79 protein-coding genes and 2 pseudogenes (2 of these 81 running past the window's edge) are annotated in these 115,343 nt (G+C 29.5%); 14 read left to right on the forward strand and 67 right to left on the reverse strand.

Features of this window, described 5'->3' with window-relative positions; translation table 11 throughout:
- From IPM32_16565 to IPM32_16605, 9 genes are all read left to right on the forward strand, one after another.
- A protein-coding gene (locus tag IPM32_16565; protein ID MBK8946863.1) for a family 20 glycosylhydrolase crosses the window boundary here: on the forward strand, nucleotides 1–660 show its end. It extends 1,635 nt beyond the left edge of the window; 660 of the gene's 2,295 nt are visible here — the last part of the coding sequence; its start codon lies beyond the left edge, outside the window; it ends in the stop codon at nucleotides 658–660.
- Between the two features lie 16 nt (nucleotides 661–676).
- The gene (locus tag IPM32_16570; GenBank protein MBK8946864.1) at nucleotides 677–2,158 is read left to right on the forward strand and encodes an alpha-L-fucosidase; all 1,482 of its coding nucleotides are present in this window, start codon (nucleotides 677–679) and stop codon (nucleotides 2,156–2,158) included.
- 33 nt (nucleotides 2,159–2,191) lie between these two features.
- Complete coding sequence (locus IPM32_16575) at nucleotides 2,192–3,670, forward strand: alpha-L-fucosidase (protein MBK8946865.1); 1,479 nt, start codon at nucleotides 2,192–2,194, stop codon at nucleotides 3,668–3,670.
- A gap of 15 nt (nucleotides 3,671–3,685) precedes the next feature.
- Nucleotides 3,686–5,014: an alpha-L-fucosidase gene (locus tag IPM32_16580; GenBank protein ID MBK8946866.1), complete on the forward strand. Its 1,329-nt coding sequence runs from the start codon at nucleotides 3,686–3,688 to the stop codon at nucleotides 5,012–5,014.
- A gap of 24 nt (nucleotides 5,015–5,038) precedes the next feature.
- Nucleotides 5,039–7,312, forward strand: a complete 2,274-nt coding sequence (locus IPM32_16585; protein ID MBK8946867.1) for a DUF4838 domain-containing protein — start codon at nucleotides 5,039–5,041, stop codon at nucleotides 7,310–7,312.
- Nucleotides 7,313–7,386: 74 nt separating this feature from the next.
- Nucleotides 7,387–9,873 (forward strand): chitobiase/beta-hexosaminidase C-terminal domain-containing protein, encoded by a 2,487-nt coding sequence (locus IPM32_16590; GenBank protein MBK8946868.1) that lies wholly within the window; start codon nucleotides 7,387–7,389, stop codon nucleotides 9,871–9,873.
- A gap of 36 nt (nucleotides 9,874–9,909) precedes the next feature.
- Nucleotides 9,910–11,373: a T9SS type A sorting domain-containing protein gene (locus tag IPM32_16595; GenBank protein MBK8946869.1), complete on the forward strand. Its 1,464-nt coding sequence runs from the start codon at nucleotides 9,910–9,912 to the stop codon at nucleotides 11,371–11,373.
- Nucleotides 11,374–11,419: 46 nt separating this feature from the next.
- Entirely contained in the window at nucleotides 11,420–12,979 is a 1,560-nt protein-coding gene (locus tag IPM32_16600; protein ID MBK8946870.1) for an arylsulfatase, read from the forward strand.
- Nucleotides 12,980–13,007: 28 nt separating this feature from the next.
- Nucleotides 13,008–15,407 (forward strand): glycoside hydrolase family 95 protein, encoded by a 2,400-nt coding sequence (locus tag IPM32_16605; protein ID MBK8946871.1) that lies wholly within the window; start codon nucleotides 13,008–13,010, stop codon nucleotides 15,405–15,407.
- On the opposite strand, the gene IPM32_16610 is transcribed toward IPM32_16605, so the two are convergent.
- The 23 genes from IPM32_16610 to IPM32_16720 form a co-directional block, all read right to left on the reverse strand.
- A complete protein-coding gene (locus IPM32_16610; GenBank protein ID MBK8946872.1) occupies nucleotides 15,397–17,904 on the reverse strand; it encodes a hypothetical protein in 2,508 nt (835 codons plus the stop codon). The genes IPM32_16605 and IPM32_16610 overlap by 11 nt on opposite strands.
- Nucleotides 17,905–17,930: 26 nt before the next feature.
- Entirely contained in the window at nucleotides 17,931–20,408 is a 2,478-nt protein-coding gene (locus IPM32_16615) for a prolyl oligopeptidase family serine peptidase (GenBank protein ID MBK8946873.1), read from the reverse strand.
- 1 nt (nucleotide 20,409) lies between these two features.
- Nucleotides 20,410–21,528 carry a carbohydrate-binding family 9-like protein gene (locus IPM32_16620; GenBank protein MBK8946874.1) on the reverse strand — a complete coding sequence of 373 codons (1,119 nt, stop codon included), beginning with the start codon at nucleotides 21,526–21,528 and terminating at the stop codon, nucleotides 20,410–20,412.
- 42 nt (nucleotides 21,529–21,570) lie between these two features.
- Nucleotides 21,571–24,597, reverse strand: a complete 3,027-nt coding sequence (locus IPM32_16625; GenBank protein ID MBK8946875.1) for a GH92 family glycosyl hydrolase — start codon at nucleotides 24,595–24,597, stop codon at nucleotides 21,571–21,573.
- A gap of 47 nt (nucleotides 24,598–24,644) precedes the next feature.
- Nucleotides 24,645–26,087, reverse strand: coding sequence for a glycoside hydrolase family 125 protein (locus IPM32_16630; protein MBK8946876.1), 1,443 nt, complete (start codon nucleotides 26,085–26,087; stop codon nucleotides 24,645–24,647).
- Between the two features lie 64 nt (nucleotides 26,088–26,151).
- Entirely contained in the window at nucleotides 26,152–27,636 is a 1,485-nt protein-coding gene (locus tag IPM32_16635; protein ID MBK8946877.1) for a C69 family dipeptidase, read from the reverse strand.
- A gap of 45 nt (nucleotides 27,637–27,681) precedes the next feature.
- Nucleotides 27,682–28,260 carry a hypothetical protein gene (locus tag IPM32_16640; protein ID MBK8946878.1) on the reverse strand — a complete coding sequence of 193 codons (579 nt, stop codon included), beginning with the start codon at nucleotides 28,258–28,260 and terminating at the stop codon, nucleotides 27,682–27,684.
- Complete coding sequence (locus IPM32_16645; protein ID MBK8946879.1) at nucleotides 28,215–29,267, reverse strand: hypothetical protein; 1,053 nt, start codon at nucleotides 29,265–29,267, stop codon at nucleotides 28,215–28,217. Before IPM32_16645 ends, IPM32_16640 begins: the two co-directional genes overlap by 46 nt.
- A 108-nt stretch (nucleotides 29,268–29,375) precedes the next feature.
- Entirely contained in the window at nucleotides 29,376–31,205 is a 1,830-nt protein-coding gene (locus tag IPM32_16650; protein MBK8946880.1) for a T9SS type A sorting domain-containing protein, read from the reverse strand.
- 86 nt (nucleotides 31,206–31,291) lie between these two features.
- Nucleotides 31,292–34,222 carry a TonB-dependent receptor gene (locus tag IPM32_16655; protein ID MBK8946881.1) on the reverse strand — a complete coding sequence of 977 codons (2,931 nt, stop codon included), beginning with the start codon at nucleotides 34,220–34,222 and terminating at the stop codon, nucleotides 31,292–31,294.
- A 179-nt stretch (nucleotides 34,223–34,401) separates the two neighbouring features.
- The gene (locus IPM32_16660; protein MBK8946882.1) at nucleotides 34,402–37,290 is read right to left on the reverse strand and encodes a TonB-dependent receptor; all 2,889 of its coding nucleotides are present in this window, start codon (nucleotides 37,288–37,290) and stop codon (nucleotides 34,402–34,404) included.
- Between the two features lie 105 nt (nucleotides 37,291–37,395).
- Nucleotides 37,396–38,718, reverse strand: coding sequence for an L-fucose:H+ symporter permease (fucP, locus tag IPM32_16665; GenBank protein ID MBK8946883.1), 1,323 nt, complete (start codon nucleotides 38,716–38,718; stop codon nucleotides 37,396–37,398).
- A 17-nt stretch (nucleotides 38,719–38,735) separates the two neighbouring features.
- The gene (locus IPM32_16670) at nucleotides 38,736–39,740 is read right to left on the reverse strand and encodes a LacI family DNA-binding transcriptional regulator (GenBank protein ID MBK8946884.1); all 1,005 of its coding nucleotides are present in this window, start codon (nucleotides 39,738–39,740) and stop codon (nucleotides 38,736–38,738) included.
- Between the two features lie 119 nt (nucleotides 39,741–39,859).
- Nucleotides 39,860–41,341: a rhamnulokinase gene (locus tag IPM32_16675; GenBank protein MBK8946885.1), complete on the reverse strand. Its 1,482-nt coding sequence runs from the start codon at nucleotides 41,339–41,341 to the stop codon at nucleotides 39,860–39,862.
- Nucleotides 41,342–41,357: 16 nt separating this feature from the next.
- The gene (locus tag IPM32_16680; GenBank protein ID MBK8946886.1) at nucleotides 41,358–42,056 is read right to left on the reverse strand and encodes an LUD domain-containing protein; all 699 of its coding nucleotides are present in this window, start codon (nucleotides 42,054–42,056) and stop codon (nucleotides 41,358–41,360) included.
- Nucleotides 42,053–43,450 carry an iron-sulfur cluster-binding protein gene (locus IPM32_16685; protein MBK8946887.1) on the reverse strand — a complete coding sequence of 466 codons (1,398 nt, stop codon included), beginning with the start codon at nucleotides 43,448–43,450 and terminating at the stop codon, nucleotides 42,053–42,055. Before IPM32_16685 ends, IPM32_16680 begins: the two co-directional genes overlap by 4 nt.
- 3 nt (nucleotides 43,451–43,453) lie before the next feature.
- On the reverse strand, nucleotides 43,454–44,179 hold the full coding sequence (locus IPM32_16690; protein ID MBK8946888.1) for a (Fe-S)-binding protein: 726 nt from the start codon (nucleotides 44,177–44,179) through the stop codon (nucleotides 43,454–43,456).
- Between the two features lie 90 nt (nucleotides 44,180–44,269).
- Complete coding sequence (locus IPM32_16695; GenBank protein ID MBK8946889.1) at nucleotides 44,270–45,463, reverse strand: acetate/propionate family kinase; 1,194 nt, start codon at nucleotides 45,461–45,463, stop codon at nucleotides 44,270–44,272.
- A gap of 17 nt (nucleotides 45,464–45,480) precedes the next feature.
- On the reverse strand, nucleotides 45,481–46,284 hold the full coding sequence (locus IPM32_16700; GenBank protein ID MBK8946890.1) for a class II aldolase/adducin family protein: 804 nt from the start codon (nucleotides 46,282–46,284) through the stop codon (nucleotides 45,481–45,483).
- A gap of 23 nt (nucleotides 46,285–46,307) precedes the next feature.
- The gene (eutM, locus tag IPM32_16705; protein ID MBK8946891.1) at nucleotides 46,308–46,586 is read right to left on the reverse strand and encodes an ethanolamine utilization microcompartment protein EutM; all 279 of its coding nucleotides are present in this window, start codon (nucleotides 46,584–46,586) and stop codon (nucleotides 46,308–46,310) included.
- Between the two features lie 25 nt (nucleotides 46,587–46,611).
- Nucleotides 46,612–48,030: an aldehyde dehydrogenase gene (locus IPM32_16710; GenBank protein MBK8946892.1), complete on the reverse strand. Its 1,419-nt coding sequence runs from the start codon at nucleotides 48,028–48,030 to the stop codon at nucleotides 46,612–46,614.
- A gap of 16 nt (nucleotides 48,031–48,046) precedes the next feature.
- The gene (locus tag IPM32_16715; GenBank protein ID MBK8946893.1) at nucleotides 48,047–48,745 is read right to left on the reverse strand and encodes a hypothetical protein; all 699 of its coding nucleotides are present in this window, start codon (nucleotides 48,743–48,745) and stop codon (nucleotides 48,047–48,049) included.
- Between the two features lie 57 nt (nucleotides 48,746–48,802).
- Nucleotides 48,803–49,234: a fucose isomerase gene (locus IPM32_16720; protein ID MBK8946894.1), complete on the reverse strand. Its 432-nt coding sequence runs from the start codon at nucleotides 49,232–49,234 to the stop codon at nucleotides 48,803–48,805.
- A 220-nt stretch (nucleotides 49,235–49,454) separates the two neighbouring features.
- Between IPM32_16720 and IPM32_16725 the strand changes: the two genes are divergently transcribed.
- Nucleotides 49,455–52,832, forward strand: coding sequence for a glycosyl hydrolase family 38 (locus IPM32_16725; protein MBK8946895.1), 3,378 nt, complete (start codon nucleotides 49,455–49,457; stop codon nucleotides 52,830–52,832).
- A gap of 139 nt (nucleotides 52,833–52,971) precedes the next feature.
- Here the strand turns inward: IPM32_16725 and IPM32_16730 are convergent, their stop codons facing one another.
- The 10 genes from IPM32_16730 to IPM32_16775 all read right to left on the reverse strand — a co-directional run bounded on the left by IPM32_16730 (nucleotide 52,972) and on the right by IPM32_16775 (nucleotide 69,102).
- Nucleotides 52,972–53,610 carry a hypothetical protein gene (locus IPM32_16730; protein ID MBK8946896.1) on the reverse strand — a complete coding sequence of 213 codons (639 nt, stop codon included), beginning with the start codon at nucleotides 53,608–53,610 and terminating at the stop codon, nucleotides 52,972–52,974.
- 101 nt (nucleotides 53,611–53,711) lie between these two features.
- Nucleotides 53,712–55,907 (reverse strand): sodium-translocating pyrophosphatase, encoded by a 2,196-nt coding sequence (locus IPM32_16735; protein MBK8946897.1) that lies wholly within the window; start codon nucleotides 55,905–55,907, stop codon nucleotides 53,712–53,714.
- 35 nt (nucleotides 55,908–55,942) lie between these two features.
- A complete protein-coding gene (locus tag IPM32_16740; GenBank protein MBK8946898.1) occupies nucleotides 55,943–56,731 on the reverse strand; it encodes a hypothetical protein in 789 nt (262 codons plus the stop codon).
- A 299-nt stretch (nucleotides 56,732–57,030) separates the two neighbouring features.
- Complete coding sequence (locus tag IPM32_16745) at nucleotides 57,031–58,176, reverse strand: esterase (GenBank protein ID MBK8946899.1); 1,146 nt, start codon at nucleotides 58,174–58,176, stop codon at nucleotides 57,031–57,033.
- A gap of 211 nt (nucleotides 58,177–58,387) precedes the next feature.
- Nucleotides 58,388–59,767 (reverse strand): Tat pathway signal protein, encoded by a 1,380-nt coding sequence (locus tag IPM32_16750; GenBank protein MBK8946900.1) that lies wholly within the window; start codon nucleotides 59,765–59,767, stop codon nucleotides 58,388–58,390.
- 32 nt (nucleotides 59,768–59,799) lie between these two features.
- Nucleotides 59,800–60,813 (reverse strand): LacI family DNA-binding transcriptional regulator, encoded by a 1,014-nt coding sequence (locus IPM32_16755; protein MBK8946901.1) that lies wholly within the window; start codon nucleotides 60,811–60,813, stop codon nucleotides 59,800–59,802.
- 24 nt (nucleotides 60,814–60,837) lie between these two features.
- Complete coding sequence (locus tag IPM32_16760; GenBank protein MBK8946902.1) at nucleotides 60,838–62,625, reverse strand: MFS transporter; 1,788 nt, start codon at nucleotides 62,623–62,625, stop codon at nucleotides 60,838–60,840.
- A gap of 17 nt (nucleotides 62,626–62,642) precedes the next feature.
- Complete coding sequence (locus IPM32_16765; protein ID MBK8946903.1) at nucleotides 62,643–64,583, reverse strand: T9SS type A sorting domain-containing protein; 1,941 nt, start codon at nucleotides 64,581–64,583, stop codon at nucleotides 62,643–62,645.
- Nucleotides 64,584–64,624: 41 nt separating this feature from the next.
- Nucleotides 64,625–66,697 carry a beta galactosidase jelly roll domain-containing protein gene (locus IPM32_16770; GenBank protein ID MBK8946904.1) on the reverse strand — a complete coding sequence of 691 codons (2,073 nt, stop codon included), beginning with the start codon at nucleotides 66,695–66,697 and terminating at the stop codon, nucleotides 64,625–64,627.
- Between the two features lie 26 nt (nucleotides 66,698–66,723).
- The gene (locus tag IPM32_16775) at nucleotides 66,724–69,102 is read right to left on the reverse strand and encodes a glycosyl transferase family 36 (protein MBK8946905.1); all 2,379 of its coding nucleotides are present in this window, start codon (nucleotides 69,100–69,102) and stop codon (nucleotides 66,724–66,726) included.
- A gap of 922 nt (nucleotides 69,103–70,024) precedes the next feature.
- Between IPM32_16775 and IPM32_16780 the strand changes: the two genes are divergently transcribed.
- The gene (locus IPM32_16780; GenBank protein ID MBK8946906.1) at nucleotides 70,025–70,441 is read left to right on the forward strand and encodes a hypothetical protein; all 417 of its coding nucleotides are present in this window, start codon (nucleotides 70,025–70,027) and stop codon (nucleotides 70,439–70,441) included.
- A gap of 591 nt (nucleotides 70,442–71,032) precedes the next feature.
- On the opposite strand, the gene IPM32_16785 is transcribed toward IPM32_16780, so the two are convergent.
- Together IPM32_16785 and IPM32_16790 are read right to left on the reverse strand one after the other, a co-directional pair.
- Complete coding sequence (locus IPM32_16785) at nucleotides 71,033–71,683, reverse strand: response regulator transcription factor (GenBank protein MBK8946907.1); 651 nt, start codon at nucleotides 71,681–71,683, stop codon at nucleotides 71,033–71,035.
- The gene (locus IPM32_16790; protein MBK8946908.1) at nucleotides 71,661–72,800 is read right to left on the reverse strand and encodes a sensor histidine kinase; all 1,140 of its coding nucleotides are present in this window, start codon (nucleotides 72,798–72,800) and stop codon (nucleotides 71,661–71,663) included. Before IPM32_16790 ends, IPM32_16785 begins: the two co-directional genes overlap by 23 nt.
- 205 nt (nucleotides 72,801–73,005) lie before the next feature.
- Here IPM32_16790 and IPM32_16795 point away from each other — a divergent pair, with 205 nt between their 5' ends.
- From IPM32_16795 to IPM32_16805, 3 genes are all read left to right on the forward strand, one after another.
- Nucleotides 73,006–73,266, forward strand: a complete 261-nt coding sequence (locus IPM32_16795; GenBank protein ID MBK8946909.1) for a DUF3892 domain-containing protein — start codon at nucleotides 73,006–73,008, stop codon at nucleotides 73,264–73,266.
- A gap of 182 nt (nucleotides 73,267–73,448) precedes the next feature.
- Nucleotides 73,449–74,429 carry a hypothetical protein gene (locus tag IPM32_16800; protein ID MBK8946910.1) on the forward strand — a complete coding sequence of 327 codons (981 nt, stop codon included), beginning with the start codon at nucleotides 73,449–73,451 and terminating at the stop codon, nucleotides 74,427–74,429.
- 422 nt (nucleotides 74,430–74,851) lie between these two features.
- The gene (locus tag IPM32_16805; GenBank protein ID MBK8946911.1) at nucleotides 74,852–75,040 is read left to right on the forward strand and encodes a hypothetical protein; all 189 of its coding nucleotides are present in this window, start codon (nucleotides 74,852–74,854) and stop codon (nucleotides 75,038–75,040) included.
- Between the two features lie 84 nt (nucleotides 75,041–75,124).
- On the opposite strand, the gene IPM32_16810 is transcribed toward IPM32_16805, so the two are convergent.
- The 32 genes and pseudogenes from IPM32_16810 to IPM32_16965 all read right to left on the reverse strand — a co-directional run.
- Nucleotides 75,125–77,446 carry a polysaccharide biosynthesis tyrosine autokinase gene (locus tag IPM32_16810; GenBank protein ID MBK8946912.1) on the reverse strand — a complete coding sequence of 774 codons (2,322 nt, stop codon included), beginning with the start codon at nucleotides 77,444–77,446 and terminating at the stop codon, nucleotides 75,125–75,127.
- Nucleotides 77,447–77,462: 16 nt separating this feature from the next.
- Nucleotides 77,463–77,990 carry an SLBB domain-containing protein gene (locus IPM32_16815; GenBank protein ID MBK8946913.1) on the reverse strand — a complete coding sequence of 176 codons (528 nt, stop codon included), beginning with the start codon at nucleotides 77,988–77,990 and terminating at the stop codon, nucleotides 77,463–77,465.
- A gap of 143 nt (nucleotides 77,991–78,133) precedes the next feature.
- A complete protein-coding gene (locus IPM32_16820; GenBank protein ID MBK8946914.1) occupies nucleotides 78,134–79,999 on the reverse strand; it encodes a hypothetical protein in 1,866 nt (621 codons plus the stop codon).
- A 230-nt stretch (nucleotides 80,000–80,229) separates the two neighbouring features.
- Nucleotides 80,230–82,050 (reverse strand): polysaccharide biosynthesis protein, encoded by a 1,821-nt coding sequence (locus IPM32_16825; protein MBK8946915.1) that lies wholly within the window; start codon nucleotides 82,048–82,050, stop codon nucleotides 80,230–80,232.
- Nucleotides 82,051–82,854: 804 nt separating this feature from the next.
- Complete coding sequence (locus IPM32_16830) at nucleotides 82,855–84,114, reverse strand: ATP-binding protein (GenBank protein MBK8946916.1); 1,260 nt, start codon at nucleotides 84,112–84,114, stop codon at nucleotides 82,855–82,857.
- A gap of 465 nt (nucleotides 84,115–84,579) precedes the next feature.
- A complete protein-coding gene (locus tag IPM32_16835; protein MBK8946917.1) occupies nucleotides 84,580–86,235 on the reverse strand; it encodes a hypothetical protein in 1,656 nt (551 codons plus the stop codon).
- Between the two features lie 818 nt (nucleotides 86,236–87,053).
- A complete protein-coding gene (locus tag IPM32_16840; protein MBK8946918.1) occupies nucleotides 87,054–88,223 on the reverse strand; it encodes an ATP-binding protein in 1,170 nt (389 codons plus the stop codon).
- Between the two features lie 375 nt (nucleotides 88,224–88,598).
- A complete protein-coding gene (locus tag IPM32_16845) occupies nucleotides 88,599–89,507 on the reverse strand; it encodes a DUF4143 domain-containing protein (GenBank protein MBK8946919.1) in 909 nt (302 codons plus the stop codon).
- Nucleotides 89,508–90,485: 978 nt separating this feature from the next.
- Entirely contained in the window at nucleotides 90,486–90,845 is a 360-nt protein-coding gene (locus IPM32_16850) for a transcriptional regulator (GenBank protein ID MBK8946920.1), read from the reverse strand.
- On the reverse strand, nucleotides 90,829–91,143 hold the full coding sequence (locus tag IPM32_16855; protein MBK8946921.1) for a type II toxin-antitoxin system HigB family toxin: 315 nt from the start codon (nucleotides 91,141–91,143) through the stop codon (nucleotides 90,829–90,831). Before IPM32_16855 ends, IPM32_16850 begins: the two co-directional genes overlap by 17 nt.
- A 394-nt stretch (nucleotides 91,144–91,537) precedes the next feature.
- Nucleotides 91,538–92,737, reverse strand: coding sequence for an aminotransferase class I/II-fold pyridoxal phosphate-dependent enzyme (locus IPM32_16860; protein ID MBK8946922.1), 1,200 nt, complete (start codon nucleotides 92,735–92,737; stop codon nucleotides 91,538–91,540).
- A gap of 314 nt (nucleotides 92,738–93,051) precedes the next feature.
- A complete protein-coding gene (locus IPM32_16865; GenBank protein ID MBK8946923.1) occupies nucleotides 93,052–94,293 on the reverse strand; it encodes an acyl-CoA reductase in 1,242 nt (413 codons plus the stop codon).
- Nucleotides 94,253–95,326, reverse strand: coding sequence for an acyl-protein synthetase (locus tag IPM32_16870; protein MBK8946924.1), 1,074 nt, complete (start codon nucleotides 95,324–95,326; stop codon nucleotides 94,253–94,255). Before IPM32_16870 ends, IPM32_16865 begins: the two co-directional genes overlap by 41 nt.
- A 56-nt stretch (nucleotides 95,327–95,382) precedes the next feature.
- Complete coding sequence (locus IPM32_16875; GenBank protein MBK8946925.1) at nucleotides 95,383–96,798, reverse strand: AMP-binding protein; 1,416 nt, start codon at nucleotides 96,796–96,798, stop codon at nucleotides 95,383–95,385.
- Nucleotides 96,798–97,538, reverse strand: a complete 741-nt coding sequence (locus IPM32_16880; GenBank protein MBK8946926.1) for a glucose 1-dehydrogenase — start codon at nucleotides 97,536–97,538, stop codon at nucleotides 96,798–96,800. Before IPM32_16880 ends, IPM32_16875 begins: the two co-directional genes overlap by 1 nt.
- A complete protein-coding gene (locus tag IPM32_16885) occupies nucleotides 97,525–97,773 on the reverse strand; it encodes an acyl carrier protein (protein ID MBK8946927.1) in 249 nt (82 codons plus the stop codon). The genes IPM32_16880 and IPM32_16885 overlap by 14 nt, the downstream gene beginning before the upstream one ends.
- 17 nt (nucleotides 97,774–97,790) lie before the next feature.
- Nucleotides 97,791–98,429 carry a NeuD/PglB/VioB family sugar acetyltransferase gene (locus IPM32_16890; GenBank protein ID MBK8946928.1) on the reverse strand — a complete coding sequence of 213 codons (639 nt, stop codon included), beginning with the start codon at nucleotides 98,427–98,429 and terminating at the stop codon, nucleotides 97,791–97,793.
- A gap of 9 nt (nucleotides 98,430–98,438) precedes the next feature.
- Nucleotides 98,439–99,047: a sugar transferase gene (locus tag IPM32_16895; protein ID MBK8946929.1), complete on the reverse strand. Its 609-nt coding sequence runs from the start codon at nucleotides 99,045–99,047 to the stop codon at nucleotides 98,439–98,441.
- A gap of 5 nt (nucleotides 99,048–99,052) precedes the next feature.
- Nucleotides 99,053–100,213, reverse strand: a complete 1,161-nt coding sequence (locus IPM32_16900; protein ID MBK8946930.1) for a glycosyltransferase family 4 protein — start codon at nucleotides 100,211–100,213, stop codon at nucleotides 99,053–99,055.
- Nucleotides 100,200–102,101 (reverse strand): asparagine synthase (glutamine-hydrolyzing), encoded by a 1,902-nt coding sequence (gene asnB, locus IPM32_16905; GenBank protein ID MBK8946931.1) that lies wholly within the window; start codon nucleotides 102,099–102,101, stop codon nucleotides 100,200–100,202. Before asnB ends, IPM32_16900 begins: the two co-directional genes overlap by 14 nt.
- A gap of 12 nt (nucleotides 102,102–102,113) precedes the next feature.
- Complete coding sequence (locus tag IPM32_16910) at nucleotides 102,114–103,208, reverse strand: glycosyltransferase (GenBank protein MBK8946932.1); 1,095 nt, start codon at nucleotides 103,206–103,208, stop codon at nucleotides 102,114–102,116.
- Between the two features lie 44 nt (nucleotides 103,209–103,252).
- Complete coding sequence (locus tag IPM32_16915) at nucleotides 103,253–104,470, reverse strand: hypothetical protein (protein ID MBK8946933.1); 1,218 nt, start codon at nucleotides 104,468–104,470, stop codon at nucleotides 103,253–103,255.
- 77 nt (nucleotides 104,471–104,547) lie between these two features.
- Complete coding sequence (locus IPM32_16920; GenBank protein MBK8946934.1) at nucleotides 104,548–105,078, reverse strand: acyltransferase; 531 nt, start codon at nucleotides 105,076–105,078, stop codon at nucleotides 104,548–104,550.
- Between the two features lie 13 nt (nucleotides 105,079–105,091).
- Entirely contained in the window at nucleotides 105,092–106,363 is a 1,272-nt protein-coding gene (locus IPM32_16925) for a hypothetical protein (GenBank protein MBK8946935.1), read from the reverse strand.
- A complete protein-coding gene (locus tag IPM32_16930; protein MBK8946936.1) occupies nucleotides 106,360–107,694 on the reverse strand; it encodes a polysaccharide biosynthesis C-terminal domain-containing protein in 1,335 nt (444 codons plus the stop codon). The genes IPM32_16925 and IPM32_16930 overlap by 4 nt, the downstream gene beginning before the upstream one ends.
- Before the next feature lie 31 nt (nucleotides 107,695–107,725).
- Nucleotides 107,726–108,379: a hypothetical protein gene (locus tag IPM32_16935; protein MBK8946937.1), complete on the reverse strand. Its 654-nt coding sequence runs from the start codon at nucleotides 108,377–108,379 to the stop codon at nucleotides 107,726–107,728.
- On the reverse strand, nucleotides 108,358–108,948 hold the full coding sequence (locus tag IPM32_16940; GenBank protein ID MBK8946938.1) for a YdcF family protein: 591 nt from the start codon (nucleotides 108,946–108,948) through the stop codon (nucleotides 108,358–108,360). Before IPM32_16940 ends, IPM32_16935 begins: the two co-directional genes overlap by 22 nt.
- Nucleotide 108,949: 1 nt before the next feature.
- The gene (locus tag IPM32_16945; GenBank protein ID MBK8946939.1) at nucleotides 108,950–110,014 is read right to left on the reverse strand and encodes an N-acetylneuraminate synthase family protein; all 1,065 of its coding nucleotides are present in this window, start codon (nucleotides 110,012–110,014) and stop codon (nucleotides 108,950–108,952) included.
- A gap of 39 nt (nucleotides 110,015–110,053) precedes the next feature.
- Nucleotides 110,054–112,094 (reverse strand): annotated as a pseudogene (locus IPM32_16950) (aminotransferase class III-fold pyridoxal phosphate-dependent enzyme).
- Nucleotides 112,095–112,117: 23 nt separating this feature from the next.
- Nucleotides 112,118–113,158 (reverse strand): UDP-N-acetylglucosamine 4,6-dehydratase (inverting), encoded by a 1,041-nt coding sequence (gene pseB / locus IPM32_16955; GenBank protein ID MBK8946940.1) that lies wholly within the window; start codon nucleotides 113,156–113,158, stop codon nucleotides 112,118–112,120.
- A 110-nt stretch (nucleotides 113,159–113,268) separates the two neighbouring features.
- A pseudogene (locus IPM32_16960) lies at nucleotides 113,269–114,295 on the reverse strand (SDR family oxidoreductase).
- Between the two features lie 11 nt (nucleotides 114,296–114,306).
- Nucleotides 114,307–115,343 carry the 3' portion of a glycosyltransferase gene (locus IPM32_16965; GenBank protein ID MBK8946941.1) on the reverse strand. 109 nt of this gene lie beyond the right edge of the window, so 1,037 of the gene's 1,146 nt are visible here — the last part of the coding sequence; its start codon lies off the right edge, out of view; it ends in the stop codon at nucleotides 114,307–114,309.

Raw genomic sequence — 115,343 nt, forward strand, 5'->3', positions numbered from 1 at the left:
GTTGCTATGAGTGCTGAAATTTCAAATGTTAATATCTTTTATACAAATGATGGAAGTGAGCCAAATGATAAATCGATCAAATATATTTCTCCTTTTATAATTGAAGAAAGCACAAAAATTAAAGCAGTATCTTATAAAAATAAAAATTTAATGAGTAAAACAACTGAAAAGGATATTAAAATTCATAAAGCATTTGGGAAAAATATTACACTAAAATTTCCATATTCGGAAAAATATACCGGAGGTGGCAAATATGCATTGGTTGATGGGCTAAACGGAACAAATTCATTTGCTGATTCGTTTTGGCAAGGATTTGAAGGTGATGATTTGGATGCTATAATTGATTTAGGCAATTCTACAAAAATCAGTTCTGTGGAAATGAATTTTAATCAAAATAATCATTCATGGGTTTTTCTACCAGAATTTGTTGAAATTTCATTTTCAAAAGATGGGGTAAATTTTAACAAACCAATTAAAATTTTAAATGATATTGATCCTAAATATGCGGGATCAATTAAAAAGAAATTTACCTCACAATTTAATATTGTTGAAGTAAATTATATTAAAGTTTATGCAAAAAATATTGGTAAATGTCCTGAGTGGCATTCCGGTGCTGGTGGAAAAGCATGGATATTTATTGATGAGGTAACGGTAAATTAAATCTTTAATATCGGAAATGAAAATAATTATTAAAACAACAATTTTAATTCTCGTCAGTTCACTTAATTTATGTGCCCAATTAGCTCATGAAATAACTGATTACGTTCAAGAATATGATCCGTTAGTTATACAAAAATTAGAGAATTGGCAAGATTTAAAATTTGGACTTCTAATGACTTGGGGACCATATTGTCAATGGGGAATTGTTGAATCTTGGTCTCTTTGTCCGGAAGATTATGAATGGTGTAATAGAACTTTTGGAAAAAATACTAATAATTATTTTGAGTATAAAAAAGAATATGAAAAATTAAAAACAACTTTTAATCCAGTTAAATTTGATCCTGATAAATGGGCTTTGGCTGCAAAGCATGCTGGGATGAAATACGTTATTGCAATGGCTAAACATCATGATGGCTTTTGCATGTTTGATACTAAAACAACAGATTACAAAATAACTGATTCAAATTGTCAATTCAGTTATAACCCTAAATCAAATATTTTAAAAGAGATTTTAAATTCATTCACAAATCAAAATTTCATGGCGGGAATTTATTTTTCCAAACCCGATTGGCATTCAGAATTTTATTGGGATCCATACTTCCCTCCTCTTGATAGAAATGTAAATTATGATCCGGAAATTTATCCCGATAAATGGAATAAATTTGTTGAATTTACTCATAATCAAATTTCAGAACTACTTACAGATTTTGGTAAAGTTGATATTCTTTGGTTAGACGGCGGTTGGGTTGCAGCTCAAAAAGATGATATTGAAAATTGGTATAAAGTAACTGTTAAAAATTCTCAGAGCGGGTTTTTAAAAAGTAAAATTGTAAGTCAAGATATAAAAATGAATGAACTTGTTGAGAAAGCTAGAAAACTTCAACCGGGATTGATTGTCGTGGATCGTGCAGTAAAAGGAAAAAATCAAAATTATCTTACTCCGGAAAATATCGTCCCAGAAAATGCATTGCCATATCCATGGGAATCATGTATAATTTCTGGCGGAGGTTGGTCTTGGGTATTCAATCCAACTTACAGATCTTCAAGAGAATTAGTTCACATTCTAATTGATATAGTTTGCAAAGGTGGCAATTTATTATTGAACATTGCTCCGAGTCCAGAAGGAACTTGGCACGACGAAGCTTATGAAAGACTTGATGAAATAGGCGATTGGATAAAAATAAATGGTGAAGCAATTTATGAAACAAGATCAATTAAACCTTACAAAGAATCAAATATTTGTTTTACTAATAAAAAAAATACAAAAACTGTTTATGCAATTTATCTAGCAGATGAAAATGATAAAAAACTTCCCTCGGAGATTTTTATTTCCTCTTTCATACCAAAAGCTGGTAGCAAAATAAATTTATTAGGATTCGATAAAGAAATAGTTTGGAAGAAAATTTCTAATGGAATAATTATTTCTGTTCCGAATGAAATTCAAAAAAAACTGAAAAGTGAATTTGCTTGGACTTTTAAGATAAATGAAATAGAATAAAAATATATTCATTAGCAGAAGGAGTAATTTAACATGAAAAAAATATTTTACCTTATTTTCATCACTTTGAGTTTAAATTTATTTGCTCAACTTGAACATGAAGTTACAGACTATGTTCCAGAAACTGATCCTTTGGTTTTAGAAAAACTTGAGCAATGGCAGGATTTAAAGTTTGGATTGTTAATGCATTGGGGAACTTACAGCCAATGGGGAATTGTTGAATCATGGTCAATCTGCCCCGAAGATTACGGTTGGTGCGAAAGAAAAAAAGGTAGCAACCCAAATATTTATTTTGAATATAAAAAAGAATATGAAAATCTTAAAACAACTTTTAATCCATCTAAATTTGATCCTGATAAATGGGCAAAAGCTGCAAAAGATGCCGGAATGAAATACGTGGTTTTTACAACCAAACATCATGATGGATTTAGCATGTTTGATACCAAGTATACGGATTACAAAATCACCTCAAAGGAAGTTCCATTTCATACAAATCCTAAAGCAAATGTTACAAAAGAAATCTTCAATTCATTCCGTAAAGAAGGATTATGGGCTGGAGCATATTTTTCTAAACCAGATTGGCATTGTGAATATTATTGGGATCCTTATTTTCCTCCACTTGATCGTAATGTAAATTATGATCCAGAACTTTATCCAGAAAAATGGCAAAAGTATGTTGATTTTACTCATAATCAAATTTTAGAATTATTAACAGATTACGGAAAAGTTGATATTCTTTGGCTTGATGGCGGTTGGGTAGCAAAACAAAAAAATGATATTCAAGATTGGTATGCAAGTAATGTAAAAAATTCACCAAGCGGATTTCTAAAAAGTAAAATTGTAAATCAAGATATAAAAATGGATGAACTTGTTGAGAAAGCAAGAAAACTTCAACCTGGATTGATAGTTGTTGATCGTGCAGTAAAAGGGAAAAACCAAAATTATCTTACACCGGAAAACACAGTTCCAAAACAATCACTCCCCTACCCATGGGAATCATGTATTATTGCTGGCGGAGGTTGGGGTTGGGTTTTTGATCCACAATACAAACCATCTCATGATTTAGTTCATATGCTAGTTGATATTGTGTGTAAAGGCGGAAATCTTTTATTAAATATTGGTCCTAGCCCGGAAGGTATCTGGCCAGATGCTGCTTATGATAGATTAAAAAATATCGGCGATTGGATGAAAGTCAATAGCGAAGCCATTTATGGAACTCGAGCAATTGCACCATTTAAAGAATCTAAAATTTGCTATACAAATAAAAAGAATACAAACACAGTTTATGCAATTTATATGGCTGATAAAGATGAAAAAACTATTCCATCTGAAATTTTCATTTCTTCATTTACTCCAAAAGAAGGTAGCAAAATTAATTTATTAGGTTCGAATAGAGATTTAAAGTGGGAAAAAATTGCCAATGGAATTTTAATTTCAGTACCAAAAGAAATTCAAAATAATCCAACTTGTGATTTTGCTTGGACTTTTAAGATAAACGAAATTGAAAAATAAATTAAAGGTAAAAAGATGAAAAAATTTCTAATAATATTTTTCACACTTTTGGTAGTTCGATATAACGCACAAAATTTAGATTCGCTACATCAAGCAAAAATGGAATGGTTCAAAGATGCTAAGCTTGGAATTTTTATACATTGGGGAATTTACGCAGTTAACGGAATTTCTGAATCATGGTCATTTTTTAATGGAAGAATTTCACACGAAGATTATTTAAAACAAGTTGATGGATTCAATGCAGAAAAATATGATCCGGAATTTTGGGCAAAATTAATTAAAGACAGTGGAGCAAAGTATTCTGTAATCACTTCGCGTCACCATGATGGATTTTCTTTATGGGATACAAAATTCGGCAATTTAAATTCAGTGAAAAATTCAGCAGCAAAAAAAGATGTTCTTACTCCTTTTGTAAATGCTTTAAGAAAAAATAATTTGAAAGTGGGACTTTATTATTCACTACCGGATTGGTCGCATGAAGATTATACAGATTTTACAAGAGAAGTTAAAAGATATAAAATAAGTGATGAACCAAAACGTTGGAATGAATTTTTAGATTATTACCAAGGACAATTAGTTGAGTTACAGAATAAATATAATCCGGATGTTTGGTGGTTCGATGGCGACTGGGAACATAATGGAGAAGAATGGCAAGCTGATAAGGTTCGCAAAATGTTACTTGATAAAAATCCCAATGCAATTATAAATTCACGATTGCAAGGACGCGGCGATTATGATACTCCGGAACAAGGTCCACCGGTAGTTCGTCCCGAATCAAAATATTGGGAATTATGTTATACAATGAATGATTCTTGGGGCTATCAGCAAAATGATAAAGATTATAAAACTCCACAGCAATTATTAGATGTTTTTGTTGATTGTATAAGTCAAGGCGGAAATCTTCTTTTGGATATTGGGCCAAAAGCCGATGGAACAATTCCGGATGAGCAAATACATATTTTAAAAGAATTTGCTGACTGGACATCAAAACATAAAGATGCAATATATGGAACTCGCCAAGGTATTCCTTATGACCATTTTTACGGACCTACAGCATTATCAAAAGATAAAAAAATTCTTTACCTATTTGTAAAGGGAAACACCAACGGACAAATTGCATTAAAGGGTGTAAAAAATAGAATAAATTCAATTTGGGTTGTTGGAAATGGTACGGCGTTAAATCATAAAACCGTAAGTAAAGTATATTGGAATGATTATCCAGGAATTACATTTATTGATTTGCCAGAAAATGTTTTGGATAAATATTATACAGTTATCGGAGTTTTGTTAGAAGGTGAAATTGATCTGTACCGAAAAGTAGTTGGTGCAATTGAAAGCAATTAGAATTGAATAAACAAAGGTTTAATAATGAAAAATAATTGTTATGTTTTTGTAATTTCGATTTTATTTATTGCAATTATATCCGGATGCAAATCGGAGATTGAGTTAGTTGAAAATAATTCGTCAAAATACAATATTGTAATTTCTGAAAATGCAAATGACATTGAAAAACATTCAGCCGAAGAACTTCAAAAGTATATTAAGGAAATTTCTGATGTAGAATTGAAAATTGTTGCGGATAATATTGAAGAAAATGATTATGAAATTTTAATTGGTAATACCAATAGAATAAAAAATCTCGAAATTAAAAATATTGATTCTCTTGGTCTTGATGGATTCTCAATAAAAACTTTTGATAATAAAATTGTAATTCTCGGCGGAAAGAAAAAAGGAACATTATACGGAGTTTATACATTTTTAGATAATATTCTAGGTTGTAAAATGTATACGCCGGATGCAATTGAAATTCCGAAAAATGAAACTATCACAATTCCGGAAATTTCTATTACGGAAGTTCCAAAAATAATTTATAGAGAATTACATTTACCATCTGCAAGATCATCTCAACTATTTTGTGATTGGCACAAGTTGCATCATGTTTCGGAAAGAAATAAAAATTATGGTTCATTTGTTCATACTTTTGAAAATTTGATTCCCTCGGATAAATATTTCAAAACAAATCCGGAATACTTTTCAGAGATTAATGGAATAAGAATTCCGCATCAACAATTGTGTTTAACAAATCCAAATGTCTTTAAAATTGTTATTGAAGAATTAAAAAGAAAGATGGCAGAAAAACCGGAAGCTGAAGTTTGGGATGTTTCGCAGAATGATAATTTTGGTGTTTGTATGTGTCAGAATTGTTCAAATGCAGATTCAATTTATCAAAGTCCAGCTGGAACAATGATTGAATTTGTAAACAAAGTTGCAAGAGAATTTCCTAATAAGACAATTTCAACTTTAGCATATCAATACACAAGAAAAGCACCAATAGGAATTAAGCCCGAGCCAAATGTAATGGTTGTTCTTTGTACAATTGAATGTGATAGAAGTAAACCGATTGCAGAAAACAAAAATGATCTTTTCAATAGAGATATACAAGAATGGAGTAAGTTAACAAATAATATAAAAATTTGGGATTATGTTGTTCAATTTTCAAGCTACACTGATCCTTTCCCTAATTTTCATGTGCTTCAGCCAAATGTAAAAATGTTTGTTGATCATGGTGTAAAATATTTATTTGAACAAGGAAGTGGTGATTCATGGAGTGATTTTCATGATTTAAAAGCATATGTATTAGCAGAGTTAATGTGGAATCCGGATGTTGATGTTAATGCAATAATGAATGAATATTTCGATGGTTATTTTGGAAATGCATCATCCAGCATTAAAGAATATTTTAATTTGATTCAAACTAATTTAATTGCTTCCGGCGATCATCTGATTATATATGGTTATCCATCAACCGGGAAAGCAAGTTATCTAAAACCAGAATTACTAGAAAAGTATTCTAAAATTTTAGATGATGCCGAAAACGCAGTAAAAGATAATCAGAAATATTTAAATAGAATAAAAACTGCTAGACTACCGCTGGACTATGCAATATTAGAACTTTCCAAATTAAATGTATCCAAAAAATATTCAATTTTCGAAATCAATAATAATACCGTTTCGGTTAAACAAGAAATGAAAGAAAGACTTATCAATTTTGTTGAAACTGCAAAAACTTCTGGAATAAAAGCTTTGCATGAAAGAGGAACTTCTCCCGATGAATATTATTCTTCAATGCAAAAATATTTTAATGATGGTTTTACGATTCACAAAGCTTATAAAAAAAATGTAAATGTATTAAGTAAAATTCATCCAAATTATTTGGTAAAAGGAAATGAAACTTTAACTGATGGAACAATTGGCGAAGCGAATTATTTTTTTAACTGGCTTGGTTTTGAAGAAAATGAATTTGAAGCAATTGTTGATCTTGAAGAATCGACAATTATTAATTCAATTAGGACGAATTTTTTACAAGAAATTAAATCATGGATTTGGCTTCCAAAATCAGTTGAATATTTTATTTCCGATGACAATGTTAATTTCAAAAAAATCGGAGAAGTTAAAAATAAAATAGATGAACATACGGATGGAATTTTTACGGAATCATTTTCTTTAACTGTCAAAAATGCTAAAGCAAGATTTATAAAAGTTAAAACACAAAGTTTGATCAATTGTCCACGATGGCATATTGGTTATAATAATGGGAAAGGTAAAGCTTTTTTATTTGTTGATGAAATTATTGTAAACTAAAAAGTAATAAACCAAATTAGGAATGTATAAAATTAATTTATCATGATTATTTTTAAACTAAAAACAATTACAATATGAAAAATATATTTTTCATTCTTTTAATTTTTACAGCAATTTTTCTAAATAAGATTATTGCACAAAATTCTTGGAAACCGGTTGAAGGAAATATTAAAACAAGATGGGCAAAGGATGTTGATCCAAACAATCCTCATCCGGAATACCCCAGACCAAATTTGATTAGAGAGGATTGGATAAATTTAAATGGATTATGGAATTATGAGCTAACCGGTTTAAATGAAAATCCTAATACATTTAATCAACAGATTCTTGTCCCCTTCCCAATTGAATCATCACTTTCCGGAGTTAAAAAATCTGTTAATGATTCAACTTTACTTTGGTATAAAAGAAATTTTTCTATTCCTTCCTATTGGAATGGGAAAAATATTCTCTTACATTTTGAAGCAGTTGACTGGCAGACAAAAGTTTGGATAAATGATAAATTTGCTGGAGAACATAAAGGCGGTTATGATCCTTTCAGCTTTGACATTACTGAATATCTAAATGATCAAGGAGAACAGACTTTAATGATTTCTGTTTGGGATCCAACAGATATTGGAACTCAACCATGCGGTAAACAAGTTCAAAATCCGGGGGGAATTTTTTATACATCAACTACTGGAATTTGGCAAACTGTTTGGCTTGAACCAGTAAAAGAAATATATATAAAAGAATATTTTGCAACACCGGATATTGATAATCAAATAATAAAACTAAAAGTTAATGCCAACAGCAAAAGTCTGAATACACAATTAATAATTTCCGTAAAAGAAAATAAAAAGATTATTCAAACTTATTCTGGTTCATATCAAGATTCTCTAGAATTTAAAATCGATCAGCCAATTCTTTGGTCACCAGAAAATCCATTTTTATATGATTTAGAAATTTCATTATTAAATAATAATCAAATTATTGATCAAATCTTTGGTTACTTTGGAATGAGAAAAATCTCACTAGAAAAAGATTCATTGGGCAGACCAAAAATGTTTCTGAATAATAAATTTGTTTTTCAAAATGGACCACTTGACCAAGGTTTTTGGCCGGATGGAATTTATACAGCACCAACAGATGAAGCATTAAAATCAGATATTGAAATTACTAAAGAACTTGGTTTTAATATGCTGCGTAAACATGTAAAAGTTGAATCACGAAGATTTTATTATTGGTGTGATAAACTAGGTATTTTAGTTTGGCAAGATATGCCGTCTGGCGATAAGAAAATTTCTCCGGAAGAATCTGATCTTATTCGATCTGATGAATCAGCAAATCAATATGAATTTGAACTGGAAAAATTAATTTCTACTCGCTTTAACAATCCTAGTGTAATTATGTGGGTTCCATTTAACGAAGGATGGGGTCAGTTTGATACAGAGAGAATTACAAAAAAAATCAAAAGTTTAGATCCATCGCGATTGGTAAATAATACAAGTGGATGGAGCGATCGAAATGTTGGAGATATTTACGATATTCACAGTTATCCTGCACCAAGAATGCCGGAAGCGCAAAACGATAGAGCTATTGTAATTGGTGAATTTGGCGGAATGGGATTAAGAATTGCTGATCATACTTGGACGAATGAAAATTGGGGTTATGTTTCATTTACTGATCCCGATGAATTATTATTTAATTATGAAAAATTTTATTCGGATATATGGAATTATGCAAAAGATTCCGCACTTAGTGCAGTGGTTTATACGCAAACAACAGATGTTGAAACTGAAGTGAATGGACTTTTAAGTTATGATCGAGAAATTATCAAATTAAATAAAACTGCTCTGAAAAATATTAATACCGGTAATTTTATAAATTCACCAATGATTAAACCTAATGGTGGACTTTTTAATATTGGTGATAAAGTTGAAATACTTCATGATGATGATAATTCAATTTATTATACATTAGATGGAAGTGAACCAAATTTAAATTCCTACAAATACATTCATCCAATTGAATTAAATTCTGATGTAACGATTAAAACTAAAGCAATTTTAAATGAAAAAGAAAGCAGAACTGTTAAAGCTGATTTTAAATTAACAAAATTAAAACGTCCAAAATATTTTACATCATTTAGTAATAAATATAGAGCCAATGGAGATTTTGCTCTTATTGATGGAAAATTAGGAACCGAACTTTACTCGGACGGTAATTGGCAAGGGTTTGAAGGAAATGATGTTGAAATTATTTTCGAAATTAATTGGATCAAAAAAATAAATTACGTTTCAATAAATTTTCTTGAAGATTTGGATAAATGGATTTTCTTACCACAATTTGTAAATCTGCAAATTTCAGAAGATGGGATTAATTTTACAACAATCAATAAATTAGAAATTGACCAACCAACGAATTATAGAAATCCATTTATTAAAAATATATCATTCAAAACAAACGGAAGGAAATTTAATTTTATCAAACTTGTTGCAAAAAATATTAAGACAATTCCGGAATGGCATAAAGGCAAAAATCATGATGCATGGATTTTTATTGATGAAATAAGTTTTAACTAATTCAAATATTTTACTAACAAAAATTTACTACTATTTATGAAAAATTTTATTTTATTCTTATTCATATTCACTTCAAGTATTATTTATTCTTTACCAAAAAAAATTATAACAATTACAGAAAATGAAAAATCAGAAATAATTATTTCTGTTGATCCGCAAATGCATATCGATTATGGATTTCAATTTCCGTTAACGTATAAATTTTCAGTTTCTGATATTTCAAATGGAATTAAAATTTATAATAAATTTTCAATTCCAGAAAATTGGGATTCATTAGAAAGTATTTCATTAGATTATTACAATCACCATGAAACTGTGCGAATTGATTCTGTTAACAATTTAGTTTTTGTTTCGGTTGGATTTAAAAGTTATTCAGATTCAATTTTTCTAAAAGCTGAAAACAATTTTAACGAAAATTTAATTTTAACATTTCAAGAAATCACAAAATTTTATGATAATAGAGAAGCAGCAATTACTGCAAGTGCAGATGACATGGCTGGCTGGAGTCAAAATAAATTTAATGTAACAATCTCAAATTTTCTTCAATATAATTTATATTTAACATTGGCAATGAATACAAACGGAATGAGCAAAGACACATATAATTTTGTTCAAAATAAACTTAACACCGGATTTATTGAAGCCGGAGTCCATACAAGAACACATCCCGGTTGGGCAGCTTATGGAGATTATGATTCAGAAATAACCGGTTGTAAAAATGATATAATAAATAATTTGGAAATGCCTGAATTGTACAGAAGTGGTGACAGAGAATATGTTTACAGTTTTATAGCACCAAACGGATATTTTGATGAAATAATAGATTCGCTTATTGGACAAAATAAAATGTTAGTAAACAGACTTTATCATAATAATTTTTTTGATGACTTTGCCGAATGGAATGATGAATCCGAAACTTATTTTCCATTTACAGTTACAAGAGCTTTTGATCCACCAGCTTCTCAACTCGGCTGGGGAATTGGCACAAACGATATAAATAATTTAAATAGTAAGTTTGATGAAGTAACAGCGAAAGGCGGTGTTTATCATTTAATGTGTCACCCAAATGTAATGGAATGGGATAAGACTTACCCATGGGAACATTTAGAACATATTAGTAACAGAACAAATTTTTGGTATGTAACTTTGGGACACTTATACTTATATCATTTAGCACAAGATAATTATGTTTATGAAAATTTAGTTGATATAAATGAGGAAAAATTATTATCAACAAATTTTACATTATATCAAAATTATCCTAATCCATTTAATCCAACTACCAAAATAAAATTTGTAGTTCCGGAAAATTATTCAAATGTAAATTTGAAAGTTTTCGATGTTCTTGGAAGAGAAATTGCAACTTTATTAAATGAAAATAAATCAGCTGGAATTTACGATGTTGAATTTAATGCAAAAAATTTAAACTCCGGAATTTACATTTATAAACTGCAAGTAAACTCAAATTTAGCTTATAAAAAAATGACTTATTTAAAATAATTTTGATAATAGTTTATCTTAACTTAAATAAATGTAATCTATATCGATGAAATTATTTAGAATAAAACTTTCAGCAATTATTATTACTTCGGTAACTTTTTTAACAAATTTTAAATACCTTGCACAAGAAGAAAATATAACCAGAAACAAAAATAAACCGAATATTATTTTAATTCTTGCTGATGATCTTGGTTACGGAGAATTGGGTGTATTTGGTCAGCAGAAAATTGAAACTCCTAATATTGATAAACTTGCAAAAAGCGGTATTAAATTTACTCAGTTTTATTCTGGTTCAGCAGTTTGTGCACCTTCCCGATGTGCACTTTTAACTGGTCATCACACCGGCCATTCGTACATAAGAGGAAATGATGAATGGGAAGAAAGAGGTGATGTTTGGGATTTTACAAAAGTCGTTGAAGATGCAAATTTGGAGGGACAAAGACCAATTCCGGATTCAATTCCCACATTAAGTCTACTGCTTAAAAACAGTGGATACAAAACTGCTTTAATTGGCAAATGGGGATTGGGTGCTCCCCTTTCAGATGGAATTCCTAACAATCTCGGATTTGATTTTTTCTATGGTTACAATTGTCAAAGACAAGCTCACACATATTATCCAAAACATTTATGGCGAAATAAAGAAAAAGAATTGTTAAGTAATAAATTAATTCCTCCACATCAAAAGATTAATGATAATGCCGATCCATATGATTTACAGAGTTATTCTGATTTTAATTTAATTGATTATGCTCCAGAGTTAATGCAAAAGGAAGCAATAAAATTCATAAATGAAAATAAAAAGGAATCATTCTTTCTTTATTATGCTTCAAATATTCCGCATGTTGCATTACAAGCTCCACAAAAATGGATTGATTATTACGTTAAAAAGTTTGAATATGAAAAACCATATGATGGAAGTACCGGATATTTTCCTTCGCGGTATCCACATGCAACATACGCTGCCATGATTTCATATTTGGATGAACAAGTCGGTGAAATAATTTCTGAACTAAAGAAATTAGAGATTTATGAAAATACATTAATTATTTTCACAAGCGATAATGGTGCTTCTTTTGCTGGAGGAGCTGATCCAACCTTTTTTAACAGTGGCGGTATTTTTAATAGTGAGTATGGAAGAGGTAAAGGATTTTTATACGAAGCCGGAATAAGAGTTCCATTTATTGCTTCTTGGCCAAATAAAATTAAAACAAATTCACAATCAGATCACATTTCTGCATTTTGGGATATATTGCCAACTTTGTGTGATATACAAAATATTCCAACTCCAAAAAATATTGATGGTAATAGTTTTATGCCTACATTGTTTGGGAAAAAACAAGAACAGCCAAATTATCTCTATTTTGAAATTCCGGAGTATGGTGGTCAACAAGCTGTTAGATTGGGAAATTACAAAGCAGTTAGAAAAGATATAAAAAATGGAAATATGAAAATTGAACTTTATGATTTGAGTAACGATATAAGAGAAGAAAACAATATTGCAGATATAAATTTGGAAATTGTAAAACAAGTTGAAAATATTATGAGAGTTGAACATGTTTCTCCTAGTTTAGAGAAATTTAAAATGAAAACACTTGGGGATAATTAATTTGTTAAATCATTCGGGAATAAATTTGATGAAAAATTTTTTGTCATTTTTAATACTATTATTATCAAATTCATTTATTTTTTTCTCTTGTAATCAATCTGATGAAGAAATAACTCAATTAAAATTATGGTACAAAGAACCAGCAAATGCAAGAATTCCGGATAATGAAAATCCTTGGATTGATGATCCAGAATGGTTAAAAGCACTTCCTCTGGGAAATGGATCACTAGGAGCAATGGTTTACGGAGATGTTAATTTTGAAAGGATTCAATTAAATGAAGAAAGTATGTGGTCGGGAAGTCCGGATGAGAATAATAATCCCGAATCATTTCCAGCAATCTCCAAAATAAGAAAATTACTTTTTGATGAAAAATATAGAGAGGCTTCTGAACTAACTGCAAAAACTCAAATTTGTAAAAGTTACGGTTCTGGGAATGGTAATGGAACAAATGTACCTTATGGTTCATTTCAAACTTTAGGTAATCTTTGGATAAATTTTTCTAATAACACAGAATACGGTAATTATTATCGTGAATTAAATCTCAACAATGCAGTTGCGAAGGTTTCTTATACTCAAAATAGAGTAAATTTTACAAGAGAAATTTTTACATCTTTCCCAGATCAAGTAATGGTTCTAAAGTTAACATCAGATAAACCGAAACAAATTTCGTTTGAATGTAAATTAGATAGACCCGAACGGTTTTCAACCAAAACTGAAAATAATCAATTAATTATGTTTGGTGAACTTAATGATGGCAAAGGCGGAAACGGGTTAAAATATATTTCGCGATTAAAAATCAAAAATGTAAACGGAAAAATTAATTACACTGATTCTTCTATTGTTATTGAAAATTCTGATGAAGTAATTTTATTCTTAACAGCATCAACAAATTATTTACTAAAATATCCTAATTATATTGGCAGAGATTATATAAACATTAGCAATACTAATATTGAAAATGCATTTAAAAAGGATTATGAGGAATTATATTATAATCATATTAGGGATTATCAAAAATATTATAACCGAGTAAATTTCAACTTAACTAATAATGAAAAGGATACAATTCCAACTGATCTTAGAGTTCAGAATTTTAAAGAAAATAAAAATGACTTAAAATTAGTTGAATTGATTTTTCAATACGGAAGATATCTTCTAATTTCATCATCAAGACCCGGAAAACTACCCGCAAATCTTCAAGGAATTTGGACTAATAAAATTCAAACTCCGTGGAATGGTGATTATCATACAAATATAAATGTTCAAATGAATTATTGGCCAGCGGAAATTACAAATCTAAGTGAAATGCATCTTCCATTATTTAACTTAATTGAATCTCTTGTAATACCCGGAAAACAAACAGCAAAAGTTCACTATAATGCAAATGGCTGGGTTATTCATCCAATAACAAATGTTTGGGGTTATACAGCTCCGGGAGAAAATTCAAGTTGGGGAATGCATTTAAGTGCAAGCGCATGGCTTTGTTCTCATATTGGCGAACACTATAAATTTACTTTGGATAAAAATTTTCTAAAAGAAATGTTCCCGGTTCTAAAATCATCTGTTGAATTTTATTTGGATTGGCTTGTTGAAGATCCAAAATCTGGTAAATTAGTTTCCGGTCCAGCTGGTTCGCCGGAGAATTCATTTATTGCACCGGATGGAAGTAAATGCCAAATATCTATGGGACCAGCTCATGATCAACAACTTATTTGGAATTTATTTAATAATTTTATTTTCACTTGCAAAGAATTAAAAATCAGCAATGAATTTGTTGAAAAGGTTAAAATTTCTCAAGAAAGATTACAAGGTCCAAAAATTGGAAGTGATGGCAGACTTTTGGAGTGGAATGAAGAATTTCAAGAAGTTGAACCGGGCCATCGTCACATGTCACATTTAATTGCACTTCATCCGGGTTCTCAAATTTCACTTTCTAAAACTCCGGAACTTGCAAAAGCTGCTAAAAAATCTCTTCAATATAGAATTGATAATGGCGGCGGTCATACTGGTTGGAGCGCAGCTTGGTTAATTAATTTATATGCAAGATTGCAAGAATCTGAAAATGCAAAAAAAAGTTTAGATGTTGTTTTATCAAAAAGTACAAGCCCTAATTTATTTGGTCAACATCCTCCGTTTCAAATGGATGCAAATTTCGGAACAACATCAGGAATTGCAGAAATGCTTTTAACAAGTAATGATGATGAAATTCAACTTTTACCGGCACTACCAAAAGAATGGAACAACGGAAAAGTAAGTGGACTTTGTGCTAAAGGCGGTTTTGAAGTTGATATGAAATGGAAAAATGGCGAATTAATTTATGCAAAAATAATTTCTAAGAATGGAAAGTTTTGTAAAGTAAAATATAAAAATAAAGTCGCAAGTTTTAATACTGAAATAGGGGATGAGTATTATCCATTTAATGATTAAAATTATTTTTTTTATACTCAATTAAAAATTTACCAGAAGTTAAATTAAATTCGCCAATTGCAATTCCTTTTTCTTGATTATTTATTGCAAATAAATAATCTTTAAATTCTTCCGGATGTCTCAGAACACAAGAATAATTCATAGGAATATTCAATTCATATTTATAGATATTAGTACTAATGCTCTCCCAACTTACTTCAACTTTATAATTTTCATCAATTGGTACTTCACCTTTTGCCCAAGTAATTTTCTCATTTTTAAATGGCGTAAATTTTATTGTTTTATAACCCGGTTTCTCCGGTGTAATTCCAAGTATTTCACTTGACATAAAAAATAATGGCGAACCACCCCATGCATGACTATAATCCCCAACATAGCCAAGTTCTGTTTCATCTTGCCAATTTTCTTTTAAAGTGTAAGTTTCTAAATCAATTCCGTTTTTCCATTTATCTAAAAGTCTTAAACCATCTGTACTAAATTTATTAATCTTTGTTAGCGCAGAAAGAACATAATATGTAAAATAAGGTTGCAAATCAATTTTTTCTTGAGCGATCACATAATTCATTATTTCATCTTGTTTTTCTCTCGGTGCAATATCATATAAAACTGCAAGCGTATTTACATGCGGACTATATGTTACAATATTCTCATCTTCCGGTAACCAGAAATGTTTTTTTACATTGCTTAAAAACGGAATTCCATCTTTGTAGAGTTTTTGTTTTTCATCCCACAAATGTTTATTAAAAGCTGTTTTAATTTTGGAAGCTAACGCAATATTTTTTTCTTTTTCAAAATCATTGCCAACAATTTCATTTAACTTTGAAGCTTCAATTAATGATTTGTAATAAAAAGCTGTAAGATAACCGGTACCAATTACTGAAGGGGGATGATGTGCATTAAACTTATCAATTTTTATCCAATCCATAAACATATAATCCGGAGCTTGAGAAAGTAAAAACTTTTCATCAAGAAATTTTGAAAACAATTCGTTTAATTGATTAACATGAGGTAAAAGTTCTTTAACAATTCCAACATCTCCTGAATAACGAAAATAATCTACCAACCATTGAACCCAAAGCAGCGAATAACTTGTATGAAACATATCGTAATTATTTTTCTCAAGCATCTTTGCAGTTTTTATTAAATCTTGTCTTGCTAACCATTTATCGCCAAAAGCATAATAATTTGATAATGATTCAATTAAATAATCACCGGTACATGCAAGCGGCTCTTGATGCAGCGGAGAATCTAAATATAAACTTTGCATACACATTTGTGTTGTGGAACGGATAATATTCCACAGCATTGTATAGAATTCATCGGAACAAGAAAAACTTCCACTATAAGAAATTGGATATGAAGAATATTCAATACCCAACGAATTAATTTTTATTCCTTTCTTGGAGGATATTTGAAATGTTAGATATCTAAAAACATTTAGATACGGAATTGAAAAATCATTTACACCATCTTTACATATAAAAATAATTTTTCTATTAGCTCTTTTTTTTTCGATCGGAATAATTTTAATTGTATCATTTTTATATGCCGTAATTTTAAATGAATAAAATCCGGAAATATTTTTTCCGAAATCTAAAGTTATTTCAGTTTCACAAAAAGATTTATTAAGCAGACTATTTTTTTCAATTAATAATTCACCACTTTTTGTTTTTTCGATAATTATTATCGGTTGAATTTTATGTTTAAAGGAAATGGGAATTTTACTTTGCAATAAATAGTCATCAATTTTAAAATTAACTATTGAGGCAATACTCCAACCTTCATCATTAAAATTTTCATCAAACCAATTTTTAGGTTCAAGATTAGAATTAAATGAAAAGCAATTATTAATATTTCCATAACTTGTATCAATCACACATTTCCAAGTTTCGTCGGTTGAAATTATTGTTTCATTTTTACTAGTATCCAAGTCACAAATAAATTTGCCTTTTCCGGAAGTCGTTTCAGATAAAACCAAATCAAATGAAAGTACTTCAACAGCTAAAATATTTTCACCTAATTTCAATTCTTTTAAAACATTATGAGAAGTGAAAAACCAATGGTTGGGAGGATTTTTATCTTCGTAATCGCTCCCTATATTTGGCGGACCAAATGCAATTAACTTATTGTTTAGGTAAGCTCTAAAAGAAACGTCACCGGTTATACTTAATACTGATAGTTCCGGTAAATTTTTTAAGGTAAACTTTTTTCTGAATAATGCTCTGTATTTTTTATTTCTTTCCGGATTATTATTAATCCACGTAGAAAATGATTCTTGATATTCTTTATAAATTTTATTGTTTACCCAAATCCATTTGCCATTCCAATTCTTTTTTATAAATAATTCATTTGGATTGAAATTAGTGTTTTTGACATATACACCGGAATAATCTGAAATTGAATTATATGCATGATCATTTGTTAAAAATTTATTTTGCGAAATAATATTATTAATTCCTATACAAAAACAGAATAACAAATAAATAATATTTTTCATTTCGGTTATTGATTTCCAAAAAAAAATTAATCAAAAACAAAATCGCCGTTTTCTATCGACCAATCATTTCCATAAAATCCAGCCGCACATATCCCTTGATCTTTTTTCTCAAGAATTTTTGAATTAAAAATTGTAATATCCGGAAATGAAGAGCCGGGTTTTAAGTAAGGTCGCATATATGATAATTTAATTCCGTTCTCACCGGTACCGGCAATTATTCCAACTAAATTTTTATCACTTCCCTTTTTGGGATAAACAGCATAACAAGCTAAATTATTTCCATCAACAATATTTTTACCAATTGAAATTTTTTCGTTTGATATTTTTAACGGAGAATTTTCGAGCAGAATTTTATAAGCACTATTTTGATTTTCACTTCCATAAAGAAAAATATTATTGTCATTATATTTTTCGGGATTGAAATCTTTATCGGCAACAATTTCAAAAGCACCATTTCCCACATACCAAAACATTTCTGAATCATATCTTACTTTTGCTAAGATTTCATCATTTTGTTTTTGTGTACCATTTGTTCCGTAAACTAAAATCAAATTTTCCCTAAACAAATCTTTAAATGAGCCATATCGTAAAGGATTTTTTTCTTGATAATTAATAGTTTCAGAAAAATACCAATTCTTTCCATCATTGATTAAATAAATTTTATCATTATTGCTTACTCCGCTTAATTCTTCATTGTTTATCAAAAACTTTATATGTGAATTTTCTGATAATCCTAATTGATTTACATCAACAGAAAATGTTTTAATATTGTTTGTATTTACTCTAAAAATATTTACTTCAGGAACAAATTCAATATCAATATTACTGAATTCAAAAAGTTCATTTTGTTGTTCTATAGTAACCCAATAATTTTTTGAAGAAATTCCCGGTGCCGCTGTTGTGAAAGATAATTTTTTAATTCTATTCAAAGATCGAGAATGTCTGGCAAAAAAATCAAACATGGGAGTCCAATCCACACAATCAGTTCCAGGTTTTACAGTATCAATATCCCACCAGTGTTCCATTCCCGGCTCAAAATGTGAATCATAATCTTTATGAAATTTTTCTAATGTTCTCAACATACTCTTTGCTTGAAATGGACTAACAACACTATCAGCATCACCATGAATAACATAAACACCAAGTTGAGAATAATTTGGAGCTAAAGTGTAAGTATCACTTTGCTTTGATGCTTTTGTATACATTTTTTGAATATCACCTAGCTTATTTTGATCTTCTCTGTATCTATAACTCCAAAGCGAAATCCAGCCGGCACTTGGTCCAATTGCCGCAAACTGATCGGGATAATTTGCACCAAGATACCAAGTTCCATGTCCGCCCATTGAATGCCCGGTTAAATAAACTCTATTTTCATCAACATTAAATTTTTGTTTTGCAATATTTAAAACTTCCATTGCATCAATTCGTCCGATATCTTCCCAATTAAATCCGTAAGGTCGGCGGTTTGTAGGACAAACAATATTTCCCCACTCTTTATTTGAATAAGAACCAGCTTGGTTTATCGCTTCCACACTTGCGCCGTGTACAGATAAAAACAAAGCTTGTTTATCTTCCGGATTTAAATTTGAAGAAGGTTTTACAGCATAATATTGTACACTTCCATCAATTGAACTTATAAATGTTTGCTTGTATGCGTCAAGTTTGTCAACACATTTCAGTTTTATTTCTTGTTCATCCGTAATTTTCCCATCAACAATTAATTGAATTTTTAGAATTTCATTTTCCGAACTTTTAGCAATTCCGGAGAAATTAACTCTAACTTTTCTAATAGAAATTGGAATGATTTGTTGAACATCTGTAATTGTGACTTCCCCATCTTGATTGATCACTTTTATTTTTGCACCTTTCAAAGTTTCATCTTGTGCATTAACAATAACAATTCCTCCAAAATTATTGTAAGGTTCATTCTTAAAAATATCTGGTAAAGTATTATCATTTAGATTAAAAAATACCGGCGATTTTATTTGATGCAATACTGCTTTCATTCTGCCAAAATTCATCTGAAATAAAAATTCATTTTTCCCTTTTTTTATTTTTATTGGAAGGAATGAATTATTAAAATTTGGTTCCCAGCTTTCGTAATTTTCTTTTGTTCCATAAATATTTCCAATTCGCGGTTCACCATTTACAAAAACATTATAATAAGTATACCCCTCAAGTAACATTATTTTTTCTTTATCGGATTCATATTTATGATATAAGTATGAACCTCGAAGATTCCGATCTTCAAACCAACCGTTATCTTCAGCTTGCACCGAAATCCATTGAGAAGTAATAGTATCAATTTTAATTACATCATTTTCTTTTGGTTCACTCCAATTTCCATTTACTATTGCCGCTTCAATTGGATCTATTTGCGATAGACTTCTTCTATCTGGAGGATTTATTTTAATCGCTAATCCATTGCTAATTACTATTTTCTCTTGCGCAAAAATATTTTGGAATAAAATTATGATTACAAAGATTAATAAAGTATTTTTCATTTTAATTCTCATTACTAACATTTTGTTTTTTAACTAATCCATCTTGATATATTATATATTTATTTTTTTCATCTTTGCTAAGTAAAATTGCTTCAAATTGTGTTGATGTAATTTTTATTTTTGGCGGCCAAATATATGATGAATGAATATCTAAATTTTTTATTTTAAGTTTTTCAAATTCATCCGTAAAATTTCCATTAATTAATTTGTAATCATGTTCAGCATAATAAACTTTGCGTAGTGCCCATTTCGCATATTCATCAGTATTTAAATTGAATTCAACTTTTTCAGTTCCAACGAGTTTATTCGTAAATTGTGTATATCCCCAAGTTTCTGGCGAATGCATATTTACAATTCCTTGAGATGACCAAACCCAGTTATTTTCCGGAAATGATTTTCCCGTTTTAGGATTAATTTTCTTTTTATACGTTCCATCAATAATTTCAGTATCCCATTCAACTCTTGAAAAATTAACCCTCCATTGATCCCCTTCAAGCGGTGGGCTTTTCATTTCAGTCATTTCTGCTAGAGCTTTCCATGGATAGGCTACTTCAACCGTCCAGTATTTATCTTCATCATTCGGATTGTTAATGGTTCCATTTATATCAACTGCCGTTTTTAATCCCGCAATGTCCCATCCATTAAGAGCAACATTTTCTCCGTCTCGATAAGGTTTTACAATCATCAAATCCCACTGAGTATTAAACGCATTAATCTCAAATTCATAATATTTATGAGTATCACCATCGGGATCAATAAATATTTCAAAATCATTATCATAGAAAATTACCGTATCTCGTTGTTTTAGTTTTGCCCAAATGTGAGGTTCTTCCAACAATGCTGCAAAGTAAAAATATTCATCATCCCAAAGCATTTTAACACGCGTATTATAATATGGTTTTGGTTTTAAATCACCTTCGATATCTACAAAATCCTTTGTCCATTCAGCTTTCTCCCAATCCTTTTCATTAAATTTTCCGTCTATAGTAATTTTACCAATAGTTTTATAACAAATATATTTTTCTGGATTAAACGCAATTTTTATTTGGGGATACTCATTATTGTTTTGAGAAATAATACTTCCAATAAATAAAAAATAAATAGCTAAATATTTCTTCATTTAATTTTCCTAAATTTTTTAAAACATAAATAATTTGAAAATTTATTCAATTGTGATTTCATCAATAAACATAAATGCATTGCCGCCTACTGCTTTATGAAATGATGGACATTGACCAATATTATCAGCAATAAAATGAATATAACGAGTTTTAATTTTATTAAAGTCTTTTGTGAAAGTTTTTATTTCGGTTAGCGGATTATCTAAAATTTCATTATCACAAATAATTTTTTGATCAGAGTAATTTTTTCCATTTTCCGAAAACGATACTGAAACTTTTTGAGGACTAAAAATCCATGAGCCTTGGTTTTCTAAAAAGTTTGCAGAAATTTTATTTACTTCAACAATTTTTCCTAAATCAATTATAATATCACAGTCATTAACTTCATAACCTTGCCAGTATGGGCTTCTAAAATCTGTTGATGCAAAATTTCCATCGATTAGAGCATTAACTCCACCTCCGGTATAATTTGAATGATATTTTTTATTCTCAATAATTACTGGATAAATATTTCCGTTTTCAGAGCAGAATGGATCTGCTTCATCTCTAACAATTGATTTTGTAAAAGATTTTTCCAAAACATCAGAAGGTAAAAGATCATTTCCAAAAACTTTTGCTTTAAGTATAATAGATTTTTCTATAACAAATGGATTTGTATATTTAAAGGAATTTAGTGTGGGTTCTGAATTATCCAACGAATATCTGATTTCAGTTCCTTCATTAAAATTATCTAATTCAATTTTAATTGTATTTGCAAAAAGATTTTTATGCGGATGAGCAACCGGCGAAAAATATTTTTCATATTTAACTTGTGAAAATTCATTACTAATTTCTGAAAATGGTTGTGATGATTGTTCTTTTCCAAAATTTTTGTTTGGCTCAGAATTCATTTCAAATTCTAAAGTTGAACCATTTCTTAAATCGTTATGAGTGAAAAATAATTTATTATAACTACTTCCGTTTAATTTAGCAGATTGAATAAATTTATTCTTATTAGAATTGTTATTTGCGATTATTGTAAAATCTTTTCCGTTTTCTTGATGAATTGTAACTTTATCAAATAGCGGACTACCAATTACATATTGATTGCTTCCCGGCAACACCGGATAAAATCCAATTGCACTTAAAGAATACCAAGCTGACATTTGACCGCAATCTTCATTTCCGCATAATCCATTTCTTCCAGCATGAAAAAAATCATCCATAATTTTTCTTAAAATATTTTGTGTCTCCCAAGGATAACCACAAAAATTATACAAGTAAGCAATATGATGACTGGGCTCATTCCCTTGCGCATATTGACCGATCAGTCCGGTAACATCTGAAGGCATTTGATATTTTTCATAATCGACTTGTAAAGTAAAAAGAGAATCAAGTTTTAATTTAAATAATTCACTACCACCAATTAATTTTTTTAAGCCAATTATATCTTGAGGTACAAACCAAGAATATTGCCATGAATTTCCTTCTGTAAACTCACCGGAACCTAAATATGAAGGAGAAATTGGATCAAAATTTTTACTCCACTCACCACTATAATATCTTCCCCGCATAAATTTTGTTTTTGTATCAAACATATTAATATAATTTTTTGCTCGAGACATATAATATTTGTAATCAGTTTCTTTACCTAATTCTTTTGCCATAATTGCAATACACCAATCATCATAAGCATATTCTAAAGTACTTGATACTGCATCATGAGCTTTATCCATAGGAATGAAACCCATTTTTTTATAGTATACCAAACCTCTTTCATCTTGCATAGAACTTTTAACCATTGCTCTATATGCTTTTTCAATATCGTAATTTTTTATTCCTTTTATAAATGCATCAACAATTACGGGAATTGAATGATAACCTATCATTGTGTTAGTTTCATTTGAAGCCAATTCCCAAACTGGTAATAATCCGCTTTCATCATATTTTGCAATTAACGATTTAATTAAATCATTGGTAAGTTTTTCATCTAGTATTGTGATTAAAGGATGAAGTGCTCTAAATGTATCCCACAAAGAAAAAATTGTGTACATATCAAAATCTTCCGCAATTTTAATTTTGCCATCCATGCCAATATATTTTTTATCAACATCGCTAAAAATATTTGGTGCTAAAAAAGCATGGTACAAAGATGTGTAATAAGTAATTTTCTGATTTTCCGTTCCGCCAACAACTTCAATTCTACTTAACCAATTATTCCAAATTTCTGCAGCATTATTTTTAACTTTATTAAAATTCCAATTCGGAATTTCAGTTAACAAATTTTTCTTTGCTCCCTCAATACTTACATGAGAAATTCCAATTCTCACCAATAATTCATTATCAGAATTAAAATTGAACTTTAATGCAGCCTTTACATATTGCCCTTTTGCTGATTTATCATTTAATTCTTTTCCATCTAATTGAAGAATATTTTCAGAAATAATTTGAGAAAATTCCGCATAAAAATAAATTGTATGTTTTTTTGCCCAACCGCTTGAAGTTCGGTATCCTTCTATTTTATTGTTATCAATAATTTTTATATAAGTTTCTATAGCTGCATCTTGAATTCCATGAACTAAATCAATAATTAAATTTCCGGAATTTTCTGAAAATTTATATTTATGAATTCCAGATCTTTTAGATGTAGTTAATTCTACACCTACTTTGTAATCTTCAAGAAAAACCGAATAATATCCGGGAGAAGATTTTTCTGTTGATTGATTAAATCTTGATCGATATCCTTCATCCGGATTTTCTTTACTTCCGGCATTGAACTTAACATCGCCGGTAACTGGCATAAAAAGAATATCTCCGTAATCTCCAACTCCGGTACCGCTTAAGTGAGTATGACTAAATCCCATAATTGAATTATCACTTGCATGATAACCCGAACACCAATCCCAACCTTCGGTTCCGGTATCCGGACTTAACTGCATCATTCCAAATGGTAAACTTGCACCCGGATATGTATGCCCGTGTTCTGCAGTACCAATAAAAGTATTTACATATTTTGTATAATCAGTTTGAGCATAAATTAAAGTTGAAAAGAAAAAAGTAAAATATATTTTAATAAATATCTGTTTCATTTAAATTCCAAATTCATGTGTCGAAATATTTTTAAATAAACTCTAAATCAATAATTAAGTTTTAGTAAGTGAGGTTTTGTTTTATATAACGTTAAAATCAATTCACCAAATAAAGTATTTGCCCATGCAAACCAAGCTCTTGTAAAATTATTTGGATCATCTTTATGAAATGTTTCATGCATAAATCCAGTACCGCCATGTGTTTTCTTTAATATTGCTAAACAGTTTTTAATTTCTTCTTCATCGTTTGAAGTTAAAGCTCTCATTGTAATTGCCAGAGGCCAGATCATATTTAATCCAACATGTGGTCCTCCAATTCCTTCGCCAAATTTTCCTTTAAAGAAATATGGATTATCGTCGCTTAAAATAAATTTACGTGTGTTTTGATAAACTTCATCATCATGATTTATTCCTCCTAAATATGGAAGAGCTAATAAACTCGGTATGTTTGCATCATCCATAAATAACATATTTCCATACCCGTCAATTTCAAAAGCATAAATTTTGCCATAATTTAAATGTTCTTTCACAGAATATTTACTTATACTTTCTTCAAGTTCAGATTTTAGATTTTTAATTTCTTCTATAATTTGATTATTTGTTATAACACTTGAAAAAATTTCTTGTAATTGTTTCAAGGATTGCAATGCAAATAAATTTGATGGTACCAAATAACTATAAATTGTAGCATCGTCAGATGGTCTAAAACTTGAGTTAATCATTCCGTTTGGTTTAGTCGGATTTCCATACCCGCCAAGCGGTACAGTATCAGTAGCAACGGCGGAAACTCTTTGAAATTTATAAGGTCCTAAATTATCTTTTCTTTGTTGCTCTTTAAAAGTTTGCAGAATTAATTTAACTGCTTTTACCCAATCTTCATCGAAAACAGAAGTATCATTTGTTTCTTTCCAATAACCATGGGCTAAACGAATTGTATAACAAAGTGAATCTATTTCCCATTTTCTTTCATGGAGTTCCGGTTTCATATCAGTTAAATCTGATTGCCAGTAACTTCCTTCATTACTGTAATTAAATGCATTTGCATAAGGATCAATCAGAATACATTTTGTTTGTCTATTTATTACACCGGCAAGAAGTTTTCGCAAAGTTTCATCATTTTTTACAAGAGATAAATAAGGCCAAACTTGTGCAGATGAATCACGAAGCCACATTGCATTAATATCACCGGTAATTACAAAAGTATCGGGTTTACCGTTTTTAATTTCATGTTTAACAGTTGTATCTAAAGTATTTGGGAAACAATTTTCAAACATCCAAGCAAGTTCTTCATCCGCAATATTTTTCTTAACTTCGACAATCGTTTTTTCAACTGCATCACTTACAAATTTTCTTTCACTTATTTTTGGTCTATGCGAAATAAATTTTTTTTCTGCAAATAATTCGGACGTCATTCCAATTCCTAAAATCGAAACTCCGGAAATTGTTGCAGTATTTTTAATAAATTTTCGTCGTGATATTTTATTGTTCATATTTAACTCGATTTATTTTATAGATTGTTTTAATTCACATCGAACTTTTAATTCTTTTGTTAAACTATTCTAAATCATTCAATATTGATATTGCATTTTTATGAATTTCCAAAATATTTTTTTGCGAAAATTCTTCAATTTGTTTTAATGCTTTCTCTTTATTTTTAGAATATTTATTAAGAATTTCATTCTCAAAAATTTTTGTTTTTCTAATGATATCTTTTTGTAATAAATTATTTCGATTTTTTATTTTGGGAAAGTTTGATGAAAAATCTTTTCCAACAAATTCATTTGCAGAAACAAAATCCCAATAAACATGATCAGATTTTTTTTCAAATATTGTTTCATCGGGATCAAAATGATTTTTGAGTGCTTCTTCAGCATTTGTAAAAGAAAATCCGTCTGGAAAATTTTTTATTCCCAAATAAATTGGGGCAAATAAATTCACGCATGGTCTAAAATATGTTAGCCAAACCATTGTACCAATTTCTACCGGCATATTTGGTCTAAGTTGAACAACAAAACTGTATTGAGTAGTTTCACTGCAAATTGTTGAATAATTTTTGTAATGAGGATCACCATTTTTATACATTTCTGATTTATCAAGTTCGCAATTTTCATAATGATCTTTAAGTATTTCCATAATATCTTCAACATCAACTTTCTTAAAAGGATTAAAAGAAAACGGAAACTCTTGATTGATTTTAAATTCTTTTTGTGAAAGTAAATTTATACCACGCCAAATTCTATTGATATTTCCGGGATGATTTATAGAAGTTATAGCTGTATAAGATTTTGCAAAATTAAATTCACTTGATTCTTTCGGGTTGTGCCATCTTCTTTTAACTGCATAACTTATAATATCCGATGAACCTAAATAATTTAACGTATCGGAAAGATTTATATTTTTTATTGTATAGAAATTTGGAATGACCGCAATTTGATCATCCGGAACTCTTTGAGCAATCCAGTGTTTTCCATAAACAGCTGATAAAACCCACGCCTCATTATTATCTGCAATTGTGTAAGTTCTTCCAGAAGAAACATATCCATAATTTTCAATAAGTTGACCGGCAATTCTAACACCATGTTTTGCTGTATTAGCTCTTTCTGCAACTATTCTTCTAAGCCAATATAGAATTCCACCATCCGTTGAATCCGGTTTATCTTCTCGCGAGGGGCAGCCATTTGATGCGACAACAACACCATTATCATTTATAAATCCATCTGCAACTTTCATCCCAGGTAATTCAAGCCAAATGAAGCCATTAGTTTTATTGATTTGTTTTAAAGTTCCACCATTTGCTAAAATAATTTTATCATCATTGTTATGAGTTTTTTCAGAAGTTCTATAAAGATTAACAATTTGTTTACCCCAATCATCTTCATTATGAGCAACAATTACTGATCCATCAATAGATGCATTTTTTCCAACAATTATTGTGAAGCAATCCAATTGTAAATTATTCTGTCCGAATATTTCATATTCAATTGAAAAAATAAATATACTTAACAATAATATATTCTTAATCGCAAAATAAATTTTCATTTTTTCCTAATTTTAATTTCGAACATTAAACATGAATTTTACAAATCATTTTTGAATTCTGATTTTAATTTTTTCAGAAACAGAAGTATTCCCAAAATTATCATAGGCCATGCAATAAATCTCATGTTCACCCAAAGAAGCATTAAACCAAGCCCAATTATATGGCTCAAATGTATTATACCCAATTGATTTATCATTCACGAAAAATTCTACCTTAACTACTTTTCCGTCTTCATCTTCTGAACTTGTTTTTATAATTATATTTTCACCTTTTTTAAAATTACTTTTTTCAATTGGTGAAATAATTTTAATTATTGGATGAATATTTTTGCCATCAGTTTTTTCAAATTTTACATCCAGCATATTTCTATTATAAATTGTTTTGGTTAAATTACCTAGAGAATCATCTCCGAAAGTCTGCCAGAACATTAAGCCTCGAAGATTAAAAGCATCGACGTAACGAGATTTTAAAGCAATTGATCGTAGATCATCAAACGACCAGAATATTTTCTTTTTCGAATTAAATAAAAAAGGTGCTAACGTATTATCATCCCAATAACAATTAAATCCTTTTTCATTTAGTTCTTTGAAATCAGTATAATTTTTAATCGTATAAATCCCCATTCATTTAGAAAAGTACCTTTTTGATAAAGTCCATTATTAATTGTATCATTCACATTCCAACCTTTGCCATAATAAGCTGCACCAGGTACAATTTTCTCGGGATTAACTTTCGCAGAATCCAATAAATATCTAACCATTCTGTCTAATGATTCTCGCTTTGGATCAACATCTTTTTCAGAACTTAATAAATTTGTATGATGATTTGAGAAATTATCAGCAATTCCATGGAGATCGTAAGACATTAAATTTAGCCAATCAAGATATTTTTGATCTTCGTTAAAATTATAAAGCCAAAATTCATTTGATCTTCCGGTAACCGCTGCGGTTAATAATAAATTTGGTTTTATCGAATCTAATTTTTCTCTGAATAATTTAAATAAAGCTGTATGATTTTCTCTATCATTTGGATTATAATGTGTTCCTTCTGGTCCGCCAGTTATAGGAAATTCCCAATCCAAATCAATACCATCAAAAACACCCAAAGCAGAGTTAATTCCTCCCGAAAAATTTTCAATAGGTAAATTTCCTAAAATGAACATATCAATACATGAATTTACAAAATGTTCTCTTGATTCATGAGTTAAAGCCAAATCAGAAAAATATTTTGAACCTCCCCAACCACCAATTGAAATTAGAATCTTTAGATGAGGATGTAATTTTTTAATTTTTCTTAATTGATTAAACTGACCTTTTAAATTTTGAGTAGAATCATCGCCAACTCCATCAACACTTTTTTCGCTTGGATAAATTTTTTGATATGCATGATGTGGGTTTGTAATTAAAGGTATAATTTTACCAGAATCATCTAATTTGGGAATTGCAAAAGCATAATTGAGTACAGTAATTTTTTCAAATAATCCAATGGATTCAATATATTTTTCATGACCAATATTTTCATCGGAATAATTACCATGATAGTAAGCAACTATTTCTTTTTTTTGCGGATAAATAAAATTTGTAAGATTAATAATTAGAACAATACTTAAATAAATTATTTTTTTATTCATTTAATTCACTTAAAGTTGTCGTTTTATATTGAGGGTAGTTAGAATAAATTAAAAACAAAAACAGCCGGCAGTATACCGGCTGTTATGAAACATAAAACAAAAATAAAATTACTTTAAGAGAACCATTTTTCTAGTTGCTCTGAAAGCATCTGTTTCAAGACTTAATAAATAATTACCACTTGCAACTTTTTTACCGGTTTCATCAGTACCGTTCCAAACGATTTGATAATTTCCAGCTTTCAAGTTTTCGTTAACTAGTGTTCTTACTCTTTGTCCAAGAATATTATAAACAACTAATTTAACAGAGCCAGTTGAAGCAATTTTGAAATCAATATTTGTTGTTGGGTTAAATGGGTTTGGATAGTTTTGACCTAATTCAAAATTATTAGGAATTTCTGTTCCAACTTTTTCAACACCTAATATCCATTGAGCTTTTTGTTCTGGGAACCAGTTTAAATCACCAAGAGCAAATCCATCTGTTCCAGCAGATTGCAAAGCTGTATTTGTATAAGCTAAGTTTTCTGGTAATGGCCATGCTGGTGGATACAAGTTACCACTTGCTGGATAAAAATGCCAGGTTACTTCATCAATTTTACCTGTGCTAATTTCATGAATATAACCGGTTAATTTTGATAATTGATCAGCTACATCTGTACCAAAACCAGGATCGGTATCATTATTATTTGCATGCATGATTGTTGTGCCAAGAGGTGGTAAAAGTTCATCTAATGTCCATTGAGCATAGTCACTTATCCAACCAGATTTTTTGATTACTCTTTTAACATGTTCTTTTTTATTTGTTCCACCAGTAACTGGAACTGTGATTGAATCGTAAATAGCTGTTGTATCATTATAAGCATCAATAAATGAATTTAATGCTGCTGGGAAATGATATGCATTGTTTTGTGCTTCTGTTACTCTGTTTGCTGGATTAAATAAATCTGCAGTAGCACCAGCGCCATCATTTACGAATGCTTCTGGTCCAGAAATTGTTGAACCCCATAATTCTGACCAATAGCTAACAGAATCACGTCCTCTAATTCTCCAAATTGTACTTGAAGCTGTATCAGGATAATTTAAGAACCAACCATCTATTACATGAGTTGGGTTTCCGCCAAATGCATGAGCGCCATAGAAAACATTGTTCTTCATGTGTAAATTTGAAGCTTGACGAATTAAAAATGGATTTACAACTCCATAAACAACAGTATTATGTTCAAATATTGATAATTTGTCAAAGCCTCTAACATCCATTAAGTATGAGCTATTAGAGAAAAATGTGTTGTTTCTAAAAATAATTGTATCAGAAGCAACTCCACCAGGTCCTCTCATAACTTGACCACCAAACCAAGATCCTGTATGTTGGTTATTTCTAAAAACGCAATCTTGAATATCAACTTTGTGCCATTGACCACTTGGATTGATTGCAACGTTTGACCAACCTTCCATTATTACACGACGCATTTTCAATGAAATATGATCAGCACGGAGAACCATACCTTCACCCCAGCCTAACCAGTTTTGGTCAGCTCTGATAGCAAGAAGATAAAGATCACTTAAATCAATTTTAGCACCTTCACCGATAAAATCAAAGAATCCACCAACAGATGAATTATCAGTAAGAATTGCTGGAGCTAAAACTGGAGGTCTGTTTGATGCTGCGTTTGGATCACCCGATACATCAGTTGCAATAATTGTAAGATTACCATTAATTCTTAATGGTTCTGTAACTTGATAAATTGCGCCTCTTTTTAATCTGTAGATACGATCTGGATGAGCTCTTAAACCGCCGGCAACTGTATCACCATTAATAACTGTATTGATATTTCCGGGAGGTAAAACTTCAACATCCAAAATATCTTGAGCACTTACTTGTGTTGGAACTACAAATAAAGCTGCTGTTAAAAAAAGAAATGAAACTAAAAGCATTTTTTTCATGTACTGCCTCCTAATTGGTTGTAAAGATGATTTAATTAGTTAAAACAAACTATTTTATTTTGTAACTACTCCTTTATTATATTGAATTATAAATTAATTCTCAACCCAATATCCCCAGTCATACCATATCTATCTCGAGAAACTGGGTATTTATTCTTTAGATTGATTTCTTTATCTTCTTCTCCAGTAATGTTGTTTAGGTTAAAATATAACTGAATTCCGTACCAGGGCAATTCTTGTTTTAATGACAAATCCCATCTAGTATATTTATCTGTGTGAACTCTCTCTTGCATCCAGAAAGCTGGTCGTCTAAAAATATTATCTTGAAATAGCATTGAAATTCTGCCTGAGAAACCCTTATAATCATAACCCAAAGAAAAATTCATAATATCATTTGGTTGATTTAACATTCTTGTCGTGTAAAAAGTATCAATTACTGTGGAAATAAGCATTCCATTTTCATCATATTCGTTTAATAATTCACTTTTTGGATAACTAGCTTCAGAAAATATATGAGTATAGTTTATATTCAATACAATATTTGAAAAAGGTTCTGGTAAATACCAGAAATGTGTTTGCCAATCTGTTTCAATACCCCAAAGATCAATTGGAATAGGATTGTTAATGAAAGTACTAAATTCAAAAAGTCGATTACCCTCTTGTGGTAAATCAGGATATTCACTTAAATCAGTCTTGTATGTAGTTGATGCAAAAATCAAATCTTCAACTCTTTTTTTGAATCCATTTAATGTAAATAATCCTATTTCGTTGTTATAAACCGATAAAACTAGATCTAAATTTTCGGAAGTAGCTGGTTTCAATTTATAATTATTATATGATATAGATGAAGTACCAATATTATATCGTGGAATTATAGTATTAAAATCTGGATAATTCAATGTATTTGTATAAGCAAAATGTATTTGCAACCATGAAAAAGGTTTATATCTTAAATGCAAGGCTGGTAAAAAATAACCATTTGGTCTATTAACAGTTGTATCTGTATATTGTATACCTCCAGAAACAACTTTACCCCTATATGCAAAATAATCTGTGGTAAGGTCCTGATAACGAAGACCTGGTAAAATTGTTATATCTTCTCCAATATTAAATGTTGCCATTACATACGCAGCGCTTTTAGCTTCTGTGCCATGATAATCATAAATTCTTGAACCATGAAGATCTACCTTATAACCTTCATAACCCTTTGCTCCAGGAACTTTTGCTGCAATTTCTAAAATATCATACATCAGATCAAAACCAAGTGGATAAGCAATTTCATAATCTCCATTTAAAAAGTTGCCATAAGAATATGAATCATCAATAAAATTTTCTAAACCGATTCTTCCACTTGTTGTAATTAAATCTGGATACTTTTCAAAAATTGCATCTAATCCAGCTTGACTTCCTGAGTATAAGAAAGCCCCATTGGCTGTATTAAAGTCATATGACCTATCTCTATATAAATAACTTCCGCCAAATTTAACTTTCGCAGTTAAGAAATCAGCTACGACAAAATCTGTTTGAAAATCAACTGCAGCTGAAAATGCTCTATCACTTGTAAAATTTTCCGAAGTACTAATGCCACTAAAAGCTGTTCTAGAATAATCTGGAACTGCAAGATTTGAAAGATCTTGAGGATGTAATCTCGTTAAATTACCTAATCCTGTTAACCCAGCAACTTCTTGCCAAAAAGAAAAAGTCATATCTTGAGGATTAACACTTTCCGAATATGTATGTGATAGTTTTAAGTCTACATGGAAAATTGGAATATCTTGTTTTATGCTTAACAAATTTGTGATAATATTAAGTTCATTGTCTACATCTGAAGCAGAATAATTTAAATCATCTTGAATAAGACTTAAATTTTGTCTTCTATATAAAGATTTAGTATCACTTTTGCTGAAGAAATTCATCATTCCTATTTCTCCATCCTCATATGCATAATCCAATACTAACGTTGCACCATGTCTTTCCTTCTCACTAAATACATCTGTCAAATTTACTGAGTTTATATTCGGTATCCCTTCATCCCCATGTGTCTTATCTTCTAAGATATAACCCGCTCCTAATCTATTGGAACTTCTATTCCTCTTTTCTGTTGATCCTTGTAAAAATATTCCGAAACTTCCATCAAAAAATCTCTGCTCATATGAGCCTACAAACATATAATCATTATATGTCTCCTTTAATCCATTATAACTGCCTTGCGTCGTTAATCCAAATGTCGGATTTCCTTCTTTATCCTTTACTGCTTTCCTTAATCCGAAATTTACTACTCCTCCCAATACCGCTGCATCCATATCTGGTGTTATTGCCTTTATTACTTCTATCCCTCCCAACATGCTAGATGAGATCATACTCAAATTCGTTGCTCTATCTCCTACTATTGATGTTTGTTCCGTCGGGTCATTCGATACAACGTTTCCTGGTAATTGTACCCCATCTATTGTTACTTGATTATATTGTGGTGATAACCCTCTTATTACTACTCTCGATCCTTCTCCTCCCTCTCTCAACAATGATACTCCGGGTAATCTTGCTACCGATTCTGCTGCATTCGCATCCGGCAATTCTTGTATCCTTGCCATTGATACTACGTTCTTTATCTGTATTGATGACAACTGCTGATTTATTGCTTCTTTCTGACCGCTTGCTTGAGCTGTTACTACTACTGTTTCTCCTTCTACGCTTACTGCATTTAATTCAAATATTATTTCTACTGTTTTACCTGATACTATATTTACGCTCATCTCTTTTGCATCATATCCTACATATGTTGCTTTTATTCTATATTGTCCGGGTGTTACATTTCTTAGTAAGAATTTTCCCTCTACATCGGTCGCTGCGCCTATACTGGTTCCCACTATTATTATATTCGCTCCTGGTAATGCATCTTTCGTCTGGATATCTTTTACTACTCCTCGCAATCCCCCACTTTGGGCAAAATTAGTACCAATACAAATAACCATAGAAATTATAATGAAGAAATTAAAAACTGAAAATTTTCGTAACATAGTTACCTCTTAAAAATTTAATTTTTTTACAATAAATTATTCACAAAATTCAAAAAAAATCTTTATACTAAAAATTTACTTACTCGTGTAAGTTTTTCGTACATCAAAATAAATAATTTTAAATTACTGTACAATATAATTTTAAGAATCACTTATTTTATATGAAAATTGTGGTTCTATTATAAAATAATTCTCAAACCAATATCCCCCGTCATACCATATCTTTCAATTGAAGCCGGAAAACTGTTTTTCTGATTTAAATCTGTATCCTCTGTACCTGTTAAATTATTTAAGTTAAAGAATAATTGAATTCCATACCATGGTAATGTTTGTTTAAGTGACAAGTCCCATCTTGTATATTTATCTGAATGAACTCTTAATTGATTCCAAAAATCTGGTCTTTTAAAGATATTATCTTGATACAGCATTGAAATTCTACCTGAGAAACCCTTATAATCATAACCCAAAGAAAAATTCATAATATCATTTGGTTGATTTAATAAACGTGTACTATAAAAGGTATCAATAATTGTAGAAGTTAGTTCTCCCATTTCATTATATTCATTTTTTAACTCACTTCTTGGATAGCTTGCCTCTGAGAAAATATGTGTATAGTTAAAATTTAGAACAATATTTGAGAAAGGTTCTGGTAAATACCAGAAATGTGTTTGCCAATCAGTTTCAATACCCCAAACATCAATCGCGATTGGATTATTTATAAAAGTACTAAATTCGAAAAGCCTATTACCTTCTTGTGGTAAATCAGGATAGTCATTTAAACTTGTAACATACATTGTTGAAGCAAAAATTAAATCTTCAATTCTTTTTTTAAACCCATCGAATGTCAATAATCCGATTTCATTATTGTAAATTGAAAAGACTAAATCAAAATTTTCTGAAGTTGCAGGTTTCAACCTGAAATTATTATATGAAATACTTCCGGTACCTATATTATATTTAGGAACAATTGTGTTAAAATCGGGATAGTTTAATGTATTAGTATAAGCAAAATGTATTTGCAACCAAGAAAAGGGTTTATATCTTAAATGCAATGCTGGTAATAAATAACCATTTGGTCTATTGGTTGTTGTATCAGTATACTGATATCCACCAGGAACTTGTTTCCCTCTATATGCAAAATAATTTGTTGTTAGATTTTGATAACGTACACCTGGTAAAACGGTTATACTTTCACCTATATTAAAAGTTGCCATTACATAAGCAGCACTTTTATCTTCTGTTCCATGATAATCATGAATTAAAGAAACACTTTCATTTTCTTGATAAGATTCATTATCTGGGCTGTTAGTTTGAACTATTTTAAGAATTTGCTTCATAAAATCAATATCGATAGGATAATGAATTGGATAATCTCCATTTAGAAAATTATCAAACGAATATGAATTATCAATAAAATTTGAGACTGTAACACTGCTACCATTCAATTCCATATCAGGATAATATTTTAGAATATTGGCTACAGTATTTCCTCCACCAAGGAATATATTTCCAGCATGACCAGTATTTATATCATAAGACCTATCTCTATATAAATAACTTCCGCCAAATTTAACTTTCGCAGTTAAGAAATCTAAAATATTTAAATCTGTTTGAAAATCTAATGAAGCTGAAAGTACTCTCTCTCTTGAAAAATTATCAGATGTAGTTATAGTATTAAGTCTTGAAGCAGAAGAATTATAATTTGGTAATTTTACTAATTCAATAGGTCTAAGTTTTGTCAAGTTACCAAGTCCAGCTAAACCACCAACATCTTGCCAAAACAAAAATGATATATCTCCTGGATTTTTACTTTCCGAATATGTATGAGATAGTTTTAGGTCTACATGGAAAATTGGTATTTCTTGTTTTATACTAAGCAAATTAGTTATGACATTTAATTCATTATTTACATCAGAAGCTGAATAAAATACATCATCTCCAACTAAATTAACAGATTGATTTCTGTAATCAGATTTAGTATCACTTTTGCTGAAGAAATTCATCATTCCTATTTCTCCATCCTCATATGCATAATCCAATACTAACGTTGCACCATGTCTTTCCTTCTCACTAAATACATCTGTCAAATTTACTGAGTTTATATTCGGTATCCCTTCATCCCCATGTGTCTTATCTTCTAAGATATAACCCGCTCCTAATCTATTGGAACTTCTATTCCTCTTTTCTGTTGATCCTTGTAAAAATATTCCGAAACTTCCATCAAAAAATCTCTGCTCATATGAGCCTACAAACATATAATCATTATATGTCTCCTTTAATCCATTATAACTGCCTTGCGTCGTTAATCCAAATGTCGGATTTCCTTCTTTATCCTTTACTGCTTTCCTTAATCCGAAATTTACTACTCCTCCCAATACCGCTGCATCCATATCTGGTGTTATTGCCTTTATTACTTCTATCCCTCCCAACATGCTAGATGAGATCATACTCAAATTCGTTGCTCTATCTCCTACTATTGATGTTTGTTCCGTCGGGTCATTCGATACAACGTTTCCTGGTAATTGTACCCCATCTATTGTTACTTGATTATATTGTGGTGATAACCCTCTTATTACTACTCTCGATCCTTCTCCTCCCTCTCTCAACAATGATACTCCGGGTAATCTTGCTACCGATTCTGCTGCATTCGCATCCGGCAATTCTTGTATCCTTGCCATTGATACTACGTTCTTTATCTGTATTGATGACAACTGCTGATTTATTGCTTCTTTCTGACCGCTTGCTTGAGCTGTTACTACTACTGTTTCTCCTTCTACGCTTACTGCATTTAATTCAAATATTATTTCTACTGTTTTACCTGATACTATATTTACGCTCATCTCTTTTGCATCATATCCTACATATGTTGCTTTTATTCTATATTGTCCGGGTGTTACATTTCTTAGTAAGAATTTTCCCTCTACATCGGTCGCTGCGCCTATACTGGTTCCCACTATTATTATATTCGCTCCTGGTAATGCATCTTTCGTCTGGATATCTTTTACTACTCCTCGCAATCCCCCACTTTGGGCATTTATAACACCAAATGTTACAAATAAGTATATCAAAAGAAATTTGATTTTTTTTATAATCAAAAACATTTTTGCCTCATTAGACTAATGTTATAATAATATTTTCAAACAAAAATAAAAATGCAAATAAAAAAAATTATACTAAACAAACATATGAACTCTTAAAGTTCGATACCCATAAATAGCAATTACAACAAAACTTATAAATGGCAAAATAAATGAAACATTTACTGCCGGCATATTTGCAATAGTTCCAAAATCAATAATTAATCCTTGTAAAGGCGGCATTAATGCACCGCCGACTATTGCCATAACTAATCCAGCTGCACCTAAGGTTGTATCTTCTTTCAATCCTTCTAATGCGATGCCGTAAATTGTTGGAAACATCAAAGACATAAAAGCTGAAGTTGCTATTAAACAATATAATCCAATTTTACCAACAATAAATATCGTTCCTAAAGTTGTAAACATTCCACCAATTGCAAATAGAGTTAATAACAATCTTGAGTTTAAGTATTTCATTAAATATGTACTTACAAATCTACTTGTAAGAAAAATTGACATCGCAACAATATTATAATTTTGTGCTTGCGCTTTTGTAACACCAAGATTTTCAGCATACTGAATTATAAATGTCCAACACATTATTTGAGCAGCAACATAAAAAACTTGAGCTATTACACCTTCACGATATTTAAGATTTTTGATTAATCTTCTAATTGAAACTAATGGGTGAATTCCATTATCAGTTTTATTTGTAACTGGCATTTTATAGAAAAATATTATAGCAATTACAATAATCACAACTACTCCCAGTAAAACGTAAGGATCACGAATTATTGCCAAATCGTGGGAACGAATAACTGCTTTTTCAGTTTCGCTTAAAGTATTAAAAATCAAATCACCGGAATCATTTCGAACATCCGATTTTAGTGAAGTAAGGATAAAATTTGAGGCAACAAACATTCCAAATAATGATCCAACCGGATTGAATGATTGTGCAAAATTTAATCTCCGTGTTGCAGTTTTTTCATCCCCCATAGATAAAATATATGGATTTGCAGTAGTTTCTAAAAATGCTAATCCAAATGTTAGTATGTATAATGAAACCAAAAAGAACTCAAAAATCTCATATTTTGCTGCAGGATAAAAAAGTAATGCTCCAACAGCATAAAGTAATAACCCCAACAAAATTGAACTTTTATAACTATATTTTTGAATGAAAAGTGCTGCCGGAATTGCCATAGTTGCATATCCGCCATAAAATGCAAATTGAATTAAAGCTGCACGTGCTGCGGAAATTTCCATAACAGTTTGGAATGCTGCAACCATTGGATTCGTAATATCATTAGCAAATCCCCATAAAGCAAATAAAGTTGTTACTAATATAAAAGGTACCAAAAAATGTTTTGGAACAATCTTAGGTTTGTGTCCAGTATTCAGATTTACTTTATTAATATCCATTGCGGAATTAATGCCCCTTAAAGTAGTGAGTTATTTTCTATTAAATACGAATCAAGAATGATGTTCTCTATTTTACATTTTTTATCACTGAGTTTAATTTTCTTTATTAGCATTTTCATTGCTTCATTTCCCAAAATTCTTGTTGGATAATCAACATAAGTTAATTTTGGATAAAGCATTTCTGCAAAACTTTTGTGATCAACTGCAACAACTCCAATATCTTGCGGAATATTGAAATTATATGCTCTAGCTGCATCATAAACACCTTGGGCAATCATTCCGTTACCACAAAATATAACCTCAGGTAAATTTCCACTTTCATAAATTTTTTGAAAGCCGGTATAACCGTAATCCGGGAAAAATTTCCCTAAAATAATCCACTGATCATTTATTTCCAGATTATGTTTTTTCATAGTATCCAGAAAACCTTCTAATCTTGGACCACCGTCACTTTTTATATCTCCGGAAATATGAGCAATTTTTGTGTAGCCTTTTTTTATTAAATGTTCAGTTAGTTTTTGAGCTGCAAAAAAATCATCAAATCCAATTGAATTGAAACCGGTAAATCCAACCGGTCTTCCAAAAAATACAAAAGGTTTTTTTCTTTTTTTTATTCTTTCAAAAATTTCGGCTTCAACTCTATCTAAAGTTTGAGAAACTAACAAACCGTCAACATTCATGGAAAGTAACTTAAAAATATTTTCACTTTCTATTTTGCTGTCTTCTCTTGAAACAGTTAAAATAATATGATAAGATTCCTTTTCCGCAATTTCCATCATTCCCTTTACAATGGATGAAAAATACATATTTGTTATATCGGGAATAATTATTCCAACTGTGCGTGTTTTTTTTTCTGTTAAATGTCGCGCAGTTAAATTAGGAATATAATCCATTTCTTCTGCGGTTTTTTTAACTTTTATTTTCATTTCCGCAGAAATATCCGGACTATCTTGCAATGCCTTGGTAACAGTTACTCTAGAAATTCCTAGTTTAACTGCAATATCAGATTGTTTAACAGTCATGAAATTTTTATTAGTATAAAAAAACTTACACGTGTAAGACTAATTTTACTTACACGTGTAAGATAATTTTTTTTATTCATTTACACAATATTTTAAAATCAATTTAATCAAAAATTTCATTACTTATTTTGGAAAATAAGTTTTGCATTTTTGTAATGCAATTCCCATAAATCGGTTTGTGTGGGTGAATATTCTTTTAAATCAACAGAGTTTGCAATTATTTTTCTTCCGTGTGAAATGTCTTTTATTCTTTTTTGCGAAATTGCTTGAACCATAATATTTCCCAAAGCAGTTGCCTCAACCGGACCGGCAATTACTTTTAGACCTGTACAATTTGAGGTAAATTGATTTAACAATTCATTTTGGGATCCGCCGCCAACAATATTAATAATGTTAATTTCTTTTTTCGTAATCGAAATTAATTCTTCAATTAATGTTTTATATTTTACTGCTAAGCTTTCTAAAACAGATCGAATATATTCCCCTTTTGTTTTTGGAATTATTTGGTTAGTGTTTTTACAATATTCATTTATTGCAATTGACATTTTCGGTGGATTTAAAAATTCATGAGAATCAACATCAATAAAACATCTAAAAGGTTTTGCATTTTTTGCAATTTTATTCAATTGTTCATAAGTGAAAGATTTTCCTTCCAATTCCCATTCTTTTTTTAACTGTTGGATAATCCACATTCCCATTACATTTTGCAAAAATCTTATTTTTCCGCCAACTCCGCCTTCGTTAGTAAAATTGGAGGTAAATGACTTTTCATTTATAATTGGCATATCTGATTCAACACCAATTAAAGACCAAGTTCCAGAACTTATGTAAATACAATTATTATTTAAATTGGGAACAGCTGCAACGGCACTTGCCGTATCGTGACTTCCCACAGCAATTACATCAATTTCTTTTATTCCTGTAGAATTACAGATTGAAGGATGAAGATTTCCAATTTTTGTTCCGGGAAAAACAATTTCACACATATTTTTTTTCGGAATTTTTAATCCGTTAAAAATTTTGTTTTCCCATTTTCTACTTTTTGCATTAAGTAGTTGCGATGTTGATGAAATTGTATATTCAGATTTTTTTTCACCGGTTAGTAAGAAGTTAAAAAGATCTGGCATAAATAAAAGTTTATCAGCATTTTGTAAAATTTCACTTTTACTTTTAACCATGCTCAAAAGTTGGAACGCAGAATTTATCTGCATGAATTGAATTCCGGTTAAATTATATATATTTTTTTTTGGCATTAGTTTAAAAGCATGTTCTAATATCCCATTTGTTCTGGAATCTCTGTAAGCAAAAGGATTTCCAAGAAGTTGATTGTCTTGTGTAACAAATCCAAAATCAACTCCCCAAGTATCAACAGCAATGCTTTGAATATCAACATGACCTTTCTGTACAGCTTTAGATATTCCGGTTTTCAATTCCTCAAATAACTGTAGAATATTCCAATATAAACTTCCGTGAATATTCACTGGACGATTTGGAAACCGATGAACTTCTTCTAATCTAATTTTATTATTTTCTAAAATTCCAACAATTGCTCTGCCGCTTTCAGCACCAAAATCTATTGCCAAAAATTTATTTGATTTCATTTAACTTCACCAAAATTTAATTTTTATCAAGTGACGGATCGTCAACAAAAATCACTAATAATTTTCTTGGACCATGAGCACCTAAAACTAAAACTTTTTCTATATCGGCTGTACGACTTGGTCCAGCTACCATCACCATATTTTTCGCTTTTTCTTTATCAATTATTTTAAAAAGTTCAAATTGATTTGGGATTAGATATTTAACTTCTAAAATTGCAATAACATAATCACAAAGAAAATGTGGAAAACTTGTTTTTGAATTATCATAGAAAAATATAAGTTGAGCAATATCTGAAACAGCATAATCAGCTTGAACTATGGAAGTTTTGATTTCACTAATTTTTTGTTTCCGCTCTTCATTATTAAAATCATTTGCTACAATAAAATTAATTTGGGGAATTTGTTTTTCAATTTGATTTTTTATTTTAAGACATAATTCTTGATTAGTTGTAACAACAAAATTTTCACTCTCTGAATTTAAAATTTTTGTTATTGATTCAGCTGCTTTTTCGAAATTTTCAACTAATAAAAATTCACCATTAATTTTTTGTAATTCATTTTCAAATTGTTTAATCAATTCTGATTTTTTAACCATTGTAAATTCATTAATTTTTGAAAAAAGTAAATCATCCGTGTTTGGAATTATTTCCTCTTTTTCCAATTTGTTGCTTAATGCAATTTTAACTCTGGAAAGTATTTTATCTTTGCTGCTCATTTATCGGAATTATATAGTTCGTAAAATTGTTGACGAAAACCTTTTTTATCAATTCCCGGAAATGATCTTTTTTTATGATATCCCGGAATTTTTAAATATTCATTTGGAATAAAATTTTGTGCTTTTTTAGCACTCCATCCAAAAAATCTATATAACTTTGGTTTGGTAGAAATATATGCCCAAGTTTTAATAATAATTTTCTCAAGAAATTTTGATTTGTCTTTTTCTACAACTTTTTTTCTTAACTCAAGAATATGCTCGGGAAGTTTAATTTTAACGGGACAAACATCACCGCAAGCTCCGCACAAACTTGATAAATACGGCGCTTCTTTTCCTTCAATCTCACTTAAATATTGCGGAATTAATGTAATTCCAATTGGGCCCATATAAACCCAATTATAAGCATGACCACCAATTTGCTGATAAACCGGACATACATTTAAGCAGGCTCCACACCTAATACAATAAAGTGTTTCACGCAATTTTGGATCAGCGAGAATTTTTGATCTTCCATTATCTAACAAAACAATATGAACTTCTTCCGGACCTTCATTATATTTTTTTGAACTTGGTCCGCCAATAAAATTTACGTAAGTAGAAGATTTTTGTCCAGTTGCGCTTGGAGCTAAAAGTTTCAAGAAAAAAGGTAAATCGTCAATGCTTGGTAAAAGTTTTTCAATTCCCATTAAAGCCAAATGAATTTTGGGAAGACTAATACTTAAGTGTGCATTAGCTTCATTTTCAACAACACAGAAATTACCGTTTTCAGCAAATCCAAAATTCACACCGGAAATACTCATTTCTGCAGAAAGAAATTTTTCTCGCAATTTTTTTCTTGCGATAAGTAGTAATTCTTCTGGTACATTTGTAAAAGGAGTTTTTAATTTTTCAGTGAATAATTTACCGATATCATTTCTGCTAAGATGCAATGCCGGAGCAATTAAATGTGAAGGGACCTGATTATTAAGCTGAACAATATATTCTCCTAGATCTGTTTCAACTGCATCAATATTATTTTCTATTAAAAGTTCATTTAAGTGAATTTCTTCTGTGGTAAGTGATTTTGATTTAACAATTGTTTTAACATTATTTTTTCTTGCAATATCTAAAATTATTTTTTTTGCATCATTTCCATCAACAGCCCAATGAATTTTAATTCCGTTTTCAATACATTTTTTTTCAAATAGTTCTAAATATTTATCAAGATTTTCAATTACATCTTTTTTGATTTTATGAGTTTTATTTCTCAATTCTTCCCAATAAGGAATTGAGTTAGTTGTACTAATTCTGCTTGATGAAGTTGACGCTGTTGCTTTATAAACTGCTTTTCTTAAATTTTCATCAGCTAAAGCTTCTTCTACATGTTTTTTGATATTCAGTTTTTGATTATCCAAAATTTAAATCCCTAAACTTTGAGCTAATAAATCAGCAATGTGAATTACATTAACATTTAATTTATTTTTATTTATAAATCCTTCAATGTTCATCAAACAACTTGAATCAAGTCCAACGCAATATTCAGCTTTTGTATCTAAAATATTAGTACATTTTCTTTCAACCATCGCAACAGAAACATTTTCATATTTATAAGAAAACGTTCCGCCAAATCCGCAGCAAACATCGGAATCATTCATTTCAATTAATTCTAAACCACTTATCATTTCTAAAATTTTTCTTGGCTCGGATGAAATACCTAATTCTCTTAACGCATGACAAGAATCATGAAAAGTAACTTTATGAGGAAATTTTGCTTTAAAATTTTTAACATTTAATACTTTTATAAGAAATTCGGTAAACTCAAAAATTTTATTTCTGAGCAATTTATATTTTTCATCTAAAGAATTATTAATTTTTAAATTTTGATAATGATTTTTTACCATACTAACGCAAGATCCGGATGGTGCAATTACATAATCAAAATCTGCAAAAAGATTAATAAATTTTTCTACAAGAGGTATTATTTCACTTTGATACCCGGAATTAAACGCCGGCTGTCCGCAACAAGTTTGATCATCAACATAAACTGTATTGACCTTAAAATATTTTAAAATCTTTACCATTGATATTGCAGCATTTGGATAAATATGCTCATTTAGACATGGAATAAATAATGCTACTTGCATTTAAGTTGACTCTAAAGGTTTGCGAAAAAAATTCAGAAACTATATCAAATATTTTTGTTTAACTATTTTAGAAATTGTAAATGCTTAAATTTATTTCTTTTGTAAGATAACTTTTTTAGTTTCTCTTGCTACAACAAGTTCTTCATTTGTATCTAAAACTAACGCGAAGAATTTTGAATTTTCAGTGTTAATAATTTGTTGATGTGTTTGATTAAATTCTTTATTTAATTCAAACCCTAAAAATTTTAAAGAGTTTAAAACTTCTTCTCGCAATTCCCAATCTTTTTGTCCAATACCGCCGGTAAATGTTATTGCATCAATTCCTTCCATTAAAATTATATATTCACCAATATATCTTTTGATATCATAAATAAATTTATTCCTTGCCAGCAGTGCATTTTTATTATTTTCTTTAATTGCTTCTTTAATTTCACGCATATCAGCAGAAATTCCAGAAAGTCCTTTCAATCCGCTATTTTTTGAACATTCTTTCAATGCTTCATCAAGTGTAATTTTCTTTTTTTCCATAATGTATGGAAGAACGAACGGATCCAAATCGCCTATTCGAGTTCCTTGAATTAATCCGGTTTGAGGTGTAAATCCCATTGTTGTATCAATAGATTTTCCATTTTTATAAGCACATAACGATGAAGATCCGCCTAAATGAACAGAAATAATTTTGTGATTTTCTTTATATAGATTTAGAACTTTAATTGTTTCAGAAGTAATAAATCTGTGCGAAGCGCCATGATAGCCATATTTTATTACTCCATAATTTTCAATCCATTCAATCGGAACTCCATAAACTCTAGCATAATCCGGAATATCAACATGAAATCCCGGTTCAAAAACTCCAACTAAATTTGTGTTCGGAAGTAACTCACGAAACATATGTATAGCTTCTAGATACGGCGGATTATGGGCGGGAGCTAATGATGAATAATTTTCCATCGCTTGCAAAACTTCATCATCTAAAATAACTGAACCATTTTTATCACCGGCTTGAATTGTTTTAAATCCAATTCCATCAATTTCTTCAATACTTTTAAGAAGATTATTTTTTGGATCAAGTAAAAAATCCAATGAAAGTTTAACTGCATTTTTAAGTGTTGGAACATTTGAAGTAATTGAAGTAATTTTTTCATTTCCGATCCAATAATTTACAATTGCATCTTTTTCACCAACTCTTTCAATATAACCTTTTGCTAATTGTTGTTCATTATTCATATCCAGTAATTGGAATTTTAAACTTGTTGAACCAATATTGCAAACAACAATTTTCATAGTGTTTCCTAACAAAATTATTTTAATTTACTTAAGATTGCATCAGTAATTTCGTTAATCAATTTATCTTTTTCCAATTGTGATAAATTATTGAAATCAAAATTTGTAGAAGTTTTATCTCCATTATGGATTTCACAAGTACCTTCGGTTTCGCAAGTAATACATCCGGCATTTGTTCTTATTCCGTATTTTTCGCGCTGATCTGTAAGTTTTTTTACTTGATCTTTATTTAGAGTTTTTATACTTCCAACTTGCTGAGCAACAAAAGCAATATGAGCAAAATGCTCGAGCGTTTCCATTTTGTGATATGCATTTAAAACATCTTTCCCGACAGTTAAAGCTCCATGATTTGCTAATAAAAATGCATCATAATCTTTAAGCAAAGGAACAACCGGTTTGTAAAATTCATCAGTTCCGGGAGTACCATATTCAACAATTGGAATATTGCCTAATGCAATTATTACTTCGGGCAATACGCATTTATCAAGCGGAATTCCGGCAACTGCAAATCCAGTTGCATACGGTGGGTGCGAATGACAAACACTTCGAACATCTGGTCTATCTTTATATACTTGAAGATGCATAAAAACTTCAGATGAAGCTTTTTTATTTCCATTCAAAGTTTTACCATTCATATCAACAACAACCATCATATCCGGAGTTAAGAAACCCTTACTAACACCGGTTGGAGTAATAACAACTTTTTCATCATCAACTTTTGCACTTATATTTCCATCATTCGATGCTACATAACCGCGGTCATACATTCTTTTACCCACTTCAACAATTTGCTTTTTTAGGGTAATTAGATTATAACTCATTTTAATTCTCCTATATTTTTACCTTACTTGGAGTTTGGTAAAATGGTTTCAACATCTGCGTGAGGTCTTGGGATTACATGAACGGAAACTAATTCTCCAACTCTTTGTGCTGCAGAAGCTCCAGCGTCAGTAGCAGCTTTAACAGCTCCAACGTCACCTCTAACCATTACTGTAACGTATCCTCCACCAATTATTTCTTTTCCGATTAGACTTACGTTTGCTGCTTTTACCATCGCGTCAGCTGCTTCAATTGCGCCGACTAATCCTTTAGTTTCTATCATTCCAAGTGCTTCCAATTTCATTTTTTCTCCTTTATATTATGATTTGTTATACAATTTTTAATGCATTACTTATTGCAATTCTTCTAACTCTAGTAAAATCTTTTGGTGTACAAACTCCTTCTCCGGTTGGGCTTGCAATTGTATGTGAGAAATATCCCTCGCCGGCACTTCCGCCATTTCCTGCTAAGGATGAACCGTTTACAATCACAATACTTGTATCCATTTCTTGCGTAAACTTTGTAATGTTTTGCAGATTATTTGAATGAATAACTGCAGTATGACCAAATCCATGTTCAGCTTTTTTACAATTTATGACACCTTCTTCAAATGTGTTTACTTTTACAAGTGGCATAAAAGGCATCATTTGCTCAGCAATAACAAATGGATGATTTGCGGAAACTTCGCCAAATAATAATTTGACATTTTCTGATAAATTTAGCCCGCAAGCTGAAGCTAAAATATTAGCATTTTTTCCAATAAAATCTCTTAAACCAAAAAAATGTCCTTTTTCATTCTTAATAAGAGCTTTCTTTGTTAAAATATCAACATGCTCAGAGTTTAAATAAACTGCACCGTTATTTTTCATTGCTTGTATAAAACCATCATATACATCTTTTACAACAAATGTTTCTTTTTCTGCAATACAAAGAATATTATTATCAAATGAAGCTCCGGTAATTATACTTTTTGATGCATTATCTAAATCGGCAGTTTGATCAACCAAAACGGGTGGATTTCCGGGTCCGGCAGCAATTACTTTTTTTCCGGCTTTGAATGCAGCTTCAACAACAGCCGGTCCACCGGTTGCTACAATTAAGTCAATATCATTATGGTTAAATAATTTATTAACATTTTCTAATGTTGGTTCTTTAATCATTGAAATTAAATTTTCCGGTCCACCATTTTCAACAATTACTTTATGAAAAATTTGAATTGCATATGCAGAAACATTTTTTGCTGAAGGATGCACACTGAAAACTACACTATTTCCACCCGCAATTGAAATAATTATACTATTTAATAAAACCGGTATCGGATGTGTTGAAGGAGTAATTCCAGCAATAACTCCATATGGAGCTCTTTCTTCTATAACTGTTCCTTTCGAACCAGTCCATGATTTTGTTTCCAAATCTTCCATTCCCGGAGTTGCATCAGCGGCATTATGATGTTTTGCAATTTTATCTTCAACTCTTCCCATTCCAGTTTCGGCATGAGCTTTTTTGGAAAAATCTTCCGCATATGTATGCATTGTTTTTCTTAATTCGGAAATAATTTTTTTCTTTACTTCTGTAGAAACTTTTACCCATTTTTTCTGTGCAATATTTGATTGATAAACCGCATCATCAACATTTTCAAAAACTCCGTTTGATGAATTAAGATTAGTTGATGAAAAATTTTTATTTCCCAATTCATTTATCACATCTGTAACTAATTTCTGTATATATCTTCTGTCAATATTAGACAATTATTTCCTCGAAAAATTATTTGCTATTTAAGTTTAACCAGCTTACAATTTTCTGTTCAAGCATTTTAAAACCAATCAAATTACTATTGATAAAAAGATATTTTGATTTAACCGAACACACTTTTGAATTACCAATTTCCCAACAAATTTGACCTTTAAAATTTCGTAAATTCTCTAATCTTTTTCTTAGCTGAAATGATTCGTTACTAATAATTATTGTAGATTTATAAAAATCATTTTCAGTTTTTTCAACTAAATCATCAAGCAAATTTTGAAATTCAAGACTATTTAAACTTTTTGGAGTAAAACATTCGCTTTCAATTCCAAGTTTTAATAAAATTTCTTTTGTTTTATTTTTATATGCATCTTCATTAAGATTTGTAAGAACAGCAATTTTGTTTGATTGAACATTTTCTATTTTATTTAGATTGCTACAACTTTCATCATTATCAGAATAAATGATTTTTATTCCATTAAGTGTTAAAAAATCATTTGCAAGCGGTGTGATTATTGTTTTTGGTCGAACCTTAATTTTTGTAAAACCTTTTATTTTAGTTAATTCCACATCTGAATATGTTAATAGTTTTTTATCAAATATAAATTCCAAATTTTCATTTACAGAATCTTTTAAATGTGAAATCTTCCTTTCTTCAAATAATCTGGAAATTACTTTTTCAGCAATAACTTTTATAAATTCTTCGCGTGAAATAATCATTTATCAGTACTTATTTTTTCTGGAAATTTAGTTTTCATTTTTAATTACGTTAAAAATTTATAAAGTTATAACTCCCTTTTTCAAAATAATATTTGCATAAAGTGCCATTTCGCTTGTTGCTATTACTGCATAAGCTTTTTCTGCTCTTTTGTAAAATTCAAATCTTTCTATAAATTCAAATTCAGTAAAGTGTTCATTACTTTCATTAAGGATTTTTTTATAGTCATCCCAAATTGTTGGAACATAATTATCACCATCAACTATTTTCATTAATCCAACAGGCTTTTCAACATACTTATCAAGAGGAAATAGTTTTAAGATTGCTTCTAAAATTACCGGAACATTGTGTCCGTCCATTCTAATAAGACGTTTTGCAATTGAAGCAGCCGGAAAATTTCCATCTGCAACTACAATTTCATCACCGTGACCCATTTCGCAGAGAATTTTTAACAAATCTGCACCAATTATTTGCGGAATATTTTTTAACATTTTGATTTTCCAAAAATATAAAATAAAACTTTACTTACTCGTGTAAGTAGAATATATTAACTTACTAATTAAATAACTTTTTAACAAAATTTTTTTTTGAATGATAAAATACAAAGTAAATTCATTTATTAGAACCAATATGGATTTTATATAAAACAATTACAATTTTGCTATTAGATATTGTTCTATTATAATTTTAAAAATTATTAAGGGATAGAAAATGAAAAAAAATAATTTAACGCTAACAATAATAGTTTTTGCTATGTTTTTTTTCTCATCTGCATTTGCTCAAAGTGAAAAAAATGAATTTATTCAAGGTTATGAAAAAATTATTCAGCGAGGAAATTTTTCTTATCATTCACCTCATCCGGATATTACTAAAGCATTGCTGGTTAGAGCCAGAAAGGGTGAAATGGTAATTGAGTGGCAAACGGAATCCGTTCCGAAGAGTTATAAAAATGAATTTATATCTTTTGTTTGGTATTTTGCAATTTCTCAAAATTCAATTAATCATCTCTTTAAACTTTCTGTAAATGACAAACCATTTCTAAAATTTAAAAATGAACTGGGTTCAAAAATTGGAAGTTGGGAAATTAAAGGGATTAATAATTCTCTTCTAACTTTTAAAGCAACCACAACTGATAGATATAATGATTTAATGGGAATTGCAATATTAAAGATTCATAAAAATGACATAAAATTTGGTGAACCAATAAATATAAAAGTTACCGGAGTTGATGCAGAAAGCTCCGATTGGTATATGACATTTCAAGGAAAGGTTGACGCTGATGTTAGAATTGTACCAACAGATTTGGTTTCAAAAAGTAAAAATGGAAATTCTATAATTTACAAATTGAATATTGTTCATTTGGATAATCCAAAAGAAATTTCTATAAAAACTAATACCGGATTTTTACATAACTCAACTGTAAATACCGGATTTAATACATTCCAAATTTCTGTACCAACAAATTTTGTAAATAAGGAAATTGAAACAGAAATTAAAATTGAAAACGAAATTATTAAAAAATCTTTTGTAGTAAATCCAGTTAAAGAATGGGTTGTAAATTTAGTAATGCACAGCCATACGGATATTGGTTATACTCGAAGTCAAACTGAAATTCTTGCTGAACATTTAAGATTTATAGATTATGCTTTGGATTTTTGTGATTTAACTGATGATTATCCTGAAGATGCAAAATTTAGATGGACTTGCGAAAGTGCATGGCCAGTATTAAAATATTTAAATAGCAGACCAAAATCACAACTTGATAGATTTAGAAAACGTGTGCAGGAAGGAAGAATTGAAATTATGAGTATGTTATTTAACATTTCAGAAATTCCCGATGAATCTTTACTTGCCTCAATGTTAAAACCGATTAAAACTATTACTGATGCTGGATTTACAGTTTCAACTGCTATGCAAAATGATATTAATGGTATTGGTTGGTGTTATGCTGATTTCTTAAACAATGCCGGAATAAAATATTTAGTTATGGGCGAGCACGGACATCGTGCAAGAATTCCGTTTAATTATCCAACTGTATTTTGGTGGGAATCTCCAGCGGGAAATAAAATTCTTGCATATCGCGCAGATCATTATATGACGGGTAATGTTGTTGGTGCTCATACCGGAAATATTGATTTTGTTCAAACACATTTAATGCAATATTTGGCAAATTTAAATAAAGCCGGTTATCCGTTTAAAGAAGCACATTTACAAATGTCCGGATATGTGACTGATAATTCTCCACCCTCGCTAATGGCTTCAAACTTAGCAAAAGACTGGAATGAAAAATTTGAATGGCCCAAATTAAAAATTTCAACAGCATCAACTTTTATTAAAAGTATAGAAAAACAATATGGTAATAATTTACCGGTTCAAAAAGCAGCTTGGCCCGATTGGTGGGCTGATGGTTTTGGATCTGCTGCAAGAGAAACTATGGAAACAAGAAGAGCGCAAGCAGATTTAATTACAAACAAAGGATTACTTAGCATCGCTTCTTTGCTTGGTGCAGATGTTCCAAATAATGTTATAAATGAGTTAAACGAAATTGAAGAAAACTTGTTTTTCTATGCAGAACATACTTTTGGTGCTGATGAAAGTGTAAGCAATCCAACTTCTGAAAATACAAATGTTCAATGGCTGATGAAATCAGCTTATGTTTGGGATGCGGCAAAACGAACAAAAATCTTAAAAGAAAAAGCAATGGGATTTATTCAACAATATATTCCAAAAGCTGAAACTCCTACAATTGCAATTTTTAACACTCTAAATTGGCAAAGATCCGGGTTGACAAATATTTATATTGACCATCAAATAATTCCACGAAATAGAAAATTTAAAATTGTAGATTTTGAAGGAAATGAAGTTTTTGCTCAACAACAATCAAGCAGAGAAGATGGAACTTACTGGAATATTTGGGCACAAAATATTCCGTCTATGGGTTACAAACTTTATAAAATTATTGTTGAAAATGAACTTTCATCATTACCTATAATTGAAAAAGAAACTCAACAATTTGAAAATCAGTTTTATAAAATTGTTTTGGATACTGAAATTGGTGCAGTAAAATCAATTTTTGATAAAGAAATGAACACCGAATTAATTGACCAAAATTCGGATTGGAAATTGGGTCAATTTATTTATGAAGAATTATCAAATAGAAATCAATTAGAAAGATTTACTTTAGATGATCAACCGGTAAGGACCACTTTAACTAATGTGGAATTCAAAGGCGTTAAAAAAGGAAATATTTGGAACAGCATTTATTTATCGGGGAAAAATGAAAAATGCTGTGGCAACAGTGAAATAAATTTGGAAATCAGACTTTTCAATTTTGAAAAAAGAATTGATATAAATTATTCAATAAATAAACTTGCGATAACAAATCCAGAAGCAGTTTATGTTGCATTTCCGTTCACACTACCTAATTCTAAAATCACTTTTGAAGCACAAGGTGGGATTGTTGAACCGGGCAAAGATCAAATTCCGGGGACTTCAACCGATTGGAATATTATTCAAAATTTTGCAACAATTAAAAATGAAAATGCCCAAATAATTTTTTCATCAAATGATATTCCTTTAGTTCATCTGGGCGGCTTGAATATTGGAGAATTCAAATATGTTGCTGCTCCGGAAAACACTCATATTTATTCATGGGTTTTAAATAATTATTGGGTTACAAATTTTAGAGCAAGTCAAGATGGCGAATTAAAATGGAGTTATTCGTTCACTACTGCAAATACAAATACAAATGAAAAAAGTTACAAATTTGGTTATGAAAATAGAATTCCATTTGCCTCAAGAGTTTTTCCGGAAGGTAAATCAAATAACAATAATTTTAGCGATTCATTTTTAAAATTAAACGATCCCAATATTATTTTAGTTTCTGCAATGCCTTTTGAAAATACAAAAAAAATTATCTTACACTTAAAAGAAATAAATGGAACTGCAAGAAATATTTCTTTAGATAATTTGATAAATAAAAACAAACAAAATGTTTATGAAGTAAATGTTCTTGGCAACAAATTAAATGAACACAAAATTATGAAAGTAAATCCGTATGAAACAAAATTTGTTATGGTTGAATTGTAGTTAGATTTATAAGAAAATGAGTTTGCAAAAGTAATTTTAAGAATTTAAATAATATATAGAGGTGAGATTTGTTTTTTATGTTTAAAATTTCTTTTATTGTTATTTCAAGTTTGTTATTTGAGATTTAAACTTTGGTGGTTTATTCAAAAAGTAAATCACCAAAATATTTTGGCAAATGAAAATTTGGTTTTTCAGATTTAATTAAATTCCAACATCCATAGTGAACAAAACGTGTTTCATCACCACATTTGTAAAAATTTGCTTTTGCCGGATTTCTTGCAAACTTTTGCACATAATATTTTTCAAGTAAGTAAATTGGAATCAATAATTTAATTTCCCAAAAGTTATTTTCAATATTGCCAATAAAAGGTTTAGTTAAAGTTGAAAACACTTTTACTAATTCAACATCTTTAATAGGTAGAATTTTTCTGTTGCCAATTTTACCAAAACCAATATAAATTGTACCGATAGCATTAATTTCAAAATTAAAATAAGCCTCAGAATTTTCCGGGAATAAATTGATAAAAAATTCCACACAGCTATCTTTGTAAACCGGATCGTTTATTTTAGTATAAGTTGCTGTAATTTCATTTTCAAAAACTTTAAAATTCAAAAAAATACTACTTTCAGAATAACAACCTTTTATTTCAACTTTTGGACTATAATTATTTTGCATCCATAAATAGTGATTTATTGAAATTGAATTAAGATTGCTAATATTAATTTCATCAAAATTTGATAATAAATGATCATTAATTTTCTTTAGTAAATATTTCATTCTGTTTGGAAATTTTATTTGCTTGAAAAATATTGAGTTTGGTACAAAATAAAAAACCCCATTTAAAAAATGGGGTCTTGTAAAACAAAATTAAATTTACTCTAAAAAATACTGAAAGCAACTGTTAAACCAGACATAACAATTGCAACCATACTCATTAATTTGATTAAAATATTCAAACTTGGTCCAGCTGTATCTTTAAAAGGATCACCAACCGTATCACCAATAACAGTAGCTTTATGAGCTGCCGAACCCTTTCCACCTACATTGCCTTCTTCAATATACTTTTTAGCATTATCCCAAGCACCGCCAGCATTAGCCATAAAAACAGCAAGAACAAAACCTGTTCCCAGTCCGCCAACTAATAATCCCATAACTCCGGAAACACCAAAAATAATTCCGGTTGCAATTGGAGCAAAAATTGCAAGGAGTGAAGGAACAAGCATTTCTTTCTGTGCACCTTTTGTAGAAATTTCTACGCATTTTGCATAATCCGGTATTGTTTTACCTTCCAAAATTCCCGGCAATTCTTTGAATTGTCTTCTAACTTCATCAACCATTTTTTGTGCAGCACGTCCAACAGCATTAATTGCCAAACCGCAAAATATAAATGCCATCATTGATCCAATAAAAATTCCAATTAAAACTTTCGGATTCATCAAGTTAACTTCATAAAAATTCATAAAATCTTGTAATGTTGCCGTTGTAGTTGAAACCAATACTCCATTTCCTAAATCAAGTGTTTCTTGACCGATTCTGATTAATCCAATTTTAATTTCTTCAATATAAGAGGCTAAAAGTGCTAATGCTGTTAATGCTGCAGAACCAATTGCAAATCCTTTTCCGGTTGCAGCAGTTGTATTTCCTAAGGAATCCAATGCATCGGTTCTTTGTCTAACTTCTTTACCTAGTCCGCTCATTTCTGCATTTCCGCCAGCGTTATCTGCAATTGGACCATAAGCGTCAGTTGCTAAAGTAATTCCCAAGGTTGAAAGCATTCCAACTGCAGCAATACCAATACCATATAATCCCATTCCCATATTTTCAAAAGTGAATCCTGATGCAAATAAGAAAGACAAAACAATACCAACAACAACAGCCAAAACTGGGATTGCTGTTGACATCATGCCAACACCTAAACCGGAAATTATTACTGTTGCTGGTCCAGTTTTTGCGCTTTCTGCAATTGATTGAGTTGGTGCATATGATTGTGAAGTGTAATATTCGGTTGCTTTTCCTATTACAATTCCGGTAATTAAACCAACAACTATTGAGCCCCAAATTCCAATTGCGTTATCAAGTTGAAGTAAATTCAAAATTATAAAAGAAAAAATAACTATTAATAGCGAACTTAAATTCATTCCCTTGGATAAAGAATTTAATAATTCTTTTTGAGTAGCGCCTTCTTTTGTTCTAACAAAATAAATTCCAATTAAAGATAAAACAATTCCAATTGCAGCTATAAGCATTGGGGCTATTACAGCTTTATATTGTAAATCTGTATTTGTATAAAATGCAGAAGCACCTAAAGCAGCTGTTGCCAAAATTGAACCGCAATAAGATTCATATAAATCCGCACCCATTCCCGCAACATCACCTACGTTATCACCAACATTATCAGCAATAGTTGCCGGATTTCTAGGATCATCCTCCGGAATTCCAGCTTCAACTTTTCCAACTAAATCAGCGCCTACATCTGCAGCTTTTGTATAAATTCCACCACCAACTCTTGCAAACAATGCTTGTGTTGATGCACCCATTCCAAAAGTTAACATAGTTGTTGTTATTACAATTAAACTATGTCCGTCTCCCTGAGTTATCGGATAAAAATATTTCAATACTAAAAACCATATCGAAATATCTAATAGTCCTAAGCCAACAACAACTAAACCCATAACAGCACCGCTTCTAAAAGCAATAACTAACCCGTGATTTAAAGAAGTGCGAGCTGCATTAGCTGTTCTTGCTGCAGCATAAGTTGCTGTTTTCATTCCGAAGAAACCAGCTAAACCGGAGAAAAATCCGCCGGTTATAAAAGCGAAAGGTACCCAAGGATTTTGCAGCTGTAGAACATATGCTAAAAATGCAAATAAAACAGTTATAATAATGAAAAAAATTCCAACAACTTTGTATTGCTGTTTCAAATAAGTCATTGCGCCTTTTCTAACATAAAGCGCAATTTCTTTCATTTTATCGGTACCTTCATCTTCTTTCATCATTTGTTTGAAAAATATTCGGGCAAAAATTAATGCCACAATAGAGCCTAAAGGTACTAACCAGAAAAGAAAATCTTGCATAATTATCTCCAATAAAAATCAAAACACATGTTTATTTAAATTGTACTTCTAAAACCAATTGTTAATGCCGAACGCAGCCAAGCATGTTGCTTATCTTCCAATTCTTCCAAATTTGGGAAATGATAATATAGAAATTCATCTTTGCTGCCGACAAAAAATCCATTTTTACATGTTCTATATAATAAATCACTTTGGAAAAATCTTATCACAGTTTTAGTTGGTTTTTCCGGATTTTTTTGTAAACCAATTAAACAATCTCTTAAATGATCAATATTAGAATAAGGTAAATTACCAATTGCTGCATTTCTAGGATCTGTTGCCAAATTATTCAATATTAATTCCACAAATATTAATTTTGGCACAGAAACCGGTCTGGTTGTGTCCGTTATTACTTTCATAAAATCAACAGGATTGTATTTACTTGCGATTCTTGGTGTTACCGGACAAAGCTGCTGATAAAGATGCAATCCATCATCTTCCGGAGATGGAACATAATTACTTTTACATAATCCTAAAACTCTTCCGTCATCCGTTGCAAGATATAAATCCATTAAAGCATTCAAAGGAACATTTTCAAGAACTCTGTAAATAGATAAATAAAGCGATCTTTTAGGAGTTCCATCTTGATGCGGGATACATTCATTTTCCCATCTTTCTCGTGGAAATTTTCCATCCATTAGAGTTGGATCGACTTCAAAAAATATTGCTTGTCCTCTGCTCCTTTTTTTTGTACCTACTGCAAGATAATTTCCGAACTCTTCCGGTGGGAGCATGGAGCCAATTAAAGCTTCCGGAGTAAGCAAAAGATATAAGTATTTTTTCATAAATTCACCTTATTTGTAAGTGAATGATTTATTTATTGTTTAGAATTTTTGAATAAATTTTTGGATAATAAAGACATTTCAGTCCAGTTAAAATATACAATTTTATAATTATAAACAATTTGAATTAGGAAAAAATATTTGAAGTTTCTGTGAAGTGTAAAAACTTACGATATTTTGAATAAAAAATTTTACCCAAAATTAAAGTTCAAAAATTAGTTGAATTCTACTTAATAATGATTTAACTTTATCTAACTACCGTATTTTATTATTTTACAATATATTAGGATACTTTATTTAAATTATTTAAACAGTAATTGCGAAAATTCGAAAAGATAATCTCGCCAATTTTCCCAGGTGTGACCCCCATCTGTCTCTTTATAAATAATATTAAAATCATGTTTCTTTAATAAATTAACTGTACTTCTCGTTGTTTCTAAAAGAAAATCATCTTTTCCGGTGGCAAACCAAAATAGTTTTAGATCTTTTTTCAAATCAACATTGTTTAAAACTTCTAAATTATTATTTTCCCACTGTTTACCCATATTAGCTAAAAAAGATTCTCCATCATTTATTCCAAAAATCCCAGAACTAAAAACTCCAATATATCCATAATCTTGTAAGTTTGAAATTGCGATATTTAAGGTATGACCCCCACCCATTGATAATCCAGCAATAGCAGTGTGAGATTTATCATTTAAAATTCTATAATTATTTTCAACGAAAGGTTTAATTTCTGATAAAAAATCTTCAATAAATTCATCTTTTGTTGGGCGAAGCATTCCAAATTGAAATGGTTTTGTATGTCCAGCCGGCATTACAATTATCATCGGTTTAATTTTATTTTCAGCAAGTAAATTATCGATAATGAAACCGGCTCTTCCTACTGTTGACCAAGCATCATCGCTATCATATGCTCCGTGCAATAAATAAAATACCGGATAACTTTCATTACTATTTTGGTATCCAGGAGGAGTATAAATGTGCATTCTTCTATTTTTATTTAACGATTCTGAATAATAACATATCTCAGAAATTGCTCCGTGAGGGATATTTTTATTATCCATAAATTCTTTCCCGCTCACATAGAACAGACTCCAATTATTCATATTGGATTCACTAATTTCTGTTCTTTTGGGATCAACAATTGAAATGCCATCAACATTAAAATTGTATCTGTATGCTCCGGGTGTAACCGGTCCAACTGTAATTGACCACACTCCATTATCTTCCCTAATCATTTTACCATTCTGATAAATATTTGGGATATCTCCACCTCCAACTGAGACATTTTTTGCTTCGGGAGCATAAATGCTTAATGTTACTTTTCCATCTGAATGAACTTTTATTGAATTAAGTGTGTCATTTGGTGTTGGTTGATAATTTTGAGCATAATTTGAGTTTGTCATAAAAATAGTTGTGATTAAAATTAAAAGAAAATTTTTCATGTATCTCTCACTAATAAATTTCTAAAATTGAGTTACCTTCTGCATCAAAATAGCAAATTTTTGATGTATTTATTTTGAATTCAACTTCGGGTCCAATTTTCAGCTCTTTTTATATTACAATTCTTCACTAAATATTAATGCTTCAAAATAAAATAAATACTTTTTTATTTCCTTATGGCTCAGTTAATTTGATTTTCTAAGATGCTCTTCCCTAATTATTTTTCTTAACAAATCCCAAATTTTTTAATCCGATTTGTATAACCGGATCTTTCATACAATATTCCCAAACAAATCCGGTTTTATAGTTTTCTATCATAATAACAATTGGTCCTTGATCGATTCCTAAATAGTCATTATCAATCCAATTTAAAGTTGGATTAAAAGCATCTTTAAATCCGTATTTATCCCATAATCCTTGTGAACCGTATTTTTCTTTAAAATTCATTATTGTTGGAATTACGATTTCTGGAGCAAAAGGAATTGACGATATAGCAGCAGTTGGTGCAATTGTTCCATCATCTAAAGAACCTCTAAAAGGATAACTTGGTCCTCGTTCTCCATATCCTTTATAAATACTTCTATCTAAATTCGGAATTTCATCAGCTGGTCCATCACAAGCAGTTAAGCCCCAAGTTAAAGAATCATATCCTTTCCAGCCTTTTGGATTTTCAATTGCATATTTTTGCTGAGATAGTGTTGCTCTTCGAGAATTTTCAAAGTAATCAATTCCTTTTTCAAGCATGTATTCGTCATAAATATTTCTGTAATCAACAAAACAATTGGACCATTGAAAAGCAAACAATGCTGGAAAACAAGCATGATCTAAACCCGGGTAAGGTGCATACCAATTATATGGTTTAAGCCAATAATTATAAGCCGATTTATAATTTTTATATCCGCTGCCAGCAGCCAAAATATATAAATAATGCCCTTCATTAAAACCGGTCCAGCTCATATTTCCAAATCCTAATTCAGGATGCCAACCCATTGTAATTGCGCCGCCAAAAAATTCTTCAGATTCAGGTTTTGTCCACCAATCCCAATTCATTCTAAACGTAAGAGAATCCGCAGTTTTACGAATAAAATTTTCTTTTTCATTTTCCTTATCATAATACATTCTTGCAAATCTAATTCCTGCTAATAACCAAGCTGAATCAATTGATGAAAGTTCGCATTTGCCAACTCTCTTTCCGGCTTGCATATCTAAAAAATGATAATAAAATCCATTAAACCCAGTTGCATCAGGTTCCATGCTTTGTTCAGAATTTAACAAAAATTTTAGAAGATTATATGTTAAGTCAACCGCTTGTTCACGCGGAATCCAATTCTTTTCAACACCGATTGCCCAAACCGGTAATGCAAATCCCACAGCAGCAATACTAGAAGGTGAATCCTTTGTTGATCTATCCTTAACAAGCCCATTTTCCGGATTGACTTCATTTATAAAATATTTGAATGAATAATACTGTAAAGTATCTAAAAATTTTTCTTGTTCTTCTTTAGAAACAAATTTTTTGTTACCAATAACTTTTACATTGCCGTTGCAACTAATAAAAGTTATTACTGTTAAAAATAAAATTAGATATTTCATAGTCCTCATTTCATTTTATTAAAATTATTGAATTAAATTTTACATCCGCATGATTCACCAATAATCAAGCTTGTTCCAAGATTATGTAGTAGAGGTAAATTTTGATCAACTTCCTTATTAATCATTTTTAATAAATACTGTACTGCGTTACTTGCTAAAAGTCCGATTGGAACTTTTACAGTTGTTAGAATTGGAGAAATTATTTGCGATATATAAATATTATCGAATCCGGCAACAGCCAAATCATTAGGAATATTTAGTTTTAAAGATTTTGCACCTTGATATATTCCAACGGCTGTCATATCATTTGCAGCAAAAATTGCATCCGGTTTATTTTTTTGATTTACCAAATTCAGAAATCCTTGATAACCGGAATCTATTGTAAAATCTCCATCATAAATAAAATTATTATTTAATATTAATTCATTTTCTTCCAACGCTTTTTGGAATCCTCTAAACCTTTCTTCAGCTTCACAGTTTCCCTTTGGACCTTTAATCATAGCAATTTTTTTATAACCATGAGAAATCAAGTGTTCAACAACAGATTTTGCACCGTTGAAATTATCTACTGTAAAATTCACAATATTATTTATTGATTTACTGGAATTCAAAAAAACAATTGGTGTCTGTTTTTTCTTTGAGATTAACTCAATTCTCTTATTTAATTTTGGTGCCATTAATAGAATTCCATCCACTCTTCCGGTTGCCATAAATTCAATTACCGTATCAATTTCGTCTCGCTGACTATTTGTGCTTGAAACCATTAAATATTTATTTGCTTTATGAACTTCATCATCAATATTGTGAATTACGCTCATAAAAAAATCACCGTCTAACCCAGGAAGAATTAACCCAATTGTATCTGTTTTTTTAGTTGATAAACTTCTTGCAAAATGACTTGGTCTATACTCAAATTTATTTGCGATTTTAAGAATATTTTCTTTTGTTGAATCTTTTATAGATAAACTACCGCTTAATGCTCTTGAAACTGTAGCAGTTGAAACCCCAGCTTCTTTTGCAATTGTTTCTATATTTATGTTTTTCATTTTAATAATATCAAGTAATAAGTGTTATTCAATCACTTCTGCATCATTAGTTGCTGATCTGCTTTTTAGTATTTCTTTGATTTCATAAACACGATTTTCAGTTAAAGAATAACGTGAAATTGTTAACACTGCAATTATAACCAATACTGTTGGAAGACCAATTTCCCAAAAACGCAACCAGAATAAAGTTGAATCCATCTGTTGAGTCAGATCGGCATTGTATCCAGTTAATTCTAACAGATAACCGCTTATAATATAAGCTATGGAAACAGAAGCTTTCCACCACCAACCATAAACTGCATAATAGCTACCTTCCCTTCTTATACCGGTATTTAATTCATCCTCATCACAAATATCCGCGTTCATAGAATTTACCAATGAAAAACACATTACCATTCCCCAAGAAAGGAGTATAGTTGGGATTACAGATAACCATGGATACGTCTGACTGTAACAAACTATTTTTGATAATTGTCCTATTGCCAATAAAGAAAATGAAAACATTACTGTTTGCTTTTTTCCAATTTTGGTCGATATCCAAGACATTGGTAAAACACCTACTAAACCTGTTAGTGCCCAAATAGTTCCATTCCAACCCATCAGAACAGAAGCAGCATCTTTATCTCCAAGATATACATAATATATCATAATAAAATTGCTAAAGCCCATTACGAACTGGAAACCAACTATGACAAATACAAAAGAGATTACCAGTTTAATAAAAGTCTTATTTTTAAGAGTAACTTTAAAACTCTGAATAAGTCCAACTTGTTCTTGTTTCTTAGTTTTATGAAAATTTCTTTCTTTACAAGTAACAGCACAAATTACTGCTGAAATAATTAATATTAAACCCATAACTGCACATACAACACGAATACCAATTATTGGGTTTCCAAATACTTCCAAACGTGCTAATGCATATAACCATGGTGAAGAGATAGCTCCCACATTACCAATAAAACTGGCATATGCAAAAACTCTTGTTCTCTCATGATAATCCGGAGTCATTTCAAATCCCAGCGCTCCATGAGGAACTGAATATATTGTTGTTGCGGTATAGAAAAGGAGTGACATTACTAATAGATAAACAAATACATCATTTTTACCACGTCCTTCACTTGTTGGCGGTGTCATACTCCATGCTAATTGAACCATTTGTGGAGAAGTTATTTTAGGCGAAGAAATTAAAATATTCCCCGAATCCAATTTAACATGTGCCTGAACATATTGGCCATCTTCTTTGGCAATTTCAAACCACGCAAAAGTTTTTACTTCTTTTTCCTTAACATTAAATAAGGTTATTTCTGAAGTTTCACTTTCTAAATTTTTCTTCTCATTTGTTATTTCAACTAGTTTAAGCTCTGGAACATCACTTAATATTATATTATTATCAATCAGTTTATAATCAACTTGTATATTATTGTTATTAAAAGTATTAAAAGAGGTAATAGTTTTTGTTTGAACTAAATATTCTTCTGCATTTGGTACCCAGAAAACCGCAGCAAAAGTAACACCAACAAGAATTCCTCCTAAAAGAATATAAGGAATGCGGCGACCAAATCGAGATCGAGTATTATCTGAAAGCATTCCAGCAATTGGGTCTGAAACGAAATCCCATACACGCGGAATAGCTGCAGCAATTCCGAATAAAAAGGGAGCCATTTTCAGCATATCGATATAAACAAGACTTGTCAGATTCATCAATGAATTAACAGCTACAATAGTTACTAATGCACCCATACCATAGCCAAACTTCTGTATAAACGGCAACCTATCTTCCGGTGCAGTTTTGTGGTGTTGTTTCAATTCCATTTTTTATCTATAAAATATTATTTTAATAAAATCATTTTCTTTGTTTCAATAAAATTTCCAGTAATTAAAGTATAATAATAAATTCCGCTTGATAAATTCTCTGCTCTAAATTCTATTTTATAATTTCCAGGATTTTGGTTTTCGTTAACTAAAGTTGCGATTTCTTTTCCTAGAATATCATACAAATATATTTTCACATTTGACTCCTGCCTGCCGGTAGGCAAGGTTTTATTTTTCACATTTGAGGGAATATTATATTTTATTGTGGTTGTTGGATTAAACGGATTCGGATAATTTTGTTCTAAACTAAATTTGTTTGGAATTTCATTTTGTTCCTCAATATCAGTTGGAGTTTCTGAATCAAAAAATGGCGGATAAGATTTAAATAATCTTTTTATATCCGGATCATTCATAAATAAATTCCATAATAATTGAGATCTATAATTTTCAATCATGCAAATTATCGGACCTTGATCAATTGCCAAATATCCATCGCTGAACCACTCACCTTTTACTCCGTTTGAAGAATATGTTAAATTGAAAGCATCTTTAAATCCGTACTTTCCCCATAATTTATTTTTAAGATTTCGATAAAAATATTTCATTGCTTGCGTTGATGCATATGGAGTGTAAGGCATTGAAGAAAGTGCAGCTGTCGGCGCTATTGTTCCGTTATCATTATTTGGTTCATGTGCAGTGTACCCAATTCCCGGAATAGAATAACTTGCTGTTAAACCCCAGCATTCTTCACTATATCCAGTATGGTTTTTGGGATTATCAATGCAATAATTTAGGTTTAACATAGTTTGATTTATATTTTGTCCGAAATAATTTGCATATAAATCTCTTTTAACTCTCGGATCAAATCCTATAAAAGAATAGTGTGTAAAGAATAAAGGTCCGCCATAACCACTACCAACCGAAAGCGTAATTTCATATTTGGGAGAACCGGTATATTTTATATTTCCATTATTTCCCCAGCCCGAAGCATAATATTGTTGTGCAATTGGATGAGTAGGAGAAGCCAAAGCCAATAAATACGGCATCAATGTTTCGTTCCAGCCATGGAAAATAAAAGTATCATTAAAATTAAATCCTAAAGTTGGAGACCAGTTCCAATATAATCCGGTTGAGCTATTTCTATAAAAATCCCAATCAACATTTTCCCAAAGTTGGGTTATTAAATTTCTTATTTGCACTTCAGTTGAATCTGTTTGTTCAAAATACTGGCGTGCACATAAAAGTCCTTGAACCATAAACCCGGTTTCAACAATATCGCCGCCGTTCTGAACTCCAAAATTAATAACTTTGCCGGTGGTACCGTTGAACCAATGTGGAAATGCACCATGGAATTTATCCATTTTATTTTGCATAAAATCTGCAATTTTCAATATTCTTTCTGCACCTTGTTCTCTTGAGATAAAGCCTCTTTCAATACCGACCAAAATTGCCATTACACCAAAACCACCACCGCCAATTGTATTTGTTTTATCATTTTCATCGGGATGCCATCGTTCACGCGCAACTCCGGAAACCGGATCGCCCCAATCCCAGAAATATCTAAATGTTGCACGCTGAACCATATCCATAAATTCTTCATCGCTCATTTCTGAAGTTAGAATTTCAACTTCTGAACTTAATTCTGAAGTTTTCCCAGAATTATCAATTGCTTGAATTTTATATTTTTCACTTTTTCCTAATTCTCCTAACCATATCATTTTATTATTAACATTATTTGGAAGCATTTCCAAAAATGTAAAAACTGATCCATTCCATTTATAAATAATAAAGTTTTTCACATCGGAATTTTCATCAATATCCCAATATAAATCTCCATGAAATTCATATGAATAGGCTCTAAAATTATTTGGAATTGCCGGAGGAATTGTATCTTGTGCGAATTGTAAATTTGTAAAAAATAACCAAGTTAAAAATATTATACTCAAAATCTTCATCATTTTTTCCTTATGAAAACAGATTTAAATATACACTTACGCATCTAAATTTTTATAACATTAATCAGAAAATGATTCTGTGAAACTATTTTATTTTTAATTTTTAACTTAAATGTAATTTCGTGTTTTCCCACATTAACCCAATTGGGAAGTTTAATTTCCATACTTTCAAAATTTTTGAACATTGTTGAATTTTGTCTAATATGCAAATCGGTTACATTTCCGCATTTTTTATTATCAACAAAAATTTCAACAGATGAATTTTTAATTTCATCATACGTATCATTGATAATATAAAAATCAAAATTGATTTTTGATTCCGTGAAATATTGATCTTGACGTAAATTTACTGAAAGCAAAATTGGTTCATAACATTCTTTAACTATTGAAAACCCTTTTTTCTTTTCGAGATAATAATCAACTACCGACCAAGTAATTGAAGGCCAACAATCAATAAACATAAATTGAAAAATTCCGGTTATACCACTTCCCTTTTTTCTTCGGTAAAAATGAATTGCTGTTTGCAAAAGATCAGCTTGATAATTTTGAGAATTTTCAACAAAATCATCAATAGAATTTCCCATTTGAATTTTGGCAATATTAAAAGTTGTATCTGGCTGAAAATCATGATATTTCCAATGATCAAAATCCGGTGGAAATAATTTATCAACTGGAATAAATTTTTCAAGAGATTTTTTATTCGGTAAACCTTGCGCACCAAACTCCGTAACTAATGGACCCATTGGTGCTGAAATGAAATGTTCTTTGTTTCCCCAATACCAGCCATCGTAGGGATGTTCTTCATAGTTTGAAGCTTTTCTGATTATGCGTGACTGATCTTGACTTTGCACTGCGTCAAATAAAAATTTATCTAAAGTATTGATTTGATTTCCAGGTTCATTGTGGCAGCACCAAAATGCAATTGAAGGATGATTATAAAACTGATTAACCATATCTTTAATTTGATTTACTGCATTTGCTGCAAATTTTTCTGATTCATCGTATGTCCATTGAAGTGCAAAATCTTGCCAAAGTAAAATTCCAATTTTGTCAAATTCTTCATAAAATTCTTTCCTATTAACATGAGCATGAATTCTAACAATATTAATATTTGCTTCTTTGATTAATGAAACAATTTTTTTAATTCTTTCTTCAGATAATTCACTTAAAAATTGTGTGGGAATTATATTTGTTCCGCGTAAGAATAATTCTTTATTATTTATATAGAATCTATTTTCGGAATCAATGTAAACTTTTCTAATTGCAAATTTTTTCGAATAATTAATAATTTTTTTTATGTTGATGTTGAGATCATACAATTCCGGCTTGTCCAAATCCCAACTCCACCAAAGCAAAGGATTTTTAATTTCAAAAAATAAATTTATACTTGAAGTGTTTGGATAAACTAAAAATTCTTGAGAAAATTCAGTTTTGTTATTCTTTGAATCAATTGCATTAAATGTTATTTCAGTTTTAAATGGATGAATTAAATTGGACTTATAAAAAATCTCAACATTTATTTTTGCGCATGATAAATTTTCACAAAGATTGGTTGTTATCTTTGTATTCACAATAAATATTTTTTCATTAATGAATAGTTCTACATCGTTCCAAATTCCGCCCGTGTTTTGGTCTTGTCCAAATTCCAAACTCCAAGCTCCGGGTCTGCAATCATGATGATTAAAAATACCCTTTATTAATTGTTTTTTGAGAGGCCAAACTTCACCGGGTTTTTCTTTGGGTGAATCTACTTTTACGATTAAAATATTTGTATCGTTAAATTTAAGTTTATCGGTGATATTAAAATCAAAAGATTGGAAATATCCTTCATGATTTCCCAAGTAATTTCCATTCAACCAAATATCAGCAAAATAATCAACACCGTTAAACTTCAATACTGATAAGGTATTTTTGAGTTTATCAAAATTCAATTTGAATGATTTTTTAAACCAAACAGTTCCCGAAAAATTATGTAATCCAGCTAACTCCCAATTTATAGGGAGTTTCATGGATTTGTTTTTATTTAATTGAAATAAAGAATTTACTTTTTCAAAATTTAGTTTTGAATTTTCATCTTCAACATAGTCCCAATTTCCGTTCAGCAAAATTTTAGGCATTTAAATTTTTTCCGAAATTTTATTTGTTAACCTAAATAAACATTAACTTTTACTTCTTTTTTACTTTCAACAAAAATAGTAGATGTGTTTACAATATTACCATCGATTTCAATTTTCTTAACGCCATCATTTACATTATTAGAATTGAAAACAGTAATAAAATAATTTGTACCTCTGAAATTTCTTTTTACTTTAAATTCATTCCAATGTTTAGGAATATGCGGATCAATAATCAATCCTTCATTTGAAGCCCTTATTCCAAGAATCCAATCAACAATAACTTTTTGATACCAAGAAGCAGAACCGGTGTACCAAGTCCAGCCAGCCATTCCATAATTAGGTGAATCCGGTCCGTCGATATTTCCGGGCATTACATAAGGTTCAGCAACATATTTATCAGGATTCATTCCGGAATAAATTGGACACATTTTTTTAAAAATATCATAAGCAGTTTCAGAATCATAGAGTAATGCATAAGCCCAAATTGACCAAGTTGCAGCATGAGAATAGACTCCGCCGTTTTCTCTTCTTCCCGCAGCATACCGTGACAGATAACCAATATATTTATCTGGTTTAGAATATGCCGGCTGTAAAAGTAATGCTCCATTATCCCTAAGTAAATGTTTGCGAACTGATTCCATTGCTTTTATTTTTTTATCATTTTCTGCAATATCGCTTATCACCGACCACGACTGAGGATTTAAATAAATTTTACCATCTTCGCATTCTTTACTTCCAATTTTTTCTCCCGAATCTTTTGTACCTCTGTAAAACCACTCTCCATCCCAAGCATACTTATTAAAGGATTTTTTTAATTCATCTTTAGCTGCAGTGAATTTATCATAAATTTCGTAATCACCTTTGAAAATTGTGTAAGGTAAAAATCTCTGAATTACATCATATAAAAATTCCGTAAGCCAAATCGATTCACCTTTCATTTCCAAACCGACAGCACTTAATCCATCATTCCAATCACCGGCACCAATTAAAGTCAATCCGCGTGGGCTTAATCTCGAAAGCACCTTATAAATTGCTTTTAGGCAATGCTCATAAATTGAATATTTTTTTTCCTTATCATCATAAAAAGGTTCTAAGTGATCTAAAATTTTTAAATCATTTGTTTCTTGGATATAATGCGAAAGAATATAAGGAAGCCAAAGTAAATCGTCTGTCATTTTTGTTTCCAAACCCGTTTCACTTATTGGATGCCACCAATGAAGTACAGTTCCGTCACTAATTTGATGACGTGCATGAAGTCTGATTTGTTTCTCGGTAAGTTTCGGATCAATTGGCAGAAATACTAAACTATCTTGAAGTTGATCTCTAAATCCAAATGCCCCGCTTTGTTGGTAATATGCAGTTCTTCCCCAAAGTCTTCCGGAAATTGCTTGATATCTTACCCATTTATTTACGAAAATATTCATCGCTTCATCAGGAGTTTCTATTTCCAATGAACCAAGAATTTCCGACCATTTATTTTTCACATTTGACAAAGCATTTTTAATTTGGTTTTCATCCCAAAATGAATTTACAATTTCAGCTATATCTTCCTCATTTTCTGCAAGTCCTAAATAATAACTTACATTTTCTTCATTACCAGGTTTTATGTTTAAATCAATTTTCAATGATGCAATCGAATCATAAAATTTCCCGCAAGTGTTTGATAATTTTCCGGATACAACAGCTTTTGGTTTTTCTAAATTTCCATAATTGCCCAAAAATGATTCTTTATCACATTCAAATTCTGAAACTTTTTTATTAGAAATGAAAAATGCAGAATACGGATAATCAATATTCCAATGACCTCTATCGCCCAAGGGAATATCCCAAATTCTCTTTTTCGCAATTATTCCGTTGAAATTTTCATTAAACTCTGTTTCCAAAAATTGTTTATGGAATTCTCTATGATGATCATTTGATGAGCCCAAAACCCATTCAAAGTAATTAATAATTGATAAATCAAAATCTTCTTCAGTTTCGTTTTTTATTTTGAAATCCCATATTTCCAAATTTTTATTAAAAGGGATAAAAACCAAAATCTCAATTTTTACTTTTTTGTATTCCGTAACAAATTTTGTGTAACCGATTCCATGAATACAATTGTAAAAATCTAAATCTGCTTTTACCGGATTCCAAGTCGGGCTCCAAATTTCACCAGTTTTATTATTTCTTAAATAGAAAAATTTTCCCCAATTATCTTGAATTAAATCTTGATGCCATCTCGTGATTCGGTTAAATTCAGAATGTTCATTCCAGCTAAAACCACCGCCGGTTTGAGAAAGAACAATTCCATAACTTCCGTTAGAAATTACATTTACCCAAGGTTTTGGAGTTTTAGGATTTTTGATTACATATTCAGAACCATCATCTGAAAAAAATCCATATTTTGTTTCAAATTTTGCCATGATAAATACCAGTTATTTTTTCAATAAATAAATGTAAGCGTTTACATATTTCTAACTTAGCCAAACTAAATTATTTTATCAAGCAATTATTTTTGGAAATGTATGAAAAACTTAAATGAATAATAGAATATCACGAATTTTCTCAAATAGTAAATTCTATGATTTTATTGATTTAGATTTTTATAAAATAAAAGGAGTGACTTTACTTTTTCTGCTTTAAAAAATTACTTTTTGCAGAATCCGTACAAAATACACTATCACCAAAATAATACCTAAAGTTACAGCATTTTTCAATTTCGAGACAAACAATAAGTTTATTTTCACAAATTTGTTTTGTTCTGCACATTTGTATTTTGGAATCTGATTTGGTTGATGAGATGTTAGATTGGGACATGTTTACCTTTTCTTTATTATTAAATAAAATTCCCTGACCTAAAAAAAGCTACGATGAACATCAAAATTATACAAATTTTAATATTTTTTAAATAAAAATTTGCATTGAAAATAATTTTTTACTTAATATTTAGTTTGAAATATTGTTATAAAATGAATTAATTATAGAATAAAAAAAGGCCTCCGAAACTTTCAATGACCTATAATCTAATAATTTCGGAGGCACAGGGGGTAATTGACTTTCGTTAAAAAAGTACGGTGAAAAAATATGAATTTATTTTTTCGAAAAAATCAGTATAAATACGTACTTATAATTTTATTTTACATAGTATAAAATATTTCAAATTCATTAAATAATTATACATTTCTTTCAAATTTTAATTTCCCAACAAGGATTTTGAGAAATATGTATACGTATAAATACTTACTTAATTCTTCCTTCCTAAAAAAAAATTGTTAAGTATAAATACTGATTTCTTAACGTTTATTTTTTAATAGATTCTCCACCTCACAAAAAAAAGGAGAAGTTATGAAAACTTTAATAATATTAATAATTCTTTCGAGTTTCAATTTTGGACAAGATGCTGGAAAAATTTTCTCATTGAAAGATGCTGAAAATCAGTTTGGTAATGTTATCGAGGAAAAAATTTTATCAACTGATGCATTTAAAAATGTACTGCAAAATACAACTAATAGTGTTATGTTTTGCATTCAAAATTCGGAATTAATAATTTTGGGAGATAACAGAACTCATTTGTACTCAAGTTCGTCTTATAGTGAAGAAAATAATACTTTTCATCTTTTCAGTAAAAGTAAAATTGTAGAATTGTTAAATCTTGGAGAAAGCAATAATTGTTTATTTCAAAAGAGAGAAAAAGCGTTTACAGTGCAAAATGGTCAGTTTATTTTAGAATTATCCTTACCTTGTCCTCCAAATTGTAACTGATGAAAACTTGGGAAATTATTGGTATTATTTCAATATTTATTTGGGCGATAGTACCAATTTTCTATCGCTCAAATAAACATTTTTATTTTTTTCTTATTTTTGCCATTAACGATTTATCTTCAATTTTAATAAGAATATTTTTTAGTTTTCCTACAACCGCGCTTTGGATTCCTTCAACATATTTAATTGTATTTAGTTTTGATAAGAACTTTCTTTTCAAATACAAATATTTTATTGGAGTAGGATTAATAATTGCTATTTTTCTGGGATTTAACTCCTCTATTACTTTTCAAATGTACTTTGTATTGGCATCCCAAATAATTCTTTTTTTTCTTTTTTCAAGATTTCTGATTTCTATTTATTTAAATGAAAATAGAATTGATATTTTTTATCTGACTATGATCTTTTATGAGGCATTAACAATATTTAAAATAATCGCATTTTTACATCAGCTTAGTTCGGGATTAAATATATATTTTGCAACAAATATAATTCAGATTTTGATTGGTTTATTTTTAATATATTTAAGTATTAAGAGAAATAGAAACTCAAATTTGGAAAGTAGTGAATTTTTGATTTAATAATAAATTTTCACTTTTTCATATTTTGTAAAACTGCATGTCTTATTAGTTGTCCAACCGAAGTAAATCCGTAAGTGCTCATAATTCTAGATCTGTGTGTATCAACTGTACGTTTAGAAATTTTTAACTCAATTGCAATTTGTTCGGTTGATAAACCTTCACCAATTAATTTTAAAATTTCAAGTTGCTTACTTGTTAATCCGAAAACAGATTTTTGTTTTTCTTTTCTTTCAATTTGCTCAAATCTTCCAATAATTTCACTCAGTTCAATTTCACTTTTGTTAACAAAATATTTGTTCCCTTTATTCACTTCCTTAATTGCATTCAGAAGTTCATCTCGCATAATATTTTTACTTAATAATCCCAAACCTCCGGATTTTAATATCGAATAAATAAAATCATCTCCGGTATATTGCGATAGGAATAAAATTTTTGCTTCTTTAAATTTATTAATTATCGTTGATGCAGCTTCCGGTCCGGATTTTATTGGCATATTTATATCTGTAACAATTACATCAGGCATAAGTTCAAAAAACTTTTTTTCTAAAGTTCTGCCGTCTTCTGCTTCGCCAACAATTAAAACATCGGGAGAATCTTTAAGTAAACTTATTATTCCTTCTCTAAATAATTTATGATCATCAGCAATTAAAACTCTTATCATAAATTTCATTCCTTAAAAACTTAATAAAAATTGTTGTACCTTCTCCGGGAGCGGAAATTATATTCATCTTACCTTCGTAATTTTCTGCTCTTTCTTTAATATTCAACAAACCGAGAGATGATCTTCCTTCCGATAAATATTCATCAACATTAAATCCTTTTCCGTCATCGGAAATAACTAATTTTATCTGCTCATCTTCTTGAATTAATTGAATAAAAAACTCTGAGCAATTTGAATGTTTAATAATATTGCTTATAGATTCTTGACAAATTCTATAAATATTTAATTCATATTCTTTATTAAGTGTTCCTAACTTATAATTTGTGCTAATAAATCCTTTAATATGATTTTTATTATTTATTGAATCTATTATCGAAGTTAATCCGGCAACCAATCCAAATTCATTCAAAATTCTTGGTCTTAGTTGATGTGAAATATCGCGTATTTCATTTGATAAATCTGCAATAAGATTTAGCATTTTATTAGTTTCCAATTCATCTCTCTTTTTTTCATTCTGCAATTTTTCTATCGAAAGTTTTAACATAAGTAAATTTTGCCCAACACTATCATGCAGTTCTTTACCCAATCTATTTTTTTCTTCTTCATTTACAGTTTCAACTTTTGCTTTTAATTGCTTTAAACTTTCTTGATTTTGCTTTATTAAAATTTCATACTTTATTCTTTGCGTAATATCTCTTAAATAAATATGGGTAAAATTGAATGTCTCGATTTCCTTTGTAACTGCACTGTAATATTTATCTTTATAAGAAATTTCAATATATTTTTCATTTCCTTCAGAATTACTGTAATTTTCAAATATATCAAAAATACTTTTTCCAATTATTTGATTGCCAAATTCAGATTGCGCACATTTGTTTAACTCTGTAATTACATAATTTTTATCAATCCTAATTACCGGATCAGGATCAACTTCTGCAAATAACGCCATAAGTTTTAGGTTTTTTAACTCAAGCTCAGCTTTATTCTTTCTTAACGGACTAATGTATTCTTTTTTAATTAAATAAATAATTATTACTAATAATACAATAATTGTAAGTCCGTATATAAGAGGATTATCAAGAGTAAAAAAAACACTAAAAATATCTGTAGGTTCCATAATTATTTTTTATTACCAAAAAAGTCTAATGATAAATTTATAAGTATAATTACTTACAATTTGAATAGAATATTTAATTTCATTCAAAAATAATTAAAAATGAAATTAAATAACGGAATTATATTTGATTTACTACGTACGTACTTCTACTGACGAATAAATTCATATTCTTTTTTATTTTAGCAGAAATTTAGTAGGAAGATAAATGATTAAAAGACGAGTTATTAGAAGCAGAAAGGAAAATGGTGATATTACTGCTCTTGGTAATCCGTTTGAATATTGGAATCCTAAAATTAAAAAAGATGTTATAGATGAAATTGAAACCGGGCTTTATAATTATTTTGTTGAATTAGAAAATAATACTGAAATAGAGATAAAAGTTGTTATTGACAAAAATGGTAAATATTTATCGACCGACCCGGATATAACAACACAAAATATTTTACTTACTTTACCAGATTGTTAAATTATTATAATAACTTAAAATATAAATTGGTTATCTTGAAGATATAATTTACTTTTTATATCTTAAGTCTAATTTAAATTAGTTGTTATTAATGATATTTATCACATTTTAATTTTTAAATATTAGTTATTTTGTTTTTAATGTTCGTTTAATTTTTCATTGATTAATTTAGATAATATTGAATGAAAGAAAATAATCTTTTACATTTAACGCACAAAATAAAGAATGAAACAATTACTCAAACCGAGATTAATTTCTTAATTGAACATACTTTTAAAATTGCTATATCATTTCTTAAGAATAATTATAAAGCTAAAATTAATCACAATTTATATTACCAAGATACAATTGAAGACCTTGCAATAGATTCAATTGTTCCACTTTTTATTAAAAATAACACGGGAATTTTAGGAATAAAAAGATCCCTGGAAAATTGGACTACACCAATAATTTCAGAAGAAGACGCAGCTTTTTTCTTTTCAAAAATTATTTGGAAAAGAACCGACCAAGCATTAACAAATTTAATAAAAGAAAAAGATCCGTTTTTCGAGAAAATTATTAAAAACCTAAATCTCTGCGTTGCAAAAAATAATTTGAAGAAATTAAGATATTTCGGCACAGTTTATATTGTTAGAGATGATTTAATAGAATTGGACAGCAATTTAATTAAATACGATTCATTCAGGCTTATTCCAAATGAAATTTTCGGATTTAAGCAAATTGTACTTTTTGATAAACTTTTTGAATATTTAAGAACTAAAACCGAATTTACTTTAGCTATTCCTCTTAATTTATTGGTAAGAAGAATTAAAGAATTTTATCTCGAAAATTCCCGATATAATGAAAATGAAATAGTTAACGAATATGATGAATTTATTTACGAAGATATACTAAAAAACGGATTAAATTCAATTCAAGAAAAAATTGATATTTTTTATATTCCTAATGAAAGATTATCGAAAGATGAAGCTGAATTAATGATGGCTTCATTTCATGATATTGCAAAAGATATGCTAAACGGCGAAATGAGCGGAAGTTTATTTGATTATTTGAAATTTAGGAACAATAATTTAACTTCTGAGCAATTCTATAAAAACTACCATACAATAATGAATAATCTTCTTAAAAACTTAAAAAAAACACTCACAGAATCACTTATCTAATTTTACAACATTTTCTTACCAAATTATTAAAGTTGACAAATCGTATTTTTTCTTCTTTTTTCATACTAAGTTATTAAAAAATAATTATTTACAGAAAACAAGCTGTTACAAATTTCATTTATTACTTTACTTTATATTATTTTTATAAATTATTTATTTGCAATAAGTTATCATTTTTACTATTTTAATTCTACTTGAATTTTATTTATTCTTGTTCTCTAAACTTTTATTCTGATTTTCCGATTATAATTTGACGTTTGAGGAGGAAAAATGGGGAATATAGATATTCTATTTCTTACAATATTATTAGTTTTATTTCTTATCGTAAATTTTACCTACAAAAGATTTCCGAGAAATAACGAGAAATTGTTAAAAATGTTAACTGAGGACAAATAATAATTTTTAAACTGAGGAGTACCATTTTGGAAAAAACAACTATTTTTAATTCAAGACTTCTGATCAACGAAAATTCGGATGATTTTATAAGTAAAACTCTTTTTGAAGAAGATCAACAAATTAAAGATGATGTAAAAAAACGAAAACTAACTTTAATTGGATTAGGTTCACTTTATATTGTTCTAATTTTAATATCTTTTACACTTCTTTCATAGGTAAAGCAGATTTAAAATAAAAAAGGTGATTGAAAAATCACCTTTTTATTAACATTCTTCCAATAACTACAATTTTACAAGCGATTAATTTTTAGGTTCATCCACCGGGTTAAAAGTTTTACTACTTTTTGCTTTACCATTTTGATTATGACCGTTTCTGGCATAAATATAAGCGTATTTATAATATGAACCATAACTATTCTGCAATTCGAAATTATTTAGTAAAGCACCGATAAATGAGCTATTTTGACCATTTTTAAGTAATGCAACGGCTTTATTCATTAAATCAGAGTCGGTGCTGTTTGCCGAAACAACTAAAATAGTTTCATCAACAAGTCTGGAAAGTATTTCTGCATCCGTAACCGTTAAAATTGGCGGTGAATCAATAATTATTATATCAAATTCATTTGTCAATTTTCTAAGAAAAGATTTCATCCCGCGCGAATCCAATATTTCAGATGGATTTGGAGGAATTGTTCCGGCTGTAATTATTGAGAGATTTTCCACACCGGATTTTCTTTCAATTTCTTCAAATGAAGCACGACCAATAAAATAATCTGTAAATCCAGGAAATCTCTTTTCATTAAAAATACTGTGTACTCTTGGTTTTCTTAAATCGCAATCTAAAATTACAGTTCGTTTATTCGCCATTGCAAAACTTCCGGCAAGATTAACAGCAATAGTTGATTTTCCTTCTCCAGGTGCTGATGAAGTAATTAAAATTGATTTTGCTTCACCATCTACCATTGAATAACGGATTCTTGTTCTAATTGCCTTAAACGCCTCGCTCGCAACAGAATCGGCATTATCAGATATAATAAATTCCTTACCCTTTTTATTTGCTTCCCCGCTGATTGTTTTAACCTTTGGAACCCAGCCGAGCAAATTAATATTTTTATTTTCAATATCTTCCGGAGTTTTAATTCGTCTATCAAAATAATTTAATACTAAAGCATAACCAACAGCTAATCCAAGACCAAGAACCAGTCCGATTAGAATAATAAGTTTTCTATTCGGTTTTGCGGGTTCTTTTGGTGTTCGTGCAAAATTCAATACTAATACAGAACCAGTGGTTGATTGTTCATTAATAAGAGCTTCTTGATACTTTTCTTCAAGCAACAAATATAATTTTTCATTTGCAAGCTGTTCTCTCTGAAGCCTAGCTAAACCGATTGTTTTTTCTGGTAATGTCTGAAATCTATTTTCATACCCGTTTAAAAAACCGCGTAATTTATTATACGTTGCTTCGTGAGCTTGAAATTTTACCTGTTCTTCAAATATCTTTTGGGTAAGAGTTTTTATTTCTTCGGGACTTGCGGCAAGAATAGTTGCTTTATATTCCTGCATGCTTTCTTTTAGTTTCTTTTTTAGATCTGCTAATTTATCATCAAACTGTTTTATTAATTGTGGATTGGCTGCTGCATTTTTTGAGGAATTTGAAAGTGCGATATCCTTTTGTGTTTCAACCTCGGCAATTTGCTCTTGAAGTCTTAACAAATATGGTTCGGTAGTTTTGTTATCCAAATATTCGGATATAGTCGGGTCTTTCCTTTTAAGTTCATCCTTATACTGATTTAAATTTTCTCTTGCAATAGATAATTCAACTTGAGCTGAATTAACTTTTGTTTCAAGATCAGTAATTGTTTCAATTAATGCTTTCGCCTGCTCGCCCAACTCAACAACTCCGCCGGTTCTCTGATAATTTGTTAATCTATCTTCCGACTGCATCAATTCGTCTAATTTTTCAGTTCGCTGATTAAACAAAAATTCTTTAACCTTTGAAACTTGTTTTCTATTATCAAGTAAGTTGAATTCTCTATAAACTTTTGTATAAGTATTTGCAATGAGAGCAGCTTCATATGGAGATGGCGATTCAACAGAAATCTCAATAAAATCCAATCCTCTTTTCTGTTCAACAGATACTTTACTATCCAAAACTTTTAGAATATTATCATACGATTTTAAACCTTTTTTCTCATCACCAAAATAATCCTTATCAACAACCAGCGAAAACATTTCATTATTTTTTGAGGTGATGAATGAATCCATAATTTCAGTTGCAACTTGTTCGGTTATCGTGATATTTTTTATCGTTTCAATTTCGTTTGCAATAAATCTATCCGCTTGTGTACCGCCGCCAAATTCAGGTAAAAATGAGGAAGCATCTAAAATACTTCCCTGTGGTTCTGAGATTTTTAAAACTGTATTAGCTTGATAAATATCCGTAGCAGTGGCTGCATAAATTATTGCTAAAATTAAAATTGTTAACGAAATAACCATTACGCTGATTAAATGATGCCTTATTATATTTACATAATCCTTTAGGCTGTGCGTTTCTTCTTCAGAAATTAAATCTTTGAGATAAGAAATATTATTTCCTTCCGGATTATTATTTTGTAAAGCCAATTTTTTACTCCAAATCTTATTTACTATTGTTAATTGTGAGTATTAATACAGAAAGTGCACTTAAAACTGATACTACTGAAAGTGAAAGACCAAGCCAATCCAAGAAATATAATCTCGGTTCACCTGGAATAACAAGAATATCACTTGGTTTTATTTGAGGAACTTTTTTATACTTTCCATCCAAACCATCTTCCCACATCAGATCATTATAATCAAATGGAATCATAACCTCTTTGTTATTTTCAATTCTGTAAATTCTTAGTTCATCCAAATTGGAATCATCCATTGGCCCACCAACAAATGATATTAAATCCACAACATTTGTATATTCAGGGATAATATATCTACCCGGATAACGAACAAATCCCCAAACAGAAACGCTAATATTTATTGCTTCCGGATCAGAATAATCATAAAAACCACCATAGATACTTCTACGCATATTGTCTGCCCATGGTGTTCCTAATTCATAGTTTCTTTCTTGAGCAAAACTTACAATTTGTATGGTTACAAGAAAAAGAAATATCTTAAAATTAAACTTCATTCTAATACCTATATATTTTATTAAAATTAAAATAATTTATTATTGTTGATATTTTCTAAACGAAAAGATACAAATTTTTTGTAAAAAAGAAGTGTAAAAATAAAAAAATATGTCTTATAATAATTCAGATGTCTCTCTTTATATTAAATTCCATAACCTAATGTAAGTGAAAAATCTCTGAATAAATTTGATTTGTATTTCCCGATACCAATTCTTTGCTCAAAATCAATATATTGAAAGTGAGCTTTCAACCAAACCTCATGTGAAAATTCGTATTCAGTATCAATACCGTAATATGTATAATTTTTTCTATCACGAATATTATCCGTAAATAAAAAATGCGGCTGCGGTATCGTTACTTGATATGCTCTATTGCCTAATGCTTCTGTTCCCTTACGAATGTATTGTGTCCAAACTTTGAAATTCAATCCTCTGAAAATTGTATAATCAATGGCACCATAAATCATATCCGCATTGTCACCAATCCAATGACCCATTAAAGTTGATGAACTTTCATAAGTTAGTGTTGGAATAAAATGTCTGTAATTACCCGGATATACTTTTGTATACTCTAAAGTGATATCAAGATTATTAATTGGAAGATCAACAATATTCCCGCCAAAAGTGAAAGCCATTTTATAGTACTGTGTTTGCGGATCAAACAATCCATCCGGTGTTAATTCATCTGCATGAAAATTAACGTAAAGGTGAGCATTTTTTATGTGATTTCTTGAACTAAGGGATAAAAATAATTGTGTACTTGAACCGGCATAATTATCATTACGCATCAAATATTCATCTCCAAGATCAAAAAACATAAAGGGGATTAAATAAACAATTTGAAGCTCATCAGCATAAACAACTGATTCACCGATTGAAAGTTCTAAATTTTCATAAGGGATAAAGGTTGCAGAATGCAGTGCAATAAATTTTGATTTATAACTATATCTATCAGTATTTCCGTATTCCGCATAGCGCCATGTTGAATAATAAGAACTTGAATCAATTACATCAGAATTAAGCCAAGCATGAATGTAATTAAAGCTGAACCATTCTGCTGGTTTAACACTTAATTTCAAATATGGAAATGATGGGGCTCTATCAGATAAAACTACTTTACCGTTTTCACCATATCCCCAATTCAAATAATTTTTACCAAATACAAACGAACCCCAGCTCCAGCTTACACCAAGATCGGCATTTACAGTTGGATATTCAAGTCTTTCCGAATCGGAAAAAAGTAAATCTATTGCGCGTTTATTTGAAAATCTGTTGTACAGATTATCAATATATCCTGGTGTTTGTCTTGTATGTTTCAGTTCAAAATTGAAGCCCAAAATATCCCCGAATTCTCCGTTAAATTTTACTCCGGCAAAAATATTATCATAAGCTTTTGTTTCCCATTTCCCATTTTCGTAACCTAAAACCGGACTAACATTTAACCGCATCAAATTATTTTCATAACCCAAAACTCTAAATCGTTCATATTCATCTTTAGCAAATAATGTTAATTTATCTTTTGTTGTAATTTCATCATTGGTTCTAACTTCAAACTGCCAGCTTTTATCAAATAAATCTCTTTTTTCTTCTAAATCATTTGAAGTTTGTTCATTGTCATTTGTAATTTGCTCACTGTCATTTATCTCATTGTTTTCATCTTCAATCTTTTTAATTACTTCCTCTCCTAACTCTTTTTCTGAATTCTGAATTCTGAATTCTGAATTCTTTTTTTTCACTTCGTATCCATACTCCGACTCATAAAATTCCAATTCATCCTTTTGTAAATTAGTAAGCTCACTAAAATTTGCACGGGCTTCAACTAATTTTTCAGCAACATATTTTCTAGAAATAGGTTTTACAAGGTCATCATATTTTATAATTCCTTTTTGAGCAAGTTTGGAAAGAAAATCATAAATATTATTTTCAATATTTACATTAGATTCTTGCGCAAATGATAATATTGCAGTTGCAAATAAAAATAAGATTATAAATAATTTTTTCGAGTTCATTCTTTCCTAAACTAAGTTAATTTGTTAAAGTTATTTTTGCAATAATTTTATAAAAATTACCAATGTATGTGCTTAATATCCAAGCACAATTCAAAAACTTTTCCGAAGCTGTGATTTATTCATCATTATTATTTTAAGTATTAAAAATCTTTTACTGTAATTAGAAGAAAAAAAAATAAATTGATAAGAAATTATCGAATATATTTTAAGATAGTAAAAAAATAAAAATTCTAATGGATTGTTTTTACTTCAATTGTTTGATGTGTGAATTCCGGAACAATAACGGCAAATGATTTAACTATTTCTTCTAAGGTGTAATTATTGCAATTTGCAATAAGTTCATTTATTTTCTGATTCAAATCTTGAGGAATAAACGAGCTTGAGTTTTTAGCAAACATAATCTTTTCATGCTCAGTTCTAAGATATTCTTCACCATCCTTGAAAAGCTCCTCAAACATTTTTTCACCGGGTCTTAATCCGGTATATTCAATATCAACATCTACTCCTTCTTCCAAACCGGCAAGTCTAATAACATCTTTTGCCAAATCAAGAATTTTTACAGGTTCTCCCATATCAAGAACAAAAATTTCACTGCCTTTTCCTAAAACCGAAGCCTGCAAAACCAATTGAACAGCTTCTGGAATTGTCATAAAATATCTTGTAATATCCGGGTGAGTTATTGTTAGCGGTCCGCCACGTTCAAGCTGTTTCTGGAAAGTTTTTATTACACTTCCTCTGCTTCCTAATACGTTTCCGAACCTCACTGCTTTGAAGTTTTTATTATTCTCAACCGCAGCTTTTAATACTATCATTTCCGCAACACGTTTGGATACACCCATCAAATTTGTTGAATTAACCGCTTTATCAGAAGAAATTAGAATAAAATTCTGAACACCGTATTTAACCGAGCATTCTACTAAATTCTGAGTTCCAAGAAGATTATTTGTAACAACTTCGGAAGGATTTTCCTCCATTAGTGGAACATGTTTATGTGCTGCAGCATGAAAAATTACATCCGGTTTAAATTCACTAAAAATAATGTCAAGTCTTACTTTGTCTTTAATATCGGCAATACGACTTACAATATTAGTACTAAAAGCTTTTTTATTATTGTTAAAATCTTTAATAAATTTTAATTCTTCTTCAATTTCAAAAATAGAATTTTCTCCATGACCAAGAATTATTAGTTGAATTGGATTACTTTTCAAAATTTGGCGACAAAGTTCACTCCCAATTGATCCACCAGCACCGGTAAGTAGTATTTTTTTACCCCTTAACAATTCATTGACTTTTTGAATGTCAGTTTTGATTGGAGGGCGTCTTAATAAATCTTGAATCTGTATTTTTCTTAACTTGCCAATATCAACTTTTCCGCCAAGGATTTCATTAATTCCTGGAACTGTCAGTGTTTCAAGACCACTTCTACTTGCAATTTCCAATATTTCTCTAATTACCTTACCCGAAGCAGTTGGCATTGCTATTATTATTTTTTTGATTTTAAATCGTCTTGCTATTTTGCCCATTTCATCAAGTTTGCCTACAACTGGCACACCGCGTATTCTCATCTTTAATTTGGATGGATCATCATCTAAGAATGCAACCGGAGTCATTTTTAAGTAATTATTTTTTTGCAGCTCCTGAGCAACAGAAGCACCAGCCGAGCCGGCTCCCACAATAAGAACATAAGTTCCAAAAGATTCTAAAGAAACACGCCTCTCATCTATTCTTTCAAAAAAACGAATACTGAATCTGGTTGATGCAATAAAAATCATTACAATCATTGTATCAATAAACGGAAATGAAAATGGAAGTGTTTGAAACGGTAAGTTTTCAAATGATCTTAAGATAACAAATATAATTGATTCGATAAGAATTGCATTAACTCCAATATAAACCAATCGAGCTAATTCGTCAATACTGGCGGTTGCCCAAAATCTTCTATATAAATCAAAAAAATAAAAAATTGTTAATTTTAGTAAAGTAAAAATTACAGTTATATAAATTAAGGATGTTCCATATTTATTAAAATCTACATCTCCATCTAACCTCATTAGCAAGGTTAGAAGAGGAGAAATTAAGCATATAAATAAATCGATGAAGAAAAAATGCCTATTTCTTAATCTTTTAGTAAATCTTGCTAAACTTTTATATGGCATAATAAATACTAATAGTTAAAATCCAATTTAATTTTTTCTTTTATTTGGTTTGTTCATATAACACAATATTTTTCAAAAATAAAAACATGTTAGTTTAAAAGTACTAAATAAATATCTAACTTGTTGAATATATGAAATAATAAAACTTTATCATTAAGAGTAGTTTTTATAAAAAATCTCGAAACTAAATAGATAAAAATATTAACCTTTACATAATTTTTTAATATTTGCAACTTTAATTATTTTCTTCAGGTTCTCATCCTTTTAGACAAATCTGAAATGACATTTTTTTTCTAATGAGTTCTTAAATCTCTATTGAATAACAACAGAATTCCTTATCGAATTTCTACGGAATTCTCCAATATCAATCGAATAACTATGAATTTCTACTGAATTATTTAACCTCTACCTAACGACAACTGAATTACCAAATGACTACCGAATCACAATTGAATTTCATTTTTTTTACATTTCGGTTTCCAGCCTCCGTTTTCAAGTTGATAGGGGTTTCAATTTTTAATTCTTAATTCTCTTTAAATGGATGAATCCAATATGTGTTAAATTCAACTTTTTCATTTTCAAATTTTTATCAGTCAGTTTATTAAGCAGACATTGCAACTCAAGTGTGGAGAAGTCCACCCAATAAGCTTGTCCCGTAATTGTTTTATGCGGGAACGGCGAGTAAAACAACCAATTTTTTTATTCATCAAAAATATTTCCAGTTATTATTTTATAAAAAGGTACAAATGCAACGGTTGTTTCATTGATTTTAATTTCATTTTCGAATTCTAAATTTATTACAAATGCTTTTGAAGGTGAATATTTATCAATAAAACTCCTTAATGACCTCTTTATACTAATATTTTTTAATGCAGAATATTTAACTTCAATTGGAATTATTTTTTGGCTGCTTTCAATTATAAAATCTACTTCAGCTTTATCTGTAGTCCTCCAATATTTAATATTCCAAGATTTCCATTTAATTTTTTCGTAAACAATATTTTTTATAAAGTTCTGAAAAAGAAATCCTAATTCATTCTTATTTTCTACTAATCTAAATGTATCATTTGCAAAATTTCTTAATCCTAAATCATAAAAATATATAGAATATGATTTTGTTAATTCTTTAACAGTATTCCTAAAAAATGGAGGAATAGTTTGAATTACATACGTTTTCTCACTATACCACAGATATTTCTTTAGAGTAATTGAAGATATTCCGGTTAATTTTGCCAGATTAGAATAATTAAGAATCTTACCAACTTCAGCAGATAAAAGTTTTATCAATAAACTAAATGCTTCAGGTCTATCAATTTTTAGTAAACTTACTATATCTTTCTCTATATAACTTCTGTAAATCTCATTTATAATTTTCTTTTTTTCATCAAGAGAAGATTCAGTTATAACTCTCGGATATCCGCCAAAACTTAAATATTCTAATAAAAAATAGTTTGTTTTTTGGGGTTCTAATTCAAAATATGATTCAAGTTTCTTTTCATATTTATATTTAGTTTTATAATTAACAAACTCCTCAAACGTTACCGGCAGCAGCTCAAATAATCTTTTTCTGCCAGTTAATGATTCTTGAATATGTTCTTTTAATTCTAAGCTTCCTGAACCTGAGATGATAAACTTATAAGGTAAATCCAAATCGTATAAGCCTTTTAAGAAGAATCCCGCATTTTCTTTTCTCTGTATCTCATCTATAAAAACATATCCGCTTTCACCTATTTCTAACCTTATTTTATTTAGTAACAACTCTTGACTTTCAAAAAATCGTTTGTCGTTTTCAATATCAAGATTCAGAAAAATTATGTTATTATTGGTTTGTTTAAGCTCACTAATCAGTTCCTTCATTAAGGTTGTTTTGCCAACTTGCCGGGGACCAATAATTATTGAAATTTCCTTTGCAGATAAATGATCCTTGATTTCGTTAAAAAGCGTTCTTTTAATTAACATATTATATTTTACCCGATATTTTCTATAGTCAACTTACAATTTTATCGGGTTATTTGCAAATCGTACTACTCTAGATGAAGTCTCTATTTTTGATTTTGCGATTTGTTATTTACAATTTCTATTTTTATACTTTGTTATTTTTTTTGCTGAATATCTGCGGCTTAATTCTGAATTCTATTTTTTTAATTTTGAATTTTTAAATTTTTGATTACGTTTTTCACCAGCATGCCGTTAGGCATGGTTTCTACTTTTCCACCAGTTACACTAATAACAACCGAATTACTTAATGTCCACCGAATTACTATTGAATTACCACCGAATTACTTAATGACAATTGAATTACAACTGAATTACTTAATGACAATTGAATTGCCACCGAATTACTTAATAGCAACAGAATAACAATTGAGATTTTTCACTTTTCGGTTTCCAGTCTCCGTTTTCAATTTTCCGTTTTCTCCATTACTACATCCCATATCCAACAGAAAAACTAAATAAATTTCCATTAAAGATTAGTAACTTATTTTTCAACTTCTCATCAAAATAACTATACATAGTGCGTATATGGAAGCCATGAACTAATTCATAAGATATTTCAGCGCCATACTCTGTTACTTCGTTTTTATCACCCCACAAAAAAGAATGTTTATCCTGGTATCTTGGTTCATCAAAACTTTCTTCACTTCCTTTTCTTATAAATGAATAAAACAGATTAAAATCTAAACCACGTAATATTCTTTTCTTAAATGATAAATAAATTTGATCGGCATTACTGCCAATCCAATGCCCTAAATCATAACCATAATTTTGATAGGTCTGTACTTCATCTGCATGAAAATACACAAACGGATTTATCCTTGTATATTCAAATATTAACTCAGATTCAGGAATAATTGGGTCTATTGATTTGAAGCCCAAGTTATAAGCAGCAGCTTGCGGATATTCGTTATTATAAGTAGAAAATTCATCTATAAATAATGATCCGTAAAATTTAGTTTTCAGCCAAAAATTTTTATACCATATTGAAGCAAATAATTGTGCGTTGCCGGCACTTTCATCCGGATCAGTTAAATAATGATCTGCTATTCTGAAGAATGCAACGGGAATTAAATATATCGGTTCAAATTTATCACTATAAACAACTGACTCCCCCAATGAAATATTCAATGATTGAAAGGGTGTAAATGAAAACATATGTGCAACAAAATACTTTTCTACCTTTGGAAAATGATCGCGCAAAGTGCCTTCTCTTATTTCCGAAGAATCAATAATTTGCGAATTCAAAGAACTGTGAATGTACGAAAACTTAAACCAATGTGAATAATCGGCTTCAATTTTCACGAATGGAAACGAAGGGGCTTTATCGGATAAAATTAATTTGCCGTCTTCGCCACTTCCATAATAATTATAATCTTTACCTAACGTTATGCTTCCCCAATTCCAAGAGTAAGTTAAATTTGCATTCATTTGATCAAAATCAAATCCACCTTTTGTGCCAGGTTGAAATTCATAACCGGTTAAGCGAGAAAAATCTTGATTTCTGTCAAGATAATCACCTCTCGGATGGTTGTCACTGAACTGTAACTCAAAACCAATATTATTCGAAAAATTACCAAAGAGTCTTAAGCCGCTTGAATAACTCCATGAATTCCCATTTTTATATGATGTATAACTGTAACTTAAAATTGGATCTAGAAATAATCCGAAATCTTTACTATTATAACTGAATAATCTGAACCTATTATATTTATCAAAACCGAAATTGTTACTTTTTAAATCAATTAGTTTGTTCGTTGCTACATAATCTTTTAAATCAAATCCGATTCTTTCTAATTCTGGTGCATATTCTCTAATATAAAATTCCAACTCCTTTCCCTCTATTTCACTTATCCGGTTTCCAGACTCCAGTTTTCTATCGCCTATCTGTTTGATTTTTTCCGCAATGTACTTTCTTGAGAATGGAAGAATTTCTTCGTTTAACTGAATTACGCCTTTATTGCTTAAACGTTCAAGATATTCATATACACTATTACTTACAGGTTCATAATTGACTTGAGCGAATGAAGAAGTGAGATGTAAAAAGTAAAAAGTGAAAAGTAGAAAGGAAAAACGTAAAGACATTGAGATGAAGAGAAATATAAACGTAAAAACGTTAAAAAGTTTAGATGTAGATCTGACCAATTTAGAAGTTGATTTGAATTTGAGATGCTTTATAAATGAAAAGCAAAAGTGTAAATTATTCATATTGTTATAAAAATAATTTGAAATTGAAAAATATTTTGTGGTAATGATATTTAAATATTAAAAATCTTCTTTAATTGTGACTTACTGTAAATTTTAAAGAATGTTAGGGCCAACCTGTTTCTTTTATAACCTTGCTGATCAGACTTGTTTTACCGTAACGCCGCGGACTAATCAATATTAAATGATTTTCGCTCGCAAGAAGAGAATGATTTTTTTTTTATTTCTTCGTTGCGATTATTTTCGGAAGAAAAATAATTATATTATTTTGCAAAATAAAGTAATTGATTATAGTATGATTATGTGTCTATTGATCAAATTTTTCTTAATTAAAATAAGAACACTTAATACATTATTTCTTTTGTATTTAACCACAAAGAATACAAAGTTATCTCGTAATCTTTTTATTTTTAAATCTTGTTAAGATTTTTTTTCATTTCTCATTCTAAATTTCTTCCTAACTTCTAAACTTCCTCACTTCACAACTTCTGACTTCCGCTTTCTGAGTTACGATTTCTGGCTCCGTACTCTCACTCATCATTGATCACTCTTTACAAATCTTCCCATTTTCTTCACAAGCATTTCCGTTTCAACGTCTTAACATTTCCAGGTTTTTACTATTTTAATTCTGACTTCTTAATTCTTATTTCATGCCACTTTTACCAGTTGGGGTTTATGGGGATGCTTTTTACTTTTTTTTATATCATCTGCGGAAAGATTGTATTTTTAATTTCAACAAAAGCTTTACTAATCATATAGAATTTATCAATTCCAATTTCTTTCACATTTTTCTCAAGTTTTATTAAATCTTTTGGGTGAACCGTATTTTTTACTTCAAATGCATAAGTTTTATCCAAAATAAAATCAATTTCAGCCTTATTTCTTTTATTGTAGAATGATACCTCACCATAATTTATTAACTGATTCGATATTGTATTTTCTAAAAGTTGTCCATCGTTTACTCTTCCAATAGTATTTAATAAGCCAGTATCCGAAAAATAAACTTTTCTGCCTCCGGCAACAGTTCTATCTATACTTTTTGAATATTTAGGAATTAACCGAAGGAAAAACACACCCTGTAATAAATCCAAATAACTATAAATTTTAACTCTATTTAAGCCCAGATCATTAGATAATTTCATTACATCAAGAATATTCCCTATTCTAGGTATTAAAAGTAATATGAGATCCCTTAACTCCCTAATATCCTTTAAATCCAAAATAATCTTAATATCTTTTTCAAAAAAAGATGTAAAAATATTTTTCAAAATCATTTTTTTGGTTTCAGTATTTTCAGTAGTAACAACTTCTGGAAAACCTCCGTATTCCATATATTCATTATATTCTAACTCATTCTTTTTATATTCTAAAAGATTATAGTCTTTTAATAAATTCTGAATATTCTCATTATATACCGGTTCTTCAGTTTTATTCTTAAAATATAAAAACTCACTAAAACTTAAAGGATTAAGAACAAATAAGAATTTTCTCCCGCTTAAAGATTCCGGGAATAAATTTTTAAGATAATAATTTGATGATCCGGATACTACATATTTTACGCTGTATTTATCTATGTGATATTTTATAATTTTGGTGATTTCAGGATAGTTTTGAATCTCATCGATGAAAATAAATAAACGCTTATCCTTCGAATTTGCCTCGGTAACTAATTTATAATAAATTGCATCATAATCAATATTTTCAAAATGTAATAAATCGAAGGGATTATCAAAATCAAACCATAACTTGGGTTTTTTAACTGTTTCAAAAACCTGCTTCATTAATGTTGTTTTACCAACTTGACGCATACCGGTAATAATTAATGCGTTTTTATGCTCTAAATACTCAACAAGTTTTTTGTATAGCAATCTTTTTTTCATATTTGTAAAAATATTTTTACAAAATTACGCATATCTGTAAAATAAACAAAACAATTATCATAATTTAATTCTAAAGTTCATGATGTAAGACATTAGGCAATATAAATGAAAAATAAGAATAAATGTTTGTTAAATGACCAATTCTCTTTAGATTCCGTATAATTTCAATGTTAAAACATTATTTTCGAAATTTCCGGAATGACAACTCTCTTAATTTGTTCATGCTAAGCGTAAATCAATATTGAATTTTGGAATTTGTTTGTTATTTGTCCGTTATCCGTTAGCAAACGGAAACGGAATTGTAATTTGTGATTTTTTTTAGTTCCTTTGATTTCTGTTCCGTTGGTTAACGGATTCTATCTTTCAATCTAATTGTTTAAGAAAATCTCTAAAATTGTCCCATGTAATAATGTTAATAGTATCTTTAGTCATAGATATATCGCCATTATAAATCAAATATTTTTCAATATTGCCATTTTGATTATTAATAGGAAATTTTTCTAAATTTTTTAGAAAATCCTTATTATAAGTTTGACCAGCTTTAATTTCAACGGCAATTAAATTACGTTTAGTACTTTCTATTAAACAATCAATTTCAGTGCCGTTGCTTTCGCGCCAATAAAATATATCCGGGTGTTTTCCTTTATGATTATAATGTTTTATAAATTCACTTATTATTAAATTTTCAAATAAAGCACCGTACATATAATGAGTGGGTATTTGGTTTATGTTTGATAATCTCAATAACGAAGAAGCAACCCCGACATCATAAAAATAAAGTTTTGGTGCCTTGATAAGTCTTTTACTAAAATTATTATAATACGGCTTTAATAGGTAAATTATATAACTGGTTTCCAACAAGGATAACCATGATTTTGCAGTATTTACGGAAACCCCAACATCATTAGCTAAAGATGTTATATTTAAAATTTGACCAATTCTTCCGGCGCATAATCCTAAAAATTTACTAAATGTGTTTAAGTCGCTAACCGCTTTTAATGTTCTTATATCCCTTTCAATGTATGTTTGTAAATATGAAGGATAAAAGTCTTCTCCATCTATTTTTTTATCATAAACTCTGGGATAAAAGCCATTTACAAAATATTTAATAATATCTTTATCATATTTTACATTTAATTCTGAAATATCAAAAGGTAATAATTGATTTAAGCTAACTCTTCCAGCTAAAGTCTGAGAAATTTTTTCATTTAATAAAAAACTCTGAGAACCGGAAAGAATATACATTCCAGGAGTGTTAATTTCATCTACCATGTATTGGATGTAACTAAATAGTTCAGGAAGTTTTTGAACTTCGTCAAAGATTAATTTTGTACCATTAGTTTTTAAGAAACCAATAATATCGGAATTGATTAGTTCTCTTTGATCAATTCTTTCTAAATTAAAATATTTATAATTACTAAATTCACTTTTAAGTAATGTTGTTTTACCTTATTGACGCGGACCGGTTAAAGATAAAACCGGGAATTTTAAAAGCATTTTATGCAAATGCGATGAAAGATTTCTTTTAATTAACATATTATGTATTTGTGCATTTCTATTGCAAATTTACATAGGTTCTTCTAATACTGCAAGTAATCTTATTCCGGGATGTATGGTTTGAGAAATAGTAATAAATGTCTATTAGATCAATTCTCTCCAGATTCCGTATAATTTCATTGTTAAAACAATATTTTCGAATTTTCCGGAATGACAACTCTCTTAATTTGGTCATTTTAACAGTAAACTAAACTGAGTTTGTCCGTTATCCGTTAGCAAACGGAAACGGAATTTTTATTTGTGATTTTTTTAGTTTTTGATTCTTAATTTCTTTCAAACGCTTAACCACAAAGCTCACAGTTATTTAACAATCTTGATTTTTTTACTTTCTGATTTCTGCTTCTGATCCGTTAGCTAACGGACTGTTTTTCTGAGATTTCTCACTCGAAACATCGAGGTAAACTATCGCTCTCTTTGCTCACTCATCAAGCCATACACATCACTATGTGAGAATAGCTTAGCCGCTGTCTTGTTATAGCAAGTTTTTAAATGAAATAATCTCATGAATATGAAAAGGTAAATTATTATTAATCTGAATTGTCATTCCCATCCGTTAGTTAACGGATGATTGGGAATTCAATTTCTGAGTTTCATTTACTTTTTTATTTTCGCCCAAAAATGTTATCAGCTTACCCAATATTTTTCTGATGCTTTAGAATTTCATTTAACAAAAAAATAAAAAGGAAAGGAAAATCAATATTCTGAAATTAGCGAAGACGAAGGTATATTTAATTTTTTGTGAAGTGCTCTGATCATAGATAAACTTAATTTTCTTTTTTTATTAAGTATTTCGGAGGTTCTGCTCTTAGAGCCTATAATTGAAACTAAATCTGATCGTTCTAAATTAAGCTGCTCCAATCTAAACTTTATTGCTTCTATAGGATCTGGTAAACTAATGGGGAAATTTTTATTCTCATAATCTTCTATAAGAATAGATAAAATTTCAAGTTCGTTATATTCATTAGCGTTTAATTTCAAATCTAATTGCATAAGTTCATAGACTCTATTCAAAGTTTCTTCATATGCTTTTTTTGATTTAATTGCCTTTAACATAACTCACTTCCCTGATATTTAATTTATCATATTCTTTATGGGTACCTATCCAAACAATAAATATTATCCCTAGTTTATATTCAATATCAACAATTAAGCGATAGTGATTTCCTTTAATATTAAAAGTAACCCGCTTCTTCGTTATAATTGAAGCATTTCTATATTGCTCTTTTAATTTGTTAGCTGTATCCCAACTAGCGTTTCTTACTTCATCAAACCAAGATTTTAAAGGCTGCTCTGAATCCGGATATTTTTCCCAAAATGAAATTAGTGTTTTTCTAGAAATTACACGCTGTATGCAATGACATTCGACTTATACCCTTGATAAACTGGGTCAAATCATTTTTTTAATTCTTAATTTTTAATTTCTTTTAACGCTTAACCACAAAGACCACAAAGTAATCTAACAACCCGCCCAACAGTATGGCGGGCAAGCCAACCAAACTAACGGTTGGTAAATCTTGGTAATTTTGTATTCTAGTAATTTTTTTATTGCAATTGAATTTCCACAGAATTACTATTGATTTACCATTGAATTACAACTGAATTACTTAATGGCAACCGAATTACAACTGAATTCCTACCGAATTACTTAATGTCCACAGAATTTCTTAATGACAATTGAATTACCACTGAATTACTATTGATTCACCATTGAATTACAACTGAATTTCCAATGAATTACTATTTTTTTACCATTTACTTTTGACTTTTTTCTTTACAATCTCCACTATCCTTTCCAAATCCTCTTCTGTTAAATTTGAACCGGAGGGTAAACATAACCCATCTTCAAATAATTTTTCTGAAGTACCATTTACATATTTAGGAGCTTTCTCAAAAACCGGTTGTAAGTGCATTGGTTTCCATAATGGGCGTGATTCTATGTTATCCTTTTCCAATTCCAAGCGTATATCTTCCCTGGTAATTCCATTTATTAATTTTGGATTAATAGTAACTGCAGTAAGCCACCTATTTGAAAAACTTCCTTCCATTTCGGGTTGGAATTCTATTCCTTCAATTTCTCTAAAAGCATTTCTGTAATATTCAAAATTAAATCTTCTTTGTGCAACTCTTTCATCTAGAACTTTTAATTGTCCACGGCCAATAGCCGCACAAACATTGCTTAATCTATAGTTATAACCTATTTGTGAATGCTGATAATGAGGAGCATTATCTCGTGCCTGCGTTGCTAAAAATCTTGTTTCATTTATAAATTCTTCATTATCAGAAAGTAATGCTCCGCCACCTGAAGTTGTAATAATTTTATTACCATTAAAAGACAGAATACTCATTAAACCAAACGAACCACACATCTTCCATTCTTCCTCATTTCTCCTTTTCTCCGCTTCATTCTGCCTTCTGAATTCTGAATTCTGAATACTATATTTGCTTCCCAACGCTTCCGCCGCATCCTCAATAATTGGAATAGAATACTTGTCACTTATAGTCAGTAAGTCATTAAGTTTAGCCGGCATCCCATATAGATGAACTGCAATAATTGCTTTTGGCTTCTTACCTTTCTTAATTCTATCCTTAATTGCTTCTTCCAAAAGAATGGGACAAATATTCCAAGTGTCTTTTTCACTATCAACAAATACCGGCGTAGCTCCTTGGTAAACAATAGGATTTGCAGATGCAGAAAAAGTAAAGCTCTGACAAATAACTTCGTCTCCTCTTTTAATGCCTAAAATAATTAAAGCCAAGTGAAGAGCTGCAGTACCGGAACTTAGGGCTGCCGCATATTTTGCTCCGGTATAATCAGCAAGTTCTAATTCAAAATTATTAACGTGCGGACCTAATGGAGCGATCCAGTTTGTTTCAAATGCTTCTTTAACATTTAAAAATTCATTGCCACTCATGTGAGGAGAGGACAGCCAGATTTTTTTATTCATATAATTTTATTTGTTTTTATTTCTCTATGTAATTGATGTGCGTAAATTTCGTCATTCCGAAAAACTATAAATAGTGATCTAATTTGTATTATCTCATTTTACTAATTGAAAAATGAAAAATTGTTGAAAGATACATAATAATTAGAAGATTTCTGAAGCTTAGTTGAGGCGACCTATAAAGTTTAATATCACAATATGAAAATTGGAATAACCAGTATAAAGCTTTTATATAATTCAAGCAATAGAAATTATTTGACAGAAAATTAACAGAAATAAATTAAGATAAATACACCAAATCCATAATTTACTCTTATCTATACTATTTCAATTTTGCGTGTTAAAGTTTCTATTAGATTATATCCGTCCCAAATCAATGAAAAATCAGTTGTTTTACCAATAGGAACAATTCTATCTATTCCGCCTGGTTTTTCATGCCTAATAAAATCTGATAGTGTTGATTTATCTAAGCCATAATAAGCTAATGTTTGATATTTTCTGTTAATGATTTTAGATATATCTGAAAGTGATTCTGCGTGATACTCTGAAAAATAGCCACTATTACAACGGAACAAATCAATATTTACTGGTAAATCTTCTAATTCAATTCTCCAAAGTAAATTATCTTCAGTAGCTGTTTTTTTTATATTTTTCAAATTGATTGATTGGTCGTAAAGAGAAGCCAATTTGTCAACAGCAATAACTGATTGTACTTTATATCTCGATTTCACTAATTCATGAAGACTATGCCAAAATTTTTTTTTTGCAACTTCCACATTTTCAGTAGAACCTAGCCATATAACTAAATGAGGAGCTGTACAAGCATTTTGATCAAATAAATAAGTATCGTTATAAAAAGATAAAGCAATTTTTTCGGGTGCGTTCTCAAATGCAAATACATCTGCGTTTATTGCACAAAGTGAATATCTATCCGCAAAAGTAACATCAAAAGCACGTGATGGGAGTTTATTTTCTCTTATTTGTTCAATCGTGTTGTCACCACCCCAAATTATCCGAACATCACACAATGATGAAAAATAACCCGTGGCTAAACTTTCACGATCATAACGAACTAGAGCAAATCTTGATGAAAATGCGCTAAAATTATTTTCCTTATTTAGTTTAACAATGGCATTACAAACAATGTCAATTTGTTCATATCTTGGTGATGGAACCCGAACAATATTTAGATTCCCAGAAAGAATACCACTAATTAGAGAATATGAAAAATTTATTGGAACATTTGAGGGAGCTATATGAAACAATAACCCTCTACCAAGGCTAATTTCTAAATTTGATTCATACTTATTTTTCATTTTAAGTATGTTAGCCTTTCTACAAAAAAAGGCAAATGTTACAACATCTGGAAAATTTTTTATTCCCGATTCTTTAAGCAATATTTTAGAAAGCTCATCCAGGTACTTAATTGATTCTGACGAAAAAGGTTCTGTAGAAGGTAAGCACTTAAATTTTTCAATTTCAAATTCCTTCGGAAAAAGAAATTCGACATCGTTAAGATTATACTGTGTATGTGTCACTACATCCCCGAATTTCTGCATTTTGTAATCTACCTAAAACTTTAAAATACTTCCCTAGTCTTCCACAAGGACAATCATCCTCACCCAGCAAAATACCTTCGTCTTCAGTTAGCAAGGAATGCCCCGGATAACTCGTTGGCAATATTGATAGAACTTGAATAATCCCTTTTTCACCCACATCTGCTATAGAAAAATCGTGAGCTCTACGAATTAATATATCCGAGTAAATTGGGGCATGTAAGTGACTATGTTCGCATTCCATGTAAATCGTTCCTGTTTGTTCTACCATACCATAATAATCATGAACTGATTTTATTCCACATACATCGTTTAATTTATCTCTAAATGAAGCGGATGAAATTGATTCATTTATTAGTTTTTTCCAGCCACCTCCGTGAATCAAAACAGCGTTTGATAAATCAAGCTTTATCCCATTTTTAACTAGTTCTTTATAAAAATGCTGATATATCATAAATGTGAAACCAAACATAAAAATTCTATTATCTTTAAATTTCTCGACAAATTCTTTAATCTTATCAATTTGTAAATTCATCTGATCATCCAAAGCATAAACTGGTCTTGAACCAAACAAAGAGAAACCTAAAATTCCAGCACCACGTGCTGAAAAGAGATTTCTATTTTTAATAACACCCTCTGTGTCAATGATAATCATAGGTGCTCTGCTAGTACCAATAAACGAAGAAACAATTTTGGTTAATGTTTTTGTTTGGTTTGCTGTGTTTTCCCTATCCAGATAAATACGAGATACCGCTTGACCTGAAGTACCGGATGATGTTAATGTCTTAACCACATTATCTTTTACAACGCTCATCAAGTCAAACATTTTAAATAGTCTGACTGGCAAAAATGGCAAATCAGAATACTTGTTCTCGTTTTGAACATCAAACCCAATACTATCCATCATATTCTTAAAGGGTATGCAATTCGCATAATGATGACGAAACAATTTCGAAAAGTACGGGTTTAATAACTTTTCTTTCTCATTCTTTGTTAATGAATAAGGTTTTAAATCAAGAAATTTTGAGATATCCATTTTTTTTAATTTTGCAAAAAAGGTTTTATAATTTATTTAAAGAAATATTAAGTAATTTAAAACAATTTTTTTATTTCTTGATAATTTTTTTTCGAATTTGAAGAAACAGGTATCATATCTACAGATTTAATTTTTATTGCGGAGTGATGAATGGAAAACATCTTAGATAGATTTTCTTTTATCCATTTTGTATCGCTTTCAGTAGAGTTTTCTAATAATATTTGCAATTTTTCATCATTTCCAGTAACAGCACAGTTAACTTTAAAGCTATTTTCAGCATATCGTTCAATATCATCTAAATTAATTCTATTTCCAAATAACTTAATAAATCTTTTTTTTCTTCCCGTAACAAAATAATATCCATTTTCATTCATATACCCCATATCACCAGTAAATAACTTGCCACCTAACTCATCTTCTTTGAAAATATCCTCTCTTTGTTCTGCATAGCCTAGCATAACATTAGGGCCTTCATAAACTAATTCACCGACAAACATACCTTCATTTGATTCAACACTATCAATGACAGTCAGCTTTCCATTTGGTATTGCTACTCCTATTGAATCAATATTATATTCTAGAGCATAAAATGGCACATATGAGATTCTAGCTGTTGCTTCAGTCTGACCATACATAACAACAAATTCATAATTTCTCTTTTTAGCTAACATTAAAAAATATTCTTTAGTTGTAGAAACTAAATGACCACCTGCTTGAGTAAAATACTTAAGAGAAGGCAATTGCATTTCGGCTAATTTAATTCTTTGAAGAATCTGAAAAGAATATGGCACACCTGAAAATGTAGTACAATTAAACTTCTTAAAAATATTCCAAAATTTCTTTTGTATTAAAGACTCATCAGTTAAAACAATGGATGCCCCAGATAAAAGATGACTATTAATTATTGAAAGACCAAATGAATAATTTATAGGTAAACTAGTAATGGCTCTTTCAGATGGGTCAATTCTCAAATAATTAGCAATTGATGCAGCATTTGAATCAATATTCTTTGAAGAAAGTCTAACAAATTTAGATGACCCAGTTGACCCCGAAGTCGATAACATTAATTTGGTATTTGATGAAATATTCTTATAATGACCAGATTTTTTATATACAAATATATTACCAAATGGAAATAATATTTCTTCATTGATATAATTTTTAAAATTTAATATTGTTTGACTTATAACAACTTCCGGATTATAATTTAATAGAATATTTTTTAGAAAATCTTCATTTGTATTTTCATTTAGTAACATGATAGTATTAGAAGAATTCAATAAACTTAAATAAGACACAATCAGCGGATAATTATTTTTAATAAGTATTAAACAAATTACATTCTGCATTGAAAAACGATTTAAAAAATTTTCAATATCGTGTTCAAGCTGCAAATACGTTACAGAATTAGAATTTTCTGAATCTATGAAAGCAGTATTTTGTCCAAATTTTGATAATTCCTGCCAAAACATTATATAATCATTCCTCCGTCCACTCCTATAACTTGACCAGTAACATATTTTGACAAATCCGAAGCTAAAAATAAAGCGACATTTGCGACATCTTCAGGTTCACCAATTCTGTTCATAAGAATAGATTTTTTTAATTTTTCAAATTTTTCTTCTGGTAAGTTTTTTATCATAGCTGTATTAATTAAGCCAGGCGCAATGGCATTTACACGAATATTTTGTAGCGCCAATTCTTTGGCTCCCGAGTAAGTAATACCAATTGCAGCAGATTTTGTAGCCGAATAAGCCATTTGGCCTATATTTCCGTATCTGCCAATAATTGAAGAAATATTTATTATTGAACCATTTTTTTGACGCTGCATTAATTTGGCTGCATATTGTAAATTAAAAATAACTGCTTTTTGATTTATCGCGATTAACTCATCAACCATTTGTTCAGTGATCATACCAATTAAAGCATCATTTAAAATACCGGCATTATTAACTAGAATGTCTAATTTTTTATAATTTTTAAAAATGTTTTGATAAAGTTCTTTAACAAAAACAAGGTCGGAAACGTCGCCTCTGAAGAATGTATGATTTAATTCAGAAATATTATTTAATTCAGCTAAGTTATTTTTTAGTTTTTCTTCATTACGCCCGTTTAGAATTACAATAGCTCCATTTTTTGCAAATATTTTTGCAATTTCCCAACCAATTCCACCACTACTTCCGGTAATTAAACTTACTTTATTTTTGAGCATTTAAATCAACTCCGTATTTTATAACTATTTCTTTAGCCTTCTGAAAAGAACTCATATCAATTACATCATCAGTATCAATCATAATTTCAAACTCTTGTTCAATAGCTGCAATTAATGCCATGTGAGCAACAGAATCCCAATTTTGGTCGCCATAAGCTAATAAATCAGAAATTTGTTCAACGGGCAAATCAAGAGCTTCTTTAAATGCATTTTTTAATTTTGTTTCATTATTCATTTATTTTCCTTTTTATATTATTTTAATCTACGCGCAGGATTTCCAGCAACTGTAATTTCACTGGCTACATTTTGAAGTACAACAGAACCCATTCCAACCACAGCCTTTTCACCTATTTTAATTTGATTTCTAATTTTAGCTCCAACGCCTATGTATACGCATTCATTAATTATTACTTCACCTGAGATATTACAAGCAGGCATTATGGAAGTGTAATCGCCAATTTCAACATCATGCCCAATTGTACAACCTAAGTTCACCAAAACATGTTTTCCAATATTAGTATTTACAGATATAACACAATTAGCTGTAATAATTGACCCAACACCAATTTTATGGTAATTTTTATTACTTAGCTGAACATTCGGATGAATCAAAACTGGGTAAATAATATTGGATTTATTTATTCTTTCAATAATATTTTTTTTAGTTAACGGGTTACCGATTGCAAATACCAAATTTAAGTCTTCTTCATAATCATTAACGTCTTCTACACCTCCCAGAATAGGAAAATTATTTACAATCTCACCTCTCGGAATGCCATCATCAAAATAACCAATAAAATTCCATACATTATTTTCGTAATTAATTTGCTCAATTAACATATGAACTTCTCTTCCAAAACCGCCACCACCAAAAATTGCAATTTTCTTCATAATCAGCCTTTAATTTTTACCATTAAACTTTGGTGCCGTTGCCATACCTTCACTGTTAATTCCTTCTTTCTTAAATATTTTCAATACTGTCATAAAAAAAATTTTAAGATCCAAAATAAAAGAAATATTTTCTACATACCAAACATCAAGTTTAAATTTTTCTTCCCAGCTTATTGCATTTCTACCATTAACTTGCGCCCAGCCGGTTATGCCTGGTTTAACATTATGCCTTTTTTTTTGTTGTTCATTGTACAAAGGTAAGTATTCGATTAACAAAGGTCTTGGTCCAATCAAAGACATATCCCCTTTTAAGACATTTACAAACTGTAATAATTCATCTAAAGAAAACTTCCGTATAAGTTGTCCAATTTTGGTTATTCTTTTTTCATCGGGTAATAAATTACTGTCACTATCTTTCTTATCATTCATTGTTTTGAATTTATATAGGTTAAAGAATTGTTCGTTTTTACCGGGTCTCATTTGAGTGAAAAGTATTTTACCATTATTACTGATAGCCAAAATAACTGAGACTACGACAATTATTGGAGATGATAAAAAAAGTAATAAAAATGAAATGATAAAATCTAAAATGGGTTTAATTATTTTTTTATAAAACATTTTAATTATCTATTTTCCAGACTTTGATACTCTTTTAAAATTGCATCCCATACATATTTTTGTTCATATCTATCAACTATCATTTTACGCGAATTATCTGCAAGTTTTTCTCGAAAATCTTTTTCTTCAATAAGTCTTAAAATTGCTTCTTTTAATTGGGTAACATTTTTAGGTACTACAATTAGTCCATTTTCTTCATTTTTTATAATCTCATTGCAGCCATTTATATTAGTTACAACACATGGAACACTCATAGCACCGGCCTGCATAACTACATTTGGGAATCCTTCTCTATAACTAGGAAAAACAAAAATATCTGATAATGCTAAAAATGGTCTAACATCATCTTTAAAACCTACATGAATTACCGTAGAATTATTTTTAATTATATGTTTTGATTTTTCATTAATTGAATCCAATTCATCTTCAAAAGCACCAACTAAGAATAATTTTACTTTTTTGTTTAATTTTGAAATTTCTTCAAATGCTTCTAAAAGTTCATTTATGCCTTTATCTTTTACAATTCTGCCAATAAAACAAAGATTTATATCAATATCATTTAATTGGTACTCATTTCTAATTGCTAAGGCTTTTTGGAGCACTTCTTCAGTTCTAGAAAAGAATTCAGTATCAATACCATTGCTGCTGCCGTTTGCAATTACTTTTAATTTTTCTTGTTTACACAGATTATTTTGTAAAATAAAATCTCTTAAACCAAATGAATTTGGATATACTTTATCTGCAAACCTATATATTATCTTTTCAACAAATTCTAAAACTTTTCGTTTAAATCCAGAACTTTCCATTAAAGGTAAACCAGCAACAGTATGTAGTTTATGAGGTACCCTTGCAAAACAAGCCGCAACAATACCAATCATACCAGCTTTTGGTGTGTGTGTATGAACTATATAAGGTTTTTCTTCTTTTAATAAGATATACATTTTCATAATTGCAATAACATCTTTAAGCGGAGTTATTGTTCTTGTCATTTCAATTGTTTTGGTTTTTATTCCTTGCTTCTCTACAAAATCCAAGTCGGCACCTGAACTGGAAATGGCAATTACATCATAATATTGCCTTATAAAATTTAACTGTCCTTTTAGTAACCAACGTAAAGACATCGAAACAGTTGTAATTCTTATTATTTTTTTTTTATTGGATTGCATACAAATGAGTATACCATTTTTGAAAGCAATAATATGTCCATACCTTAAAAGAATTATCAACCTTATGTTCGACATGATCATTTACTAATTTGCTTACTGTTTGAAAATCAAAAATATTTTGTTTTTTTATAAAATCCATATCAATATATGATAGTAGTTCATGTTTCAAACCTTTTGAAAGCCAGTCTCCAACAGGAACACCAAAGCCTTGTTTAGGTTTACTTAAAAATTTTTTTGGAAAGTATTCTTTAAAAGTTTCCCTTAATAAATACTTTTTATCCCACCTTTTAATTAAGTAATTCTCTGGTAAATGCTTTGTAAAATTCCAAAGTTCTTTATTCAAAAATGGAGCTCTGCATTCTAAAGAAACAAGCATACTTGTTCTATCAACTTTTACAAGCATATCACCATCAAGACTTACTAATTTATCAAACTCTCTAAAATTATTTAAGTTACTTTTATTGAACTCAATTTTGAATTTAAAATATTCTAATAAATCATTATGAATTAAATATTCCTTCTTAAATAGTGCTAATAATTCATTCTTTTGGAAACCTAAAGAAACAATATTTGAATAAAAATCATTGGTATAATCTATTGATCTTAATAATTTTTTCAATTTAAAACGAATACCACGGTCATCATTCTTGACATTCAGAAGATGAGAATAGAAATTCATAACTTTTTTATGAATATGTTCTGGAATAATTCTTTGATAATTTCTATTTAACTTCGCAACATAATATTTATTATACCCCCCAAAGACTTCATCTCCTCCATCACCAGTTAATGCAACTGTTACGTGTTCTTTAGAATGGCTTGCCACCAAATATGTAGGCAATGCGGACGAATCGGCAAATGGTTCATCAAAATTCAATAAAATTTCCGTTATTTTATTACTCAAATCCAATTCTGAGATAATAAATTCATGATGATTACTATTAATAATTTTTGCAACCAATTTAGCTTTATGAGATTCATCAAATATCTTTTTTTCAAACCCAATAGAAAATGTATCAATTTTAGTTTTACTTTGATTTGCAAGGCTCCATGATACGATTGATGAATCTACTCCTCCAGATAAAAATGTCCCTATTGGTACATCAGAAATTGAACGATTCTCAACACTTTTTTGAACCATATAAAAAGTTTTTTGTTTAGCTTCGTTGAAGGTAATATCTTTATCTATCTCTTCAAATTTATGTGCAATAGTTTGAATTAAGTATGAATTTTTTACACAATTAAATTCAATGAAACAATTATTTTCCAGTTTATAAATATTTTTATAGATTGTAAATGGAGGAGGAATATATGTTAATTGAAAAAATAAATTTAATCCTTCAATTGAAATTACTGGCATTTGAGGAAGGATAGAGATTATAGATTTGAGTTCTGAAGCCCAAATAAAACTTCCGGAACTAGATGTATAATAAAGTGGTTTTTCTCCAAAAAAATCCCTTACAATGAATATTTTTTGTTTACTTTTATCGTATATACTAAAAGCAAAAGCACCATCAAGTAATGAGAAAGAATTTTCTCCAAATTTTTCGTAAAGTTTTAGAACAACTTCTGTATCTGTCTTAGTATAAAAAATTGTATTGTCTTTAAAATACTTCCTTTTCAGTTCTAGGAAATTATAAACTTCCCCATTAAATATAAGCACTATACTTTTATCTGTATTAAAAATTGGTTGATCACCAGTATTGAGATCAATGATAGATAATCTTCTCATACCCATAAAAAGTTTATAATCATGTACTGCATCTTCATATAACCCTTCACTATCTGGTCCTCGATGAATAATTTTCGAATTCATTTTTCGAATTGAGGCGATATCATAAAGATTAGATAATTCTTTTTTTGAAACTATTCCATTAATTCCACACATTGAAATTTCACTTTATAATTTATTATTCAACAAATTTTTATATACAGTTTCATACTTTTGAACCATAATTTCAATATTATATTTTTCTGCTCTTTTTAAACATTTTGAAGATATTTCAGAATAGTATTGTTGATTAGTAATTAAATTTAATATCAGTTCTGCTAATTCTTTATAATCACCAACAGCAAATAATAATCCAGCATCTAAAACAACTTCACTTAAACCAGGTACATTTGTACTAATAACAGGTTTCCCTAATGCCATGCCCTCTACAGCAGCTCTTCCAAAACCTTCCCAATGACTTGACATAACAACTACATTAGCTAAACTTATTATAGCTCCAATATGATCTTGAATGCCTAAAAAAAATACTCTATCAGAAAGCCCCAGTTTCTTAGTATACTGTTCACAAATTATTTTTCTCTCACCATCACCCACAAAAACTACACAAAAATCGTTCGGCAAATAAGATAAAGCTTTAATTAATGTATCCTGATCTTTTTCTTTTCTAAAAGCAGAAATTTGTAGAATTACTTTTAGGTGCCCAATTTTCTCTATAAGGTCTTCTCTTTTCATCATTGATTCATTTACAAGTTTTGATAGATCAACACCATTATTAATGACAATAGTATTAAAATTATTCCCTAAATATTCTCTTAATTTTTCATTTGCTGCATTAGAAATTGTTATAACCAAATCATATTGTTTATAAATAAATTTATCTAATCTTTTAAATAAATAATTATCTCTTCGTCTATTATAAGTTGAATGTTCGGTATACACCAATTTTGTTTTAGACCTTATGATAAATTTTGCGAGTGCCAACCAATAAAGTGTTGGGAACAAATGACCATGCACAATATCATATTTATTTATAATTTTACATATTTTAAAAACTAAAAATGGATTATAAATATTTTTATCTTTCATCAAATATGCAACTTTAATTCCATTATCTCTTAATTCCTTTAAAAAAAAAGTATTAGTGCCATTCAATAATAAGACTTCAATGTCAAGCCCGTTCTTTGCATGTAATAATGTATTACTAGCTATTGATCTTTCAGCTCCACCAATTTCAAGTGAATTGATTACTCTAAGAATTTTCATTTTCTTTATAATTTATTTATTGGTTACTGAAAAGGAAAAATAGATCATCGTTTCTTGGTGAAATTTACATGATAAACTGCCATTATTCCTAAAAAGTATGCAGTATAAGGCATAGCAAATACTGAAGATGATAATTTTAATCCATGTAGGATAAAATATAAAAATGCAAATCCTATATATGTATTTTGTTGCAATTTGGAGAAAATTATTTTAAAAACACTTTTAAATAAACTAAAATAAAATAATAAATATAGGATTGATGCAAAAGCACCTGCATTTTTATAATTTGATTTATTAAGTAATAAAACACCATCGCCAAAAAATGATTTAGGAAATAAAATATTTGATATTTTGTTAGTTGAATACTCTAGTGAACTTGTATTATAGTTTAATTTTAAGAGTGTATAATCCCAAATAGTATCCAATATTTCCATTTGGTACGAATACAGAGAGAATATTAGAAAAATCAAAAAAATAGTAGTCACAATTAGATAGTTTTTGTCAACAAAAAATTTAATTAGTAAAACAACTGTAATTGATAACAAAGCTGTAACTGAAAATGAAAATATTCCTGCAATAGTAAAACAAAGTATAATTATTATCGATTTTGATTTATCGTTGTAATACTGGGCTAATAATAAAAAAAGTGATGGAAAAACTAAATAAGCAAATACATGTGGTTCATGAGTCCACCCTGTCAGAGTCCCAAATATAAAGCCAAGTCTTGAATCAAGGGTTTGGATTGATAACCAACCGGGCATATAGTAAAATGTTGACCCCTCAACGATGTTTGATATTAAAAGATTTGGAAATAAATGATTGATACTATTTGAAAATGGTACAAGAACACCAAAAATTTGTAAAAAAGCAGAAAGAATAACAATAGTTATATTGAATAATGCAAAAATTATATAAAAAGAATTCCCTTTTGTAAAAGCAACAAAATCTAACTTATTAAAAATTTTATATTGTTCAAAAATATTCAGTATATAATATAAAAACACAATAAAATTAAATGAAAAAATAATTGGTGCACCTATATAAACAATATCTAATTTAACAACGCCTGATAAAAATTGAAAAAATAATAGAAGAAAAAATATTTTGAGAGGAACAAACCTAAATAGACTTTTAATAGATTTTGGTTTTCCTTTAAATCTTACAAAAATTAGTAAAATCATTGCTACACCATTCACCAATAACACAAGATTAAAAGGTTCAAAATTATCATATATTACATATGGTAATATCGACATATTCATAGAAATCTGAACAATTATCACAAAAAAATCTATAATGTTAATAATGTATTTGATCATAGTTTTTTAGAATGAGCTAATTAGCAAAACTTTTTCGCTTTTTTTAATTTAATATAATGATCAATATTTCGGTATTTAATAATTTTAGCAGGATTACCGCCAACAATTGCAAAATCCGGAATACTTTTAACTATTACTGAACCAGCAGCAGCTATTACACCTTCACCAATAGTAATATTTCCAGTAACAATAATATTGTTTCCAAACCACACATTGTCTCCAATAACAATCGTTTTAAGAATTAATGTATCATCATACGGTATTGCATCTCCATTATCATAATTATGATTTTGAGTAATAATTGAACATGAATTTCCTGAATGAAAATTATTTCCAAATCTTACAGTACCGCCACCAATTACAGTCATTCCATTGAAGTTACAATTATTACCAAAATAAATATTCCCGCTAAATGTAGATTTATAATTAACAGTAAGGTCTTTGCCACATTCAATTGATTTAAATCTTGCATAACTAGTGTAAATAAATCTTAAGATTTTTCGTAAGATTTTATTATTTTTTTTGAATACATATAAAAATAACTTTAACATTTAAATTCTCAAATTAAAAATTATATACTTGAATTTTATATTCAGATTCTATCTTTTTTTCTTGTTCCACATCGGTTAGTATAGCATTAATATATTCAGCTAAAAATAGACCAACTTTACCCTCATGTGATGTAAAAGCTGAAGCCATAAAATATTGCACAATCTTATTATTTGGATATAATTCGTTTCGATTATGGATATAATTTAGCAATTCACCCATGTTATTAGCTTTTTTAATAAGACCTTTAGATACATACAAATATTGGTCATAAATTGCTTTTTTTGATAATTGAAATTGGATTGTAGCTATTCCTAAAATTACAGCATCTAAATGTATTCCACATATATTACTAATCTGTATTTCTAATTTGCTTAAAAATTGGTTGGAAGGTTCGCTTGAGGAATCAGAATATTCTATCTCTTGCGCCTCAAACCAGTTTCTATTCCAATTTTTCATATTTGGATGAGGACGAATTGCTATCTTATATTCTTTAAGTTTTTTTAAGTTTAAACATAAAGTTTTAACAATTTCAAAATCATCAAATTGATTAATTGAGATACCAATTTTTTTTTCTGACTCCACTAATTGTTTTTTATAAAAATAATCATATCGTGTCCCACCTGTTAATAAAATCTTAGAATTTTTCTTTGATACTTGTCCATATTTATCAAAGCTTTCTTGTCCATCTAATAAAGAATAATCAAATGTTAATTTTGGAAATTTATTCGATACTGATGCATGTTGAATATAAATTGTTCTTACATTTAATTCATTTGCAGCATGAAGTAAACATCTATTTTGTGGACTATGATCATTTGCTAAAACAAGTAATTTTGGTGAATAACTTTTAAGCATTTTAGTAGCAACGATATACTTACCATATGTAAAAAGATATTCAAAAGGATATTTCCTTAATAACTGTCTTTGTTCTGAACTACCAATTATGTATCTAAAAATTATGCTCCAAAAATATGGTAAGGAAAGGTATAAAGATTGCGATATGGGAAAATCATTATCATTTCGAATTGATGTATAAGTAAAACCTTTAATATTATCATAAATTGATTGAAATGATCGCTGGTTATTTGTACTTGCTCCAAAAAATAATACATCAATATTTGCTTTAATCGTTTCTTCTTTTCTAAAAGAAAAAATAAATTTTGTTATAGATTGTAACCTTTCAAATACAACTTTTACAAATGCTATTTCCCTATGGGGAGGATTATCAAATTGCATTTGATAAACAACATTTATATCAAAAATATCTATATGGGAATATTTCATTTGGACTTAATTCGATAAATGAAAGAATAGAACACTTCTTTTATAGGCAGTGGATAAATTTTTTGAGAAAAAAATAATACTAATATAAATTGTAAAAATAAACTTGAGCAAAGAGCATATGCAGCTCCCAAATTCCCCATTTTACTAATTAAAATATAATTTAGAATAACACTTACAACCGCAGTTATACTCGTTAAAATGGATAGCAATTTGGTCCTAAATAAATGTATAAAATAAACAGAACTTATTTTATACATACCATTAAAAGCGGAAGCCATGGCTAATATAAGAACTAATGATATTGCTGAGTGAAATTTTATGTTTGTCATAAATATAATTAAAATCTTTGAGACAAAGTAAGTTAAGAATGCAGTTATAAAAAGAACAAAATTAATAAGCATGTTCATTTTAAATATTTTTTGTTTCAAATCGTTTGTCGCAAGATTCAAATTCTTATAGAACCACGGACTGATTGTTTTTGATATGGCATCTTGAAAAATTCCCATCATTGCAGCAAATGCAGATGCAACAGAATAAATGCCAACTTCAGATTTGCCAAGAATACCATTTATAAAATAGATATTAGACTGAAAAATTATAAAAGTACCAAACCCTTGTAACAACAACGGCAAACATAATTTTAAAATCTCCTTAATTTCATTTGTTTTGTATTTAAAATCAATATAATCCAGTCTTATCATTTTTAATAAACTGAATATGCCAACAAAACATGTAGCAATTGCAATTCCTAAAGCCCTCCCTTGCCAGCCAAAAGATAATGTAACAACAAAAACCAAGCTCAAGCCTAGGTTTAAAAATGTTAATCCTACTTGCCAAAAACCAAAACTTTTAACAAAGTCATTATTCCTAAGCAGAATTAAATTAAAATTATTAATTGCCGAAAAGCCTGCAATGGTTGGTATGATTATTAACCATTCAATAGGTAGCCCAATGAATATCAAATTGGAAAAATTAAATGATACAAATAGCAAAATAGTAGAAATCAACACCATTGAAACCAATATATATATCATATTTCCAATACTGATAGCTAATTCAGCCTTTGAAACTTTAAAAAATAGGCGATCTATGTTAAAACCCATACTTAATCCAATAACAGGAATTATAAATAATAGTGTCGTTTGAAAAAGGGAGACAGCACCGTACTCTGCTGGTGATAGATATGTTGTTAATACAGGTAATAAGAAAAAAGGGATCGCACCATTTAAAGCATTAAAAAAAATATATAGTATTGATTTTTTTATTAAATGATTAGTCCTAATTTTTTTTACAATATTTTTAATTTTATAGAAACTAAAATTAATTTTCATAGATCAAACAATTTATAATCATGTCTCCAATTTAAATATTTGGATAAATAGTAATTGCACTATAAGTGTTTTTTATTGATAAATGTCGATGAATTTCAAATCCAGCTTTGTTTTCATTATTAAGTTTACTATATCGCCCAACATAAACTGAATCGTTATTGATATCCTTATCACTACACCAAATAAAATCATGAGTCCATAATGTTTGGCTGTAAACTAAATAATAACAAAAGAAAACATAACTACATAAAACTGCACTAGGTAAAAAGATACTTGAATTAATTTCTGAAATCGATTTACCTCTCTGATCTACGAATACTTCTTTCTTTACCAAATACCATTCAAGATTGAAACTTTTTTCTACTGAAAAAGCTTCATTTAAATACCAATCTTGATTATAAAAACAAGGTTCTGAATGATTTGGATCCCATCCAAAATGTTCTCTCATCTTTATTAATGTCAAAGGTGTTTTATCTTTATAAAAGGGAACACCTAATATCAAAATGTAATCTTCTTTTTTTCTCTCTAAAAGTTCAATGTTGTATTTTAATTCAGGGGGCTCATTTAAAATAATCTGCGGAAGATATATTCCCATTCTTTTTTCAATTATTTTCAACTCTTTAGGGCCAATGAAATTGATGCCCATAATTTCTTTTACTTGTTTTAAACTTGACTTTCTTTCCATTTTTGATGTTCTATTGCCTCTTGAAATGTTGCTAGATGTCCCATCGATGAATATTTTTTAATACGATCAAACTCAGAATCCAATAAATCGAACCTTCTACCCCATCTTGATTCTTCAAACCATAAAAGGTCACTTGAAGGCGCATTAATTAATTCCAAATTAATTTTGCTTAGAATTACTTGCTTTAAAAATGTTAAAAATGCCCGATATTGATGATAATGTGAAGCAACTATAATAATCCTTTTCCAATTTAATTTTGCGGCCATTTCGACAATATTAATAGCCTGCTCTAATGTATTCATTGATTTTTCTTCATGAATAACATCTTTACTGCCTATTCCGTTTTTTTTTAGTTCTGTTAAAATATAAGAAAATGGAAAGCTGCCATAATCTAAATTATTAATGCCTCCGGAAAATATTAATTTATCTGCCCAATTATCAAGTAATAAATCCGCAGCTTTTTTACATCTATTTACCCCATCACCTTCTAATAAAATTATCGCATCTGATTTTTTAAGTCTATCATTATCTACAATTGCAATAAACTTTTCTCTTAAACTTAATTTCATTTTATAAATCTGTCCAATAAATAGGTGCGTCTTCTTCAATATTCTTAGAAGCAGTTCTTCCAATAACTGAATCTTTATATTTCGGGTAAATTCCAAGCGCGGGTCTTAAAACAGTAAGGTCATCTCTATCAATAATTTTTCCTTTGGGTATAAACTTTGTTGAATATAATCCTCGTCTCTGTACATAAACGGTTTCAGCTTCTTCTTCTACAACTACTTTTCGTGTAGATCCCAAAGCTTCTTCTAATTCTCTAATATAATCCACCATTCTCTTGAATTCATTTACATTCATTGAATGGGGATGATCAGGACCAATATCATAGTTACTTAATGTAAAATGCTTTTCAATTACTTTTGCTCCTAGTGCAATTGAACCTAAAGCAACAACAGGTCCTGGTGAATGATCAGAATATCCTGTCAAAATATTAAAAGCGGTCTGAAACGTTTTTAAGACATTAATGTTAGCACTTTCGATTAGAGATGGATAATTTGTTATACATTGCATAAGAACTAATTGATTATTTCCTGTACTTTCAATAGTTCTTATGGCTTCATCAATTTCTGACATTGTTGCATCCCCAGTTGCAAGAAACATAGGTTTATTTTTCTTGGCTATAAATGTCAGCATTTCTAACCAAGTAATTTCACCTGATCCAATTTTAATAAAAGGTACATTCAGATCTATACAAAGATCAACAGCTTCAAAATCATATGGCGATGTAGAAAAATCAATCCCAAGTTCAATACAATAATCATTTATTTCTTTATGCCATTCTCTTGGGAATTCAGCATCTCTAAACACTTCATGAACAGGCCTACCCCAACTTCCATGTATTCCTTTTAATTTCATTTTAGAAAAACCACCTGCTGAAACAATTTTTTCAGCTTTAAAACTTTGAAATTTTGCACAATCTGCACCACATTCTTTTGCTGCTTTTATGAGTTCTTTTGCTTTTTCAATATTACCATCAAAATTTGCGCCTATTTCAGCAATGATATACGTAGGGTAATCTTCACCAATAATTTTATTTCCAATTTTAATTTGTTTTGGAAAGTAATTTTTCATTTTTTCTCCTTATCTTATTTCAATACAACAAAAATAACTTTAGTTTAATCTTCTAAAACCTGCATGACAAACTGGTGAATCAAGTAATTTATTAATATCTTCTTTTTGATTTTCACAATCCGCAATAATTTTAAATACAATATTTAATTTATTTAGATAACTATCAATAACTTCTTTTGTATGGTTAATACAAACATAAACACTATTTGAAGCTAAATAACCATACTTAAGCATCTCTTGTGTTATGAAAGTTTTATACTTAAGATGGTTTTCACTATTAAATGAAAAACCAATAAGTGAAGGAATGCCTGAAATGTTTATTGAAACGTTATTTTCATCTGCCAAATTTTGCCAACTTTTATGTATGTACTTGCCCATTTCAGTAATATAATTATAAGATTTTGTTTTATTCATCACCTCAATTGTCTTTAAACCTGCAGTAGGGCCTATTCTTTCAGTCCAAAATGTACTACTAATAAATGTTTTTTGAGCAGCTTCCATAATATCTCTTTTACCAATCACAGCAGTAATTGCGTAGCCATTACCTAAGGCTTTACCAAACATCGCCATGTCAGGAAAGACACCATAAACTTTATGGATTCCACCGAGAGTCTGTCTAAAGCCTGAAGTGCATTCATCAAAGATTAAAATTATATTTTTTTCTGTTGCAAGGTCTCTAACCTTATTAAGAAAATTATCTTTAGGCTCGAAATTTCTAACAACTTCCATTTTGATAGTTCCAATATCATTTTGCTTTACAATTTCTTCTAAGCTTCCAAAATTATTATAATCAAATGGAAAAATCGTATTCTTCAATTGTCTTGGAACTCCGTTAGGTTCTAACCCCGGCAGTAAATGCCCATCTAAATTTGCGTCCTCAGCTAAGTTAGCTGATAGATACCAATCATGCCAACCATGGTATCCACAGATTGCCACTTTATCTTTACCAGATGCTGCTCTTGCAATTCGCACAGCAACTGAATTAGCTTCTCCACCTGTTCGACAAAATCTAACCATTTCAGCCCAAGGATGTAATTCAATTAATTTTTCCGCTAAATATACCTCTTCAGGATTATTTAGCGTTGACATATTACCGTTTTTAATAACATTTAATACAGCATTATCTACTTCATTATTACCATATCCTAAAACATTTGTGCCAATTCCCATTATTGAAACATCAGTATATTCTTTACCATCTAAATCCCAAACTTTACAACCCTTTGCTTTTGAAAAATATGATGGCCATAATTCCGGCAAAAACATTTCTGGTCGCTTTGATAACAACATTGTTCCACCTGGGATAATTGTTTTAGCTTTCTTATATAATTCCTGCCCTTTTCCCATATCTAAATCCAAATTAATCTTCATTTAGTGATTTAATATATCCTTCATCTCTTTTAATATGTGAATTTATTTTATTTAATTCTTTATTTTTATTAACAAAAGACAACACTTTTTCCCAACTCATATAAGTATTTTCCTGATATAGAGAATTATATATATTTTCCAACAATAAATAATCCTCATAATTATCTAGAGTCCATCTTAAATTTGAATAATTTATTGGAGAAACAAAGTTAGCAATATTAAATAATTCTGGATGTTTTTTTATATATGGTGTTACATGTTCTAATTCTGAATTTAATTTTGCATTTATGTATGTTGTTCTTAAAGTCTCAATTGAAAATACTTCTGTATCTAAACCATCTGGAAATGTTGGCACTAACGTATTTGAACAGTAGTCAAGTTTGTCTTTTAAATATTTATTAATAATTTCATCAACAATAATTGGATCTATCAAAGGACAATCAGCAGTAATCCTAACAATAGTGGAAGCATTGAATTTAACAGCAGCATTATAATATCTATTCAGTACATTATTAAGATCACCCCTGAAAAAATTTTTATTGTTGTTTTTAGCCCAAATTTCTAATGGGTCATCATTAGATTCTCGACTTGTGGCTAAAACTGATTTAGATATGTATTTTGAATATGATAATTGATTAAATACATGCTCAATTATAGGTTTATTGCAAATTTTCATCATTACTTTATTTGGTAACCTACTTGATGACATTCTTGCTTGTACTATTGCTGTAATCATAGCTTGGATTTTGATAGTTTATTATTAGTTTTAGTAACATGAAAATTTTTATCAACATATTTTATTATCAATTCCCTCATTTCCTCAACAGTTATCCAATCAGTGTTTTCTCCAGAATTATAGCTAAATCCTTCACAGACTGTTTTGGCATTATAATATTCCAAATATTTATCGATTTTAATTCCTGAAGGAAGAATTGCATAATATTTTCCTATATCAATTGTATTATAAGAATCGCTAATTGTTATCATTTCCTCATGTAATTTTTCTCCCGGTCTTATTCCAATGTAATTAAGTTTCGCATTTGGGGCAATAGCTTTTGCAACTGTTTCAATTTTATATGAAGGAATCTTAGGCACAAATAATTCATTCCCAATAGCATTTTTAATTGCCCACAAAACCATTTCAACTCCATCCTCAAGAGAAATATTAAATCTCGTCATTTCTTTATGAGTTATAGGGATAATCCCTTCTTTGGCTTTTTCCATAAAGTAAGGAATAACTGACCCCCTTGAGCCCATAACATTGCCGTATCTAACGACAGAGAACCGTAGATCTCTTTTACCTTTCATGTTATTTGCAGCAATAAATAGTTTATCAGAAACTAATTTTGTAGCACCATAAAGATTTATTGGCGCAGCAGCTTTATCTGTTGATAATGCAACAACAACCTTCACATTTGTTGACATTGCTGCATCTATTACATTTTGGGCTCCACCAATATTTGTTTTAATAAACTCATCGGGATTATATTCCGCAGCTGGAACCTGTTTTAATGCTGCCGCATGAATGATTACATCAATTCCTTCACAAGCTCGTTTAAACCTTGAATTATCTCTAACATCACCAATAAAATATCTCATTTGTGGATATTTCTCTTCAGAAAATATTTGAGCCATTTCAAATTGTTTTAACTCATCACGTGAATAGATTACTAATCTTTCAACTTCAGGATATTTTGAAAGGATAATTTCAGTAAATTTTTTACCGAAAGATCCAGTGCCGCCAGTTATAAGAATTGATTTGTTATTTAACATAATTAAATCCTTTTTTGCATTATTAGCTAATATTTTATTAACTGCTCAATTATAATTTAAGCCAATATTTAATTAAGTACTAAATTAAGGATAAAAATTAATTATTATTTTTAATTCTTATAATACCATTCACAAACAAGCTCAAAGCCTTTTTGTGCATTAAATTTAGGATTATAATTAAGCACATTTTTTGCTTTTTCACCTGGTGCAAGTGAATGCGGAACATCACCTTGCCTATTTGGTCCGTAATTCGGTTCAATATTTAAAATGTCCTTATCAAATTTACCAAGATTAGTTCTAATAATTTTAAGTAGTTCATTTAAAGTTGTGTTTTCACCATAGGCAACATTAAAAACTTCAAAAATTACTTCACTATTATATTCACCAAAATATTTTTTTCAAACCTAAAAAATAATTTTCTTTTGTTGTTAAACAAGCTCTTTCATTTGCATGTATTACATTATCAATGTATGTAAAATCTCTGCTGAATGTACCATCACCATTTATAATTGGGCTTTGCAAATTTATTAAGTTTTTTACAAACAAAGGAATTACCGCGGCATAAGCACCGTTTGTGTCTTGTCTTCTGCCAAACACATTAAAATATCTTAATCCAATTGTTTCCATTCCATAAAGCTCACTGAAAACTTTTGCAAAATATACATTTACTACTTTTGTAATTGCGTAAGGACTTAAAGGTCTGCCTATTTTTTCTTCAATTTTTGGTAATTCTTTTGAATCACCATAAGTTGAGGAACTTGCCGCATAAATAAATCTTCTTACACCTTCGTCACGCGAAGCTATTAACATATTTAAGAAGCCGTCAATATTTACTGAGTTTGTTGTTGCCGGGTCCTTAATTGATCTTGGAACACTGCCCAAAGCAGCTTGGTGAAGAACGTACTCACAATCTCTCACAGCGTTTCTACATGTTTCTAGATCTCTTATATCACCTTCAATAAACTGGAAATTGGGATGGTCAAAAAAAGGAGCAATATTTTTTTTGTGCCCTGTACTTAAATTATCTAAACAAATAACTTCGTTGTTATTTCCTAAAAAATACTCAACCAAATTAGAACCAATAAAACCAGCACCGCCCGTTATTAAAATTTTGCTGTTTTCTACTTTTTCTTTCATAAAAATTCATATTAACGCAGACTGAAGTCTGCGGCAACGTTGTCTGCAATTACGTTTTTTAAATATCTAAATGTTTCTCTTGTAGAAGAAGCCCAAAAATGTCTTTTTTGTATTTCAGTATAATTTTGATCATTTTTTTGACTAATCAAATTTATTAATTTTTGCTTAAAATCTAACTCAATATTTTCATAGCTAATACAAGTAGATTTTGGCTTAAAATCTTCAATAATTTCATCAAAAGAACCAAGTTTTTGATGGAGAATAGGAATTTGATTTACTAACGCTTCTTTTAACGGTAACCCAAAAGATTCACAAAGTGATGGAGCAATAAAAACATCTGCTTCATTAAAATGATTTGGCAAATCTTCATATTTTTCATCGGTTATTATTTTTATAAAATCATTATTTGAATCAACTAGTTTTATTGTTTTTAATAACTCATCAGTTCCAAACTTTGCTTTAGTACCAACAATTTTTAATTCGATGTTGTAATTTTCTTTTCTTAATTCGCCAATTATTTTAACAAGCGGAATTAAATTTTTATGCAAAGCATGGCTTGAATCAACTAACAAATTAATTTTATCTTTTTCTTTTTTCTGTAATCTTATATCTGTTATCTTAAATCGTTCATTTACACCATGATGAATTACTTTAGAATTATTAATTTCTTTACCAACTGCTTTTTCAATTTGCTTTTTAATACTATTTGAAACAAAAATAATTGATGAAGCTTTTTGAAAAGTATAAATCATTAATATTCTTTTAACTAAAATAACCCAATATTGTGTAGTGTATTTATACAGATTTTGTGCATTTTTATCAAAAGGCAGCATACTTTGTGCAAAAGCTATAAAAGGATTAAAATTACCTAAATATATTCCCCCCGGGATAAATAAAATTGAACAATTATTTTCTTTAGCTTCTTTTTCTAGAATAAATTTTTGCCAAATTAATGAGCTGATTGAATTTCTGTTGTTTAAAATTTTGTATTCAATAAATTTTTTTTGTGGTAAATATTTAAATGTTTCAGTATTAAGCCATACTATAA

The organism is Ignavibacteriota bacterium (assembly GCA_016716225.1).
Taxonomy (GTDB): domain Bacteria; phylum Bacteroidota; class Ignavibacteria; order Ignavibacteriales; family Melioribacteraceae.

What these genes read in the sequence shown, in the direction of transcription:
- IPM32_16570 (MBK8946864.1), top strand. Translation starts at nt 677, where the DNA reads ATGAAAATAATTATTAAAACAACAATTTTAATTCTCGTCAGTTCACTT.
- IPM32_16575 (MBK8946865.1), top strand. Translation starts at nt 2,192, where the DNA reads ATGAAAAAAATATTTTACCTTATTTTCATCACTTTGAGTTTAAATTTA.
- IPM32_16580 (MBK8946866.1), top strand. Translation starts at nt 3,686, where the DNA reads ATGAAAAAATTTCTAATAATATTTTTCACACTTTTGGTAGTTCGATAT.
- IPM32_16585 (MBK8946867.1), top strand. Translation starts at nt 5,039, where the DNA reads ATGAAAAATAATTGTTATGTTTTTGTAATTTCGATTTTATTTATTGCA.
- IPM32_16590 (MBK8946868.1), top strand. Translation starts at nt 7,387, where the DNA reads ATGAAAAATATATTTTTCATTCTTTTAATTTTTACAGCAATTTTTCTA.
- IPM32_16595 (MBK8946869.1), top strand. Translation starts at nt 9,910, where the DNA reads ATGAAAAATTTTATTTTATTCTTATTCATATTCACTTCAAGTATTATT.
- IPM32_16600 (MBK8946870.1), top strand. Translation starts at nt 11,420, where the DNA reads ATGAAATTATTTAGAATAAAACTTTCAGCAATTATTATTACTTCGGTA.
- IPM32_16605 (MBK8946871.1), top strand. Translation starts at nt 13,008, where the DNA reads ATGAAAAATTTTTTGTCATTTTTAATACTATTATTATCAAATTCATTT.
- IPM32_16610 (MBK8946872.1), bottom strand. Translation starts at nt 17,904, where the DNA reads ATGAAAAATATTATTTATTTGTTATTCTGTTTTTGTATAGGAATTAAT.
- IPM32_16615 (MBK8946873.1), bottom strand. Translation starts at nt 20,408, where the DNA reads ATGAAAAATACTTTATTAATCTTTGTAATCATAATTTTATTCCAAAAT.
- IPM32_16620 (MBK8946874.1), bottom strand. Translation starts at nt 21,528, where the DNA reads ATGAAGAAATATTTAGCTATTTATTTTTTATTTATTGGAAGTATTATT.
- IPM32_16625 (MBK8946875.1), bottom strand. Translation starts at nt 24,597, where the DNA reads ATGAAACAGATATTTATTAAAATATATTTTACTTTTTTCTTTTCAACT.
- IPM32_16630 (MBK8946876.1), bottom strand. Translation starts at nt 26,087, where the DNA reads ATGAACAATAAAATATCACGACGAAAATTTATTAAAAATACTGCAACA.
- IPM32_16635 (MBK8946877.1), bottom strand. Translation starts at nt 27,636, where the DNA reads ATGAAAATTTATTTTGCGATTAAGAATATATTATTGTTAAGTATATTT.
- IPM32_16640 (MBK8946878.1), bottom strand. Translation starts at nt 28,260, where the DNA reads ATGGGGATTTATACGATTAAAAATTATACTGATTTCAAAGAACTAAAT.
- IPM32_16645 (MBK8946879.1), bottom strand. Translation starts at nt 29,267, where the DNA reads ATGAATAAAAAAATAATTTATTTAAGTATTGTTCTAATTATTAATCTT.
- IPM32_16650 (MBK8946880.1), bottom strand. Translation starts at nt 31,205, where the DNA reads ATGAAAAAAATGCTTTTAGTTTCATTTCTTTTTTTAACAGCAGCTTTA.
- IPM32_16655 (MBK8946881.1), bottom strand. Translation starts at nt 34,222, where the DNA reads ATGTTACGAAAATTTTCAGTTTTTAATTTCTTCATTATAATTTCTATG.
- fucP (MBK8946883.1), bottom strand. Translation starts at nt 38,718, where the DNA reads ATGGATATTAATAAAGTAAATCTGAATACTGGACACAAACCTAAGATT.
- IPM32_16670 (MBK8946884.1), bottom strand. Translation starts at nt 39,740, where the DNA reads ATGACTGTTAAACAATCTGATATTGCAGTTAAACTAGGAATTTCTAGA.
- IPM32_16675 (MBK8946885.1), bottom strand. Translation starts at nt 41,341, where the DNA reads ATGAAATCAAATAAATTTTTGGCAATAGATTTTGGTGCTGAAAGCGGC.
- IPM32_16680 (MBK8946886.1), bottom strand. Translation starts at nt 42,056, where the DNA reads ATGAGCAGCAAAGATAAAATACTTTCCAGAGTTAAAATTGCATTAAGC.
- IPM32_16690 (MBK8946888.1), bottom strand. Translation starts at nt 44,179, where the DNA reads ATGCAAGTAGCATTATTTATTCCATGTCTAAATGAGCATATTTATCCA.
- IPM32_16695 (MBK8946889.1), bottom strand. Translation starts at nt 45,463, where the DNA reads ATGAAAATTGTTGTTTGCAATATTGGTTCAACAAGTTTAAAATTCCAA.
- IPM32_16700 (MBK8946890.1), bottom strand. Translation starts at nt 46,284, where the DNA reads ATGAGTTATAATCTAATTACCCTAAAAAAGCAAATTGTTGAAGTGGGT.
- eutM (MBK8946891.1), bottom strand. Translation starts at nt 46,586, where the DNA reads ATGAAATTGGAAGCACTTGGAATGATAGAAACTAAAGGATTAGTCGGC.
- IPM32_16715 (MBK8946893.1), bottom strand. Translation starts at nt 48,745, where the DNA reads ATGATTATTTCACGCGAAGAATTTATAAAAGTTATTGCTGAAAAAGTA.
- IPM32_16720 (MBK8946894.1), bottom strand. Translation starts at nt 49,234, where the DNA reads ATGTTAAAAAATATTCCGCAAATAATTGGTGCAGATTTGTTAAAAATT.
- IPM32_16725 (MBK8946895.1), top strand. Translation starts at nt 49,455, where the DNA reads ATGAAAAAAAATAATTTAACGCTAACAATAATAGTTTTTGCTATGTTT.
- IPM32_16730 (MBK8946896.1), bottom strand. Translation starts at nt 53,610, where the DNA reads ATGAAATATTTACTAAAGAAAATTAATGATCATTTATTATCAAATTTT.
- IPM32_16735 (MBK8946897.1), bottom strand. Translation starts at nt 55,907, where the DNA reads ATGCAAGATTTTCTTTTCTGGTTAGTACCTTTAGGCTCTATTGTGGCA.
- IPM32_16740 (MBK8946898.1), bottom strand. Translation starts at nt 56,731, where the DNA reads ATGAAAAAATACTTATATCTTTTGCTTACTCCGGAAGCTTTAATTGGC.
- IPM32_16745 (MBK8946899.1), bottom strand. Translation starts at nt 58,176, where the DNA reads ATGAAAAATTTTCTTTTAATTTTAATCACAACTATTTTTATGACAAAC.
- IPM32_16750 (MBK8946900.1), bottom strand. Translation starts at nt 59,767, where the DNA reads ATGAAATATCTAATTTTATTTTTAACAGTAATAACTTTTATTAGTTGC.
- IPM32_16755 (MBK8946901.1), bottom strand. Translation starts at nt 60,813, where the DNA reads ATGAAAAACATAAATATAGAAACAATTGCAAAAGAAGCTGGGGTTTCA.
- IPM32_16760 (MBK8946902.1), bottom strand. Translation starts at nt 62,625, where the DNA reads ATGGAATTGAAACAACACCACAAAACTGCACCGGAAGATAGGTTGCCG.
- IPM32_16765 (MBK8946903.1), bottom strand. Translation starts at nt 64,583, where the DNA reads ATGATGAAGATTTTGAGTATAATATTTTTAACTTGGTTATTTTTTACA.
- IPM32_16770 (MBK8946904.1), bottom strand. Translation starts at nt 66,697, where the DNA reads ATGCCTAAAATTTTGCTGAACGGAAATTGGGACTATGTTGAAGATGAA.
- IPM32_16775 (MBK8946905.1), bottom strand. Translation starts at nt 69,102, where the DNA reads ATGGCAAAATTTGAAACAAAATATGGATTTTTTTCAGATGATGGTTCT.
- IPM32_16780 (MBK8946906.1), top strand. Translation starts at nt 70,025, where the DNA reads ATGAAAACTTTAATAATATTAATAATTCTTTCGAGTTTCAATTTTGGA.
- IPM32_16785 (MBK8946907.1), bottom strand. Translation starts at nt 71,683, where the DNA reads ATGATAAGAGTTTTAATTGCTGATGATCATAAATTATTTAGAGAAGGA.
- IPM32_16790 (MBK8946908.1), bottom strand. Translation starts at nt 72,800, where the DNA reads ATGGAACCTACAGATATTTTTAGTGTTTTTTTTACTCTTGATAATCCT.
- IPM32_16795 (MBK8946909.1), top strand. Translation starts at nt 73,006, where the DNA reads ATGATTAAAAGACGAGTTATTAGAAGCAGAAAGGAAAATGGTGATATT.
- IPM32_16800 (MBK8946910.1), top strand. Translation starts at nt 73,449, where the DNA reads ATGAAAGAAAATAATCTTTTACATTTAACGCACAAAATAAAGAATGAA.
- IPM32_16815 (MBK8946913.1), bottom strand. Translation starts at nt 77,990, where the DNA reads ATGAAGTTTAATTTTAAGATATTTCTTTTTCTTGTAACCATACAAATT.
- IPM32_16820 (MBK8946914.1), bottom strand. Translation starts at nt 79,999, where the DNA reads ATGAACTCGAAAAAATTATTTATAATCTTATTTTTATTTGCAACTGCA.
- IPM32_16825 (MBK8946915.1), bottom strand. Translation starts at nt 82,050, where the DNA reads ATGAGGTTAGATGGAGATGTAGATTTTAATAAATATGGAACATCCTTA.
- IPM32_16830 (MBK8946916.1), bottom strand. Translation starts at nt 84,114, where the DNA reads ATGTTAATTAAAAGAACGCTTTTTAACGAAATCAAGGATCATTTATCT.
- IPM32_16835 (MBK8946917.1), bottom strand. Translation starts at nt 86,235, where the DNA reads ATGTCTTTACGTTTTTCCTTTCTACTTTTCACTTTTTACTTTTTACAT.
- IPM32_16845 (MBK8946919.1), bottom strand. Translation starts at nt 89,507, where the DNA reads ATGGTAGATGAAATTAACACTCCTGGAATGTATATTCTTTCCGGTTCT.
- IPM32_16850 (MBK8946920.1), bottom strand. Translation starts at nt 90,845, where the DNA reads ATGTTAAAGGCAATTAAATCAAAAAAAGCATATGAAGAAACTTTGAAT.
- IPM32_16860 (MBK8946922.1), bottom strand. Translation starts at nt 92,737, where the DNA reads ATGAATAAAAAAATCTGGCTGTCCTCTCCTCACATGAGTGGCAATGAA.
- IPM32_16865 (MBK8946923.1), bottom strand. Translation starts at nt 94,293, where the DNA reads ATGCAGAAATTCGGGGATGTAGTGACACATACACAGTATAATCTTAAC.
- IPM32_16870 (MBK8946924.1), bottom strand. Translation starts at nt 95,326, where the DNA reads ATGGATATCTCAAAATTTCTTGATTTAAAACCTTATTCATTAACAAAG.
- IPM32_16875 (MBK8946925.1), bottom strand. Translation starts at nt 96,798, where the DNA reads ATGTTTTGGCAGGAATTATCAAAATTTGGACAAAATACTGCTTTCATA.
- IPM32_16880 (MBK8946926.1), bottom strand. Translation starts at nt 97,538, where the DNA reads ATGCTCAAAAATAAAGTAAGTTTAATTACCGGAAGTAGTGGTGGAATT.
- IPM32_16885 (MBK8946927.1), bottom strand. Translation starts at nt 97,773, where the DNA reads ATGAATAATGAAACAAAATTAAAAAATGCATTTAAAGAAGCTCTTGAT.
- IPM32_16890 (MBK8946928.1), bottom strand. Translation starts at nt 98,429, where the DNA reads ATGAAGAAAATTGCAATTTTTGGTGGTGGCGGTTTTGGAAGAGAAGTT.
- IPM32_16895 (MBK8946929.1), bottom strand. Translation starts at nt 99,047, where the DNA reads ATGTTTTATAAAAAAATAATTAAACCCATTTTAGATTTTATCATTTCA.
- IPM32_16900 (MBK8946930.1), bottom strand. Translation starts at nt 100,213, where the DNA reads ATGCAATCCAATAAAAAAAAAATAATAAGAATTACAACTGTTTCGATG.
- asnB (MBK8946931.1), bottom strand. Translation starts at nt 102,101, where the DNA reads ATGTGTGGAATTAATGGAATAGTTTCAAAAAAAGAATTATCTAATCTT.
- IPM32_16910 (MBK8946932.1), bottom strand. Translation starts at nt 103,208, where the DNA reads ATGAAAATTCTTAGAGTAATCAATTCACTTGAAATTGGTGGAGCTGAA.
- IPM32_16915 (MBK8946933.1), bottom strand. Translation starts at nt 104,470, where the DNA reads ATGAATATGTCGATATTACCATATGTAATATATGATAATTTTGAACCT.
- IPM32_16920 (MBK8946934.1), bottom strand. Translation starts at nt 105,078, where the DNA reads ATGTTAAAGTTATTTTTATATGTATTCAAAAAAAATAATAAAATCTTA.
- IPM32_16925 (MBK8946935.1), bottom strand. Translation starts at nt 106,363, where the DNA reads ATGAAATATTCCCATATAGATATTTTTGATATAAATGTTGTTTATCAA.
- IPM32_16930 (MBK8946936.1), bottom strand. Translation starts at nt 107,694, where the DNA reads ATGAAAATTAATTTTAGTTTCTATAAAATTAAAAATATTGTAAAAAAA.
- IPM32_16935 (MBK8946937.1), bottom strand. Translation starts at nt 108,379, where the DNA reads ATGGAAAGAAAGTCAAGTTTAAAACAAGTAAAAGAAATTATGGGCATC.
- IPM32_16940 (MBK8946938.1), bottom strand. Translation starts at nt 108,948, where the DNA reads ATGAAATTAAGTTTAAGAGAAAAGTTTATTGCAATTGTAGATAATGAT.
- IPM32_16945 (MBK8946939.1), bottom strand. Translation starts at nt 110,014, where the DNA reads ATGAAAAATTACTTTCCAAAACAAATTAAAATTGGAAATAAAATTATT.
- pseB (MBK8946940.1), bottom strand. Translation starts at nt 113,158, where the DNA reads ATGTTAAATAACAAATCAATTCTTATAACTGGCGGCACTGGATCTTTC.